Here is a 112,833-nt window from a genome sequence, read left to right as displayed (position 1 = left end):
CCTAGACATAACGGTTCGCTATGTCTCCCCCCGCGGATGGCTCATCGGCTTCGTTTGGGCGGGCACCGTGCGCGTGGGTTGGGCAATAGTGGCCCTTGCCTGATGCTCGATCGCGCCGTCCGGCTCGCCCTCGCCAGGGCCGCGCCTCCGCTGCGCTGCAGCACGCCCCTGGCTGCGAGGGCGCCCGTGGAGGGCGCCGACCCACCCGGCCCGCTCAAGACCGCCCAGAGGCGGCGCCACGCTCGCGCCCGGCCCATCACCCCTGAGAGCGGGGGGTGATGGGCCGGGACGGACGCAGCAGGAACGAAACGGGGAGGATCCCCGTGAAGGGCTGCAGGAGAGGGAGGGATCCGAGCCGAACCCCGCAGCAGGAAGGGTTTCAGCGTGAGGCGCGGAGATCTCAGTACGTACAAGAAAAAGCAGCCCCCCAACCCCCAGAGGTTCCGGAGGGCGGCTTTTCCTTTTAGCTGCTAAAGAAGAAAGGTCAGGAGCTCCGGCGACTTCAGTGCCCCGTCTCGGCCAGGACGCCGTCGAGCATTTTCATCAGGACCTGTTGGGTGGCCCGGGGCAGGCGGCTTATGCGCTCGAACTGCTGCTGGAGTTTGGGCGCGGGACCGCGTTTGCCTTTGGGCCTGGCCTCCACGCCGAGGAGCTGCTCGAGGCTCAGATCGAGGAGATCGGCCAGGAGGGGCAGCATGGATGCGGGAAGACGCACGTGGCCACCCTCGTAGTTGGCGAGGGTCTGCTGGGGGATCCCGAGCTGGGCGCAGACCTGATGCTGGGTGAGGTTGCGGGCCTTACGCGCCTGGGCGATCCGTGCGCCCAGGGCCTTGAAGAAGTGCTCGTCTTTGCCGTTCACGGTCGTCCCGATCGTCGTTGTGACAGGCATGAGGATAAGCTCCGGGTTTCAAGGTCGCGTTTGACATTACCCTAAAGTCGGGTACTCTCCAATCAGGTTTTTTCTGGAAATACCCCTTGACAGGGTTTTCGGAGGAGGAGGAAAACCATGGCCCGCATCCCCGATTCCGAGCTGGAGCGCCTGAAGGCCGAGGTTTCCGTGGAGCGCCTGGTGGCGGCGGCCGGGATCGAGCTGACGAAGAACGGCAAGGACCGCCTGGGCCGGTGCCCGTTCCACGCGGACAAGGAGGCCTCGCTGATCGTCACGCCCGGCAAGAACCTCTTCCACTGCTTCGGCTGCGGTACCGGTGGCGGTCCCATCGACTGGACCATGAAGCTCCACGGCGTCAGCTTCCGCCACGCCGTCGAGCTGCTGAGATCGGACATCGTTCCGTCGTCCCCCTCCGCCCCGGTGCGGGAAAGCGCCGTGCGCAGGCTCCCGCCCCCCGTGGCGTTCGACGCCGACGACCAGGCCCTGCTGCGCCAGGTGGTGGACTACTACCACGCGACCCTGAAGGCCGCCCCCGAGGCCCTGGACTACCTGAAGGCCCGGGGGATCGACCATCCGGAGGCCATCGAGACGTTCAAGCTGGGTTTCGCCAATCGGACCCTGGGCCTGAGCCTGCCCGGAAAGCAGTGGAAGACCGGCGGCGAGATCCGGGGCCAGCTGGCCAAGATCGGCATCTACCGGGAGTCGGGCCACGAGCACTTCAACGGGAGCCTGGTGATCCCGATCCAGGACGAGGCCGGCAACGTGACGGAGGTCTATGGCCGCAAGATCCTCGACAACCTGAGGAAGGGCACCCCGTACCACCTCTACCTCCCCGGCCCTCACAAGGGCGTCTGGAACGTGGAGGCCGTGAAGGCGTCGAAGGAGATCATCCTGTGCGAGGCCCTGATCGACGCGCTGACGTTCTGGTGCGCCGGGTACCGCAACGTGACGGCAGCCTACGGGGTGGAGGGATTCACCCCGGATCACCTGGAGGCCTTCCAGCGCCATGGGACGGAGCGGGTGCTGATCGCCTACGACCGGGACGAGGCCGGGGACCGCGCCGCGGACAAGCTCGCCCAGAAGCTCATGGCGCAAGGGATCGCCTGTTTCCGGATCCAGTTCCCGAAGGGTCTGGACGCCAACGCCTACGCCCTGAAGGTTCAGCCCGCCGCCAAGAGCCTGGGCCTGGCGATCCGGACGGCGCAGTGGCTGGGCAATGGCAAGGCCCCCAAGAATGGCCCAGGCCAGGCGGTGGCCGCGCAGGCCCTGGCCGACGAGGTCCAGGAGCAGGCCACGGCAGCCCAGCCGGAACCCACCACTCCCGACCCGGAGACCCAGGCGCTGCCGGCCTCGCCGTTGCCGCCGACGCCAGGCGATGACCTGGCGCACGAGGTCCAGGGCCAGGATCTGCTGCTCAAGCTGGAGGGCCGGAGCTACCGGATCCGGGGCTGGGAGAAGCCCCTGAATCCCGAGGTGCTGAAGGTCAACGTGATGGTCTCCAGGGGCGAGCACTTCCACGTGGACACGCTGGACCTCTACCAGGCCAAGGCGAGGGTGGCGTTCATCAAGCAGGCCTCCCTGGAGCTGTCGGAGAGCGAGGAGGCCCTGAAGCTGGACCTGGGGCACGTGCTCCGGAAGGTGGAGGGGATGCAGTCGGACCGGCTCGCCGAGGCGCTGGCGGCGCGGAAGGCGCGGCCCTCGCTCACGGAGGAGGCGTACCGGGAGGCCCTGGCCCTGCTGAAGGCCCCGGACCTGGTGCAGCGGATCCTCCGGGACTTCGAGGCCCTGGGCATCGTGGGGGAGGAGTCCAACAAGCTCACCGGGTATCTGGCGGCGGTCTCGAGGCTCCTGGACCGGCCCCTGGCGCTGCTGATCCAGTCGGCCTCGGCCGCCGGGAAGTCCAGCCTGATGGACGCGGTGCTGGACCTGCTGCCGGAGGAGGACGTGATCCGCTACTCGGCCATGTCGGGCCAGAGCCTGTTCTACATGGGGGACCGCGCCCTCCAGCACAAGATCCTCGCCATCGCCGAGGAAGAGGGCGCGAAGCAGGCCAGCTACGCCCTGAAGCTCCTCCAGTCGGAAGGCCGGGTCACCATGGCCTCCACGGGCAAGGATCCGGCAACGGGGATGCTGGTGACCCACGACTACACCGTGGAAGGCCCGGTGATGCTGTTCCTCACCACGACGGCCATCGACCTGGACGAGGAGCTGCTGAACCGGTGCCTGGTCCTCACCGTCAACGAGAGCCGGGAGCAGACGCGGGCCATCCACGCCCTGCAACGCCAGCGGGAGACCCTGGAGGGCCTTCTGGCGCGGTCCCGGAGGGAGAGCCTGCTGACGCTGCACCGCAACGCCCAGCGGATCCTCCAGCCCCTGGCGGTGGTGAATCCCTACGCCGGCCAGCTCCGTTTCCGGGACGACCAGACCCGGAGCCGGCGCGACCACGTGAAGTACCTGACCCTCATCCGGTCCATCGCGCTCCTGCACCAATGCCAGCGGGAGGTGAGGACCCTCACCCACGAGGGCCAGCTGCTGCGCTACATCGAGGTCATCCCGGAGGACATCGCCCTCGCCAACGAGCTGGCCCAGGAGGTGTTCAGCCGGACCGTGGACGAGCTGCTGCCCCAGACCCGGAAGCTGCTGACGCTGCTCCACGCCTGGGTGAAGGCGGAATGCGAGCGGACCGGGACGGATCAGGCGGATTTCCATTTCACGCGGCGGCAAGCCCGGGAGGCGACGGGATGGGGGGACACGCAGGCCTGGACCCACCTGGGGCGGCTGCTGGAGCTGGAATTCCTGAAGGCCCATCGTGGCAAGAACGGCCAGGCCTATGTCTACGAGCTTCTCTACCAGGGAGAGGAGGTGGAAGGCCAGGCGCTGCTGCTGGGCCTCATCGACTGCGCGAGCCTCCAGGTCCCTGAACCTACGATGGCGACCTTTCGGGGTGAGGACGCCGACCTTTCGGGCACCTTTCGGCCACCTTTCGGGGAGCTTTCGGACGCCTTTCGGGGGCCGTCCGAAGGGCCAGGACCCAGCATGGCCGGAAGTCCGAGTCCGAATCCCCCTGACGAGGCCCCGAAGGGCGGTACTTCCGCTCCCGCGAAGCCCCCGTCCTACCTGAAGGCCCTGGCCTCCCAGGGGCCCGCCTTCCGGCGTCGGGTCCAGAAACAGGCGGAGGCGGTCTGATGCTGCGCCGCAAGGCCACCAAGCGCCCCAAGCCTCCGGTGGGCGACATCCGGGACCCGGACAGCCTGTTCCACCACCTCCAGCGCTACCTGACGCATCTGACGGAGAAGAACTACTCCGCGCACACGGTTCGGACGCGGGACAACTACCTGCGCTACTTCATCGTCTGGTGCGACGACCGCGGGCTTACGCGGCCCAGCCAGTTGGACAAGCCCATCCTGGAGCGCTACCAGCGGCACCTGTTCTACCACCGCAAGGCAGACGGGGACCCGCTCTCCACCTCCACCCAGCACGCCCGGATCATCCCCATCCGCCACTGGCTGCAATGGCTGGTGAAGGAAGGGCACCTGCTCTACAGCCCGGCCATGAACCTGGAGCTGCCGCGGATGGAGCACCGCCTGCCCAAGGCGGTCCTCACCCAGAAGGAGGCCGAGGCGGTGCTGGCCATCCCCGAGGTGGGCAGCACCGTAGGCCTGCGGGACCGGGCCATCCTGGAGACCCTGTACAGCACCGGGATGCGGCGGCTGGAGCTGATCGGCCTCAAGGTCCACGACGTGGACTTCGACCGGGGCACGGTGATGATCCGGCAGGGCAAGGGCAAGAAGGACCGCATGATCCCCGTCGGGGACCGTGCCCTGGCATGGATCGCGGCCTATCGGGATCGGGGCAGGCCGGACCTGGTGACGGGGCGGGACCAGGGGGAACTGTTTCTCACGGAGCTGGGGGAGGAGATGCGCCCCACGCACCTGACCCGGCTGACGCGGGACTACGTGGACAAGGCGGCCCTGGGCAAGCGCGGCAGCTGCCACATCTGGCGGCACACCATGGCGACCCTGATGCTGGAGGGTGGCGCGGACATCCGGTTCATCCAGGCCATGCTCGGCCATGCCTGTCTGACGACGACGCAGATCTACACGCAGGTGAGCATCCGCCAACTCAAGGCCATCCACGCGGCCACCCACCCCGGGAAGCTGCCCGATGCCGTCCGGAAGAAGCTGGAGGAGGACCCGGAGCCCACCGCCGAGGACCTGCTGGCCCAGCTCGACCTGGAGGCCGAGGAGGAGGACGAGTAGCCGCCAAGGATCCCGAGACAGAGGGGAGGTTGCCCTGGGGGGCGCCTCCCCTCTCGTCGTTTTTCCTTTAGCTGCTGGCCCGCCGCAGGCGCCTGGACGTGGGTCGCAGGAAGGCCGCAGGGGGCCTCGCGGCGGAAAAGTCGCGTCAGGGGGTCTCCGGCGCTACCATGGAGCATCGATCTTTGAAAAGCCTTCTGCATCAAGGGAACGCGCGCGTTTCGCAGGCTGGGGGCATCGGCGGTCATATTCCGAGCAGACGGATGCATCCGGCCTCATTTACATGCAGGCTCGGATGTATTTACCTCAATATGGTAGATTTGCAAGCCCTGACCCGGCTCGTGACCAGCATTTTGAATTGACGCAAAGCTGGAACATCTACAGCTATGTGCGGAACAATCCGGTCATGGCCACGGACCCGACGGGACTAGCAGAGGAGGACGCCAAATTTGATAAGACGGAATTCCTCCGAAGCGGCCAACACATCCCGCCGCACGCCCAGCAGTCAGCTGATGGGAACATGGCAGGCATGGTCGGCTCGGCCAATGCTTCGGAGGCAGGAAGGGCAAGGTCGCAAACAGACAAACCACCGGCAGGACCACCTGCCGTTGGACCAGATGGCAAGCCGATTCAAGGCGCTCCCCAGCCACCCGATCACCCTGGCGATGGCGCCAAACCTGGTAATCCCCCGGATGTGAAGGCAGATAAGGGGACCACTAAGGACACCAAATTTACGCACTACTGCAACTGCAAGATCTGCACTGGAAAGTCTCCAGGCGATCCAGCGTATGGCGTCACCACCGATGGCTCGACCGCAGGAACGGGGACATTAGCTGCTCCAAAAACGTATTCCTTCGGCACCACCGTTACCTGGACCGATCCCCAGGGAGGCACACACACGGGCACCATCGAGGACCGTGGAGGGAAGATCAAGGGGAACCGGATCGATATCTGGGTGCCAACCCATGCAGAGGCGATTAAGTTGGGAACCTACACTGTCCCTGCAACTTTCACGCCCCCAGCGGAATAGGAGTGCCCATTATGCGAACGCTGGCAGCCTTGATCGTTCTCATTCCAGCCATTGCCCAAGCCGCCGACCCTTTGTTGGTGGAACTCCAACGTCCAGGGAGAACCTGGAGTCAGCAAGAACTCGCGGTCAAGCTTTACCAAACCTGCCGTGCCAGTGACGCCCAGGCTCCCAAGCGGGAAATTGCGGCTTGGGTAAAACTGCTGAAGGTGGATCATGTCCTTAAGTCCGATGGGACTTTGGATGCCAAGCTACAGGTTCGGGAAGTTGCCCTAGCCTGTATTGAGGAATTGAGTGGCGAGAACTTCTATCCAGCGAATGGGGCAGAAGCTCCGGTGAGGCAGATCCTCTCGACAACCAAGGATGGCGCGGTGGAACGATTTCACATTGCTGAGATAGTCCCGAAGGACCTCCCGGCAATCCAGAAAGCAATTCAGGCTTGGCTGAAGAAGTGAGTTGACTTCTGGTTACCCACAACCCATTTCCGGAGGGTCCATGGAATCCCAAGAGCAGTTCAAATATGCCGTGGTCCGAGGCGACATCGACACGCGGGAAGTTCTCGCAGAGCAGGTCCAGAAGGGCATGGGGCTGCCTGGGTGCAAATTTGTGCTTGTTCTCTACGAGACCATCGAGAAGCTGTTTCCGAGCCCAGATCCTCACCCCACCCACTTTACCCATCTGCCGGACTACAAAGGACTGCGTGAGTGGTCCGAGGCTCACGGCTGGATGGTGGACTACCTGGACGCGCAATTCATCAAAGAGGAAGACTTGCGCAAACTTCGCCCCATTGTGTTCACGCCGAAGGGATAGGACAACCTCAACCTGCTTGCGCTGGTGGAGAATGACGGGCTGGTGAGGCATGCGGCTGGCGAGGATGGCGTGATCTCCCCAAAGGGCATGAACACCCTCAAGAAGTCCATTGAGGCTCAGTCCAGGTAATCTGCCCGCCATGCTTAAGCCCATTGCCTCGCTACCTGCATTCCGTTCAGAATGGCTTACTTTGATGGTTGGGATTAGACCCGATGCGTCTGTGCCGTATCCCTCGATCCTGTTCAAGAGATCTCTACGGCATTCTCGAATTCCTCGAAACCCGCTGCTGGCTTGCCTTTCAAGCGTGCCCATCAACACCAGTCCGATACTTTCAATGCTTCTATGCCCCTGGATATGCCGGGGGTTTTGTTGTTGATTGCTATCGTGCTGCCCAGGGCAAGCCCCACTTGAAACACGCTCAAAGCCTTTGCCTGCCTACCGTTGCCGGTATGTGCTACCTGCAAGGAACCATATGAATTCGCACCGCCACCTCGGCTCACGCTGGCGCTCCGCTCGGTGTCTATCTGGGATGGAAGATCTGGCATCTGAAGGTTCTTATATAAAGGCAACCCGAGAAGTTCACTGCCCCCTCAAGCGACCTTCCCTTCCCGTATGGCAAGCTCCTCGTGTCCTTTCGGCAGGCGTGCGTGAACTCGTAGCTTGATGGCCGGTAGGCTCATGGGTCGCTGGAGATCACCCATGGCCCACCCCAGGAAAGCGCCATCGCCGGAGGATTTGGCCCTGCTTCGCAGAAAGATCGAGATCTGGCGTAAGACGCGCCCCAGCCGCGGCGAGACCCCGGCGGATATTTGGGAGAGCGCAGTGGCCTTGGCCCGGATCTACGGTGTTTGCCAAATCGCCCGCGCCGTCGGGCTCGACTACAAGGCTCTCCGAACCCGGGTGTCCAAGGCTCCGGTAAAGCCCGGCCTGGTCAAACCCACCTTCGTTGAACTGCCGGCTACCCTGGCGGCGGAACCTGTGCCGACCCCTCTCCCCGGGACCTCCATCGAGATCACGTCTCCCAATGGTTCCCGCATGCGGATCACTCTGGAAGCCGGACGAGGCCTGGAGGCCGCCGGGATCGTCGCCGCCTTCCTGGGGAGCCGGGGTTGATCCAGATCACCCCGCAAATGAGGGTTCTGGTTGCGGTAGAGCCGGTGGACTTCCGCCGGGGGATCGACGGCCTGGTCAGCCTCTGCCGGGAGAAACTCAGCAGCGACCCCTTTTCGGGAACGGTGTTCGTGTTTCGCAGCCGCGGGAACCAGGCCATCAAACTCCTGGTCTATGACGGGCAGGGTTTCTGGCTCTGTCACAAGCGCCTGTCCCAGGGCCGGTTCCGGCATTGGCCCCAGGGACGGGAAGTAGCAACAGAACTGCTCGCCCACGAGCTGCAGGTTCTGCTTTGCTGCGGTAATCCGTCGGCCACCGGCATCCCCCCTGCCTGGCGCACCGTGGGGCCCTCGGGCTCGGCCCTGAAATGAGGACTTGTACTTTCCTTTCGAGGCTGGCAGGCTCGTACCATGGGGCGCTCGAAACCACACACCTCAAAGACCGGAAAAGGCCAGTCGCCGTCGGCTCTGGTGAATCCGGAGATCCTGAAGCTGACCCCGGAGCAGGTCACGGCCTTCATCGAGCGCATGCGAGTGGTGGTCACCGACGAGCAGGATTTCCTGATCATCCAGGGCAGTCTGGCCACCCTCGGTTTCATGGCCCAGGAGCTCAAATCCAAGCGCACCTCCATCCATAGGCTTGCCAAGATGCTGTTCGGGGACGCCACAGAGGCCATGGTGAACCTATTCCCGCCCACCACCCCGAGGCCCAAGCCGAAGCCAAAGGAGCCCCGGAAGGGGCATGGCAGGGCCGGGGCGGGCAGTTATCCGGGGGCCCAGCGCGTCAAGGTCCCCCATGAGAGCCTGAAGCCAGGGGATGAGTGCCCGGAATGCCCCAATGGCCGGGTCTACCCGATGGCCCAACCCGCCGTCATGGTCCGAATCGTGGGCCTGTCCCCCCTCCAGGCCAAAGTGATCGAACGAGAGCGCCTGCGCTGCAATGCCTGCGGCGAAGTGTTCACGGCCAAGGCCCCCGAGGGGACAGGGCGGGAGAAGTTCGATGCTTCCGCCGCGGCCATGGTGGCCCTGCTGAAGTACGGCACCGGCGCCCCCTTCCACCGCCTGGCCCGGCTGCAGGCCAACCTGGGCATCCCCCTCCCGGCCTCCACCCAATGGGAGCTGGTCCAGAAGCAAGCCGGCCTCCTCGACCCGGTGCTGGACGAACTGGCACGCCTCGCGGCCCAGGCGGATGTGGTGTTCAACGACGACACCACCATGAAGCTCATCGACCGTCCGGATCTCCGATTCGACCGGAAGGAGCGGAAGGGGGTCTACACCTCCGGGATCGTGGCCCGGCTCCAGCATTCGGGGCCCGGCCGGGCCCGGGGGGTCGTCCTGTTCCGTACCGGGCACCACCATGCCGGGGAGAACCTGGCCGAGATTCTCCGTTCCCGGAGCCAGGACCTGCCGCCCCCAATCCAGATGTGCGATGCGTTGGCGGCCAACACCAAGGGACCTTTCGAGACTCTGGTCGCCCACTGCCTGGCCCACGCCCGCCGCAGGTTCGTGGAGGTGGTGGACGACTTCCCCGAGGAGTGCAGGCACCTGCTGGAGGCCCTGCGGGACGTCTACCATCACGACAGCCAAGCCAAGGCCCTGACTCCCCAGGAGCGACTCCAGTTCCACAAGGACCACAGTGGCCCGGTCATGGGGGCCCTGAAAGGCTGGCTGGAGAGCCAGATGGAGGCCAGGAAGGTCGAGCCCAACTCCGGTCTGGGCAAGGCCATCACCTACATGCTCAAGCACTGGACGGCCCTGACCCTGTTCCTCCGCGAACCCGGCGCGCCCCTGGACAACAATGTCTGCGAACGAGCCCTGAAGCGCGCCATCCTCCACCGCAAGAACAGCCTGTTCTACAAGACCGAAGAGGGTGCCAGGGTCGGCGATATCTACATGAGCCTGATCCACACGGCGGAGATAAACGACGTGAACCCGTTCGACTACCTCGTGGCCGTCCAGAGGAACCACGTGCTCGCCGAGGAAAACCCCGAGGAATGGATGCCCTGGAGCTACCAAGCCACGCTGAAGGTGCTGGAAGCCCAATAGTCCTCAGAAGGTTGGGTGCTTTGGTTCCAGGTGAGTCCCTACGACTCAACCAAAGGCATACCCAATTGGGAACCAAGTGGCATTGCGCACGTCCGCCGAAAGCTCACAGCTCCTCCGCCGTGGGCAGGTGGAAGCCCACCCAGTAGCCTTTGCTGTTGGAGTAGAACTTGCTCAACCCGGTGACGGCTTTGACGGCACGGCTGAATAGATTCCCCTTGAATTCAATCTCCAGCTCCGGGTTCCACTCGCGGAACACCTGCTCCAGGTCCTTGTCTAGGACGCGCCCACCAGGTTCGGTCCAGGCGATGAGGTCCACCACTTCGTTCTCCAGGAACTGCGCCTTCTGCATCGCAATGGCTTTCTCGTCAAGCAACCCCAGTGCGGGCGTGAAGGGTGCCACACCTTCCCACATGAGCCGCACCGCCTCCGCTGACCAGGGCTCATCCCAGGACTTGGGATTGAAGTAGGTCTGGATCAGGTCCACGGTGCTTTCCTGGTCCTGGAGATAGTAGTTCCGGAGGTTGCAGACGACCTTCGCCAGGATCAAGGTGGGGCGGTCGCGGAGGTAGGCAGCCCTGTGATCAAACACCTTCAGCAGATAGAAGATCGCCTGACCATGCCGGACGTTGGCGGACGCAGATGAAGGCACCCAGGGTTTCCGGTTGACGGTGCCGGTGCGGATGGAGGGCGGCTTTACTCTCCTGTGCGCCCTGAACCGGATGGCTCGCGGTCGAAGCGGTGCCCGCCAGCAGTCGTCCCTCGCGCGCAGGATGCGGACCTTATGACTGAGAGTGAATCTCAGCGCTGAAGCGGTCCGGTTGTCGCGGGGCTGGGCATGGGGGCTCACGAGCCGTTTCGGCGCAGGAACCCAGGCTCTCGCTGAGGGGCGAAGGTGATATGGGGTGGGGTGCGGAAGAGGGCGAACGTTGTCCATGGTGTTGGTTACCACCGTGGCTTTGCCCTCGGGCTCCGTGCCAAGACGCACCGCCCCCCTCCTTATGGGCTCAAAGGGCACGAGTCCGGCAAACCCCCACCCCATGCGGGTTTCAGGGGATTGGACCCAGCCTCGCCAAGCCCTGATCTGAGCCGAGCGAACCCCCAGGTTGCGATCATGAAGGTGCCCCTCAGGCAGTGCATGACCATGAGGTCGGTCACGCCCTGGGGGCTTCCGATCAATACACAGGCAGAAGTGTCCCGAATTCTGGACACGAGCGTGACATCATGGGTTCCGTTTCGCCGAGGGCTCGACCACTTGAATCGACCATAGCGGAAATACGAGGAGATTAAATGCTTTTACCGATTTTATTATCCGGACTGATTTCTGGGGGACCTGCGATGGTTCAGGCAAAGGCAGAATCAACCAAGGAGAAGGCTCACTTCAAGTTCCACATTCCGGCTGGGTTTAGCCTGACCGATGTTTCGCCGAAGATGATGGATTTTTATCTGTTCAAGCTTGCCCGAGAAACAGGTAATGGTCCGGTCCTAACAATATATGTTGGCGGTCATCCCAAGTTTCCAAGTCTTAAATGGTCTGTAAAGCCTGACAAAAAGGAATTGGCTGACCGTTCCATAATGTTTTACGCAGAAGCTGAGAAGAGCCAGGCTATTGAAACACTAGTTGATTTTCACGACCTAAGCTACAAAAGTGATGATGCATCTCCATGGGAAATGATCCACTTCTATAGTGAAGGGTTATCACAGAATGATTTCAAGGTATTTTCTGAATTTATTTCCAGAGTCGAAATTGCCAAGAAGCATTTGGATTGATGGAACAGCGATAACCAGCCTTTATTTCAGAAATGAGAACGAGTCAAGCCCCGGTCCTCCGGGGCTTTTTCATGGCTGCGCGTGCCCTGTTCTTTCCCTTAGGAAAGGCACTGGTGGCGCTGTTCACTGCTGCTGCGTGGTAGTGAATTTCACCAGGAGGATGCCCTACCTGGTTGTTGATGACCTTCCCTGAATCCTCTGGAAGCCGCACCAAGATTGGCTTTTCTGATGGCTGCCCTCGTGATGGTGATGCTGCTGCCGTGCTGCTGCTGACCTGGATACGCCGGTGATGCTGCCGCTGCTCCTATCGTCCTCGCCAACATCATATATAACCAATATGGAATATTGCCCTTGTGCTGACTGGCAACGAAGGGGTGTGGAAATGCCATTGGGACGATGCTGATAAGGTTTCGGCTACTTCCAGGAAACCGCCTCCTCGGCTGCGCACAGGCTCCGCTCGGAGGCTCATGGATGATGGTCTGAGTTCCAGGCTGGACGGGTGGAATCTGATTTCTGGTTCTCTTATAGAAAAGCAACCCGAGAAGTACACTGCCCGGTCAAGCCGCCTCGCCATCACCTGCCGCCAGTTCCTCAGGCGTGGGCAGGTGGAAGCCCTCCCAGTAATAGCGCCCTCCGCAGGACGTTTTGCCCAACCCGGTGACGGCTTTGACGGCGCGGGTGAAGCGATTCCCCGTGAACTCGAAACCCAGTTCCGGGTTCCACTCCCGGAACACCTGCTCCAGTTCCTTGTCCCACACCCTGCCGCCGGGCTTTGTCCAGGCGATGAGGTCCACCACCTCGTTCTCCAGCTACTGGTTCCACTGCATGGCTTTGGCTTTTTCGTCCACGATGCCCAGGTAAGGGGTGAAGGGTTCCACGTATTCCCACATCAGCCGCACCGCCTCTACCGCAACGTCACGGCGGCGTATGGGGTGGAGGGGTTCACCCCGGACCACCTGGAAGCCCTCAAGCGCTGCGGCGTTGAGCGGGTTCTGATCGCCTACGACCGGGATGACGCCGGGGACCGTGCCGCGGACAAGCTTGCCCGGAAGCTCATGGAACATGGCATTGCCTGTTTCCGGGTCCAGTTCCCGAAGGGGATGGACGCGAACGACTACGCCCTGAAGGTGGCTCCCGCCATGAAGTCCCTGGGGCTGGCGATCCGTGGGGCGGTCTGGATGGGCAATGGCAAGGCTCCCGAACGCAGCCTGGGTGCGGTTCCGGAGGAAAAGAAGGCGGCTAAAGAAGAAAGCACCAGGACGCCCGAACCCATCCAGGACCGCCCGGAACCTGTTCCTTCTTTAGCTGCCCGCCCTAAGCCGCCGGTCCATGCTGCCGCACCTGAACCCCTCCAGGAGCCCATTCCCGCCTCTCCGGTGCCGCCAGCGCCCGGGGATGACCTTTCCTGCGAGCTGGACGGCAAGGACCTGAATTTGAGCCTGGAGGGGCGCTGCTACCGCGTCCGGGGCTGGGAGAAGCCGCTGAATCCGGAAACCCTCAAGGTCAATCTGATGGTGTCCCGGGGTGAAGCCTTCCACGTGGATACGCTGGACCTCTACCAGTCCAAAGCCAGGGCGGGCTTCATCCGTCAGGCGGGTTTGGAGCTGGGGGAGTCGGAAGAAACCCTGAAACGGGACCTGGGCAAGGTGCTGCGCAAGGTGGAGGCGTTGCAGGCGGACGCATTGTCGGAAGCCCTTGCGGCGAAAACCAAGCTGCCGCCCATCACTGAAGAAGAACACGCCCAAGCCCTGGAGCTGCTGAAGTCCCCGGAGCTGATGCGGCGGATTCTCCAGGATTTCCAGGCGCTGGGCGTGGTGGGGGAGGAGTCTAACAAGCTCACCGGCTACCTGGCGGCGGTGTCCAGGCTCCTGGATCGCCCATTGGCATTGCTGATCCAGTCCGCCAGTGCTGCCGGTAAGTCCAGTTTGATGGATGCCGTGCTGGACCTGATTCCGGAGGAAGACGTGATCCGGTATTCCGCCATGTCTGGGCAGAGCATTTTCTACATGGGCGACCGCAGCCTCCAGCACAAGATTCTCGCCATCGCGGAGGAGGAGGGCGCGAAGCAAGCCAGCTACGCCCTCAAGCTGCTCCAGTCGGAAGGCAGGGTCACCATGGCGTCCACGGGCAAGGACCCCCAGTCGGGGATGCTGGTGACGCATGACTACACGGTGGAGGGTCCGGTTTCCCTGTTTCTCACCACCACCGCCATCGACCTGGACGAGGAGCTGCTGAACCGCTGCCTGGTGCTGACGGTGAACGAGTCCAGGGAACAGACCCGCGCCATTCATGCCCTGCAACGCAGCCGGGAGACGCTGGAAGGGCTGCTGGCGCGTGAGAGCCGGGATAGCCTGCTGAAGCTCCACCGCAACGCCCAGAGGCTCCTACAGCCCCTGGCGGTGGTCAATCCCTACGCCGCCCAGCTCAGCTTCCGTGATGACCAGACCCGGAGCCGGCGCGACCACGTGAAGTATCTGACGCTGATCCGCGCCATTGCCCTCCTGCATCAGTTCCAGCGGGACGTGAAGACCCATGGGAGCCTGCGCTACATCGAAGTGACCCCGGAGGACATCCGGTTCATCCAAGCCATGCTCGGACATGCAGAACTCAGCACCACGGAAATCTATACCCAGGTCAGCATCCGCCTGCTCAAGAGCGTCCACGCCGCCACGCACCCCGGGAGGCTCGCGGAGGCGGGTAGACATGCCCTGGACCCCGAGCCCACCGCTGAAGCCCTCCTGGAGGCGCTGGAGCGGGAAGCGGAGGAGGAAGGCGAGGATTGAGGGGAGAGGCTGCCCAGGGGGAGGTTACCCTACGGGGGTGCCTCCCCTTTGCGTTGTTCCTTCTTTAGCCGCTCATCCAGGCAGCCGCCTCCGGCGCAGCGGGAAAGGCGTGTCAGGGGGTCTCAAGTGCTACCCTGGGTCATCGGTCTTTGAAAAGCGTTGCGGAACAAGGGAAAGTGCCCTGCCGGGCTGGGAAGTGCGGTGGGGTGCTGCGTTGTCGCAAACAGGACAGGGCCTGACTGGCCCGCCAGGCCATCTGGATGACTTGCAACAACAGGTCAAAGATGCAGCCATTAAAGCCGGTGCTGTTTCAGGACAGAAGTTTGGCAAATTGAATGTTTTCGCTTATGGCGGCACCGCCGAAGAAAGAGCTGCGGCGTTGAGCGCTATGGGCGATGTCTTCACGAAGAGCGCCCAGGGAGCCCAAGAGCTTAAGGCGCTGGAAGCAAGAACCAATATCTTCGGTAAGGTGAAACCATTTGATGTTGTCATGGCAAGGAATCCTAACGGTAGTTATACCTACAAGGGTTCCCAGGGAATGGCATTGGATATGAGCCAAGTTGGAAGGTACGGCCAACTGTTCTCGCGGCCGGGTGGAGGATTTACTCTTCAGCGACTGATTGCGCATGAGCTTGGGCATGCCGCGATGGGCGTAGGGGACGACGGACCAAACCGCATGAACAATGTCCTACGCTATGAAAACACCATTATGAGAGAGTTGGGAGATACAAATGATCGAATCAGATATTCTCCGTGATTTAGGCATGAGGCTTGGGCGCAAATTAATCGCTTTGATGGCCTTGTCTGGCTTCCTTCTCGGAGGGGTTGGCTGTGATTCAAAAGCCGCACGTTCGGGGGTGAATGTGATACAGGTTTTCTATCTTCCAATCGGCATGGAGACCCTTGTTGGCGTCACCACCAATGACCTTGAATCTAGAGGGAAAAGATGCCGGATTGATACAAGGAGAGACATAGATAAGATTATGGAAATTCTTAATTCGGCGAGGCCTGCTAAAGCGCCGGGTGAAGCCTTCGAAGACAAAACGGTCAGGGTGAAGCTGGTTGAGGAAACGCAGCAGGGTATGCATGTGATTGCAGTGATCGAAAATCAAGGATCTCTTAAGCGGGGAGACGGAAGCGAAGGCGTTTTGTCTCCTTCAGACCTGTCCGACCTCAAGAAGATAATCGAGGCTCATCTGAGCAAGTAGGGTAAGTGTGCATGTAGTGTAAGGCCCCGGGTCTCCGGGGCCTTATGCTATCTGGAGCTGATCAGTATCGAACTGACGACCTCCTCATTGCGAATGAGGCAGCTGCCAGCGTTGGCCACGGCATTTCCGATCTCCTCGTCGCGCCGACCCACTCCATCAAAGGCGCCGGCCAGCTCGCCCCGTACTCAAGCGCGTCCCATGCGGTCGTGCAGAGGGAAGGCGGCGGCCTCTGACGGCGGCAATGCTGAAAGCCCAACGGGTCCTTCCAATGCGCCGTTCATCACCGTTGGCCATCCGCGGCGGTCGGCTCCGTTGAGGTTCGCGGTTGTCGAGGGCGTTGGGCAATAGCGGCCTTGCCCGATGATCGATCGCGCCGTCCGGCTAACCCTCGCAAGGGTCGCAGGGACGCATGCGTCCCTGCCGCTGCGCTGCAGCACGCCCCTGGCAACGAGGGCGCCCGTGGGCGGCGCCTACCATGCAGATACTTTCGAGTACTACCTGAACCCTTACCCGTGAAGAACCAATAAGTAGGTATGGCAAAACACGTTCGTCCCTAAAACCCCAAGCAAACACGCTATCGCCCTCCTGGACCTCTCCGGGTTTCCGTTTTCGTTGAAAGTGCCTGACCCGGAGCGACGAAGTCGCGCAGGGCCAGGCACTTTCAACGAAAACGATCAGGACGCCTATCTGGAACCCGAATGCTGGTTCTACTGCAGCAGCGCGAGCACCTGCTGGGCGTTCTGGTTGGACTTGCTCAGGGCGCTGGTCCCCGACTGCTGGAGGATCTGGAACTTGGTGAGGTTCACCACCTCGTCGGCGATGTTGGCGTCCTGGATCTGGCTCATGGCGGCGGTGAAGTTCTGCACCTGGATGCCCAGGACGTCGGAGGTCGCGTTGAGCTGCTGCTCCGAGGCGCCGATGGAGGCGCGCATGGTGCTCACGGAAGCCAGGGCCGTGCTGATGAGCCCCGCCACGGTGGTGGCGTTGGCGATGGTGGTGAGGCTGTTCGTCGTGGTGATGCCCAGGGCGGTGGTGTCGTCGGGCGAGAGCACCTGCATGTTGAGGGTGAGCACGCCGTAGTCGCCGGCGGCCACGGTGAGGGACTGGGGCACGCTGGTGAAGATGGCCTGCCCATTGAAGTTCGTGTTGTGGCCGATGTTGATCATCGTCCGCACGATGTTCTGGAACTCCGCGTCCAGGTTGGCGCGGTTGGAGTCGCTGATGGTGCCGGTCTGGGCCTGCTGGGCCAGCTGGGCGGCCCGGGTGAGCAGCTGCGTCACCGAATCCAGGGTGCCGTCGGCCACCTGCATGTAGGAGACGCCGTCGTTGGTGTTGCGCTGGGCCTGCCCGGCGATCTTGATGTCGGCGCCCAGCTTGTTGGCGATGGCCAGACCCGCGGCGTCGTCCGAGGCCTTGTTGATGCGCTTACCGGTGGTGAGCCTCTCGATGACCTGGGCGAGCTGGTTTCCGGAGATGGTGAGCTGCCGGCTGGCTCCGATGGCGGAGAGGTTGTTCAGGATTGAGCTCATGGGGTGCTCCGTGAGATCGGGTGGAAGGGATCGGGCTGTCTACGCGGATCGGCGCTCCGGCCCATGGGCGGCGACTCCTCCGGCGGCGGGCCCACGAACCGCAGGCACATCCGCTCCGGGCCCCCCGGGGGCCGCGGACCTGCACGGGCATTCCTGGACAAGGGCGTGCCCGGATGAGCCTGGTCGAATGCATACATGGAAGCCTCCAATCCTCAGAGGGCAAAACCTGCTGGGTCGGAGGGGGAGAATCAAGAACGATGCCAGAGCGGAAGACCGCCCGGCAATCCGCGCATTCTATGGGCTATTTCCGGAGGGTCACCGTGAACGTGCTGCCGTGGTCCGGTTCGCTCTGGACCTCGACCTTGCCCCCGTAGAGGCTCGCCAGCCTCCTCAGGATGGACAATCCCAGCCCCGAGCCCAGGATGTTCCGGGTCTTCTCGTTGCGGATCCGGCTGAACTCCCCGAAGAGCTTGGCCAGGTCCTCCTTTCCGATGCCGATGCCGGTGTCGTGGACCGCCACCCGCACCTCCTCGGACCCGTCCTCGACCTCGACGGTGACCGATCCGCCTTCATGGTTGTACTTGATGGCATTGGAGATGAGGTTGTTGAACATCATCTCCAGCTCCCCGGGGTCGGCCTTCAGCCACACCTTGCCGGGTGGGCAGAAAAGGAGATTGACGTTCCGTTCGGCGGCCAGGGACTGGAAGGTCTCCAGGCTCTGGGTGGCCGCCGCGCACACGTCGGCCTCCACCAGGGACCGCTGCTTCTGGCCGGATTCGATGCGGGTGAGGTCCAGGAGGTCCAGGATGAGCTTGCGCATGCCGTCCAGGCGCAGGATGGACCGGTCCAGGAGGTGGTCGTAGGCGCCGATGGCGTCCCCGGCGCCGTGGTCCCGCAGGATCCGGAGGTTGCCCTCCACCGCCGCCAGGGGGGACTTGAGCTCGTGGGCCAGCACGGAGAGGAACTCGAAACGGATCTGCCGGCGCTCCCCGGCGAGCTTGCGGGCCTGGGCCTGGATCATGTAGTGCTTGGCGGTCTTGTGGACGGCGGCCTTGACCTCGATGGGGGTGAAGGGCTTGGCCAGGAAGTCGAAGGCCCCGATCTTGGTGGCCTGGACCGCGGTCTCCAGGCTGGCGTAGGCCGTGATCATCACGATCAGGGCCTCGGTGCGGGCCTCCATGAGGGCCTGGAGCACGTCCAGGCCGGACATGCCGGGCAGCTTGTAGTCCAGGAGGATGATCTGGGGGGGATCCTTGGCGGCGGCCTCCAGGGCGGCCTCGCCGGAATCGGCCGTGGTGATGCGGAAGTCCACGTCCACTTCGATGTCCTCGAAGCTCGTGGCGTAGGCCTTCAGGGCGCGCTCGATGGAGAGCCGCATGCCTAGCTCGTCGTCCACCACCAGCAGGTGCAGGGTCTGGTGCATAGGCTCCTCAGTGCCCCTGCGGCCTGGCGGCGCGGGGAAGCTTGACGCGGAAGGTGGTGCCCAGGGGGCCCGCGCCGGGGTCGGGGTTGGATTCCACGGAGATGTCGCCCCGGTGGAGTTTGACGATGCCGTAGACCACCGGCAGCCCCAGCCCGGTGCCCTTGCCCATGAGCTTGGTGGTGAAGAAGGGCTCGAACATCTTGTTGAGGTTCTCCTTGGGAATGCCGATGCCGGTGTCCTTGACCTCGATGACCAGCCACTGGTCGTCGGCGCGGGTCGCGATCTGGAGCCGGCCCCCCTCGGGCATGGCGTCGAAGGCGTTGCCCACCAGGTTCACGAACACCTGGATCATCTGGTCCCGGTCCAGTTCCACCATGGGGCTGCCGGCGGCGTGGACGGTCTCCACCGTCACCCCCGGCGGCACGGGGAGGTTGGCCAGGGAGGTCTGGATGACCTCGCGGATGTCGTTGAGGTTGTGGGCCACCTTGTTCTGGCGCGCGAAGTCCAGGAGCCCGGCGACGATGCGCTTGCAGCGGTTGGCCTGCTCCGCGATCATCTGCAGGTCGTCGCGCAGGGGCGAGGAGTTCTCGCACTCGTCCAGCAGGAGATGGGTGTACATGAGGACCACCCCCAGCGGGTTGTTGATCTCGTGGGCCACGCCCGCGGCCAGCTGGCCCATGCTGGCCAGGCGCTCGGAGTGCATCAGCGTCTCCTGGGTGGAGGCCAGCTTCTCGTTGGCGTGGCTCAGCTTGCGGATGGTATTGAGGTTGTCGTCGATGACGAAGGGCAGGCACATCTCGGATTCGGCGAAGCCCCGGCCGATGGCCAGCGCGTGCTCGCGGCAGGTGTGGTAGCCGCAGGCCCCGCAGTTGAGCTCGTGGGCTTCCGAGAACTTGCCCATGCGCTGCATGATGGCGTGGAGATCCGTGGGGCTCATGGGCTCCAGGCGCTGGTCATTGGCGGAGAACCTGCGCGTCAGGTCCAGGCTCTGGAACCGGTCGACGTTGCGCTGCCAGAGTTCCGTGTCGAGCATGGTGGCCCGGAACCGGTTGTAGTGGCTCACCCGGGCCCGGCGCCGGAAAAGCGTCTCCTGGGTGCTCAGGCCGGGGCCCGCGATGCAGCCGTTGCAGCTCAGCAGCTCCACGAGCCGGGCGTCCATGGTCCCGGTGGCGAACTCCTCCAGCACGGAGGTGAAGCCTTCGATGCCGTCGGTGGCCACCACCTCGTTGGCCACCAGGTCCTCGGGGATGCTGGCGGCCTGGAGGAAGCCCCGGGTCAGGGGGAACAGGCTGCCCAGGTTGGGATGGGGCGGGTCGAAGTCGCCCGGGACGCAGTCCTCGATTTTCAAATCATTGCGTTGAGCCAACTTGCGAAGTTCGCGGAAGGTGATGGCCACGTCCGGGGCGCCCTCGATGTCGGGGTCGCAGGCTTCGGCCTTCTTGGCCACGCACGGCCCCACGAAGACCACCTTGATCCCCGGGTGCAGGATGCGCAGCACCCGGGACATGGCCACCATGGGGCTCACGATGGGCGAGAGGTTGGGGATGAGCTCGGGGTGGTAGCGTTCCACGAACCCCACCACCGCCGGGCAGGTGGTGGCGATGTACTGGGCCCGGGGGTTCAGGATCATCAGCTGGCGGTACTGCTCGGCCACCAGGTCCGCCCCGAAGGCCACCTCGGCCACCAGGGAGAACCCCAGCTTGCGGACCATCCCCACCAGCACCCGGAAGTCCATTTCCGCCTGGAATTCCACCGGGAAGGAAGGGGCCAGGATGGCGGCGACGGGCTGGCCCGACTGGAGGAGCTCCTCCACCTCGTTCACCGTCGAGACGATGCGCTTGGCCTTCTGGGTGCAGACCCGGATGCAGTTGCCGCACCCGATGCAGCGCTCGGCCACCACCTCGGCCTGGCTCTTGGTGATGCGGATGGCCTTGGCGGGGCAGGTCCGCACACAGGTGTAGCAGATCCGGCAGCGGTTCTTGAGGGTCCTGACGAAACCGCGCACGGCGGAACCTTCGACCGGCTCGCCTGGGCTTCCAGGGTCGATCTCGGGTTCCGCCATGGCTGGTTCCTCCGCGTCAGAGCTTGAGCAGTCTCCGGGCCTCGGCCTTGAGCTGCTCGGGCCGGACCGGCTTGTCCATCACCACGTCCGCCTTGACCCAGGAGGCGGCCTCCTCGGACTGGGGGTGGAAGTCGAGGCCGGTGGCGGCCTTGACGGCGGTAAGCAGGATCACGGGTGTCTCGGGATAAAGGCGTTTCACATGGTGGCACAGCACGAACCCGGAATCCATGTTCTCCATCATCAGGTCCAGCACCGCCAGGTCGGGGATGGTGGTGAGGAGCGCATCCTCCCCCTCCTTCTGCCCCTGGGCCTTGATGACGTGGTAGCCCTCCGAGGCCAGGACGAAGGACACCTGTTCCAGCAGGTCGATGTCGTCGTCTACTACAAGGACGTTCTTCTTGTCGGTCATGGACATCGCTCCCTATCGCAGGACTTCGCGTTTCTGGTACGTGGTGTGGAGCAGCTGGTGGCTGAGGTGTCCCAGGGGCTTGCCCAGGAATTCCTTGTAGAGGCGCTGCACCTGGCTGTTGCGGTGGCTCACCCGCAGGGTGTCGGTCTTGTCGATGGTGTAGAGCGCGGCCATGCGGGCCTTCACGGAATCCAGGTCGGCCTTGAGGGGCTGGCCCCCGCCGTTGATGCACCCGCCGGGGCAGGTCATGACCTCCACGAAGTGCAGGTCGCTGCGCCCGGCCTTGATCTCGTCCATGAGCTTGCGCGCCTGGCCCAGGCTGGAAACCACGGCCGCGCCCACTTCCAGGTCGCCCACATTCACCCGCAGCTCCTTGCTGCCCTTCATGCCCCGCAGGTCCTGGATCCGGTAGTCCTTCATCTCGTCGCCCGTGAGGAGGAAGAAGGCGCTGCGCACCGCGGCCTCCATGACGCCGCCCGAGGCCCCGAAAAGCTTGCCGGCGCTGGAGCGCTCCCCGAAGGGGGTGTCGGCGCCCTCGGGCGCCAGGGTGCCGGGGTCGACGCCCTTGATGCGGAAGAGCTCGGCCAGTTCCCGGGTGGTGAGCACGTAATCCACGTCGGGCACGTAGTCCCGGCCCATCTCGGGCCGTGCGCACTCGAATTTCTTGGCGGTGCACGGCATGATCGAGACGCTGACGATGTCCTTGGGATCCAGGTTCTCGCGCTTCGCGAAGAACGACTTGATCACCGCGCCCATCATCTGCTGCGGGCTCTTGCACGTGGAGACGTTGGGCAGCAGCTCGGGGTAGAACTGCTCCACGAACTTGATCCAGCCCGGGGAGCAGCTGGTGAACATGGGCAACGGGCCGCCCTGGGTGATGCGCTGGATGAGCTCGCTGCCCTCCTCCATGATGGTGAGGTCGGCGGTGAAGGAGGTGTCGAACACCCGCTTGAAGCCCACCCGGCGCAGGGCGGCCACCATCTGGCCGTCGATGTCGGTGCCGGGCTTGAACCCGAACTCCTCGGCGATGGACACCGAGACGGCCGGGGCGTGCTGCACCACGACCGTCTTGCCGGGGTCGGCGAGCACCCGCATGACCTCGTCCACGTAGCTGCGCTCGGTGAGCGCCGCCGTGGGGCAGACCAGGATGCACTGCCCGCAGTTGATGCAGCAGCTGACGTTCATGCCCTCGTCGAAGGCGGTGCCCACGAAGGCCTTGGATCCGCGGTTGATGAAGTCGATGGCCGAGACGCCCTGGACCTCCTCGCACACCCGCACGCACTTGCCGCAGAGGATGCACTTCTCGGGGTCCCGGACGATGGAGGGGCTGGAGATGTCCTTCTCCTTGCGCTTGCGCAGGCCGCGGAACACGCGGTTGCGCACGCCGTGCTCCCGGGCCAGGTCGCTCAGGTCGCACTTGCCGTTGCGGGCGCAGTAGAGGCAGTCGTCAGGGTGGTTGGAGAGGAGGAGCTCCACGATGGCCTTGCGGGTCTTGAGGACCGTGGGGGTGCTGGTGTGGATCCTCATCCCGTCGGCGGCGGGGAAGGAGCATGCCGGGACGAGCCCCGGCGCGCCCTCCACCTCCACCACGCACATGCGGCAGGTGCCCGAGGGCAGCAGGCCCTCCATGTGGCAGATGGTGGGGACGTGGATTCCGCCGCGCTGGAGCGCCTGCAGGATGGTGTCCCCCTTCCTGGCTTCAAGTTTCTGTCCGTTCGCTTCAAGGGCCAGCATCGGTGACTCCCCCTAGACCGGTTGCGTGAATTCGATGTCGCAGCGCAGGCAGCGACGGGCTTCGCATAGGGCGCGCTCCTCGGAAAGGCACAGGTCCACCTCCCGGAAGTTCCCGCGGCGCTCGGCCGCGGGCAGGTGCTCCGGATGGGCCCGTCCGGGTCCCTCCCCTTCTTCCTCGTCGGTGGAGAAGGGCGGCACGTACACCGTCGGCAGGGCCACCCTGGGCAGGGCCCTGAGCTGGCGGCCCGTGAGGTGCCGGTCGATCATCACCGCGGCGTTCTTGCCCGCGGCCACGGCCTCGATGACGGTGCCGGGCCCGGTCACCACGTCGCCGCCCCCGAAGACCCGTTTCTGGGAGGTGATGTAGGACTCGGGGTTGATCACCAGCCCGCCCCAGGACTTCACCTTGAAGCCCTCCAGCACCCCGGCTTCGGGCTCCTCGGAAATGGCCACCACCAGGGTGTCCAGGTCCGCGGTGAACGCGCTTCCGGGGATGGGCACGGGCCGGGCGCGGCCGGTCTCGTCCCGGTCGCCCAGTTCGTTGCGCTGGAACTCGATGCCCGTGAGGACGCCGCCCTGGGCCTTCACGGCCAGCGGCGTGACCAGGGTCTCCAGGCGGATGCCCTCGTCCAGCGCGGCTTCGATCTCCTCGCGGTAGGCGGGCATCTCGTTGCGGGTGCGGCGGTAGAAGACGGTCACCTCCGTGACGTCCTTCTGGCGGATGGCGACCCGGGCCGCATCCAGGGCGCTGTTGCCGCCCCCGATGATGCCCACCCGCCCCCGGGCCAGGGATTCGCCGTGGAGGTTGAAGGCCTTGAGGAAACGGATGCCCGGGAGGATGCCCTCGGCGTCGTCGCCGGGCAGGCCCAGGCGCTTGCTCTGGTGGGCGCCCAGGGCGAGGTAGATGGCCTGGAAGCCGTCCTCCTTCAGGCTCTGCACCGTGAAGTCCTTGCCCAGGGCCATGTTCAGCTCGAGGGTGACGTTCTCGTTGATGAGGCTGTCGATCTCGGCGTTCAGGACGTTGCGGGGCAGGCGGTACGAGGGGATGCCCGCCACCAGCATGCCGCCGGCGCGGTGCTCGCGCTCGAAGACGGTCACGCGGTAGCCCTTCATGCCCAGGGCGTGGGCGGCCGTGAGCCCCGCGGGGCCCGCGCCCACCACCGCCACCCGGGGCGCGCCGGGCCTGGCGGGACGGGCCGCGGCCTTGAAGACCTTGGGATCCACCCGGTCCACCACGAAGCGCTTGAGGTCGCGGATGGCGATGGGGTCGCCGCCCGTGGTGCCGCAGCGGCAGCCGGCCTCGCAGGGGTGGTTGCACACCCGGGCGCACACCGAGGGGAAGGGGTTGGCGCCGCGGATGGCCTGGTAGGCGTCGTCGTATTCGCCAAGAGCCACGTGGGCCACGTACTTCCACACCTCGGTTCCCACGGGGCACCCGGCCTGGCAGGGGGCACCCACCAGCTCCCGGCAGGCCCCGGCGGGGCAGCGGCGCTCGTAGATGTGGGCCTCGTATTCGTCCCGGAACCACTTGAGGGTCGAGAGCACCGGGTTGGGCGCCGTCTGGCCCAGGCCGCAGAGGCTGCTCTTCTGGATGGCCTCGCCCAGTTCCTTGAGCACCATGACGCCGCGCACCCGCAGGAGGGCGTCCAGGCCCTCCTCGCCGCGGCGGTTCTGGGTGATGGCCTGGAGGATGTCCAGCATCTGCTTGGTGCCTTCCCGGCAGGGGATGCACTTGCCGCAGCTCTCGGACTGGATGAACTCCATGAAGAACTTGGCCAGGTCGACCATGCAGGTGCTTTCGTCCATCACCACCAGGCCGCCCGAACCCATGATGGCGCCGAAGGCCTTCAGTTCCTCGTAGTCGCAGGCCACGTCCATGTGGGGCTCGGGGATGCAGCCCCCGGAGGGCCCGCCGATCTGCACGGCCTTGGCCTTCCTGCCGTTGGGGATGCCCCCGCCCACGGCGAAGACCACGTCGCGGATCTTCGTGCCCATGGGCACTTCCACCAGGCCCGTGCGGCGCACCATGCCCGACAGGGCGAAGACCTTGGTGCCCTTGCTGCCCGCCGTGCCCAGGGCGGCGAAGGCCTGGGGGCCGTTCTGCATGATGCCCGGCACGTTGGCGAAGGTCTCCACGTTGTTGATGACCGTGGGCTTGCCGAAGACCCCGGACTGGATGGGATAGGGAGGCCTGGGCCGCGGCATGCCGCGCTTGCCCTCGATGGAATGGATGAGGGCGGTCTCCTCGCCGCACACAAAGGCGCCGGCGCCCATCTTGATGATGATGTCCAGGCTGAACCCGCTGCCCAGGATGTTCTCGCCCAGGAGGCCGTAGGCCCGGGCCTGGGCCATGGCGATCTTCAGGTTCTCGATGGCCAGGGGGTATTCGGCCCGGATGTAGATGTAGGCCTTGGAGGCCCCGATGGCGTAGCAGCCCGTCACCATGCCCTCCAGGAGCCGGTGGGGGTCGCTCTCGCACACCGCCCGGTCCATGAAGGCCCCCGGATCGCCCTCGTCGGCGTTGCAGATCATGTACTTCTGGTCGCCGGGCGAGGCCAGGGCCATCTGCCATTTGCGGCCCGTGGGGAAACCCGCCCCGCCCCTGCCCCGCAGTCCCGAGGCCAGGATGTCGTCCACCACCTCCTGGCGGGTGCGGGTCGTGAGCGTCCGGTGCAGGGCCGAATACCCGCCCCGGGCGATGTACTCGTCGATGGAGCGGAAGTCCAGGAGGCCCGAGTTGGCCAGCACCCAGCGCTTCTGGAGGGCCAGGAAGGGGTGCTCGGCCAGGGGCCGTACCTTGGGCCAGGACTCCAGCCCCTCGCCCGGGAAGTCGCCCAGGACCCAGTCCATGGGCATGCGGCCCGCAAAAAAGCCTTCCAGCAGGGCGTCCACCTTGTCGGCGGTGATGGAGGCGAAGCTCACCCGCGCCTTGCCGGGCACCTGGATGTCCACCAGGGGCTCCTCCGAGCACAGGCCGATGCAGCCCACCTCCTTGATGTCGGCGTCCAGCCCCTTGGCCGCGCACCAGTCGCGGACCCTGGCGAGGGTCTTGTCCGCCCCGGCGCCCAGGCCGCAGGTGCCCGCGCCCACGAAGATAACGGGCCTTTCGACCTGCTCCCGCCGCAGACCGGCGATGAGGGCCTCCAGGCCGTCGCCCTTGAAGGAGCCGTCCTTGAGGGCGGCGAGGAGTTCCGGGGCGGGACGGGCCGGGACGTCCCAGCAGGAGACCTTGGATCCGCTAGACATGGCTGAACTCCTCCGAGCGGCATTCTTCCAGGATGCGCTGCAGCTTCATGGGGGTCACCTTGGCGTGGAACTGGCCGTTGACGTTCACCACGGGCGCGAGGCCGCAGGCGCCCATGCACGCCACCACCTCCAGGCTGAACAGGCCGTCCCGGCTGGTCTCGCCGGGGGCGATCTTGAGGACCTTCTCCACCATGTCCAGGACGCGCCTGCTGCCCTTGACGTGGCACGCGGTGCCCCGGCAGACCATCACGTGGAACTTCCCCCGGGGCTGGAACCGGAACATGTTGTAGAAGGTGGCGACGCCGAAGATCTTGCTGGCCGGCAGGTCCAGCGCGAGCCCCACGCGGGTGATGGCGGCCTTGGACAGGTAGCCTTCGGCCGCCTGGACCTCCTGCAGGATCGGGATGAGATGGTCACGCCCGGCGTCCGGGTGACCCTCGAGGATGGTCTCAACGCTCTTCATGTCGGCCATTCCGGCGCTCCTTTGAGGGATGAGTGGTGAAGTAGGCGAGCTTTTCCAGGTAGGTGGTGATGACGAGTTCTTCCAGCGCGACATTCACCGGGACCCGCAGGGCCACCGGCGCGAAATTGAGGATTCCCCGGATCCCGGCGCCCACCAGCTGGTCCGCGGCCCCCTGGGCGGCGGAGGCCGGCACGCAAAGGATGGCCAGGGTGATGCCCTCCCGGGCCGTCACGGCCTCCAGGGACGCCATGGAATGGCACTTCACCCCCGAATAGACGCGCCCGAAGGTGGCGGGGTCCGTGTCGAAGGCGGCCTTGATGCACAGGGTGGAACGGCTGGCCTCCAGGAAGGCGATGAGGGCCCGGCCCAGGTGCCCGGCGCCCACCACGGCCACGGCGTGGGTGCGGTCCAGGCTGAGGGCCTGGTCCAGCTTCTCCAGGAGGGCCTCCACCTCGTAGCCGTGGCGCGGGACGCCCTGGGTGCCGATGGCCATGAGGTCCCGGCGCACCTGCGAGTCGGCGGTTCGCATGGCCGCGGCGATCTCATGGGAGAAGAGGTGGGTGCGGTGCCCCGGCGCCTGCTCTGTCAGGAAGGTGCGGTAACGTGCCAGGCGCTCGACGATCTTCCCGGAAATGAGCTTCATGGAGCCATCCGTGAAAAAGTGCTACAACGTGACAGAGTGTTACGATATAGTTTAAGCTGATCTCAAAAGATGCGGAGGTCTTCTGTGTGATGCCGGTCACAAAGAAGACCAATAGGTCATCAAATTGGTCCCGATTCATTGACCTTTTCGCGGCGCGCGCCTATCTCTGAAGGGTCGGGTACCGGGATCCGTCCCGGTGCCGGTCGCACCCTCCACCCCACCCCGACCGCAAGGCATCCCCCGAGCGGAAGGACAAGCGGGACCCCGCACGTCCATTCCGCACAGGCGCATCCGGCCGGGCCCGCCAGAAAGGGCCGTCCATGGGCAGCACCAAGCGCCTCGGGGTCGTGGGAATCGTCGTCGAGGACCTCGCCTCGGCGCCGGAGGTCAATGCCATCCTCCATGATTCGGCCACCCTCATCGTGGGCCGCATGGGGATCCCCTACCGGGAGCGCGGGGTTTCCATCGTCTCCCTCATCGTCGACGGCACCTCGGACGACCTCAGCGCCCTCACCGGGCGCCTGGGCCGGATTCCCGGCGTCGCCGTCAAGACCGCCCTGGCCAGGGAGGTCCCCGCCCCAAGCAAGGAGTGCTGATGTCCTACGATCCCCGCTCATCCGATCCCAACGAATTCATCGACCACGCCGAGATCGAGTCCACGCTGGCCGCCGCCGCCCTGGAGGCGCGCGACGCCGGCACCGTGCGCGCCATCCTGGACCGCGCCGCCACCTTCGGGGGCCTCACCCACCGGGAGGCCGCCGTCCTCCTGAACGTCGAGGACCCCGCCGTGCTGGACGAGGTCTTCACCCTGGCCCGGCACATCAAGGAGCACATCTACGGCCGGCGCATCGTGATGTTCGCGCCCCTGTACCTCTCCGACTACTGCGTGAACAAGTGCAGCTACTGCGGCTACAACCACGACAATCCCATGCCCCGGCGCAAGCTGGACCAGGCGGAGCTGGCCGAGGAGATCCGGGTCCTGGAGGGCATGGGCCACAAGCGGCTGGCCCTGGAGGTGGGCGAGGATCCCGCGAACTGCCCCCTGGACTACCTGCTGGAGTGCATCGCCACCATCTATTCCCTCAAGTTCAAGAACGGGGCCATCCGCCGAGTCAACGTGAACATCGCGGCCACCACCGAGGAGGACTACCGCCGCCTCAAGGACGCGGGCATCGGCACCTACATCCTGTTCCAGGAGACGTACCACAAGCCCACCTACCTGGCCGTGCACAAGGGCCCCAAGCGGAACTACGAATGGCACACCGGCGCCCATGACCGCGCCATGCGGGCCGGCATCGACGACGTGGGCCTGGGGGTCCTCTACGGGCTCTACGACTGGAAGTACGAGACCGTGGGCATGCTCATGCACGCCGAGCACCTCGAGGCCGCCCTGGGCGTGGGGCCCCACACCCTTTCCGTACCCCGCATCCGGGCCGCCGCGGGCGTGTCGGCCTGCGACTTCCCCCACCTGGTCTCGGACGAGGACTTCAAGAAGGTGGTGGCCGTGCTCCGCCTGGCCACGCCCTACGCCGGCATGATCCTGTCCACCCGCGAGCCCATGGGCTACCGGGAGGAAGTGATCGCCCTGGGCATCTCCCAGGTGAGCGCCGGTTCCTGCACCGGGGTGGGCGGCTACGCCCAGATCCCCAAGCTGGGCTTCGAGGACGCCAGCCCCCAGTTCGAGCCCGCCGACCACCGCAGCCCCACCGAGGTCCTCAAGGACCTCCTGCGCGACGGCTACGTCCCCAGCTACTGCACCGCCTGCTACCGGGAGGGCCGGACCGGGGACCGCTTCATGAAGCTGGCCAAGAGCGGCCAGATCGCCAACGTCTGCCAGCCCAACGCCCTGCTGACGCTCATGGAATACATCGAGGACTATGGCGACCAGGAACTAAGGGAGCTCGGAGAGCACAGGATCAAGGAGGAACTGGCCACAATCCCGAACCCGAAGGCCCGGGAGGCCGCCAGCAACTACCTGGAGAGGATCCGGGCGGGAGAAAGGGACCTGCGGTTCTGATATAGGTCTTTTTTCCTCAGCGATCCTCAGCGCCTCTGCGTTTGATTCTTTTCTAAAATATTCTCAATGCTGGTATAAATACAAGCAAACAGAATATTTATAGAACCAATCAAACGCGGAGGCGCTGAGGGCTCGCTGAGGATCGCGGAGAAAAGAAAAAGAAAATACTTGACTATTTTTATCTGGTATTCGGATTTTTTATCCGGGATCCAGTTATTTCTCCCCTATTGCCTGAACCCGGCCTAGACTTGTGCCCATCCGATCCCCATACAACTCAATCCGATTCCCACCGGAGGACAGCCATGGCCAAGATCCTTATCGTCGATGACGACCCGGACATCGTCGAAGCCAGCACGCTCTTCCTGGAGCGGGCCGGGCATACCATCCAATGCGCCTACAACCGCCAGGACGGCATGAAGGCGGTGGACGCCTTCGGACCCGACCTCCTCATCCTCGACGTGATGATGGAGCAGCCCGATGACGGGTTCGCCATGGCCCAGGACCTGCGGCACCAGGGGTGGAAGCGGCCCATCCTCATGCTCACCTCCGTGGCCTCGGCCTCGGGGCTGGCCTTCGGCCGGGACGACGAGATGGTTCCGGTGGACGACTTCCAGGCCAAGCCCGTGGAACCCGCGGAGCTGGTGCGGAAGGTCGCCGCCCTTCTTGAAAGGTAGGAGGCAACCGATGCTGATGACCGAACGCGACCGCCTCGCCCAGGAGATCCGGACCCTTGCCTCCAGGCTGGGCCAGAACCGCACCTCCCTCATTCCCATCCTCCTGGAAATCAAACGCAAGTACCACACCATCGACAGCTACGCGATGCAGGTCATCGCCGATCTCCTGGGCATCCACCCCGTGGAGGTCAACAGCGTGGTGTCCTTCTACGCCTTCCTGGGCGATCGCCGCCAGGGCCGGTTCGTGATCCGCCTCTGCCGGACCATCTCCTGCGACATGCAGGGCAAGAGCCGGGTGAAGCGCCAACTGGAGAACGACCTGGGCATCGGCTTCGGGGAGACCACCCCCGACGGCAAGTTCACCCTGGAATACGCCAACTGCATGGGCATGTGCGACCAGGGCCCCGCCCTGCTCGTCAACGACCGCATCTACACCCGCGTCACCCCCGAAAAGGTGCACGAGATCCTGGAGGAGTGCCGCCGCGTCTTCGGCGTCCACGCCGCCGAGACGAAGGAGGTGGTGTTCAAATGAGCTCCCTGCCCACCTACACCGAACAGATCCCCGAAGCCGGCCTTCACGCCGCGCTGGACATGGACCGGCCCGGGATCATCAGCGCCATCAGCGCCTCCGGCCTCAAGGGCCGCGGGGGCGCCGGCTTTCCCACCGGGGTGAAGTGGAACTTCGCCGCCGCCGCCCAGGCCGACCAGAAGTTCGTCATCTGCAACGCCGACGAGGGCGAGCCGGGCACCTTCAAGGACCGGGTCATCCTGCAGGAGCACGCCGACCTGGTCTTCGAGGGCATGACCATCGCCGGCAAGGCCATCGGTGCCCACGAGGGCATCCTCTTCCTCCGGGGCGAATACACCTACCTCCGGGGCCACCTGGAGGCCACGCTGGCGGGCCGGAGGGACCGGAACCTCCTGGGACGGGGCATCCTCGGCTCGAACCTGGATTTCGACATCCGCATCTTCATGGGCGCCGGCGCCTACATCTGCGGCGAGGAGACCGCCCTCATCGAGGCCCTGGAAGGCTTCCGGGGCGAGCCCCGCAACCGGCCCCCCTTCCCCGTCAACACCGGCTTCATGGGCCGGCCCTCCATCGTCAACAACGTGGAGACCCTGGCCTGGGCCGCGTGCATCCTGGGCAACGGCCCCGAATGGTTCCGCAGCCACGGCACGGAGAAGTCCACCGGACGCAAGATCTTCAGTGTCTCCGGCGACTGCGCGCGCCCGGGGGTCTACGAGTTCCCCATGGGCCTGACCGTGGCCGAATTGCTGCGCGAAGTGGGTGGCGAGGACGCCAAGGCCGCCCAGATCGGCGGCGCCGCGGGCCAGTGCGTGCCCGCCAAGGACTTCGGGCGCTCCATCGCCTTCGAGGACATTCCCACCGGCGGGTCCGTCATCGTCCTGGGCCCTCAGCGCGACATGCTGGAGGTGCTCCACAACTTCCTGGAGTTCTTCGTGGACGAGTCCTGCGGGCAGTGCGCCCCCTGCCGCCTGGGCACCACCAAGCTCCTCGAGGGCCTGGACATGCTCCGGAAGGGAACGTGCAGCATGGCCTACCTCAAGGAGCTGTGCAGCCTGGGCGAGACCATGCAGGTCGCCAGCAAATGCGGCCTCGGCCAGAGCAGCCCCAACGCCTTCCTCTCCGTCGTGGCGAACTTCCGCGAGGAGCTGATGGGCCGAATCCCCACCCACGCCTGACCTGATCCGAGGTTGCCCATGTCCACCGAACTTCCAGAGACCCCGAAGCGGGCGCCCTCCAGCCAGCAGGGACAGAGCGTCGCCGTGGCCGGGAACCCTTCCGCCATCGGCGGGACCGTCAGCATCTCCATCGACGGGCAGGCCCTGAAGGTGCCCCTGGGCACCACCATCCTCGACGCGGCCCGGCGCATCGGCATCACCATCCCGACCCTGTGCCACCACCCGGACCTGTGCGTGGCCGGCGTCTGCCGCATCTGCTCGGTGGAGGTCGAAGGCCAGCGGACCCTCCAGGCCGCCTGCGCCTACCCCGTCACCTCCCCCATCAAGGTGCTCACCCACACCCGCAAGGTGCGCATGGCCCGGCGCCACATCGTGGACCTGCTGCTCAGCGAGCACTACGGCCACTGCTACGCCTGCGGCCGGAACAACAACTGCGAGCTCCAGGCCCTGGCCAAGGAGTACGGGGTGGATTTCTTCCGCTTCGGCCACCCCGAGAAGCCCATCCACGAGATCGACCTCTCCAGCTACTCCGTGGTGCGCGACAACAACAAGTGCGTGCTTTGCCGGCGCTGCGTGCGCACCTGCATCGACGTCCAGGACGTGGGCACCATCGAGGTGCTGGGCCGGGGCCGGACCAGCCACGTGGCCACCTTCCTGGACAAGCCCCTGGGCAGCGTGGTGTGCATCAACTGCGGCCAGTGCATCAACCGGTGCCCCACGGGCGCCCTGCGCGCCAACGACCCCACCGACGAGGTGTGGGAGGCCATCCACGACCCGAAAAAGCACGTGGTCATCCAGACCGCCCCCAGCCCCCGCGCGGCCATCGGCGAGTGCTTCGGCCAGCCCGCCGGGACCGCGCTCACCTTCGAGCTGAACACGGCGCTGCGCATGTGCGGCTTCGACCAGGTGTTCGACACCAACTTCAGCGCGGACCTCACCATCATGGAGGAGGGCACCGAACTCCTGCTGCGCCTCAAGAAGGCCCTGGTGGACGGGGAGCCCGCGGCCTTCCCGCAGTTCACCAGCTGCTCCCCGGGCTGGGTGAAATACCTGGAGCACTTCTATCCCGAATACATCCCCAACCTCAGCACCGCCAAGAGCCCCCAGCAGATGTTCGGCGCGGTCATCAAGACCTACTACGCGGAAAAGCAGGGCATCGACCCCAGGGACATCGTCACGGTGGCCCTCATGCCGTGCTCGGCCAAGAAGTTCGAATGCAACCGGCCCGAGATGGACGACTCCGGGTACAAGGACGTGGACTACGGCCTCACCACCCGGGAGCTGGCCAAGATGATCAGCGAGACCGGCATCGACCTGCCCAGCCTGGCCAAGTCGGACTTCGACGCGCCCTTCGGCACCGCCACCGGCTCCGGGGTCATCTTCGGGGCCACCGGGGGCGTCATGGAGGCCGCCCTGCGCACCGTCATCGAGCTGGTGGTGGGCGTGAAGGTGGAAGACCTCTTCGAGCACGCGGACATCAAGCCGGTGCGCGGCTTCGAGGGCGTCAAGTACGCCGAGCTCCCCATCCCCAAGGTCGGCCCCGTGCCGGCCCTGCTGGCGCCGCTCTTCCCCAGCTGGGACTTCCTCAAGGGCGCCACCCTCAAGGTGGCCGTGGCCCACGGCACCGCCAACGCCAAGGCGGTCATGGAGGACATCAAGCGGGGCGGCCCGTTCAGCCAGTGCCACTTCATCGAGTTCATGGGGTGCCCCGGCGGGTGCCTCGGCGGAGGCGGACAGCCCATCCCCACGTCCCCCGAGATCCGCAAGGCCCGGGCCCGGGCCATCTACGCCGAGGATTCCTCCTACGCGGTGCGAAAGTCCCACGAGAACCCGGACGTCCTGAAGATCTACGACGAGTTCCTCACCGAAGGCCCCTGCGGGCACAGAAGCCACAAGCTCCTCCATACCCACTACACTGAGCGGGGTCGCTACATCGAGTAGCCCAGGGGCGCCATGGCCGAGGTCCATCCCATCCTGCACTTCCTCGCCCCCACGGGGGCGGGGACGGCCCGCGCCTTCGACGCGCAGGAGCAGGAGGTGCTGGACCGCGTGAACCGGGAGGCCGCCGGGGAAGCCTCCCTGGACGACCTCCTGGACTTCCTCTTCGGGACCATCCGGGAGCTCTACCCCTGCGACCGCATCGGCCTCGCCTTCATCGAGGACGATGGCCGGCGCATCGTGGCCCACCGCACCCGGGCGGACTACGCTCCCATCCTCCTCAAGGATGGCTACGGCGAGGACCTGGCGGGGAGTTCGCTGCGCCGGGTGCTGGACTCCGGGTGCGCCCGGGTCATCTACGACCTTCCGCGCTACCTGGCCGACCATCCCCGCAGCGGGTCCACGCGGGTCCTGGTGAAGGAAGGGGTGCGGAGCTCCCTCACCTGCCCCCTCACGGTCAAGGACCGGGCCATCGGCGTCATCTTCCTCAGCTCCCGGGAACCCCGGGCCTACACCCCTTATCACGTCCAGCTCTGGATGGCCCTGGCCCAGCGCCTCAGCCAGGCCGTGGAGAAGACCTGGCGCATCGAGCAGCTCACCGCCGCCAACCGGGCCTACACCGAGCTGCTCGCCTTCGTGAGCCACGAGCTCAAGAACCCCATCGCGAGCATGATCACCGACGCCCGGGTCCTCACCGGCGGCTACCTGGGGCCCCTGGAGCCGCCCCAGGCCCGGAAGCTGGAGCGCCTGATCTCCAAGGGCACCTACCTGCTGGACCTCGTGGGCGAATACCTGGACCTGGCGCGCATGGAGGGCGGCAACCTGGTACTCCACCCCGTGGAGGCGGCGTTCGCGGCCGAGGTGGCCGACCCCTGCGTGGAGCTCGTCCTGGGCCAGATCCAGGCCAAGGGCATGGCGCTGGAGCGCCGGATCCCCCCGGACCTGCCCCCCGTGGCCTGCGATCCCGGGCTCCTGCGCATCGTCCTGTCCAACCTCCTGGGCAACGCCGCGAAGTACGGCCGGGAGGGGGGCGTCATCCGCCTCACGGTGGAATCCGGGCCCTCGGGCCTCAAGGTGGCCGTCTGGAACGAGGGCCCCGGGTTCAGGGCCGAGGACCGGCCCAGGCTCTTCCGCAAGTTCAGCCGCCTCCCGTCCCCGGAACTCATGGCCCAGAAAGGCACCGGCGTCGGGCTCTACACGGCCTGGCGCATCCTCCACCTGCACGGGGGACGCATGGACGCCGCAAGCCAGCCCGGCGCCTGGGCTGAGTTCACCTTCGAACTGCCCCAGCCGCTGCCGGAGCCCCAGCCCTGAAGACGCACCCGGGGGCGCGACGCCTTCCCCGGCCGGGCGAAAGGACTATACTTCCTGTGCGACGGGAGGAAAAAATGCGCACGAACCTGTTGTACACCCTTGGCTTGGCGGCCCTGACCGCCACGGCGCTCCAGGCTGCGGACCCCGCGGCCGAACTCAAGGTCGGCCTCGGCATCGAGAAGATGGAGATCGCGGACGCCTCGGAAACCTTCAAGGTGGCCCCGGACACGAAGATCTACGCCTGGACGAGAGTAAGCGGCCTGGAAGGCGCCACCGTGACCCTCAGCTTCCAGAAGGACGGCAAGGCCGTGTTCCAGAAGGACCTGGAAGTGCCCCACAGCCCCTACCGCACCAACGCCTACCGCACCTTCCGCGCCGGCGACAACGGGAGCTGGACCGTCAAGGCCCTGGACAAGGAGGGCAAGGAGCTGGGGAGCACAACCTTCACCGTCGAGGTCCAGTGACCCGCCGGGGCCCGGGAGCGCTCAGGCTTCCGGCGCCCCGCGGTGGTGCTTGAGCTTCTCCAGTTCGGCCAGGATCGTCCCGGGGTCGTGGCATTCCTGCAGGCCCTGGCGGAAGTGGACGCCGCCGGGCAGGCCCTTGGTGAACCAGGACCCGATCTTCTTCATCTTGTGCAGGGCCTCCCGGGGCTCCAGCAGCTCCAGGAGCATCCCGAAGAACGAGATGCACAGGTCGATGCGCTCGACCTCGGTGACCTCCAGGCCGGGTTCGGTGACCTGGCGGAAGATCCACGGGTTCGTGAGGGCGGCGCGGCCGATCATCACGCCGTGGCAGCCGGTCTCGGCGGCCATGCGCAGGGCGTCGGCGGGAGTGTTCACGTCGCCGTTGCCGATGATGGGAAAGCCGACCCCGGCGTCCACGGCCCGGGCGATGAGGGACCAGTCGGCGTGCCCTTCGTACTGCTGGGCCCGGGTGCGGGGGTGGATGGCCAGGGCCTTCACGCCCACCGCGTCGAACATGTGCAGGAAGTCCAGGTACTCGGCCTTCTCCTTCTGGCTGTGATCCCAGCCCGCGCGCATCTTAACGGTGACCGGCAGGTCCACGGCCTTCACCATGGCGGTCACGCAGGCCTCGGCGAGGCGGATGTCGCGCAGGAGGGCAGATCCGGCCCCGCCCTTGGTCACGTTGCTGGCGGGGCAGCCCATGTTCAGGTCGATGATGTCCGCCCCGGCGTCCCGGGCCATGCGCGCGGCGTCGGCCAGGTGCTCGGGCACGCTCCCGGCCAATTGCATGGCGAAGGGGTGCTCGCCCTCGGCGGCCATCATGCGCTCCGCCTTGCGGGCGTGCCGGATGAGGGCCTCGCTGCTGATCATCTCGGAAACGGTGAGGCCCACGCCGCCAACGCCCCGGATCATGCGCCGGAAGGGCTGGTCCGTGATCTCGTGGAGGGGCGCCATCACCAGCGGGGGCTGGACCCGGACAGGACCGATGCTGAAGGAGGAGTCGGGGAACGTCACGGTGCCGTTACGCTCGTCGCCTTGAAATACCCGTCCTTGCGCATGTCGCGGACCTCCACGGTCAGATCGGCCTGCAGCGTCTCCAGGGTCCGGGCGAAGTGGACCTTGAGAAGGTCCAGGGCGCCCTTCCCCACCTTGGCGAGGACGGCGGGGTCCCGCCCCTCCAGCACGAGGATGGTGAGGTGGACGAAGGCCAGGTCCCGGCCTCCGCCGGCCATGCGGAACTCTTCGCAGCGGTGGGCGCGGCTCTTGATGTCCTTGAGATTGAAGGGGCACGCCTCCGACAGGAACCGGTGAAGCTGCTCCCAGAAGGCCTGGAAATCAGGCTGTTCGGCGATGGTGGAGGTGTACTCGAGGATCGTGTGGGGCATGATTCACTTTCCGGAAGCCTGGGCTTCCAGGTCCATGATGACAGCCTCCACGGCCGAGTCGTTCCTCCAGAAGAGGGCCGTGACCCGCAGGAACCACCCGATGAGCCAGGCGTTGACCAGCACCGCCAGGGCCTGGAGGCCCAGGAGGGACCAGACCCGCACGGGCGTGCCGCCCCCCATGCGCCAGCCCAGGAGGAGCACCAGGAACGGCAGGCCGGTCCTCACCACCACCCCGCCGGCCACCAGGGCCGTCCACTGGATGGGATGGGTCCAGAGGCGCAGGAAGCTCCCGCGGAGGTGGCGCCCCAGGGCCCGGGCGCCGCCCAGGTTCCAGCCGGGGGCGGCGGCCCGGTCCAGGCGGCAGAGCCAGGCCTGGAGGAAGAATACGGAGACGAACGCGAGCCGGATCAGGACCCCGCCCACCCAGTCCAGCCACCCCAGGCCCTGGATGCCCGTGCCCGCCAGGGCCGAGAGGACCCAGAAAATCGCGGAGCCCAGGAGGGCCAGCGGCAGGGCCGCGAGGAACAGGGCGTCCACGAAGCCCCAGAGCCATGCGCCGAGCCTCGCGGGCACGCCCGCGGCCCGGGCCTGGACCTTCCAGCTGGCCCAGAGGAACCAGGCCATGGCCCCGAGCGCGGCCAGCGGGACCCAGGGTCCGGTCCACTGGTCCTTCAGGCCCCCGTTGACCGCCAGGTCCCAGAGGTCGCGAACGGTGATCAGCTCGCCCCAGTAGGAAGGCAGCGCGCTCCACCCCGCCAGGGCCTTGAGGTGCGCGGCCCACAGGGCGCTGGTGAGCACGTGGAAGCAGAGCCAGCCCGCGAGCAGCTGGAGTCCCCAGCCGCGAAGGCCTCCGGCCAGGGCGGCGCCCAGGAAGGACCACGGCCCCCGGGGGGCTGGGATCGGCGCGGCGTCCGCGGTCGGTTGGGAGGCTTCGTCAGGCATGGGCATCCAAAGAAGCTATCACTCAGAACCGCATATTCAACTTGAAATCGCCGGTGAGGTCCACCGTCTGCGCGGCGCCGGCGCGTCCGTGGACGTTCACGGCGTGCCGGCCCTTGACCATCTGGATGGGCGTGTTGCCGTCGCTCTCCGCCTGGGTGGCGATCCCGTCGACCACCACCGTCCCCGAATTGGGGAAGGTGTTGACGGTGAGGCTGCACAGGCCCGGCAGCGCCACCGCCGCCACCTGGCCCGGGGCCACCGTCACGGTCAGGGTCTCCCGGAGGAAGACCCGGGGGTTGGAAACCTCCAGCCGGTGGCTCCCCGGGGGGGCGCTCAGGGTGCCGCCCTCCCGCACCTCGCCGGCGTCCCTGCCGTCGACCTTGACCCGGACGGAATAGGGCGCCGTGAATTTCAGGGTGCCGGGGGCGTGGACGTCCACGGCCTTCGGCTCGGCGCCGGCCCGGGTCCGGGAGGCGTCCACCAGGGTGAACACCCGGGAGCCGGGGGTCTCCCCCTGGTTGAACCGGGTGGCCACCAGCAGGTCCCCCTTGGTGCAGGTCAGGTCGTGCTCCACGGACTGGTCCCAGGCCGGCACCTCCAGGGGGGTGACGCCCTCGAGCTTCACGGAATCCAGCACCACGGTGGCCCCGTCGGGGAAGGTCCGGATGGTCTCCCGGGAGGTCATGGCCTCCAGGGTGAGCCGGGGCGGAGGGGAGCCGCCCTGGAAGCGGAAGTCCAGCGGCTTGTAGCCGTTCTTCTCGAACCGCAGCACGTCCCCGGCCTTCAGGGCCAGGGGCAGCGGGGTGGTGCCCACCTCCACGCCGGCCTTGAGCGCCTTGGCTCCGGGGGGGAGGGTGTCCAGCATCACCTGGCCGGGCCCGGAACGGAACAGGACCACCCCGCCCGCGCCGGCGACGACGGCCACCGCGGCCACGATGGCGTAGAGCATGCCCTTGCCGCCCCTGCCCCGGACCGGCGCGGCCATGGACCGGATCTCCGGGGCGACCTCCTCCAGGGGATGGCTGTGGTGGGTGCCCCCCACGTGCTCGGCCTTCAGGTGGCCCAGGAGCTGCATGCGATCCGTGCGCCCCAGGTCCCTGGCGCCGTCCAGGAGGTCCTTCACGAAGGCCGAGCACGTGGGGTGCCGGTCCGCGGGATCCTTGGCCAGGGCCCGGGTGAAGATGCGCTGCCAGGCCTCGGGCAGGAGCCCCTCCACGGGGGGCTTGATCTCCACCGGGGGCTCGTTGACGATCCGGTAGAGGATCGTGTTGATGGAAGTGCCTGGGAAGGGAAGGCTTCCGCTAAGGAGTTCGAAGGTAAGCACGGCGAAGCTGAAGAGGTCCGAGGCGGCCACGGCGATGCCTTCGCGGATCTGTTCCGGGCTGGCGTAGCTGGGCGTGCCCAGGAAGGTGCCCGTCTGGGTGAGGGAGGCGTCCTCGCGCTTGGCGATGCCGAAGTCCATGAGCTTGGGCCGGCGGTCCTCGGTGATCATCACGTTGCCGGGCTTCACGTCCCGGTGGACGATCCCCTTGTCGTGGGCATGGTCCAGCGCGGAGGCGATGCCCGCGGCGATGACCAGCTTCTCCTTGAGGGTGAGGGCGGTGCCCTCCTTGATCAGGGCGTCCAGGGGCCGGCCCGGGACGAATTCCATGGCCAGGTAGGGCCCGATCTCGCTGTCGCCCACGTCGTAGATCGTCACGATGCCCGGGTCGTTCAGGACCCCGGACACCTCGGCCTCCCGCTGGAACCTCGCCAGGAACTCCTTGCGCTCAAGCTCGCTGTGGATGGCGTTGAGCCGGACCACCTTCACGGCCAGCTTGCGCTTGATGCGGGGATCCTCCGCGAGGTACACCGACCCCATGGCCCCGGCCCCCAGGAGCCCTTTGATCTCATACCGGCCGATGTTCTTGGGGAAATTTCCGGCTTCTTCCATTCCGATATGCCCAGCCTTCTCGTTTAATGTTGCATGGTTGTGACGAAAAAAGGGTGAAAAACATGTGGAAAACCGAAAGATTCCTGACAAGCTTGGAGGATATAGTATCGCTCGCCCACAGGGCAAGCACCCTTGGAGAACAGAACGATGGACGTCCTCAAGACGGTGGTGCTCGTCACCTACTTCACGATTCTCAGCATCCTGAGCATCTATGGGGCTCATCGGCTCTGGATGCTGCTTCTGTACTTCAAGCACAAGAGCACCCCTCCCCAGCCCAAGGGCGGCCGGGATTTCGAGCCCATGGTCACCGTGCAGCTGGCCATCTTTAACGAAATCAATGTCGTAGAGCGCCTCATGGACCACGTCGTGAAGATGGACTGGCCCAAGGAGAAGCTCGAGATCCAGATGCTGGACGACTCCACCGACGACACCGTCAAGGTGGCCCAGGCCGTCTGCGAGAAGTACCGCAACCTCGGCTGGGACATCTCCTACATCCACCGCACCGACCGCACCGGGTACAAGGCCGGCGCCCTGGACAACGGCCTCAAGACCGCCAAGGGCGAGTTCGTCGCCATGTTCGACGCCGACTTCCTGCCCACCGTGGACTTCCTCCGCCAGGGCGTGCCCCATTTCGCCGACGACAACATCGCCTTCGTGCAGGGCTGCTGGGACCACCTGAACCGCGACTTCTCGCTGCTCACCCAGGTCCAGGCCATCCTGCTGGACGGCCACTTCGTCTTCGAGCACACCGCCCGGCACCGCTCCAAGGCCTTCTTCAACTTCTCCGGCACCGCCGGCATGTGGCGCGTCCGCGCCATCGCCGACGCGGGGGGCTGGGAGCACGACACCATCACCGAGGACGCCGACCTTTCCTACCGGGCCCAGCTCAAGGGCTGGCGCGGCGTCTACCTCAAGGACATGGTCGTCCCCGCCGAGCTGCCCGTGGAGGTCAACGCCTTCAAGAGCCAGCAGCACCGCTGGGCCAAGGGCAACGCCCAGGTCATCCGCAAGCTCATGAAGACCATCCTGTTCAGCAAGGAGAGCCTGCACACCAAGGCCGAGTGCTGGTTCCACCTCACCGCCAACTGCAACTACATGCTCATGGTCATCCTGGCCGTGATCATGGTGCCCAGCATGTATTTCCGCGCCGGCACCCCCCCCCTGACCCTCCTCCTCACCGACGGCCCCTTCTTCCTCCTCAACGCCGTGAGCGTGGGCCTCTACTTCGGCCTTTCCCAGCGGGAGGTCTACAACAACAAGAACTGGACCAGCCGGCTCAAGTACGTCCCCGGCCTCATGAGCCTGGGCATCGGCCTCTGCCTCAACCAGTCCAAGGCCGTGCTCGAAGGGTTCTTCACCGACGACATTGAGTTCAAGCGCACCCCCAAGCTGGGCGTGGACGAGAAGGGCAACGGCGCCACCGCCTCCACCGCCAAGGCCTACAAGGTGCCCAAGAGCCTCATCACCTTCCTGGAGCTGGCCTTCGCCGTCTACTACTTCGGCGCGGTCGTCGTGGCCATCTACATCCGCAAGTGGGCCTCGGTGCCCTTCCTCTGGCTGTTCTTCAGCGGGTTCGCCTACATCAGCTTCATGTCCCTGGCCGACGTCAAGATCTTCCGCCGGCTGGCCATGGAGGAGCTCGAGGACGACGAGACCGAATCCACCCTCGTCCAGTAGCCCAAGCAATCCCACCCCTGACCGGAACCTGGGCCTCCCAGGTTCCGGTTCTGTACCGGGCCGGTTAGGCTGGATCATGGTCCGCACCCCGCCACGCTCCAGCGCCGTCGCCCTGCGCTACGCCCCCGAAGCCCCCTTCCGGGACCTGGCCCCGCGCCTGGTGGCCAAGGGGGAGGGGCTCCTGGCTGACCGCATCGTGGCCCTGGCCAGGCAGCACGGCATCCCCGTGGAGCGGGATCCCGACCTGCTGGCCGCCCTCGAACCCCTGCAGATGGACCAGGTCGTCCCCCCCGAACTGTTCCAGGCGGTGGCCATCATGCTGGCGGCCATCTACCGCGCCAACGCAGGAGTCGCGCCTTGATCGACCTCCACAGCCACTCCATCTTCTCGGACGGCACCGACACCCCCGAGGCCCTGGCTGACCTGGCGGACCGCGCGGGCCTGACGGCCCTGGCGCTCACCGACCACGACACCCTGGAGGGCCTGGGGCGGTTCCTGGCCTGCCAGCCCCGCACCGCCGCCCAACTGGTGCCGGGCATCGAGCTGAGCTGCCGCTTCCTGGGGCGGGTCCTCCATGTGCTCGGCCTGTTCATCGATCCCGGCAACCCCCGGTTCCGCGCGCGCATCGAGGACATGCGGGAGCGCCGGGTGGAACGCAACCGGTGCATGGTGGAACGGCTCCAGGAACTGGGCGTGGCCATCACCTGGGAGGAGGTGGCGGCCCTGGCCCCCACGGACGCCATCTCGCGCACCCACTTCGCCCGGGCCCTGGTGAGGCATGGCGCCGCGGGCAGCCCCCAGGACGCCTTCCGGCGCTACATCGGCGACGACGGCCCGGCCTTCGTGCCGTTGAAGGACCTGACGCCGCGGGACGCGGCCGCCTGGATCCGCGAAGCCGGCGGCGTGTCGGTGGTGGCCCACCCCGGCCGCTTCAGCCACCGCAGCTTCCGCTGGGAGGCGGCCATGGCCGACCTGAAGGCCCAGGGCCTCCAGGGCCTGGAGGCCCACTATCCCGACTACGGCCCCGCCGAGCACCAGTATTTCCTGGAACTGGCCCGGGTCCTGGGGATGGTGCCCAGCGGCGGCAGCGACTACCACGGCGGCCACAAGCCGGGACAGTACCTGGGCGTGGGAACCGGCTCCCTGCACGTGCCCGACGAGGTCCTGGACCGCCTCAAGGGCCTGCGCCCCGCGGAAACGGTATAGACTTGCCCTTGAGGTTCCCATGAGCAAGAAGATCCTGATCGTCGAGGATGACCCCATCAACGTGAAGTTCATGAAGGTCGTGCTGGTGCGCAAGGGGGGCTTCGAGGTGGTGGTGTCCGAGGACGTGGACGAGATCCTCGCCATCGTCCGCGCCGGGGACGTGTCGGCGGTCATCATGGACATCAGCCTGTCCCGCTCCATCCACCTGGGCAAGAAGGTCGACGGCATCTACATCACGCGCCTGCTCAAGGCAGATCCGGCCACCCGGGGGGTGCCGGTCATCCTCGCCACCGCCCATGCCATGACCGGCGACCGGGAGCGCTTCCTGGCCGAGACCGGCGCCGAGCACTACCTTTCCAAGCCCCTCCACGACCCCGACCATTTCCTGGCGGAAGTGAACAAGGTCTTCCCCGCATGAGGCCGCCCAAGGGCCTGGCGCCCCGGACCGGCGGGTACCGGCTTCTGGTGGAATACGACGGCTCCCGCTTCCAGGGCTGGCAGAAGCAGGGCCCCAAGCAGACTGCGCAGGGCGTGCGCACGGTGGCTGGCACCCTGGAGCGGGTGCTGCAGGAAGCCGGCCTCGCGGTGTCGTCCCTGGGCGGCTCCGGGCGCACCGACGCGGGCGTGCACGCCCTGGGGCAGGTGGCGCACCTGTACCTTGCCGGCGCCCATCCGAAGTGCTGGGAGCTCCAGCGCATCCTGGACGAGGGCCTGCCCGGGGACGTGGCCCTGAGGGCCGTGAACCCCTGCCCCGCGGGCTTCCACGCCCGCCACGACGCCACGGCCCGCACCTACCTGTACCAGCTCAGCCTTCGCCGCACCGCCTTCGCCAAGCCCTATGCGTGGTGGGTGAAGGGCGCCCTGGACATCCAGCGGCTGCGGGAGGCCTGGCTGGCCTTCCAGGGCAACCACGACATGGGCGCCTTTGCAGACCTGGCCAAGGGCGAGGATCCCCGCTGCCAGGTGCACGCCCTGGATTTCGCCCAGGACGGCGCCCTGGTGCTCCTGAGGGCCACCGCGGGCCACTTCCTCCACAAGCAGGTGCGCCGCATGGTGGGGGCCGCGGTGCTCTGCGGCCTGGGCCGGGAGCGGGTGGAGCGCATCCCCCGCGACCTGGGCGCGCCGACCCCCGAGGCGAACCTGTTCTGGGGGGCCGCCGCGGCCCCGTCCGCGGGCCTCTTCCTGGAGCACGTGCACTACCCCGGCGGCGCGGACCTGGGCCCGCTGCGGGCGGAGACCCGGGTGCCCTGAGCCCTTCCTGGCCGGCTGGGGAGGCGCCTATTTCACCGGAAGGGCGATGCCCTCGGCCTCCTTCTCCGGCTCCGCGTGCGCATGGGCGGCGGCCAGGGTCGCCGCGTAGCGGGGCGAGGCCAGGAAGCCGGGGCGCCAGGTCTCCAGGAAGGCGGGCACCTGTGGCTTGTCGGCGGCGGACGCGGCCTGGTAGCGGGTCACGAATTCACGCATGGCCTGCTGCATCCAGTGATAAATAACCAGTTGGATTTCACCGGTCAGGCGATCGCGCTTCAGGGCGGCCGCGTGCGCTGCGTCCTTGTGCCCCTTCTCCTGCCGCAGGCATGCGGTGGCGAGCTTTTCGGTGACGATCTTCTGGCGCATGTAGGCCGCCCCCAGGAAGACGAAGGCACGGTTGCGCATGAGGGCCACCTGGGCGCCTTCGAACGCATCCTTCCACGCCATGAACTCCCGGAAGTCCCCCCCCGGCCCCGGCGGGGTCACGACCTTCACGCCCCCGGGCGTGCAGAAGCTCGTCAGCCAGCCTTCGACGATCTTGTCGAAGTAGGGCGCCGCCAGCGTCGGTATCTGGTCGTAGTTGACGCCCGGGTCGTAGCCTGTGAAGACCCGGAGGTTGTAGGCGAAGAGGGTGTTGAAGAAATAGTCCGCCAGCAGTTCGGTGGGCATGAGGTTGCCCATCAGGTGGAGCCCGGCGAAGGGCGATTCGGATGAAGGGAGGTTGTAGGCCGCGTCCGTGCGGATCCGCTGGACCCGGTAGAAATGGAAGGGGTTGTCGACCCCGGCCCGCACATCCTTCTCCGACAGGGGCGCCAGGTCCCCGGCGGACCCGGACGGACCCTTCTCTTCCTTGATCTCCTCCACCAGGGGACCTCCGTCCAGGATGGTGATGGCCTTCGGGGCCATGATCACCAGTTCGGTCTTGGTGGACCGGCTGTATTCCGCCCGGTTGCTCCGGGCGAAGCGCGCAAGCCGTGGAAGACGCCCCACCTCCAAGCTGACGGAAATCGAGTTCCGCCCATGGGAGCCGCGCTCGAGATTGAACGACGCGGCCACGTCGCCCTGGCCGGCATAGGCTGAATCCACGTGGAACCGGACCACGGAATGGGCCGGCACCGTGAGGGTCGAGTCCCAGGGGACGACGGGGCCCTCGCCCTGGCCCTGGTTGATGGAAGCACCGAAGGTGGGCCCGGTTCCCGCGGTGGGGAACCGCAGCACCCACGCGTGTCCCGTCCGGTTGGCGATCTCCTGGCCCAGGGGTTCCCAGGCCGCATGGACCTGGGTCCCGGCCAGCAGGGCCAGGGCGGCCGCAAGCCTGAAGGGATGGTGTTCGAAAAGAAGTTGCATTGCCTGCCTCCTTGGCGTGCATTCCGGACGTCTCGCTGTCAAGGAAGCGCCGTTATGAATATTTGCTCATACCCCCAAAAGTCAAGGCGCTGGTTGGACGGTCCCCGGCATTCGGCCGCCGATTGAACAAATTCCAATATTTGTATGATAAAACACTTTTCATGGCACCACCGGCTCCCGAAAGAGGGGAGGAACCTAGGGGGTGAATGATTCATTTTGTGATTGCGACGAAATGATTGATAACCATTGATTCAACCCCGCCACCTCCAACCCGGAGCCACCCCATGAAGCCCCCCTCCCCGGACGAAGCGGGATCCATTCAACCCGAGAGGGCACCCCATTCCCGAGGGCCCCCTGGCCCACACCCCCCGTGTGCCCTCGGCACCGAACCCCTGGCCTTCCATTCACCATCCCGCAAGCCCCCATAGGAACCCGCATGACCTTTGATCCGAAGCAGCCATTGAGAATCCGTTGGTTCGTCCTGGCGCTCCTGGCCGCCGCCCCCGCCGCCCTCAGGGCGGACGCCGTGGACTATCTCCGCCATTCCGTCGCCCCCCGGTACCAGTTGGAGATGAACGAAACCCATTTCGCCGAGAAGAACATCCAGAAGGGGCGCGCCATCCTGGACCGGATCCTGGACGATCGATACGACTACCTGGGCGATGAGGCCACCTACGGCACCGACCTGGTGGCGGTGATGTGGGCCCTCTTCGACGCCGGCGTGGCCAAGGGCCAGGGGTACGAGCAGGGGAGCTTCGTCGTCGAGGACAGGGACTGGCGCCTGTTCGACTTCCTCCGGGGCAACGGGGGGGCCTACGCCCGGCACTCCAGCCACCTGAAGCGGGCCACCCGGCTCACCAACGCCGGCCACTACGGCATCGACATCCTGGGGTCCTACCAGGCCAGTGCGGCGGACTGGAAGCCCTATTCGAGCCTGAACCCCGCCTTCGTGCAGCAGAACATCCTACCCGCCCGCAAGGGGACCATCCTCTTCGTCCCCATGCCCGCGGGCCGGGACATGCACCTGGCGACGAACCAGATCTTCATCAAGATGGAAGACCACGGGATCCGCACCTGGTACGGGTACGCCAACCACGCCTGGGATTTCATCACGGGAACCTGCCTGGGGCTGGGGGGCGGCTCCGGGGAGGCCCGGAAGGAGCGGGTCGACCCGCACCTCGCCCGGCGGTACAAGGCCATGATCGGCCGGGTTCCCGCCGCCTGGTTCACCGCGGACACCCCCATCGCCCATGAACTGGGGGTGAGGGCGATGATGCACGAAGCGGACCGCCTGGGGCGCGCGTTCCTGGCCGACCAGGGATTCCGGCAGGCCCACGCGGAGTTCACCGCGGCGGTGGACGCCAAGGGGTACGACCATCTGGCCATGCGCACCGGCGACGAGGTGATCTTCACCCAGGCCGAACTGCGCCAGGCCATCGCCGGCCCCGCCAACCCGGCCCTGGCCCATGCGTCCGCCAGCCCGGACGACTGGGAGCGTGACCTGCCCGAGGCCGCGGAATGGGAGCCCGAAGCCGCCGCCCCCGCCGGACCGCCGCCCGCCCCGGAGGCGCCCAAGGGCTTCCTGGCCACCGTGGGTTCCTGGATCTGGTAGGAGCCGCCCGTTGCGATGCAGTCGCAGCGCCCATTCCAGGCCACGTACGGTAAATTCGTAGGTTCACGCCTGGAGACCTGACCTTGGGCATCTTCGACATCATCGGCCCCGTCATGGTTGGCCCCAGCAGTTCCCACACGGCCGGAGCCGTGCGCATCGGGGCCTTCGCCCGCAAGCTCCTGGGGGAGGAGCCGGCCTCGGCCGTCATCGGCCTCCACGGCTCCTTCGCCGCCACGGGCGAGGGCCACGGCACACCCCTGGCGCTCCTGGCCGGGCTCCTGGGCATGGATCCCGACGACGAGGGGATCCCCGCCGCCCGGGAGATCGCCCTGGAGCGCGGCCTGGCGTTCCAGTTCGAGACCGTGGACCTGGGCGAGGTGCATCCCAACTCCGTGCGCCTCGACCTGGCCCAGGACGGCGCGGGGCTGACCGTCTCGGCCAGTTCCGTGGGCGGCGGGCGCATCCGGGTGTTCGACATCGACGGGTTCCAGGTGGACCTGGACGGGGTGTATCCCACCGTCCTCCTGGCCTACCCCGACCGGGCCGGGGCGGTGGCCATGGTCACCACCATCCTCTCCAACGCCGGCATGAACATCGCGACCATCAAGGCCCACCGGGCCTCCCGCGGGGGCCAGGCGCTCATGTCCGTGGAACTGGACCACACGCCCACCGCCGGCGTCCTCAATGCCCTGCGCCACCTTCCCCACATCGACCAGGTGCGGTTCGTGCCCCGCCTGGGGTTCGGAGGCTGAATGGCCAACACCGAAGGCACCCTCGCCTCCTACCGGGCCGAAGCCGAGGAACGCGGCGTCCCCCTCTCCCGGGTCTTCCTGGACGGGGAGTCCCGCCAGAGCGGAAAGTCTCCCGAGGCCCTGGCGGCCCTCATGCTCGAGCGCATGAACGTCATGCGCCAGGCGGTGGCCCGGGGCCTGGCCCGGCCCCAGCACTCCCGCAGCGGCCTCGTGCGCGGCGACGCGGCCCGCATGGAAGCCTGGATAGAGGGGGGCGGGTCCCTGCTGGGGCCGGCCTTCTCCCGCCTCGTGGCCGCGGCCCTTTCCGTGGCCGAGGTGAACGCCTGCATGGGCCGCATCGTGGCCGCCCCCACGGCCGGGGCCTGCGGCGTCCTCCCGGCGGCACTGTTCCGGGTGGCCGCCGAGAAGGGCTGCACGGACGAGGATCTGGTGCGGGCGTTCTTCACGGCCGGCGGCATCGGCCTCTGCATCGAGAAGCTGGCCTCCCTGAGCGGGGCCGAGGGGGGCTGCCAGGCCGAAGTGGGCTCGGCCTCGGCCATGGCCGCCGGCGCCCTGGTGGAGCTCATGGGCGGCACCCCCGCCCAGGTGGACCACGCCGTGGCCTTCGCCCTGGCCAACGTCATGGGGCTGATCTGCGACCCCGTGAAGGGCCTCGTGGAGGTGCCCTGCGTCAAGCGCAACGCCATGGGGGCGGTGAACGCCGCCGCCTGCGCCGAGATGGCCCTGGCGGGCATGGAAAGCGTTTTCTCCGCCGACGCGGTCATCGAGACCATGGGCAAGGTGGGGCGCCGGATTCCCGAGGAGTACCGGGAGACCGCCCGTGGCGGTCTGGCGGCGTTGCCGGTGCCGGTATGCGAAACTTGTAGACAAGGAAACTTCTGCTCCTAAAATGGCATATTAATTTCATACCTCATGGAGATACCCGAAATGGGCAACGAACAGCGAAGCACGGGCTGGGGGGCCTGACCGTGGGCCCCGAATCCTTTCCCCAGAACGTCGCCCTGCGGGACGGCGCGGTCGTTGAAATCCAACCTCTGAAGCCGGGCGACATGGAGGATCTCCACACCTTCTACCGCAGCCTTCCGGCCGAGGACCGCCTGGTACTGAAGGACGACGTCACCACCCTGGAGTGGTCCAGGCGCTTCCGCCACCGGCTGGAGACCGGCGAGGTCATCTCCCTCGTCGCCCGGGACGGCCGCGCCATCGTCGGCGAAGGCACCCTCTACCGCACCTTCCACGGCTGGACGCGCCACGTGGGCGAGATCCGCATCGCCTGCCACACCGACTTCCGCCGCCGGGGCCTGGGCACCACCCTGGTCTCCACCCTGGTCAAGCTCGCCACCGACCTGGGCATCGAGAAGATCATCGTCCAGGTGGTCGCCGACCAGCTGGGGGCCCGCAGGACCTTCGAGAAGCTGGGCTTCCACAAGGACGCCGTGCTCCCCCACCACGTCATGGACCTCACCGGCGCCAAGCACGACCTGATCCTCATGGCCAACGACATCCCCCTCATCTGGGCGGCCATGGAGAGCATGAACCTCGAGGTGCCCGTCTAGTTTGGGTCGATTGGATTAGCGACACCATTTCGCCCAAATGGAATGTTGAGAAATATTCGAGTAAAGAACACATACGCCGAGCACGCCGAGGCGCAGAGTTACGCTGAGGCGGCTTCGCACCTTTGGCGCCGACCCATGCCGCCCAGGCCCTGCCCGCTTTCGCGGGCCGCGCCGTGACCGGCGCGCGGCAGGGGGCGCTGGCCCTTCCGCATGCGAGCCTGTGGCGGGCCAGCGCGCCCTGCCTTGAACGGGCCTGGGCTCAGCAACCGGTTCATATTTCAGGCGGGAAACCTTCCTGGGGGGAGAGGGACCCTCCCGGAAGGGGGTATGGCACGCACAAGAGCGACCTTGCGTCCTCAAACGTCATCTCCAGGGCATCGCCTTTGTGCATGACCTTCTCCAGAACCCGGGATGCCTCGGGAGTCTGATCGTTCGGGGTATTCGAATAAGCGCTGCCTGGCGGCATGCGCTTGCCTCACCGGATTCCGGCATTCGGCGCATCAAGCCCAGGTCCGTCCAAGGCAGGGGGCGCTGGCCCGCCACAGGCTCGCATGCGGAAGGGCCAGCGTCCCCTGCCGCGCGCCGGTCACGGCGCGGCCCGCGAAAGCGGGCAGGGCCTGGGCGGCATGGGTCGGCGCCAAGGATGCGAAGCCACCTCTGCGCAACTCTGCGCCTCGGCGTGCTCGGCGTACGGGTCCCTTACCCGAAGATACCGAAGCCTCAAATCGGGCCAAGAAGGTTCCACTTTTTCGATCGGGCGACCCTAGTTCGCCGCGGGGAAGTGCACCGGGCAGGCCTCCACGGGCTCCGTGCCCGGAAGGTAGACCTCGTCCACCCGCTTGGGGCAGGCCTCCGTGGCCAGGGCCCCGGTGGCGGGGTCGATGGTGGCGGTGACCACGTCCTCCGGCCGGGGGAAGTCCACCACGGGCCGGGGCTCCAGGGCCCTGGCCATGAACTTCGCCCAGATGGGGGCCGCCACGGCCCCGCCGGTGAACCCGCGGCCCAGGCTGCGGGGACGGTCGTAGCCCACCCAGACGCCGGTGATCACGTTGGGGGTGTAGCCCACGAACCACGCGTCCTGGTAGTTGTCGGTGGTGCCGGTCTTGCCGGCGCAGGGGTGCTCCAGGCTGAAGGGCTGGAGCGACTTGGCGGTGCCGTAGGTCAGCACGTCGCGCAGCATGCTGGTGGCCACGAAGGCCGCCTCGGGGGAGAGCACCGGGGCCAGCACCGGGGGGAATTCCGTCCAGGCGTCGCGCCGCCGGTCGTGGATGCGGGAGATCACCCGGGCTTCGGCGCGGACGCCGGCCGCGGCCAGGGGCGTGTAGGCCTGCACCAGGTCCTTGAGCGTCACCTCCTCCGTGCCCAGGGCCAGGGAGAGCCCCGCCTGCGCCCGGAGCGGGAGGCCCATGCGCCCCGCGAAGGCGGTGAAGGTGGGCACCCCCACCTGCTCGAGCACCTTGACGGTGACGACGTTGCTGGAGTGGGCCAGGGCTTCGCGCAGGGAGATGTCGCCCAGGCGCTCCCGGCCGTAGTTCAGGGGCTTCCAGGTGGCGCCCCCGCCCCGGTCGTAGGCCACGGGCTCGTCGCTCCAGACGCTGCCCGCGGTGAGCCCGGCCTCCAGGGCCGCGGCGTAGATCAGGGGCTTGATGGCCGAGCCCGGCTGGCGCATGGAGTTGAAGGCCCGGTTCAGGGCGTTCTGGCCGCCGTCCAGTCCCCCCACCGCGGCGAGCACGTCGCCCGTGGCCGGGTCCAGGCACACCAGGGCCCCCTGCAGGTCCGGCGACACGCGCCGGACGCCCTGCCGCAGCGCGTCCTCCGCGGCCTTCTGGAGGTCCAGGTCCAGGGGCGCGGTGACGTCCAGGCCGCCCAGCTCCACCGCGTCCGGCCCGTACAGGCGCACCAGCGTGGCGCGGACCTGGGCCAGGTACTGCGGGGCCTTGCCGGGCCCCTGCACCGCGCCCCACTGGGAACGCAGGGAGGCCCGCTGCTGGGATGAGATCAGGCGCAGGTCCTCCATGCGCTTGAGGACCACCTCCCGGCGCATGGCGATGTCCTCGACCTTCCCGAGGGGGTTGTACCGGCCGGGATTCTTGGGGATGCCGGCGAGGGTGACGCATTCGCCTTCGGAGAGTTCCTCGGGGCTCTTGCCGAAATAGAGGCGGCAGGCCTGGGCCAGGCCCTGGGCGCCGTTGCCGTAGTAGATCTCGTTGAAGTACATCTCCAGGATCTGGTTCTTGGTGTACTTCGTCTCGAAGTCCATGGCCATGCGGGCCTCCTTGACCTTGCGGTCCAGGGTCGGCTCGGCGTTCAGGAACTTGTTCTTGATGAGCTGCTGGGTGATGGTGGAACCGCCCTCGGCCGCCCTGCCCTTGGCCACGTCCTTCACGAACGCCCGGGCGATGCTGCGCACGTCGATGCCCCCGTGGTCGTAGAACCGCGCGTCCTCCACCGCCAGCAGCGCCTTCTGCAGGAACGCGGGGATCCGGTCGAGGGTGACCCAGTACCGTTTCTGGGGCAGGATCCGGCCCACGTACCGGCCCTGGCTGTCCACGACGTTGATGGGGCCCACGCCCCGGGGAAGCGGCGGGCAGGTGGCGTAGGGCTCCTGGGCGGGCGCGGCCAGGGCCGCGAGGAGGGCGAGGGTCGGAAAGCTCAATGCGGCCATGGTTACCATCATACCGGCCGGGTTCCTGAGGGGCGCCCCCGGCGCGGAATCCGGCGGGCACCGTATGATGGGCGGTGCACCCCGGCGCCGGGATCCCCCCTGAAGCGCACGGCCGTGCCGGTCCCCCGAGGACCGCATTTCAGGAGTAACACATGAAAATCGCCATCATCGGCGCCGGAAACGTCGGCGCGACCATCGCCTACACCCTCGCCACCCAGGGCATCGCCTCCGACATCAGTCTCATCGACCTCAACGGCGACAAGGCCTACGGCGAGGTGCTCGACATCGCCCACGGGGGCGCCGTTTCCGAGCAGGTGAACCTGCGGGCCGAGGGCTACGAGGGCCTGGCAGACGCGGACCTCATCGTCCACGCCGCGGGCCGGGGCCGCAAACCCGGCGAATCCCGGCTGGACCTGGCCAAGGGCAACATCCGCATCACCGAGGCCATCATCGGCGACGTGATGAAGCACTACAACGGCCGCTCCCTCCTGCTGGTGGTTACCAACCCCATGGATATCCTCACCTACGTCTGCTACAAGCGCATGGGCATCGACAAGGGCCGGATCTTCGGTTCCGGGACGGTGCTGGATTCGTCCCGCTTCAAGTTCCTGCTGAGCAGCCACTTCCGCATCAGCCCCCGGAACCTGCACGCCATGGTCATCGGGGAGCACGGGGACACCGCCGTGCCGTTCTGGAGCGCGGCCAGCATCGGCCCCCTGCCCCTCGCCCACTACCCCAGCCCGGAACATCCCCGGCTTTCGGCCGAGGACCGGGCGCACATCAGCGCGGAGGTGGTGCGGGCCGGACAGGAGGTCATCCAGCGGAAGGGCGCCACCTTCTACGCCATCTCCATGAGCGTGGCCCGGATCATCCGGGCGGTGGCCGACGACGAGAACCGCCTCCTGTGCGTCTCCTCCTACATCGAGGACATGCACGGCGTGGAGGACGTGTGCCTCAGCCTGCCGGCCATCGTGGGCCGGGAGGGCATCCGGGAGATCCTGCCCCTGCCCCTGGACGCCGGGGAACAGGCCGCCCTCCAGCATTCCGCCGCCACGCTCAAGGCCCTGCTGCGGGAGGTCGGGTATTGATTTTTAATCGATCCAGTCCTGGCGGACCCGGGGCCTGACGGGCATCATGCCCAGGGCCGCCTGGTTCTGGGGGTCGATGTCCCGGCGGGCCTTGAACCGCACCAGGCGGCCCCAGTTGTTCACGAGGTACAGATAGCGATACGAGCCGTCCGGGCGCCTGTACCGGGAGGCTGTGGCCACATCCACCCGGGAAGGCCCCTCCCCGCCGCTCCCATGGGTGGGGTGGCTGTGGATGAACGTGTAGACCCGCACCGCCCCCGTCTCCGCATAGGGCCGCTCCACCAGGTGACGCATGCTGCCCCCCTCGATCTTCTCGAACGCGGCCTGTTTCCATGCGGAATGGAAGAAGACACGGCGGCCGCCCTCCGGCGGCTGGAAGGTGTAGATGTATGAGAAATACTCGTCCCGCCTGGGATCGATGTGTCCCGTGCGCACGCCCTTCCGGAATTCGGCCACCGCGTGGTTCACCGCCCGGGACGGGGACCGGAAGCCGGCTTTGCCATGGAGGTAGGGATCCTGGCCGGCGGCCCGCCACAGGGGGCCGGGATCCGCCGGCCCGGGCTCGAATCCCAGGAAGAGGGCCAGGGCCAGGGTCGGTACGAACATGGAATCTCCGGATCGGGTCAGTGGTCCCGATGCGGAGAGTATTAATTATTTATTCGTCAGGTCAAGGGCCTTGTCGGCCAACCGGCCCAGGTCGGTGCTTCCCTGGCTGTTCGCCAAGCACTTGGCCAGGGCGGCCAGCATCGCCCCCCGCGCCGGCCCGGGCAGGTGGGGGATCAGGTCCGCCGCGGCGGCCACGGCCAGCACCTGGTGGCTGTGGTTGAAGGCGGGGTCGTTGGCGGAGGCCGCCTCCGCCAGGATTCCCAGGACGGCGCCCTCGTCCCCCCGGGCCAGGAGTTCCTCCGCGTGGAACATGGCCTGCTGGGGCTCCGCGTCCAGAATGGCGTCCAGGAGGGCCCGGGCGGGGTCGGTGGCGGGGACCCGGGGCGGCACGGCGCGGGGCCGGTCCTCGGGCTCGTCCGTGGGGAACAGGTTCACCAGGGCCGCGCCCTGCACCCAGGTCTCGGGGGCCAGGGGGCCCGCGTCCAGGCTGCGCTTGGCCAGGTGGGCGAGGTACACGAAATTCCAGGAGGTCTTGCCCTCCAGGTCCCGCCTGGCGTCCAGCTGCTTTTCCGAGGCGGCCAGCACCAGGGAGGCCAGGAGGTCCCCGCTGCCGGCCCCGGCCCGCACCCGCAGGGAGAAGGAATCCAGCAGGTCCACCAGGCCCGAATCGCAGATCTCCCGGGCGGCGGCGGCGTGGGAGGAAGGGCCGGCCTCCGGGGCCCGGTGGGGCACGGGCGCGACGCCCTCCAGGCGCCGGGCGGCGCGCTGGTGCCAGAAGGTGTCGAAGGGTTCGGATGCGCACAGGAAGGCCGCCACCGCCAGGAGAAGACGCCCTCCCGTCCGGGGCGCCTCCAGATCCCGGAAGAGCTCGCCCAGGTCCCGGGCCATGACGGCCTTGTGGCCCACGTTGGCCATGTCCCGCTCCACCCGGCTCTCCAGGCGCTGGAAGTCCGCGGGGCCCACCTCCTGGATGCCCATGGCTTCGCCCCAGGCGATGGTGGGCCGGTGGGTGGCCAGGGCCATGTCCAGGTTCGTCCAGGAGCCCGAACCCAGGGCCTCCAGACCCCGGCCCCGGGCTTCCAGGGCGAAGGCGTGGATCTGGATGGAGAGGATGCGCAGGAAGCTCGCCTCGGCCAGCAGGGGCCTCAGGCGGAAGGCCGCCCCCAGCCCCAGCAGGCCATGGGGGATGTGGGGGAGGTAGGCGGGCCAGTCCACGCGGGGCGCGAGGTTCTGCACCGCGTCCCGGGCGGCGTTGCGGGGGCCGTGGTCCCCGGCGGCGCGCTGGGCGAAGGCCTGGAAGAAGGCCGAGGTGGGTTTTTCCAGTTCACGAAGCCAGTCGGCGCTCACTCCATCCCCCAGGCATCGCACACCGCGCGGCTCCAATGATGCTCCCAGGCGCGCTTCCACACCAGGGTCCCCTCCTGCAGTTTCGATTCGGCCAGGCGGGCCAGGAGCGCCTCCCGGAGCGGTTCAGCCCGGGCGCCCAGGCTGGCCTCGGCCAGGGACAGCAGGTCCTTGCGGAGCCTGCGGGCCTGGTCGAAGTGGTCCAGGAACCCGGGGGAATCCGGCGGCGGGGCCGCGGCCTGGCACCGCTTCCAGGCCTCGAAGGCCGCCCGGGCCCGGGGATCCGAACGGAGCGGGTCCTTGACGGCCTCCCAGCCGGAGAGGTCCTCCGCCTCCACCTTGCCCAGGGCGGCCCGGAGCTTCACCGCCCGGGCGACGTCCTTGGCCAGGTGCGACAGGGCCACCCAGGTGCGAGGCTTCTCCCGCCGGGCCCGGCGCTCGAAGTACGCCTCCATGGCGCCCACCACCGCGTCGGCGGGGATGCCCTCGCCGTCCCACGCCTGCAGCTGGAGGAAGTCCTCCCGGCTCATGAAGGCCTGACGCCCGTGGAGATGAAAGGCCCATTCGGCCTCCATCCAGTCCAGCTCCTCGCGGGTGTACGCCATCAGGGATTCTTGGGTTCCAGCACGCCGCCGCCCGTGAGGTGCACGGCCCGGCCGTCCCAGCCCGCGAAGTCCTCCTGGTGGAAGGAAGGCCGCGCCGCGCCGCGCCGGATCACGAAGAGGCCCTGGGCCACCACGGCCCCGGTGCGCTGATCGTGGATCTTCACCTGCCAGCCCTCGTGGTCCGGCACGCCGATGGCCACGAAGACCCCGCCCTTGGCGTCCCCGGCCCAGAAGGCGCTTTCCGGGACGCCCGCGGGCTTGTTGGGGATGTTGGGTCCGCAGGCCGTCAGGACCAGCGCGCAAGCAATGATTGGCGTTCTCATATCCAGCTCCCTGTTCCATGGATTCTAGCGCCTTCGGATAGACTGTGGATGGGAGGCGAAAGTGCCCATCCGTGAACAGATTCGTTACAAGAGCAGAAAAGAGATGGAAAAGCTCCGGGAGGCCGGGCGTTTGGCGGCCAACGCCCTGCGCGTGGCCGCCCGCGCCGCCAAGCCCGGCGTGTCACTCCTCGAGCTGGACAAGCTGGCCGAAACCTACATCCGCAAGAACGGCGGGGTCCCCAACTTCAAGGGCTACCACGGCTTTCCCGCCACCCTGTGCACCTCGGTGAACGACCGGGTGGTGCACGGGATTCCCACGAACTACGTCCTGCGGGACGGGGACATCATCGCCATCGACTGCGGTGCCAAGCTGGACGGGTTCCACGGCGACACATGCCTCTCGGTGGGCGTGGGGACCATCAGCGAACAGGCCCGGCTCCTGCTCCAGTCCAATCAGCTGGCCATGTTCAAGGGCATCGAGTTCTGCCGCGCCGGGTACCGCCTGGGCGACATGGCCAGCGCCGTGCAGGCCTTCGGCGAGGGCCTGGGCTACAGCATCGTGCGCGAGTACATCGGCCACGGCATCGGCCGGGATCTGCACGAGGACCCCCAGGTGGTCTACGCCGACGTGCGCCCCGGCACCGGCTTCCGCATGGAACCGGGCATGACCATCACCATCGAGCCCATCTTCAACATCGGCAGCCACCGGTGCCTCGTGGAGCCCGACGGCTGGACGGTGCGCACCGCCGACGGCAGCCTCTCGGCGCAGTTCGAGCACGCCGTGGCCATCACCAAGGACGGGCCCTGGATCCTCAGCATGCCCGACCCGGAATTCGAGCTGGAGGACGGCTTCTGATCCTCCCGGCCCCCGCCAAGCTCAACCGGTTCCTGGCCGTCCTGGGGCGGTTCCCGGACGGTTTCCACGAACTGGAACTGGTCACCACCGTCCTTTCGGGCGTGGAGGGCCTCACCGACACGCTGGAGGGGACCCCCGCCTCCGTCTTCTCCCTGGCCCTGGAGGGGCCCGCCGCGGGCGGCCTCCGGGCCGACGAAGGCAACCTCGTGACGCGGGCCTGGCGGCTGCTGGAGCGGGAGGCGCGCCGGGAGCTCCCCGCGCGGCTCCGCCTCTTCAAGCGCATTCCCGCGGGCGCGGGCCTGGGGGGCGGCTCCAGCGACGCCGCCTCTGCGCTGCGCCTGGGCGAGGCGCTGTTCGGCCTTGGCCTGGGCGACGCCGTGCTGCTGCGCCTGGCCGCGGAGCTGGGCAGCGACGTGCCCCTCTTCCTCCTGGGCGGCACCGTGCTGGGCCTGGGCCGCGGAGAGCGGGTGTTCCCCATGCGGCCCGTGGCCCTGGAACCCATCCTCATCGCACACCCCGGCATCCACGTGGCCACCCCCAGCGTCTACAAATCCCTGCCCCAGGTGGGCTACCCCTTCCCCCAGGCCTGCCCGAGCCTGGGCGGGGGCCAGGCCCCGCCCTGGCGCAACGACCTCACGGGCGCGGCCATCTTCGCCTGCCCCGCCCTCGCCGACGTGCGCGCGGCCCTGGTGGACACCGGCGGCGAGCCGCTCCTGTGCGGCTCCGGCAGCTGCTGGGCGGCGAGATACCCGGGCGTGCCCGAACGGGACGCCGCCCTTCGCGGGCTCGAGGAAAGACCCGGCTGGACCGTCTGGGCCGTGTGAGGAGGGGGGCATGAGCGACCTCGCGCTGCGCGTGCGCGGCATCCGCAAGCAGTATCCCAAGGTCCTGGCCGTGGACGGCCTGGACCTGGACGTGGCCCGGGGCGAGGTCTTCGGGCTCCTGGGACCCAACGGCGCCGGCAAGACCACCACCCTGGAGATGATCGAGGGCCTCACCCGGCCCGACGCGGGCACCATCGAGATCCTCGGCCTGGACTGGAAGCGCGAGGCCCGCGCCATCCGCGGCCGCATCGGCGTCCAGCTCCAGAGCACCAGCCTGTTCAACAAGATCACCCCCCGGGAAGCCCTGGACCTCTACGGCAGCTACTACCCCCGCCGCCGGAGCGCCGCCGAGCTCCTGGACCTGGTGCAGCTCACGGACAAGGCCGACGCCTTCCACGTGACGCTGTCGGGCGGCCAGATGCAGCGCCTGGCCCTGGCGCTGGCCCTGGTGAACGACCCGGAGCTGGTCTTCCTGGACGAGCCCACCACCGGCCTGGACCCCCAGGCCCGGCGCTCCCTGTGGGACGTGGTCGGGCACATCAAGGCCGAGGGCCGCACCGTCATCCTCACCACCCATTACATGGACGAGGCCGAGGCGCTCTGCGACCGGCTGGCCATCATGGACCACGGCCGGGTGCTCACCGCGGGCACGCCCCTGGGCCTCATCCAGGACCTGGCCATCCCCAGCGTGGTCGAACTGGCCTTCCAGGGAGAAGCCCCGGACCCGTCGGCCTTCGCCGCGCGGCTGGGCCAGCCCGTCACCGCCCGCGCCGACCTCTGGGAGATCCCCACCCGGGACCCGAAGGCCCTGCTGCCCACCCTGCTCGAGGCCGCCGAGGGGGTTCCCTACCAGCAGATCCACGTGCGCAGGGCCACGCTCGAAGACGTCTTCCTGCACCTCACCGGCCGCAGCCTGAGGGACTGACCATGCTCCTTCTCCGACAATTCCGCATGGAATGGAAGCTCTACGCCCGCGACCGGGTGGCCCTGTTCTGGACCTTCGCCTTCCCGATCCTCATGCTGGTGGGCTTCGGCACCATCTTCCGCCAGGGGTCCACGCCCACCCTCACCCTTGTGGTGGCGGGCCCCGCGGCCCCCGAACTCATGGCGGCGCTTGCGGCCACCCCCGTCAAGCCCCTGGTTCTCACCCCGGCCGAGGCCCAGGTCCGGTGGAAGAAGGGCGACACCGCCGTCCAGCTGGAGGCGGGCCGCCTGCGGGTGAACACCTACCTCGCCGCCCAGGGCCAGATGGCGGCCCAGGTGGTCCAGCAGGCCAATCTCGCCCTGCAGGTGGGCCGGGCCGGCCTCGCGCCCCGGTTCCTGCCGGTGTCCATGGAAAGTCCGGGCAGCGGCCACGCGTCGAACTACGCGGCCTTCCTGCTGCCCGGGCTCCTGGGCATGAACCTGCTGAGCATGGGCCTTTTCAGCGTGGGCATGGTGAACGTGTCGTACCGGGAGAAGGGGAAATTCCGGAGGCTGGCCGTGACGCCGCTGCCCAAGTGGATCTTCCTGGCCGCCCAGATCCTCCACCGCCTCACCGTAACCTTCCTGCAGGCCGCGGCCATGCTCCTGGTGGGCCACTTCGGCTTCCACATCACCAACCAGGGCAGCTACGTCCTCCTGGCCCTGGTGCTGGCCCTGGGGGCCGCGTGCTTCATGGCCATGGGCTTCGCCCTCTCGGGCTTCGCGAAGACGTCCGAAGGCTACGCCGCCATCTCCAACGCCTTCTTCTTCCCCATGATGCTCCTGTCGGGCGTCTACTTCACCCTGGACAGCGCCCCCCGGTGGATGCAGCAGGCCGTCGTGGCCCTGCCCCTCTCCCCCTACCTCAAGGCCCTGCGCGCCGTGTTCAACGACGGCGCCGGCCTGGACGGCCACGCCGCGGGCCTGGCCATCGTGGCGGCGTGGACCGCGGGGTGCTTCCTCGTGGCCGTGAAGAAGTTCAACTGGGCCTGAGCGGGGAGGGCCAGCGTGCCCCGCTGCCCTGTCGGTGTTTTAACCTGACTCCCATCAATACCGAAAAAATATTTGCAAGTGAACGCAAAAATCCTAATCTGCGGACAGCTGGGACACGATAGCCCACCACTGGCCAAGCTTGGCCATGCACAAGCCAATAATATGGAAATATTAACTTCACACCCTTGAAGACCATAATCAAAAAGGCCCGTTTGCGACGGCCCCGGCTTGGCATGCGGCGGAAAATATGAATCATCATGCAAATCAATTATTGAGCATTGTATCCAGTGCACTAATAGGAGGAATTCTAGTGCTCCTTGCGATACCACGGCAGTACTGCCCTAGGTGCCTCCATCGCCTCCCAAGGTTTCGAAGGTTTGTCACGTTCGACCACTTTGTTTCCGGCATCTCGATCTGCCCCAATTGCCAATCCAGGATCTCCAGGAAGGGAGTCCTGCTTCCGAAAAAATAACGGTATCGAAGGCCCTTGGATCACGCCAATCACCGATGGAGGTGGCACGATGAAAAGACAACCAGCCCTGATCCTTCTCCCGGATTCTGACCTGGCCCGGATAAAGGGCGCAGGAGGACCTCCCAGCGTCAAGGAAGTGAACGATTATTCGATCAACCCCAGGTCCCTGGGGGCCGAAATGGCCAGCGGAGCCGTCCTGGGAGGAATCGGGGCTGCGGCGGCCACAGGCGGACCCGGCTTTCCGCTTGGCGCGGTCGGAGGTGCCCTTGGCGGGGGCATCTATTACAGTATGAGTTTGCTGGTAAACCCACCGACCAAGCCAGCCGCTCCTCCGGCAGGGAACCAGCCTTGGAGACCGGCAGACATGGCGGTGTGCCATTAGGCCGGCGGCCCCGGTAGCAAATTAATTCAAAAAATCATGTTTAGTCGTGGCTTGTTGCCGAGATAAGAAGTTCGAAGCAACACGTCGGGTGATGAATATCTTCTTTATTTATCCCCGTTCATCAGCGTCCATCCCCGGCCAGTTCTTTTTGTCCAGGGCTGACGAAATGCCTGGGTTCGGCGTCGAACATGTGGCCTCGGCTGCATTCAACGATTGAATTGGCCGGGGATAAACGGGGATGGACGGGGATAGGAAAAGGATGGAAAAAGGACCTCGTTACGGCCAAACCATCGTCGCTCTGAACGAACCGCTATTGGGCGGCGGCGCGCTTCTTGAGGGTGACGGTGCCGGAAGCCGTGGGCGACGTCATCGGCATAGGCCGGCGGGGCGGTAAAACGCTTGCGGCCAGCAGGTCGAGCCTGAAGGATCTCCACATGGCCATGCGTCAATGGATTGTTTGTTTGATCGCGAGGGATCCGACGAGGCCTCGCCCCTGAACGAAGACGGAAATCCAGGTACACTTCTCCCATCCCCGGGAGGTCCATGCGCAGCGTCATCCAGGTCGTGCTGGCGGGCCTAATCCTGGCCGGATGCTCAGCACCGCGGCCCGTCCCGCCCCGGGCCGTCCCACCCAGGCCCGTCCCAGCCAGGCCCGTCCCGGCGCCGAAGCTGGCGCGCCTGGGCTTCACCATCCAGGCCGGCGCCTTCGCCCGGGTGGAGAACGCGTCCCGCCTGGCCGATCTGCTCCAGTCCAGGGGGCTGGACGCGGTGTACTACGCGGCCCAGCCGGGGCTCTACCGGGTGCGCTTCGGCGACTTTCCCACCCGGGAGGCCGCCCGCGCCCGGGCCGAGGCCCTGCGGGCGGCGGGGGTGATCCGGGAGTTCTACTTGGTGCCGCCGGAAGAACCGCCCCTGGCCCGCCCCGCGCCCCGGGAGCTCACGGGGCTGCGGGCCAACCTGGTGGAGACGGCCGCCACGTACCTGGGCGTGCCCTACCTGTGGGGCGGCACCACCCCCAAGGGCTTCGACTGCAGCGGCCTGGCCATGGCGGTGTACCGCCTCAACGGCCTGCAACTGCCCCGCAACTCCAAGGCCCAGTTCGATGCGGGCACCCGCACCACCACGCCGTCCCCCGGCGACCTGGTCTTTTTCGCCACGGCCGGCGGAAACGAGGTGTCGCACGTGGGGATCTACGCGGGGGACGACGTCTTCATCCACGCGCCCGGCCGGGGGCGGCGCATCGCCCGGGAACGCCTGGGCGATCCCTACTACCGGGACCGCTACCTGGGCGCGCGGAGCTACCTGGACTGACGGCCTACTTCCTCTTCACGGCCTTCTTCTTCGCCGGGGCCGGCGCGCCTTCCAGCACCGCGCCGGAAATGACCACGGGGGTCTGGGGCCGGTCGCCGGGGAGGGTCTTCACGTCGCGGATCTTGTCCACGGTCTCCATCCCGTCCACCACCTTGCCGAACACGCAGTAGCCCCAGCCGTCCTGGCCAGGGTAGTCCAGGAAGGCGTTGTCCACGGTGTTGATGAAGAACTGGGAGGTGGCGCTGTGGGGGGCGCCGGTGCGGGCCATGGCCACGGTGCCGCGCACGTTGCGCCAGCCCTTCTCCTGCGCCATCTTGGCCTCGTTCTGGATGGGGGCCCGGGTGGGCTTCTCCGCGCCCTGGGCGGTCATGCCGCCGCCCTGGATCATGAACTTGGCGATGACGCGGTGGAAGGTGGTCCCCTTGTAGTGGCCGCTCTTCACGTAGCCCAGGAAGTTGTCCACGGTCTTGGGCGCGGCCTCGGGGTCGAGCTCCAGCGTGAAGCTGCCGAGGTTCGTGGTGAACTTGACCTTGGGGTTGGCAGCCAGGGCCGCGACGGCGGCCAGGGCGAAGGCGAGGGTTCGAATGCGCATGGGGGATCTCCGTTGGGGCCATTATGCCCGAGGATCGACCGTCCCTGGAACTCCGCGGAGCTCCTCCCTCAGGGTGCCCAGGGGCAGATGCCCGGCCTTGCGGGCGGTTTCCACGGCCAGGGCGTCCTCGAATTCCAGGCCGGCGCGATAGCCCTCCAAGGCCGCGCGGGGCACGGCGGGGTCCTCGATCACCAGGTCCTTGTTGTCCAGGATCATCTCCAGGGCCTCCACCAGCCGGGGCCGCGTGCGGCCGTGGACGCACTCCAGGGCCCGCACGGTTTCGGCCAGCACCAGATGGGAGATCCACACCGGTCCCTCCTCCCGGATGAAGGTCTGGGCGGCTCCGCTGCCGGCGAGGCAGCCCACCAGGAGCGAGGCGTCAGCGGACCGCATGGCGCCTCCTCATGCGTTCCTTGACGCCCTCGAGGAGTTCGGGACCCGTCTTGTGCAGCACGCCTTCCTGCAGGTCCAGGGCCGTGGCCACGTCGCCAAGGGTGTAGGTGCCCACCCGGCGCACCAGGAGGTTGCCATCCCTGAGCTCCCAGTCGATGTAGTCGCCCGGGGCGATGCCGAACCTCTTCATGACGGCCGCGGGGACGGAGACCTGGCCCTGGGCCGTGATCCTGGATCGTGCGAGACTCATGCGGACCTCCCGGCCGGTCCAGTGTAACCATTACCGGCTTAATGCCCGCCTTTTTGTTCGCATCCATGACCGGGGGAGTAGTATTCAGGAATTCCCGGAACCCGGCACGTTTTCTGGAGGCTCCCATGCGAATCGGCGTCCTTACTGGCGGAGGCGACGTCCCCGGCCTCAATCCCTGCATCAAGATGCTGGTGTCGCGGGCCATCGAGGAGGGCTTCGAGGTGGTGGGCATCCGCCGTGGCTGGGCCGGGCTGCTGGAATACGACCTGGACAACCCCGAGACCCACGGCAAGTGCATCCTGCCCCTGGACAAATTCAACACCCGCACCGTGGACCGCACCGGCGGGACCTTCCTCCACACCAGCCGCACCAACCCCGGCAAGGTGAGCCTGAGGCGGGTGCCGGATTTCCTGCGGCCCTCCCTGACCCCGGACCAGGAAGGCCCCTTCGACTTCACGCCCCACGTGCTCAAGGTCATCGAGAAGCTGGGCCTGGACATCCTCATCCCCATCGGTGGGGACGACACCCTGAGCTACGGCGAGCGCATGCACCAGGAGGGGGTGCCCTGCGTGGCCATCCCCAAGACCATGGACAACGACATCTACGGGACCGACTACTGCATCGGCTTCTCCACGGCCGTCACCCGCAGCGTGGAGTTCATCCACCAGCTGCGCACTTCCGCGGGCTCCCACGAGCGCATCGCCATCGTGGAGCTCTTCGGCCGGAACTCCGGCGAGACCTCGCTCCTGGCCTCGTACCTGGCCGGCGTGGACCGGGCCCTGATCAGCGAGGTGCCCTTCGACCCCGTCCGGGTGGCCGAGAAGATCCTGTCCGACAAGCGGGCCAATCCGAGCAACTACGCGATGATCACCGTGAGCGAGGGCGCCCACATGGTGGGCGGCGTCCCGGTGGAGTTCGGCGAGGCCGACGCCTACGGGCACAAGAAGCTCGGCGGCATCGGCAACATCCTGGGCGACGCCCTCAAGAAGCTCACCGGCGAGGACGTGCTGAACCAGCAGGTCTCCTACCTCATGCGCAGCGGCGCCCCCGACAGCCTCGACCTCATGGTGGCCGTGAACTTCGCCAACGTCGCCATCAACATCATCCGCAGCGGCGAGCGGAACCGCCTGGTGGCCCTGCGCAACGGCACCTACACCAGCGTGCCCATGTCCACCCTCACCCAGGGTCTCAAGCGCGTGGACGTGGCCGAACTGTACGACAAGGACAACTACCGCCCCAAGGTGCGCCACGTGGAAGGCAAGCCGATGTTCCTGTACTAATGCCTTACGGTTCCCGCCTTGCAGAGCCCCATGCGGTTGAACTGCAGGGTGCGGGCCAGCCCCAGGTCCCAGAGGGACACTTCCCGCACCAGCAGCAGCTCCTTCACCAGGTGCGCGGCCTGCGCCCGGGGTACCTCGGCGGAGTCCCGTCCGCCGAAGACGAGGTAGAGCCGCTCGTCGGGGAAGAACCCGTCCACCCGCCGCTGCACCTCGGCCTCCTCGAATTCCTGGGAGAGGCCCACGAAGGACCATTCGTGGCCGTCGCGCCGGATCCATTCGACGGACTTGGCGAGGTTCCGCGTGGCGCTCTGGATCGACGGGGTTCCCATGGTGGCCTCGGGATGGAGAAGGAGTCTACCGCAGCGCCTGGGCCAGGGAGGAGAGGATTCTTTGCAGCGCCGCCGCCAATTCCGGGTCCGCGGCGATGCCTTCGGCGTCCAGGTTCCGTCCCGTGAGGGGGACCGCCGCCGGGATCACGGTCCCGCCCATGATCCGCAGGGTCTCCACCAGGGCGGCGTGGGCCAGGGTGGCCTCGGGGCGGGCGTTCACCACCGCCACGGGCTTGCCGTTCAATTCGATGCCGCCCACGAGCCAGTCCAGGGCGTTCTTCAGCATCCCGGAGACGCCGTGGGCATATTCGGGGCTGCACACGACGACCGCGTCGCAGGCGCCCACGCGGTCGCGCCAGGCCTGGACCGCCGGGGGGAGGCCCGCCTCCTCCACGTCCGGGTTGAAGTAGGGGAGCCCGTCCAGGGGAGGGCCGAAGGCCACGGACACCCCCGGCTCCGCCAGGAGGGCCAGGGCCCGCAGCAGGCGCGTGTTGCTCGATTGGTCCCTCAGACTTCCGGAAACGGCCAGCAGGTTCATGGAAGGATTCTGCCTGAACGCTCCTCCGTCTGGGGGCGTTTTCCGGCTTTGAAAAAGGGGGTGCCCAAGGGCGTGGGCCAGATGGCGGCCCGCGGGGGGCGGCGGATCCCCCTCCGCGTCCAGGGTCAGGGCGGCCGACACCACCACCTCCGCGTAGGGGTTGATCACCGCCGTGATGCGGGTGGCCAGGTCGCCGCCGCGGCAGAATTCCGGGTCGCTGGCCACCAGCACCGCCCGGCAGATGGCGGGCCGGTCCCGGTACACGGCGCAGGCCCCGTCCGGCCCCAGGAAGACGCAGGAGGCCTCATCCCGAGGCCTGCCGATGAAGTCGGACGGGGACGTCCAGGATCGCTGCGCTTCCAGGCGGCCGGGATCGGGCCGGACCTCCGAGGCCCGCAGGAGCTCGGCCTCGTCCCGGGTTACGCCCACCCAGAGGCGGCAGCAGTGGGAGCATCCCCGGGAGCACCGCACCTGGCCGGTAACGTCCGGCCTCAGGGCGGCGAAGCGGGCCTGGGCCGCATCCACCCGCCGGTGGACCTCCCGGGCCCTTGCGGCGCCCGGGGGCAGGCCGCGCAGGTCCCGCACCTCCCCGGCCAGGACGCCCAGGGCCTCTTCCCGGGCCTCAGGCCCCAGGCCGGACAGGAAGTGATCGAAGGCTTTGGTCGTGCGGTAGTCCATGGTCCCTGATGCTCCCAGGCCCGGGAGGATTCGTCCACGGGTTGAAGGGGGTATGGAATCAGCCCTGGGCCCTGCTCATCGCCGCGCGGCCGGCTCCCGGTCCAGGACCAGCTTGACCGTGGCCCAGGCCAGGGGCAGTGCGCCCACCAGCAGGAAGGTCATGTCCGCGGCGATGCGCACCCATTCGAGGGTATGGAACGTGCCGGACATGATGTAGGTGAGCCTGCGCGCGTGCCAGTAGCCGTTGGCCAGGGCGTCCCAGAGCTGCAGCACGCCGGCCGGGAACAGGTCCAGGAGGATCATGAGCCCCAGGCCGATGTTCAGCCCCCAGAAGCCCACCCGGATCAGCCCTTCCACCCGGGCCCAGGCCCGGTCCGAGCGCAGGGAGCGCAGGCAGAAGAACACCACCGCCAGCGCCAGCATGCCGAAGACGCCGAACATGGCCGCGTGGCCGTGGTTGGGCGTGAGGGTGGTGCCCACCTCGAAGTAGGAGACGATCGGCAGGTTGATGAGGAACCCGAAGACCCCGGCCCCCACGAAGTTCCACACGCCCACGGCGATGAGGAACCGGATGGGCCACACGTGCTTGGAACCCAGGGGCAGGTCGCAGTCGTCGCAGACCTTGTCCTGGAGCCGGATGAAATCCCAGGCGTCCAGGGTGAGCAGCGTCAGGGGCACCACCTCCAGGGCGGAAAAGCACGCGGCGAGGCCCATGTTCAGGGTGCCCTGGCCGGTGAAGTACCAGTGGTGGCCCGTGCCCACGATTCCCCCCACCAGGTAGAGGATGCCGTCGAGGTACACCAGCCGCGTGGCGGCCAGTTCCTTGATGAGTCCCATCTGCACGAACATCACGGCCACCATCACCGTGGCGAACAACTCGAAGAAGCCTTCCACCCAGAGGTGGATGATCCAGAAGCGCCAGTTGTCGATGACGGCGAAATTCGTGTGGGGTCCGTAGAAGAGCGCCGGCACGTAGAAGAGGGGGATGGCCACCGCGGCCACCAGGAAGAGGCTGGGCAGTTCACCCTTGCCCCGGCCCATGGCGGGCCGCAGGGCCCGGAACATGAGCCACAGCCAGAAGAGGAGCCCCGCCGCCAGGAGCACTTGCCAGAACCGGCCCAGGTCCAGGTATTCGCTGCCCTGGTGGCCGAGCCAGAACCAGAGGCTGCCCAGGCGGTCGTTGATGCCGAGGTACTCCCCGCCCAGGCTGCCGAAGACCACCAGCGCCAGGGCCCCGAGCAGCACCAGGACGCCCGCGTTCTGCCCCCGGGGCTCCGCGCCTCCCACCAGGGGCGCCAGGAAGAGGCCCCCGGCCACCCAGGAGGTGGCGATCCAGAAGATGGCGAGCTGCAGGTGCCAGGTGCGGGCGAGGTTGTAGGGCAGGAACTTGGCCAGGTCGAACCCGTAGAAGGCGCCCGGCTCCACCCGGTAGTGGGCCAGGGCGCCGCCCAGGGCCGCCTGCGCCAGGAAGAGCAGCATCACCACCAGGAAATAGAGGCCCAGCGACTTCTGGCTGGCGGTGGGTTTCCAGCCCTGCAGGGCCCCGGGGGCGCCGCGGTGGGAGCCGACGCCGCCGCCCCAGCCCAGGTAGTCGAACTTGCCGAAGATGAAGAGGATGAGCCCCAGCCCGCCCAGCAGGGTCACGAGGCTCATGGCGCTCCACAGGTAGGCCGAACTGGTGGGCAGGTTCCCCACCAGAGGCTCGTAGGGCCAGTTGTTGGTGTACGAATAGTCGGTGCCGGGCCGGGTGGCCACGGTGGCCCAGGCCGCCCAGGCGAAGAAGTCGTTGAGCCGGGCCAGCTCGGTCTCGTTCCGGATGTAGCCCGCGGGAAGGCCCGGGGCGGGGTCCAGCCCCGAGAAGTAGTCCCTCCATTCCCCGGCCTGGACCTCGTGGGCCCGGGCCTCCGGGGCGGTGAAGACGAGCGTGCCTCCGGCGTAGCGGTTCTCCCGGAGCATGAGCTTGAGCCGCTCCCCCAGGCCCGGGGCGGCATCCGCGGGCACCTGGGCGAAGGGCTTCCCGAAGCGCTCCTGGGCCAGGGTGTCCCGGCCGATTTCCGCCAGGCGGTGCAGATACTCCGCCGAGTAGTCCGGGCCCAGGTAGGCCCCGTGGCCCCAGAGCGTCCCGTGCTCCATGAGCCCGTACTTGAAGAAGACGCCCTGCCCCGCCCGGATGTCGTCGCCCGTGAAGAGGACCCGGCCCGCGGTGTCCACCACCCGGTCGGGGATGGGCGGGGCGCCCGCGTAGGTCTTCACCGTGACCAGGCTGAGCAGGCTGAAGCCCGCGATCATCACCAGGAGGACGGCGATCCTCCACCACGGGGAGAGCGTCTTGGCTTCCTCGGACACGGGCACCTCCGCAGTTGCGGGATTCGCTTGGGATCCCAGGCGTCCGACTATACGTCTTCCGCGATTGAGACACAACATCTCTGTATTCATAAGTCCAATTTGGGCCATCGCCTGGAACGGGTGCCGCCCGTGGATCCAGGCCAGGCGCGGATCCGGCCGCCGGGAACCTGCTTCGGGGCGGGGCCACCCTTTCCTTCGTCGCGGCTTTCCCGCGGCCAGGAGAAGCTGATATGCCACCCACAACCGTCGTCCCCCCCCGGCCTCGGCCGCTCTTCCGCAGCGGTGCCTGCGCCCTGCCCGGAATCCTCCTGCTCGTGGCCTGCCACAAGGACGATGACCCTCCCAGGCCGGCGCCCGCCATCCAGGCCTTCACGGCCGAACCGGCCACCATCGAACTGGGGGAAACCGCCCAGCTCAAGGGTTCCTTCTCGCTCGGGGCCGGCACCGTGGAACCGGGCGCCGCTTCGGTGAAGAGCGAGGAGATCCTCAAGGTTTCACCCCGCCGAACCACCACCTACAAGCTCACGGTCACCCACCCCGGCGGGCCTTCCGTTACCCGCGAAGCCGTGGTCACGGTCAAGCCCGCGCTCCACGTGGAAATCACCGGACTGGAAGGCCCCGGGACCCCCGTCGTGGTGACCGGGCCCGGAGACTACAAACGGGAACTGGGCGCCACCGAGACCCTGAAAGGCCTGGCGCCCGGCTCCTACACCGTCAAGGCGGCCCCGGTGACCGCGGCCAAGGGCAGCCTCCATCCCCTCAAGCCCGAGCAGGTCTTCGAGGTGAAGACCGGTACGGACGCGAAGGTCGCCTACGCCTCGCCGGCCCTGGTGGTTGCCCTGCCCGGGAACATCCCGCTCGAGTTCGTGGAGATCCCCGCCGGCAAGGGCATCGTGGGGGCCGGGAGCAATTACCAGACTTACATGCTCACCTCCCTCAATCCCACGCCGGAGCACAAAGTGACAATCGGGAAGCCGTTTTTCATGACCCGCTTCCTGGTGTCCAAGGCCCAATGGAACGCTGTGGCCGACGCGGCAGTGCGCCAGGCGGGCGACGATGCCGGCCTGCCCGCTCGCGCCATCTCCTTCGTGGATATCCGCGATCACTTCCTTCCCAACCTGAACCGGCACAGGCGGGACTATACCTTCCGCCTGCCTACGGAGGCCGAGTGGGAGTACGCGTGCAGGGCGGGCACTACCACACGCTTCTTCTTCGGTGATGATCCCGGTCTCCTGGAACGTGAATTCTCGCATTACGCGTGGTGGCGAACCGGGAACCTTCCTGAGTTGCCATCGGGCGCAAAGTGGGCCAATCCCTGGGGTTTGCATGACATGTCGGGGTTGGGTCTGCAATGGTGCGAAGACACGGCCCAGGACGGGTACCAGGGAGCACCGGCCGACGGCACCCCCCGGGTGGATCCGGCTGCAGGAAAGCGCATTCTGCGCGGAAGCGCCAATGATGGCATCCCAGGGTTTTCGGCCTGGCGCATTTCCAGTAAGGAGGTGGCCAGGAACACACCAAACACCCTTCGGCTCGTCGCAACCCCGAACCAAACCGCGTCCAACTAGGCCTACCGCCAAGGAACCCAACCATGCCAAAACAACCCCTTGCCATTGCAATCGCGGCATTCGCATCCCTACTCCCCGGCTACGCCCAGCGAGCCATGGGACCGGAGGACCCCAATTTAAGCGCGGCCTGGGACTGGACCGCAGAAACCGAGCAGGAGATGTACTTCTCCGCCAACCCGTCTTCGCCACCAGCCTTGACGAAGAGCCTCATGCCCTTCCGGATCCCCGGCAACCGGGTGTCCACAGGAAGGGGTAACTTCTTTCGCGAGGACGGATGGATGCTAGTGCACCGCGACTTCGGCACCCCTGCCGCAGGCGTGACGATTCCCTATTTCACCCTTTACAACAAGTACCGGGGCATTTTCCGGGTCTGCATCTTCAATGCGCCGCACCGCGAGGATTCGTTCTACATCGGCAAGATCCAGTTCAATGACCCCGATTTGCGTCCCTCCAACGCCGCCCCGCTCCTGACCCTGACCAATACCAGCGGCAAATGTTTCATTTCCGATTTCGACACGAAACAGAGTGACGCCTTCCTCTCCATGATGAACAAGTATGGGGACTGGGCTACCTTCGATTTCCAATTGACCGGTTATGACCCCGCCCTTGGCACCAAGGACCCTGTCCTTCTTTTCAGCCTGGTCGCCGTGAAGCGGAGCAACATCCGAATGGAGGGTGAAGGTGAACTGAAGCTGTGGCAGGAAACGCCCTCGATGCTGGCTCCCACCTTGAGCGGAAACACCTCCGCCGGCGATGTCGTCGTCACGGGCCTGGGAGGCGCCTGGTCCGCTGGCTCCTTCAAGGAATGGACGGACTACATGGCCAGGACTCCCTCGATCGCCAGCCAGCCTTGGGGACAGTTCTTCAGGACAGGCAGCGCCGCCCTAGCAAAGAATTCTTTCGGAACCATTCTCAGCCTGATGGATACCGTCGTGGGGTTCTGGATGGGGGGAAGCGAGACCGCCTCCGCCTGGGAACCCATCTTCTTCAGGGGCCAACAGACCTTCCGGATCGAGGGCGGAATCGAGCGGGAGGCCAGGCTCCAGACCTTGGCCTTGGGGCTGAACGCGGAAAGCAAGGAGAGCCACTCCATCCGCATCCACCGGCCCGTCCAGAAGATCCCCTGGGGCGTGTTCAACATCGAATCCCGCCCCGAGGTCACGGGCGATTGCCATGGCCTTCTGAACCGCAAAATATGGCTGGCCTCCGAGCCCGTCATCCGGATCAATCCTGAGGCGGGGCTTGAACTCCGAAGCGTAAGCTATCGCTTCATCATCAATCACCCCACGCGCGAATTTGATCCGGTCAAGGGCCAGAAGGTCGTGGTCGCCATGCGGCCCGACCCGCGCCCGGCCTCCACGAAAGAAAAGACGCTTATCGGCAGCCAGGCCGGGGTCGTTTCCGACCTGCTCGTCGAACTGCGGTTCCGGACCACGGCGCCCACGCGGGATGCGGATCCGGACATCACCGTGCTGAAGCGGGTGCCCATGAAGTTCACCCCGACGGTGGCGGGCACCTACACGCTGCCCGTGGAATTCCGTGGCGAGCAGTACATGTATATTCGAAGCGGCGGCAAGGAATAGCGATAAGGCAGGTACCGCGGAGGTTTCGCAGAGGGTCGCTGAGGAAGAATGCTCTTTCTCGGCGATCCTCCGCGCGATCTCCGCGTACGCGTTGATTGCATTCCTGCGATGGCCTCGATTCCTGGGCTGGAGATGACCTGGGAAGTCAGCGCAGACACCCGGAGTCGAGAACGGCCCTGCCCGGGGCGGGTCGCGATCCTCGCATGAATCCGTGTGGATCCCGGAGCGCCGGCTACTCGGAAGCCGCCTCCGCCTCCCGCAGGGCCCGTTCCGCGGCGTCAATGATCTTCTGGTAGCCGGTGCACCGGCACAGGTGGCCCGAAAGCTCGCGGCGAACCTCGTCGTGGGTGAAGCGCTTCCCGCTTTCCACCATGGCCGTCGTGCTGAGCACCAGGCCGGGGGTGCAGAAGCCGCACTGAATGGCGCCCTCCTCCACGAAGGCTTCCTGGACGGGGGAGAGGTGACCGTCCAGGGCGATGCCCTCGATGGTGGTGACGGACTTGCCGTGGGCCCAGGCGGCGAGGTAGATGCAGGAGTTGACGGGGACGCCGTCGATGAGCACGGTGCAGGCGCCGCACTCGCCCACGGAGCAGCCCTGCTTGACGCCCGTGAACTGGAGGCGGTCGCGCAGGACGTCCAGGAGGGACTCCCGGATGTCGATCTCGATCTGCACGGGGCGCCCGTTGACCTTCAGGGCGATGCGCTTTTGCACGGCCACTCCGGCGGAATTCTTAGTAAGCACAGCAACCTCCCCCACGCTTCACGGCTTCGGCGACGGCCCGCTGGGCCAGAACCTCGATGAGATGCTCCCGGTAGTCCTTGGACGCGCGCCAGGAGGTGCGGGCCTTGGCCGGCTTCACCGCGAGGCGGGCGATCTCCTGGACGACTTCCAGGGTGACTTCCTTCCCCTTGGCGTAGGCCTCGGCCTCGAAGCACCGGATGGGCACCGGCGCGGCCACCCCCAGGCCGATGCGCAGGTCCACGAACCGGTCCTCCCGCACCTTGCACACCACGGCCACCCCCAGGGTGGCGATGTCCATGGCCTTGCGCATGGCGTACTTGATGTAGTGGCCGCCCATGCCCTCGTACCCTTCCCGGGGGATCAGCACGGCGGTGAGCAGTTCGCCGGGGCGGAGGTTCACCTTGCCGGGGCCGGCGTAGAAGTCGCCCATGGGGATGATCCGCTCGTCCGTGGCGGTCTCCAGCTTGAGCAGGGCGTCCAGGGCGAACAGCGTCGAGGCGCTGTCGGCGGACACCGCGCCGTTGCAAATGTTGCCGCCGATGGTGGCCACGTTGCGCACCTGGGGGCCGCCCATGGACACCGCGGCCTCGCCCAGAACGGGGACGTGCTTGCGGATCAGCTCGGACTGGAAGATCGTCGTGAAGGGCGCCATGGCCCCCACCGAGATCGTCCCGTCGCCCAGCATGACAATCTCCTCCAGGGCGTGGAGGTTCTTGAGGCTGAGGAGGCCGGCGCCCGCGAGGCTTCCGTGCTGCAGGCGGATGAGGACGTCGGTGCCGCCGGCGATGACCTTGAGGCCGGGGTTCTCCGCGAAGACGGCCTTGGCCTCCTCCAGGGTCCCGGGTTCGTGCAGTTCGCAGATGTCAAACATGGTCGACGCTCCTCTGAGCCAGCAGCCCCGCTTCCCGGAATTTCTCGAAAACCACCTGGGGGTAGAGGGGGATCTTGTGGAAGGCCACGCCCGTGGCGTCGAGCACCGCGTTGCGCACGGCCGGGGCGGGGGAGATGACGGGGCACTCGCCCAGGGACTTGGAACCGAAGGAGCCCGCGGCCTCGAAGGTCTCCACGAAGGCGGCGTTGATCCTGGGCGTGTCCAGGATGGTGGGCAGCTTGTAGTCCAGCAGGTTGTTGTTGAGCGCCTTGCCGCTCTGGGGGTCGAAGAGCATCTGCTCCAGGAGCGCGGCGCCCAGGGCCATGCTCACGCCGCCGTGCACCTGGCCCTCGGCGAGCCTGGGGTTGATGATCGTGCCGGAGTCGTGGACGTTCCAGATCTCGGCGATCTCCACCTTGCCGGTCTCCACGTCCACGTCCACCTCCACGAAGGTGGCGCCGTAGGACATGGCGTTGATGCGCACGTTGGCGGAGGTGTCGCTGGTGATGGGGGCCGCCAGGAGCCGGTCGTAGTAGGCGTCCATGGCCACGTCCTCCAGGGAGCAGACCACGCGGCCAATTGCCGTCTCCACGATGCGGCGATCCCGGATGTCCATTTCGGCGGGCACGAGGCCCGTGCGGCGCGCGGCCACCTCGAGCACCTTGTCCCGCACCTCCATGGCGGCCTTGCGCACGGCGATGCCGGTGACGAACGTCTGGCGGGAGGCGTAGGCGCCGGAGTCGAAGGGGGTGATGTCGGTGTCCTGGGTGGTCACCACGTGGACCATGTCGATGGGCAGGCCCAGCACCTCCGCCGTGATCTGCGCGAACACCGTGTCGCTGCCCTGGCCGATCTCAGTGGCCCCCACCTGCAGGGTGACCGAGCCGTCCTGGTTCATGACGATGCGGGCGCCGGCCAGTTCCAGGGCCACGGGGTGGGTTCCCGAGGCGTAGGCGAAAAGCGCCATGCCCAGGCCCCGCCGCCGGGGGCCGGTCTGCTCCAGGTGGGCCCTGCGCTTCTCGTCCCACCGGATGAGCTCCATCCCCTTCTCGATGCACTGGGGGATGCCGAAGGAGCGCACCACGTTCTTCGTGAGGGGATCCTGGTGGCCGACCTTGATGAGGTTCTTGCGGCGCAGCTCGATGGGGTCGAGCCCCAGCCGGCGCGCGATGTCGTCCAGGTGGCTTTCCAGGGCGAAAAAGATCTGGGGCGTGCCGTAGCCGCGCATGGCGCCTGCCACGGGGAGGTTGGTGTAGACCGTCTTCGGCTCGAATTTCACGGCGGGGAAATCATAGAGGGGCCGGAACTTCCCGCCCGCCGACATGGCGATGGAGTGGCCGTGGCTGGCGTAGGCGCCGGTGTTGCTCAGCAGCTGCACGTGGATGCCCTTGAGGGTGCCGTCCGAGTTGACGGCGGTCTTCAGGTGCAGCTTCATGGCGTGGCGCGTGCGGGTGTCGATGAAGACCTCTTCGCGGGTCATGCAGTAGCGCACGGGGCGCCCGCCCACGGCCAGGGTCATGGCCGCCGCGAGCGGCTCCACCACGACGTCCTGCTTGTTGCCGAAGCCCCCGCCGATGTACGGCTTGATGACCTGCACCCGGCCCCAGGGCAGGCCCAGGGCCTGGGCCACGATGCGCCTGACGATGTGGGGGATCTGGGTGGAGGAGTTGACCACCACCCGGCCGTCGGGACCCACGTAGGCGAAGGCGCTCATGGACTCGATGTGGCAGTGCTGGACGATGCTGGTCTCGTAGTCGCCTTCGATGACGTGGTCGGCGCGGTTGAACTCGGCCTCCACGTCCCCGAACTGCACCCCGAACGAACTCACGACGTTGCCGGGCCGGTTCTCGTGGAGCAGGGGCGCGCCTTCCTTCATGGCGTCCTCGGCGGTGAGGACGTGGGGCAGCACCTCATACTCGATGTCGATGAGGTGCAGGGCCTTCTCGGCGGTGAGGGCGTCCTCGGCCACCACGGCGGCCACGGCGTCGCCCACGAAGCGGGCCTTGTCCGTGAGGATCAGGCGGTCCTCCACATCCCGGTGCCCGGGGTCCAGGGACCAGGGGTGCCCGGCGGTGCCGAACTTGATCCGGGGCAGGTCGAGGGCGGTGAACACCGCCACCACGCCCGGGAGCGCCCGGGCCCGGGAAAGGTCCACGGCCTTGACGATGGCGTGGGCGTGGGGGCTGCGCAGCACCTTGCCCACGAGCATGTCGCGCTCGAAGAAATCGTCGGTGTACTTGGCCTTCCCGGTCACCTTGGCCACGGCGTCCAGCCTCGTGACGCTCTTGCCCACGATGTTGTGGTCCATTCGACACCTCGGAAGGGAGCGGAAATCCCCGTATTTATGGCAATTCCAAGTATGGATGGAGCCGCTTCCTGATTCAATTTTTAATCAACAGCGTCAATTTTTTTCAGTGAGATTGAGACTGCCTCCGGCAGGCAGCGCCGAGGGCACCTCCAGGCAGAAGGCGCACCCGCCTCCGGGCTGGTTCTCCACCCAGATCCGGCCATGGTTGGCGTCCACCAGATGCTTGACGATGCTCAGGCCCAGCCCGGAGGAACTCTCCCCACCGGTGGGGCGGGCCGAAAGCTTGGAGAACCGCCGGAACAGGTCGCCCCGCTCGGAGTCCTTGACCCCCGGGCCCTGGTCGATGACGTCGAGCCGCGTGGCGGCGGGCCCCGGCACCACCCGGATCCGCAGCACCGCGCCGTGGGGCGAGAACTTGGAGGCGTTGGACAGGAGGTTGTCGAGGATCTGGCGCAGGTGGTTGGGGTCGGCCACGATGCGGGCCGGGCCCGCGGCCCCCTCCACCACGAGCACCTGGCCCTTGGCCTCCAGGCGCAGGCGATGGAGGCTGGCCAGGGGTTCCAGCACCTCCTCGAGGCCCAGGACGCGCAGGCTGGGCTTCGACCTTCCGCTCTCGATGGCGTTGACGTCCAGGAACTCGTCGATGAGCGCGGTCATGTGGTGGGCCGAGGTGGCAATCTTCCTCACCCAGGGCTGGATCTCCGGCGGGCATTCCTCCAGGTCCCCGGAGACGAGCCCGTCGGACACCAGGATGATCGTGTTGAGGGGATTGCGCAGGTCGTGGGCGGCGATGCCCATGAACTGGGTCTTGTCCAGGTTCAGCAGGACCAGCTCGCGGTTCAGCTTCTCCTGCTCCTCCCGCCGCTGCTCGATTTCGCGGGTGGCCTCCCCGATGCGCTCCACCAGCTCGCGGTTGCGCTCGGCCAGCACGCGCGTGCGCAGGCGGAGCAGCCCCAGGACGCCCGCGCCCAGGAGGACCGCGTAGCCCGCCCAGGCCCAGGGGCTCAGCCAGGGCGGCGGCAGCACCTGGAAGGCGAATTCCAGGGGTCCCGTGGGGTTCCCGGCGTAGTCCCGGGCCCACACCAGCAGGGTGTAGGGACCCGGCGGCAGGCTGGGGTACTGGGCGCCAGAGGCGGCGGACCAGTCCCCGGGGGCGTCCTGGAGGCCCTTGAGCTGGGTGCGATAGACCGTGTCCTGCTCCCGGTGACCGGTGAGGAGGCGGAACTCGAACCGGATGCCGTGGTCCCTGTGGGAGAGCCGGGCGCCCGGCTCCAGGGCGCGTCCGCGCACCGACGCCGATTCCCAAACCAGGGGCTTGGGGACGACGTCCTGGGCGGACGTGGCGGGATCGAGCCAGGCCGGGCCGTCCTCGGTCCCCACCCAGATGCGCCCCGAGCTGTCCCGGAAGAGCGACCCCTTGATGCACTCCATCCCCGGCAGGCCGTCCTCGGTGCCGAAGTTGTCCCAGGCCCAGCCCCGGGCGGGGTCCACCCGCGCCACGCCCCGGGGGCTGGACACGTAGATCCGGCCGGCGGCGTCCTGCACCAGGTCGTACACCAGGTCCTGGCGCAGGGCCGGCGTGTTCCGGGTGGTGAAGGACCGGTGCCCGCCCGAGCCCCGCGGATCGTCGAAGAGGAGGACGCCGGATCCGAAGGTCCCCACCACCATTCCCGCCGGCAGGCGCAGCAGGGCATGGACCCCCACGGGGGGGAACGACGCCTGGGAGCCGGGCGTCACCCAGGCATCCCCTTCACGGCAGGCCAGGCCCTTGTCGGTGCCCATCCAGAGCCGCGTGCCGTCCACGTCCAGGCTGCGCACCGAGGGTTTGGGGTCCCCGGGCGGGGGTTCCACGGCGAGGAAGCTCCGGCCGTCGAACCTCACGAGGCCCCGGCTGGTGCCGATCCAGAGGATCCGCGCCCCCCGGGCGTCGCGCGTGCCCGCCAGCACCCGCACCGTGCCCGGAGGGAAGCCGTCCTTCTCCGTCCAGAACCGGAACCGCCCCCCGGAGAACCGCCCGAGGCTGTTGCCGTAGCCGAACCAGAGGTCCGACTCCCCGGGAAACGCGAAGAGGCTTCGCATGGTGGCGCCCGCCGCGTCCAGGCCGGGGTTGAAGAAGGTGTAGACGCCCTTCTCCAGCCGGGCCAGGCCCGTGTTGCCCATCCAGAGCACCGGCTCGCCCGTGGCGGGGTTCCGGGTCTCGGCGAAGGCCTGGACCCTGGGGTCCGCGTGGGGCCAGGGCACGGTCACGCGCCGCCACCCGCCGGAATGGATGCGGAAGATGCCCTTGCCGTCCGAGCCCGCCCACAGGACCGATCCGTCCGGACCGCCCGGGGTGAACGCCAGGCAGCGGATGAAGTCGGAGGCGAGGCCGTTGCGGGTGCCCCGCACCAGCCACTGGTCCCCCGTGATCTGGGCCATGCCGCCGCCGGAGGTGCCCACCCACATGGAGCCGTCGGCGCCCGCCAGGAGGGCGCGGACGCTGGTGTTGCCCATGCGCTCCTTCATGGGGAGGGCCTCGAGCCGTCCGCGGCGCCACCGGTACAGGCCGCCCTTCTCGGTGCCGATCCAGACGTTGCGGGAGCCGTCGGGTTCCGTGGATTCGGCCAGGGTGCGCACCAGCGGGTCCGCCAGGGATCCGTTGGCCTCGAAGGGGCGCCAGCGTCCGTGCTCCAGGATCCAGACGCCCCGGGCCGAGCCCACCCACAGGGCCCCCTCCCGCTCCAGGAGGCAGAAGGTCCTCTCTTCCGCCAGTTCCCCGCCCAGGCGCTGCCAGGCGCCGTCCTGGTAAGCCACGACGCCCTTGCCGTGGGTGGCGCCGTAGAGGATCCTGCGGCCGGACCGGTCCTGGCGGGAACTCTCCAGGAGGCCGTTGACGTTGTTGATGGGAAGGCCGGACTGCGTGTCATGGACCTTCCACCCGCTGCGGCGGTATTCCAGGTACCCCTGGAACCGGGTCCCGATCCACATGGCGCCGTCGGAGGTGCTGGTCATGGAATTGCCGTTCACCAGGAGGGCGTACCGGCTCGGGGGCCCCTCGACGCTCTTCCAGGCCTGGCCGTCGAACCGGGCCACCCCGGCCAGGGTGCCCGCCCAGAGGCGGCCCTCCCGGTCCGAGGCCAGGGCGTAGATGGCCATCTGGGGCACGCCGTCGGCCGCGTTGAACACGCGCACCGGGCCCGCGCCGGGGGGCGCCTCGGCCCGGGCCCGGATTCCCGGAAGCAGGGCCAGCACCAGGAGGAACGCGGCTGCGACGGGTAAGCGGGATCCGGCCATGGGCACCCAGGGGAGATGACGGGGAAATGCCTGATTATTACGGAATTAATCCCCAAGGTGCGCGAAGAAACTGCCTCGCCGCACCCGTTCCTCCACCCGGATCCCCTGGTGCAGGGGCGGGAAGGCCCGCTGCTCGCAGTCGGCGCGGTCGCAAAGGCGGCAGGTGACCCCGATGGGCACCGGGGGCTGCTCGAGCATGAGCCCATCGGAATACACCAGTTCCCGGGCGTACCCGATCTCGCAGCCCAGGCCCAGGGCCTGCATGGCGTGCTGGCCGCGGAAGGTGCCGGTATCCTTCTGCAGGGTGCGGGCGATGCAGAAGTATTTCACCCCGTCGGGCATCTCGCTGATCTGGGTCCGGATGAGGCCGGGGGTGAGGAAGGACGCGTGCACGTTCCACCGGGGGCAGCACCCAGAGTAGCGGGCGAAGCGGATGCCCGAGGCCGAGAAGCTCTTTGAGATGTTCCCGGCGATGTCGATGCGCAGGAAGTGGAAGGGCACGCCCTCCTCCCCTGGCCGGCGCAGGGTGGTGAGGCGGTGGCACACCTGCTCGAAGCTGGCCTCGAAGCGCCGGGAGAGAAGCTCGATGTCGTAGCGCCCCGCCCGCACCGCCCGGAAGAAGGTCCCGTAGGGCATGAGCACGGCCCCCGCGAAATAGTTGGCCAGCGCCACCCGGGCCATGGCCCGGGTGGTGTCGTCCGAGAGCAGGGGATCGCGGATGAGCTCGTCCAGGACGTCCCGGAGGGCCAGCAGGGCCCACTGGTGGGCCATCTGGAAGGCCCGGCTGCGCGGGGGGAGGAGTTCCGAGAGGCTGAGCAGCCGCGCCTCGGGGTCGTAGCGGCGGAGGATGCCCGGGGCATCCCCGGCCCGGTGGACCCGCACCTTCACGCCGTAGCCCTTGAAGGCCTCGATCAGGCCGGTGTAGAGCAGGTCCTGGTCCAGGGAGGCCCGGGCCCAGAGCTCCTCCGCGGCCGCCTCCAGGACCGGGAAGTGGTTCATGGACCGCTGGATGAAGTCCCCCGCCGCCTCCGAGGGCGGAAGGCTGGCGGGGGCGCCGTAGCCCTGGCCGTCGCTCAGCTGGTCCGAGAGGGTGTCCATGCGGCGGCGCCCCTCCCGGTAGGCCTGGTAGAGGAAGAAGACGGCCCGGGCCAGGCCGGGACACCCCTGGGCCAGGTCCCGCACCTCCGAGGCCGGCAGATCCAGGGAGTCGAACATGGGGTCCCCAAAGGCCTCCATGAGGTCCTCGGCCAGCCGCTGATCCTCCTGGGGCGCGAAACTCTTCAGGTCCACCTTGAAGGCGTGGGCCAGCTGGATGAGCAGGGGCGCCGTGAGGGGGCGCTTGTTGGCCTCGATGAGGTTCAGGTAGCTGGGGCTGATGGAGAGGCGTTCGGCCATCTGGACCTGGCTGAGCCCCTCCTGGCGGCGCAGGGCCCGGACCTTGGCGCCGAGCCTGGGGGCGGCCTTCTGGGCGTTCTCGGACATCGGGCGGCGCCTTTACAAGATTTACAAAATCACGGGCGGTCGCTTTGCCTTTATTGACAAATCAACCGGTTGAATTTCAAAGGGATCTTGCGATTCCCCCAGCTTAGGTCAATTTGTGACTGAGATCAATTCTCGGAGGCTTCCATGTCGACGAAACTCCATCCCGGGATGTCCGGAACCACCTTCCCCTACCATGCGGACCCCATGATCCTCACCGAAGGCGCCCTGGCCTTCCTGGAGGACCTCACCCGTTCCTTCCGCCCCGGCCTGGAGGTCCTGCTCCGGAACCGCGAAGCCCGGCAGGCCCGCTACGATGCGGGCGAACTGCCCGGGTTCCTTCCGGAAACCCGCGAGATCCGAGAGTCCGAATGGTCGGTGGCCCCCCTGCCCTCCCACCTCCTGGACCGCCGGGTGGAGATCACCGGCCCCCCCGACCGGAAGATGCTCATCAACGCCCTCAACAGCGGCGCCCGGGTCTACATGGCCGATTTCGAGGACAGCCTGGCGCCCACCCTGGAGAACCTCGTGGAGGGCCAGCGCAACCTGGGCGAAGCGGTGCGGGGCACCCTCCGCCACCTGGACCCGCCCACCGGAAGGGTCTACGCCCTCGAGGAGCACGTGGCCACCCTCATGGTCCGCCCCCGCGGGCTGCACCTGCCCGAGCGGCACCTGGAGGTGGATGGGGAGCCCATCCCCGGGTGCCTGTTCGATGCCGGCCTCTTCCTGTACCACAACGCCGGCGCGATCCTCGCCCGGGGCGGCGCCCCCTGCCTCTACCTGCCCAAGCTCGAGCACCACCTGGAGGCCCGCTGGTGGAACCAGGTGCTGGGCGCCATGGAGGCCGAACTGGGCCTGCCCCGGGGTTCCGTGCGCACGACGATCCTCATCGAGACGCTGCCGGCGGCCTTCCAGATGGAGGAGATCCTCTTCGAGCACCGTGGCCGGGCCGCGGGCCTGAACCTGGGCCGCTGGGACTACATCTTCTCCTTCATCAAGACCCGGCGCATGAGCCCGGACGCCCTCTTCCCGGACCGGGGCCTGGTGCACATGGAGCAGCCCTTCCTGCGCGCCTACGCCCGGCTCCTGGTGCGCACCTGCCACCGGCGGGGCTGCCTGGCCCTGGGCGGCATGAGCGCCTTCGTGCCCCAGCGGGGCGACGCCGAAGGCACGGCCCAGGCCTTCGCCCAGGTGCACGCCGACAAGCTGCGGGAGGTCCAGGACGGCTGCGACGGCACCTGGGTGGCCCACCCCGCCCTGGTGCCCATCGCCCAGGCCCCCTTCGAGGAGAACCTGGCCGGCCCCAACCAGCTGCACCGCATCCCCGGCCCCGTGGAGGCCGCGGAGCTCCTGGCGGTGCCCCGGGGTCCCCGCACGGAGAAGGCCCTGCGCCAGAACCTGAAGGTCGGCATCCGCTACCTGGAGTCCTGGCTCCGCGGCCAGGGCTGCGTGGCCCTCTACGGCCTCATGGAGGACGCCGCCACGGCCGAGATCTGCCGCATGCAGGTGTGGCAGTGGATCCGCCACGGCGCCGACGTCGAGCGCCTGGGTCCCCTGGATCGCCCCCTCTTCCACGCCTTCGTGGAGGACGCCCTGTTCCAGATCCGGGCGGAGATCGGCGAGCTGGAATTCGCCGACGGCAGGTTCCTGGAGGCCTCGGACCTCTTCGAGACCCTCATCCTCGCCCGCGTCCCGTCCCCCTTCCTCACCCTTCCCGCCTACGACCTGCTCCTGGAGCCGGCCCCCCTCGAGGTGACCCGATGATCACGCCCCTGGAATCCCGCTGGACCGGCATCGTCCGCCCCTACGACCCCAGCCAGGTGGAGCGGCTCCGGGGTACCGTCAAGGTGGCCCACACCCTCGCCCACCGCGGCGCCACGCGGCTGTGGGAGCTCCTGAAGCTCGAGCCCTTCGTGCCCGCCCTGGGCGCCCTCAGCGGGGGCCAGGCCGTGCAGATGGCCAAGGCCGGCCTCAGGGCCATCTACTGCTCCGGCTGGCAGGTGGCCGCGGACGCCAACCTCTCGGGCCAGACCTACCCCGACCAGAGCCTGTACCCGGCCAATTCCGTGCCCGCCCTCGTCAAGCGCATCAACGGCGCCCTCCAGCGGGCCGACCAGATCGAGCACGCCGAGGGCGGCACCAGCCGGGACTGGATGCTTCCCATCGTGGCCGACGCCGAGGCCGGCTTCGGGGGCCCCCTCAACGCCTTCGAGCTCATGAAGTCCATGATCGAGGCCGGCGCGGCGGCGGTGCACTTCGAGGACCAGCTCAGCAGCGAGAAGAAGTGCGGCCACCTGGGCGGAAAGGTCCTGGTGCCCACGGGCCAGTTCATCCGCACCCTCGTGGCGGCCCGCCTCGCCGCGGACGTGCTCGACGTACCCACGGTGCTGGTGGCCCGCACCGACGCGGACTCCGCCATGCTCATCACCACCGACATCGACGAGCGGGACCGCCCCTTCCTCACCGGCGAGCGCACCCCGGAGGGCTTCTTCCGCCTCAAGGGGGGCCTGGCGTGCGCCATCGCCCGGGGCCGGGCCTACGCCCCCTACGCCGACATGCTGTGGATGGAGACCTCCACCCCCGACCTGGCCCAGGCCGAGGCCTTCGCCACGGCCATCCATGCCGCCCACCCCGGCAAGCTCCTGGCCTACAACTGCTCGCCCTCCTTCAACTGGAAGAAGAACCTCTCGGACGCCCAGATCGCGGACTTCCAGCGCGAGCTGGGCAGGCTGGGCTACCGCTTCCAGTTCATCACCCTGGCGGGCTTCCATGCCCTCAACCACACCATGTTCGAGCTCGCCGGCGCCTACCGCGAGGAGGGCATGACCGCCTACACCCGGCTCCAGACCGCCGAATTCGCGTCCGAGCCCCGGGGCTACACCGCCACCCGCCACCAGCGGGAGGTGGGCACCGGCTACTTCGACGCGGTGTCCGAGACCCTCAGCGCCGGCCTGGCCTCGACCCTGGCCCTCACGGGGAGCACGGAAGCGCACCAGTTCTGACCTTCCACGGCAAGCCGCAGACCCGGCACACCTGCCGGGGGGAACGGGGAGAATCGAGAACCAGGGCGCGCAAACAGGGATCCCGCGATTGTTAGAGGTCAGGTCGTCGCGGTCGCGTGGAGCCTCAAGCCAAGGGCGTGGACGACCTTGATAAAGGTGTCCAGTTCCGGGTTCCCCTCAGGAGACAGAGCCCGATAAAGGGACTCGCGGCTCAGTCCCGTGGCCTTGGCGATCTTCGTCATGCCTTGGGCTCGCGCGATGTCGCCGATGGCCGCGGCGATCACGCGGGGATCGCCGTCTTCCAGGGCCGCCTCAAGGAGTGCCGCCATATCTCCTTCATCCTTGAGGTAGGCGGCACCGTCAAAAGGGATGGTTTTGGTTCGCCCGACAAGGGCCGTGCGTGGACTGGGGGTGCGGTTCTTGCCGGTTTCCATGGGTTCATCCTTTACAGACTATGGGCCAATTTCAGAGCGATTCGTATGTCAGTTTCCTGGGTACTCTTGTCCCCACCAGCAAGTAGGAAAATCAAAGTTTCACCCTTCCTGCAAAAATAGACTCGATACCCTGGGCCGTAATTGATTCGCAGCTTTGAAACGCCCTCTCGCACGGGTTTCACATCGCCTGGAAGGCCGAGGCGGAGACGGTAGATCCTCGTTTGAACGCGGGCCCTCGCTTGCCTGTCCTTCAGATCGGAAAGCCATTTCATGAACTCGGGGGTCTGGCGAATCTCCTCCATGGCACAAGTGTAGCCCATAAGCTACGCTTGGCAACCCCCACCGCGCATACGATGTTCGAGGCCCTGAAAATCGCATTCCCGGCGGTGGGATCGGGTAATCCCGGTCAAGGTGTCGATAAGATGGGGCAAAGGGGATTGAACGTGGCGGCAGGGCTGGGGATGAGTGGGAACGGCTCCTCCAGGCCGTCCGGAACTGAAATGACCGAAGGCCCCATGAACCTCGCCGGCCTCCGCCGGCTCCCGGAGGAGGAGCAGGCGATCCTCATGGGCCTGGCCGCCATGGGCCTGCCCTCCACCAACAGCCACCTGGCCCAGACCCTGGCCCGCGCGAACGCGCACCCCCTGGCGCCGGCCTGGGCGGCCAACCCCCGGAAGGCGCAGGAACTCCTGGAGCGCCTCAAGGCCAAGGGCCTCGCGGTGGAGCGCCGGAACTTCTGGCACTGCGCCGAGCGCTGCCTGGAGTCCGCCGCCCGCCTCGCCCAAGCCCGGGGCGTGCTGCGGGCCATCTTCCAGGCCGGCCTTCCCGCCGGAGGCGGCGGGGGCATGGTGCCCGACGGGGCCATGCGGAGCCGGGCCGAACTGCGCCTGGCGCTCATGGAGGGGCGCGCCGAGCGCTGGCTGCCGCTGCGGGACCGCTTCGCCGAGCAGTTCGTCACCGCCACCGGCCACCGGGACCCCCTGGCCCTGGTGTGCGGCGGGCCCTTCGAGGGGGCGTGGTTCGACGGCCTGGATCCCGCGGCCCAGGCCCACGGCTGCAACGCCCTCCTCCTGGACCACCTGCTCCACAACCTGCCGGACCCGGGCTTCCTGGCGTGGCTGGAGGCCCGCACCCGCAAGCCCGCCCCCAGCGCCGCGGCCTTCCCCCTGATCCTCTACCTCATCCTCATGGGCCGCGACGCCCAGGCCCGGGCCTGGATGGAGGCCCAGCCCGCCAAGGCCCGGGAGCACTTCTCCTGGAGCAACCTCGAAGGCCTGGCCGCCCTGGCCGCGGGCAGCCCCGCCCTGGCGGCGCGGCACTACGGCGCCTCCGTGGAAACCCTGCGCAAGGCCACCCGCCGGAAGACCTCGGTCCTTCCCGGCCTCCACGAGCCCTTCCACATCCTGGCCCTCCTGGGCACCCGCGAGCCCGCGGCCCTGCGCCGGGTGGAGGAGCGCCTGGCCCTGCTGGACCGCGGAGGGATGGGCAGCCCCCTGCGGGACCTCCCGGTGATCCTCGCCCATCTGTATCGGCTTCTTTCCGGCGCCCGGCCCCAGCACGGGCTGGCCCAGCGCCTGCCCCGGGACCTCACCCCCCTGGGCCTGGTGTTCGCCGCCGTGGCGGCCCACCTGGGCGGGGAGACCCCGCCCCCCGACCTGCCGGAGCGGGCCCTGCGGGCCTGCGCGCCCCTCCCCTTCGGGTGGTTCACCCGGGAACTCCTCGAGCTGCAGCGGCGCCTGCGGGGGGAGGACGCCCGGCCCAGCCCGCTCCTGGACCTGGTGCCCCGGGAGGCCGCCTGGGAACGGGCCCTGGACAGCCTGGAGCGCATGGGAGCGCCGGCCCCGGGCACGCCCCGGACCACGCGCCTGGCCTGGTTCGTGGCCCCCCACGAATTCGAGGACGGCACCTTCGAGGTGCAGGCCCGGGAGCAGAAGCAGGACGCCCGGGGCGAGTGGAGCCGGGGCCGCCCGGTGAGCCTGCGCAAGCTGCGGGAGAACCCCAGGACCTACGACTACCTCACCGCCCAGGACCACCGGGCCATCGCCTCCATCCAGGCCGAGCGTCCCTTCGGCTCGGAATTCACGTACCACGTGGAAGGCAGCGAAGCCCTGGCCGCCCTGGTCGGACACCCCTGCGTCCACTGGGAAGGCAGGCCCATGGACCTGGTGGAGGGCAAGCCCGAGCTGCGCGTGCGCAGCCAGGGCGAAAACCTGGAACTGCGCCTGGAACCCGAGCCCGGCCCCGGTGGCGTGCTGGCCCGGGAAGAGGGCCCCCGGCGCACCCGCATCTTCGTGTTCCAGGACGCGCACCGGCGCCTGCGGGAGGTCCTGGGCGACCGGCTCGTGGTCCCGGCCTCGGCCCGGGAGCGGCTCCTGAAGTCCCTGGCGGCGGTGGCGCCCCTGGTGGACATCCACTCCGACGTGGGCATGGGCGCGGAGGCTTCGGCCCGGGCCGGCCTCGCGCGGGTCGCGGGCGAAACGGTGCCCACCCTGGTCCTGGTGCCGGCGGGGGAAGGCCTGCGCGCCCAGGTGCGCGTGCACCCCGTGGCCGGCGGCCCGGGGCTGCCCCCCGGCGAAGGCGGGGCCAGCCTCGTGGTGGAACAGGGCGGCCGCCGCCTCCTGGTGCACCGGGACCTGGAGGCCGAAGGCCGGGAGGCCGCCGGCCTCGTGGCCGCCCTTCCCACCCTGGGCGGGTCGGAGGACTGGACCTGGAGCCTGTCGGATCCCGAGGCCTGCCTGGAGCTCCTCCTGGAAGCCGAGGCGGCCCGCAGCCGCTATCCGGTGGTGTGGCCCGAAGGGCGGCCCCTGGAAGCCCCCCGCACCGTCGGCCTCGAGTCCATGCGGCTGAAGGCCGAGGCCGGGGGCGGGTGGCTGGAGGTCCAGGGCGAGGTGCGCATCGACGGCGCCAAGGTCGCGGACCTCAAGGCCGTCCTGGACCACCTGGAATCGAGCTCGAGCCGCTTCCTGCCCATGGCCGACGGCACCTTCCTGGCCCTTTCCCGCGCGTTCCGCCGGAGGCTCCTGGACCTCAACGCCCTGGGCGAACTCCACGGTCAGGTTCTGCGCCTCCACGCCGGGGCCGCGGCGCTCTTGGGCGATCTGGGGGAGGGCCTGGACGCCTTCGAGGGCGACCGCGCCTGGAAGGTCCGCATGGCCCGGGTCCGGGGGGCCATGGCCCTGGAGCCGGCCCTGCCCGCCACGCTCGAGGCGGGCCTGCGCGGCTACCAGGAGGAAGGTTACCGGTGGATGATGCGCCTGGCCCACGCGGGGCTGGGGGCCTGCCTCGCCGACGACATGGGGCTGGGCAAGACCCTCCAGGCCCTCGCCCTGCTTCTGGCCCGGGGCGGCGCGGGGCCCGCCCTGGTGGTGGCCCCCACCAGCGTCTGCGCCAACTGGGAGCACGAGGCCGCCCGGTTCGCCCCGGCCCTGCGGGTGCGGAACCTCGCGGACGGGGACCGGGAGGCCGTCCTGGCCCAGGCGGGACCCATGGACCTGATCGTGTCCAGCTACGGCCTCCTGCACCTGGAATCCGAAGGCCTGGCCAAGGTGGCCTGGTCCACCGTGGTGCTGGACGAGGCCCAGGCCATCAAGAACGCCTTCACCAAGCGCAGCCAGGCCGCCATGGCGCTCCAGGCCGGATTCCGCCTGGTGCTCAGCGGCACCCCGGTGGAGAACCACCTGGGCGAGCTGTGGAACATCCTGCGCTTCCTCAATCCCGGCCTCCTGGGCTCCTTCGAAGTCTTCCAGCGGCGGTTCCAGCTCCCCATCGAGCGCCAGGGCGACGCCGAGGCCCTGCAGCGCCTCAAGCGGCTCGTGGGCCCCTTCCTCCTGCGGCGCACCAAGGCCCAGGTGCTGGAAGAGCTCCCGCCGCGCACCGAGATCACCCTCGAGGTCGAGCCCAGCGCCGGGGAGACCGCGCTACTGGAGGCCATCCGCCAGCGGAGCCTGGAGGAGCTGGGCGAGGGCGGCCAGCCCATCCAGGTGCTGGCGGCCATCATGCGCATGCGCCGCGCCTGCTGCCACCCCGACCTGGTGCAGCCCGGCCTGGGCGTGGCCTCGTCGAAGATGGAGGCCTTCCTGGAGCTCCTGGCCCACCTGCGGGAGAACCGCCACCGGGCCCTGGTGTTCAGCCAGTTCACCGACCACCTCGACCTCCTGGCCAAGGCCCTGGAAGGCCTGGGCGTGCCCTTCCTCCACCTGGACGGGAGCACCCCGGCCCGGGCCCGCGCCAAGGCCGTGGCCGCCTTCCAGCGCGGCGAGGGCGACGTGTTCCTCATCAGCCTCAAGGCCGGCGGCACCGGGCTCAACCTCACGGGGGCCGACTACGTCATCCACATGGATCCCTGGTGGAATCCCGCCGTGGAGGACCAGGCCTCGGACCGCGCCCACCGCATCGGGCAGACCCGGCCGGTGACCATCTACCGCCTGGTGCTTCGCGGCAGCATCGAGCAGCGCATCGTGGACCTCCACGCGCGAAAGCGCCAATTGGCCGACGACCTCCTGGAAGGCGCGGCCGCCCCGGCGCGGCTGGACGCCGAGGCCCTGATGGAGCTGCTCCGCGGATAGAATGGAACTCCCATGACTGAAGCCCCCGGCCTCCTTTCCATCCTCGTCCGCCCCGGCCATCCGGATTTCCTGGACCTGCCCTGGGACGTGGAGCTCGCGGCCTGGCCCGGCGCCACGGACCGTTCCATCGAACTTCAGCGGGGCCTGTCCCGCCACGAGGTGCAGTTCGTGAGCTACGGCGGCACCTGCGTGTACGCCGTCAAGGAGCTGCCCGAGGGGCTCGCCGGGAAGGAGTACGGCGCCCTCCTGGAGATCCAGGCCCGGAGCCTGCCCTCGGTGGAGCCGGTGGGGCACGCCCTGGCGGTGCGGCCCGACGGGGAGCGGGTGAGCCTCCTGTTCACGCGGTTCCTGGAGGCGAGCCACCCCTACCGCGTGCTCTTCCAGAACCCGGGCCTGGAGCGCTACCAGGAGCGGCTGCTGGACGCCATGGCCGGGCTCCTGGTGCGCCTGCACCTCGCCGGCGTCTACTGGGGGGACTGCTCCCTCTCCAACGTGCTGTTCCGCCGGGACGCGGGGCAACTGGGCGCCTACCTGGTGGACGCCGAGACCTCCGAACTCCGGGAGACGCTCACCGACGGCCAGCGCCGCCAGGATCTCATGATCATGGAGGACAACGTCGGGGGCGACCTCCTGGACATCTCCATGGTCACGAAGCTCCCCGACGCCCTGCGGCCCGAGGATTTCGGCGCCAACATCCGCCGGCGCTACGAAAGCCTCTGGACGGAGGTGAACCGCGAAGTCATCGTGGGCGTGGACGAGCGCTGGCGCATCCACGAGCGGGTGCGCGCGCTGAACGCCCTGGGCTTCTCCATCCAGGAGATCAAGCTCATCGCCACCGGGGACCGGGAAAAGCTCGTCATGCGCACCGTCGTCACCGACCGGGACTACCACCGCCACCGCCTGCACGACCTCACGGGCCTGGTGGCCCAGGAGGCCCAGGCCGAACTCATGCTCAACGAGATCGAGGAGCTCAAGGCCCGCCTCTCGCACAAGGGCCGGCGGGACATCCCCACCTCCGCCGCCGCGTTCCGGTGGCTCACCGATTCCTGGGAGCCCGCCCAGAGGCGCCTGGGGCCGCTGGTGAAGACCGAGGCCGACGCGTCGGAGCTCTACTGCCAGGTGCTGGAGCACAAGTGGTTCCTGTCGGAGGAGGCCAAGACCGACGTGGGGCTGGAGGCGGCGCTGGACGGGTACCTGGCGAGGTTCCAGGCGCGAAAGGGGAAGAAGGGCAAAACGGTCAATTTGTAAGGCGGTCTGCCTGCTGGGGCGTTGGGGGTTCATCCTGTCGCGCCGGGTGTTGAACGTAAAAAACGGTTCCTCGCTGAAGCGAGTGGGTAGCGACCGGTTATAACCGGGCGGTTTGCCAGGCTGGGGTCAGATCGAACTTCAGCTTGCCGGCGATGAGGTAGGCCATCGTCACCAGGTTGCGGATGGTCCGGTAGCCCCGGGCTTTGGACTTGGCGGCCTGGAGCAGCGAGTTGATGCCTTCCAGCAGCCCATTGGCCAGGCCGCTCTTGAACCAGCGCAGAACCCCAGCCATGTGGTCCTTGAGCGTGTCGGCAGCTTTGACCATGGGTTGGATGCCGGACTCTCTGACCATCGTGATCCACTCTTTCAGGAACATCCCGGCCGCTTGTGGATTCGCCTGCTCATAGAAGTCCTGGAGGGTGAGTTTCATTCGGTAGGCCTCAGCCGTCAGCAGGTTCGCGCCCCGCAGTTCCTGGAGTCTCCCAGCCTGGGTCGCCCTGAGGTTAGAGGGGTTCTTCAGCCAGATGTAGCGGGTCTTCTTGAGCTCGGGCCGATCCTTGGCCTCTCCGCGCCGCACGTCGTCCACGGCCCTGTTGATCATCTGCATGACATGGAAGCGGTCGAAGGTCAGGTGCGCCTTCGGGAAATGCGCTCTCAGCCCCTTGATGAACGAGGGAGACATGTCCAGGCAGGCCTCCTCGATCCTCTCTGGGTCACCCATGTGGGCCACGAGGTCGGCCTTGAAGGCCTGCACGGTCTCATGGCTTCGCCCGGCCACACCGAACAGGACCTTCTTCTCCTCCATGTCCATGACCAGGGTGATGTAGTTGTGCCCGCGCTTGGCGGCGGTCTCGTCAATGCCGATCCGGGTGACGGTGGACATGTCCACCTTTGCCCGGGCCTCATCCACGTGGTGATGTACCAACCGCCAGAGCTTGGTATCGTGCTCGCCGACCAGCTTGGCGACTGTGGCTACCGGCATGGCCTGGACCAAGGTCATGATCAAGGCTTCGAACAGGAGGGTGAAACCTGATCCGGGTCGAGCCCAGGGGACCTGGACTTGCTTGACCCCGTCCACATCGCACTTGCAGCGAGGCACCCGGGCCGTCAGGTAAGCGGCGTGCTGAAAGAAGTCCAGGTGCCGCCAGGTCTTCTCCTCGGTGTCGTGGACCTTGGCGGGCTGGCCGCAGACCGGGCATGGAAAGTCAGCCCCACGGGTGAAATCGATCGTGATGTCCAACCGCTTGGCCTCCTCGTCGAACTGGAGATTCTTGACCTCCCAAGGGGCCTGGAGGCCGAGTGCCATGGTGAACAGGGTGTTGGTGTCCATGGCCCCATTGTCCATGGAACAGGCGCGCCGACCCACCCTCTGTGGCCGGTGCTCGGGAATGGAAAGCCCGCCGGATTCCGCTCCGCGGAACGGCCTATGGCCGCCCTTCGGGTCCGCGTCCTTCCCACACCCTCGGGCTCCGCCTGGAAAACGCTGGCGCGTTTCCCACACCGCCCACAGCGACCGTCAGCAGCAGCATGGTTTTGAGCCTCTACTTTCCCGGAATCCGAGTCCTGGCTTCACCGTTCCAGGAAACCTTTCGGAGCTGGGCCACAGCACGAAACAGGTCGGCGCTTTATGCGCTGGTCACCCACACGAAACAGCGACGGGCCTAAAAAACCCGTACGCGGAGTGAGCAGAGGCGCGGAGTTGCGCAGAGGTGGCTTCGCACCCGTGGCGCCGACCCATTCAGCCCAGGCCCTGCCCGCTGACGCGGGCCGCGCCTCCGGCGCGCGGCGGGGTGCGCTGGCCCTTCCGCATGCGAGCCTGTGGAAGGACCAGCGAACCCCGCCTTGGACGGGCCTGGGCTCATCGATTCGGAGGAAAGCAGGGCGAAACCCCGGGGTGGGACCCGTCCGGTGCCTGGCGCGGCCTGTTTTCGTCAAACGAAAGCTCCACCCAAACCTGCGGGGCCCCATAACGTCAAGCCCAGGCCCGTCCAAGGCAGGGGGCGCTGGCCCGCCACAGGCTCGCATGTGGAAGGGCCAGCGCCCCCTGCCGCGCGTCGCCTGCGACGCGGCCCGCGTCAGCGGGCAGGGCCTGGGCGGAATGGGTCGGCGCCACGGGTGCGAAGCCACCTCTGCGTGGCTCTGCGCCTCAGCGCACTCCGCGTACAGGTTTTTTCGTCCCGGCTGCCGATCTGCCCATCAGGAACCACGGCCCCGGGAATTCGAGGAAACCGCCCCTACTCCCCGCCCCCCTCCGAAAGCGGCAGGTTCGACTGCCCTCCCGGACTGGAAGGATCGTGGGGCAGGCTGCCCCGGGGAGAGCGCAGGTACACGAAGGGCGTCGCGTAGAGGAAATTGGAGACCCGGCTGGTGTACACGTCCGCGTACCGCTCCACCTGCCTCGCCAGGTGGCTCTTGTCGTTGCCGGCGCGGGTGAGCAGGCCCCAGCGGCCGTTGGTGAGCTCCGTGGCGGCCCGGGCCAGGGGGGCGATCTCCATGTCCAGGGGCAGGAGCCGGCCGCGGAGCTCCTGGAGCCGGGCCTCCAGCTCGTGCTGGGTGGCGGCGGGCCGGGGGCCGTACCCGCCCTTGAGGCGCTGCAGCTCCAGCCGGGTCTGGGAGAGCTGGTCCTCGAGGCGCTCCTTCTCCTCCATCATCGCGGCGATGGTGCGCTCGGCGCCGGCGAAGGACTCCAGGGCCTCCACCTCGGCTTCCAGCTCCCGCAGGACCAGGGCGGTGCGCCAGCGGAACTCGCTCTTGCTCATGTGCACGTCGCCGAACATGTGATCGCCCACGTAGAGGATCTCGTCGCCGCCGATGCCCAGGTCCTTCTCCACCTGCGCGGCGGATCCGCCCATGTAGGCCACCCCGGGCTGCAGGGGGCCCACCATGGGCCGCAGCATCCCGTCCCCGGTGACCACCTGGAAGAAGGGGGCCCTGGACGTGAAGAACTCGGGCTTTCGCGCACCCACGATCACCAGGTCGAAGAGGTCGCGCCAGGTCATGTCCCCGGGCAGGAAGCGGTCGAAGGAGTAGGACATCATGGCCGAGGAGAAGGTCCAGTCCGAATTGGTGATGAGCAGGAGCTTCTTGCCGGCGTTGCGCTGGTCCAGGAGGGTGAGGGCGGTTTCCGGGTCCAGCACCACGCAGGCCTCGGGGGCCGCGATGATGCCGGCCTTGAGGCGGCCTTCCATGTGCTGGGCGTCCACCACGTCGCGAACCCGCACGTAGAGCTCCCGGTAGCCCAGCACCTCCGGCAGGCTGCGCCCGTCGAGCAGGTCCACCATCTGGGCGTAGAGGCACCCCTCGGACAACGAGAAGAGGGTGTTGAGGAAGACCCAGCGCGGGTCCGACAGGTCCACCTGCGTCCCGGCGTAGGCCTCGCGCTGCTCGGCGAAGGTCAGGGGCCTCGTGCCGTGCTGGGCCCGGCGCACCAGGCCGAAGCGGTTGGCCTTGACGATGTTGCCCAGCTGGGTGTCGATGACCAGCCCCCGGGCCACCATGCCCTGGTCGAAGACCAGCGACTGCACCGGCCAGCCCTGCTCCAGGAACCGCTCCCGGGCGTATTCGTAGACCTGGCGTTCGAAGATGTCCACCCGGTAGTTCACCAGGGTGTAGTCCATGTCGTAGCCGATGGCGTGCAGGGAGCGGAAGTTCAAGGTCCGGTTGCAGAAGACGCCTCGGCTGCGGGGCGGTGTCACGTGGGGGCCGATCTCGTTCATGCCCCAGGATAGCGCCCCCCGGCGACCTTTGCGCAGGGTCACAGGGATTTCACTCGCGCCGCGGCGTCCTCATCCCGCATCATCGAACGATACCCATCGTTTCGAACGGCGGCCCCACCGGAGATTGCATGCGCCTTGCCCCCATCCTCGCCTTCCCCCTGGCGGCGGCCCTTTGCGCCGCACCCCGCCCGCCCCTCGTGGTGGTCGTCTCCGTGGACCAGTTCTCCGCCGAACTCATGGCCCGATGGGGCCGGGACCTCCCGGGAGGGCTGGGCCGGCTCCAGCGCGAAGGCGCGGCCTTCGTGGAGGCCTACCAGGACCACGGCTTCACCGAGACCGGCCCGGGGCATTCCGTCATCCTCACCGGGTGCCACCCCATGCACACCGGCATCACCGAGAACCACTGGCGCGACCGGGAGAAGGGACGCACCACCTACTGCGTGGAGGACCCCGCGAGCCCCCTGGTGGACGCCAAGGGCAAGGCCGTGGGCCCGGCCCGGCTCCTGACCGGGACCCTGGGCGAGTGGCTCACGGCCCAGGTGCCCGGAAGCCGCTCCTTCGCCGTCACCGGCAAGGACCGGTCCGCCATCCTCATGGCGGGCCACCGGGCGCAGGGCGTCTACTGGTTCAGCGGGGCCGCGGGCTTCACCACCTCCCGGGCCTACGCCAGCGTTCTTCCGCCCTGGCTGAAGACCTACAACGCCCGGTTCCTGGACCACGTGGCCAACGACAGCCTCTTCTGGGCGCCCCTGGACGGGCGGGGCCTGCCGCCCACGGCCACCTACACCGTGCACGGCGGACCCGTGACCCTGGGCCTGCCCCGGGCCGTCCACGCCGTGGGCATGCCCCTGGACACGGCCTTCTGGGAACGGTTCCGGGCCACGCCCTTTTTCGACGAGGCGATCCTGGGCGCCGCCGAAGCCCTGGACGAGGCCGAGCACCTGGGCCGGGGCCCCGGCACCGACCTGCTGGCCCTGGGCCTTTCGGCCACGGACTACGTCGGCCACCGGTTCGGCAACGGCGGCCCCGAGATGCTGGACAACCTGAGGCGCCTGGACAAGGGCCTGGGGGCCTTCCTGGACCGCCTGGCGGCGAAGGTGCCGGGGCTCTGGGTCGTCCTCACCGCCGACCACGGGGCCTCTGACTTCCCGGAGCGGCTCCAGGCCCAGGGCATCCCCTCCCGCCGGGTGCTCCCCGGCCCCTGGACCCGGGCCCTCAACGAGGCGCTGCGCAAGCGCCTGGGGATCGCCCTGGACGCCTTCCTTCCCGCCGACGGCCCCATGCTCTATCTGAACCCCGCCCTCGCCGACCCCGCCGAGCGCAAGCGGGTCCTGGAGGCGGCCGCCGCCCTGGCCAAGGCCACCCCCGAGGTGGCCGACGCCTTCACGGCCGAGGAACTGGCCGCCTACGTCCCCGATCCCCTGGAGGACCCGTCCCGGCGCAGCCCCAAGGCGAAACTGCGCCTCAGTTTCATGCCGGAGCGAAGCGGGGACCTCCTTCTGGCCTTCATGCCCACCTACACCATGGACGACCCCGAGGACCTGGCCTCCCACGGCCACCCCCGGGACACGGACCGCCGGGTGCCCCTGGTGTTCTGGGGCCCCTGGAAGGGAGGACGGCGCACGGAGCCGGTGCGCATCGTCGACCTGGCCCCCACCCTGGCCCGGGAGCTGGGGATCCAGCCGGCGGGTCCGGTGGACGGCCGGGCCCTGTCCCTGCCGGCCCGGCAGCCGTAGGGCGCCTCTGAATTGGCATGCAGTTTTTTTCATAGTCAGCCCCAGGCAAGCCAATCCCGTGCTGACCTTCCGGAAAAGCAAGGCCCCCCGAATCGACCGGGCGCCCCCCATGACGGTGGTCACTTATGCGGGATATAACACAAAAGTTCCATCACATTTGGCAGATCGCCCGATACGATGGTCCCTAATCAACTTCAATCATGGAGTCACGCATGAATTCCGCAGGTCTTCGCTTCTCCCGCCTGATCCCCCTGATCATCGTCGGCGCCCCCCTTATGGCCCAGGGCGTCTCCACCAACCTTTCCGGCCGTATCACGGCCAAGGGCGGCGCCGCCCTCGCGGGTGCCACCGTCAGCATCCGCAACCTTGAGACGGGCATGGTCCGCACCGCCGTCACCGATGCCAACGGCCGCTACTTCGCCTCCACCCTGCCCGTGGGCGCCTATGGCGTCACGGTCACCATGAAGGGCTACCAGACCGCCTCCAACCTGAAGATCAACCTGAACCTGGGCGACGCCGCCCCCCTCAACGTGACGATGGCCGCCGAGGCCGCCAGCATCGTCGAGGTGGTCGCCAGCGTCGCCGCCGTGGACTCTGAGCGCGCCAGCGCGGCCGCCTTCGTGAGCCCCGAGGACCTGGTCAATCTGCCCATGTTCAACCGGAGCTTCACCAGCCTGGCGACCCTGACGCCCCAGGTGGTGGTCGACAACCAGCGCGGCAACCTCGCCATCGCCGGCCAGCGCGGCGTCAACACCTCCATCAACATCGACGGCGGCGACAACAACGAGCCCTTCTTCGGCGGCGCCGTGGGCGCGGCCGAGGGCAAGACCCCCTTCACCGTGTCCGTGGAAGCCATCCGCGAGTACCAGGTGATCACCGACGGCGCCAGCGCCGAATTCGGGCGCATGGGCGGCGGCTACGTCAACGCCATCACCAAGAACGGCACCAACGAGTTCACCGGCAGCCTGTTCTACTACCAGCGCCCCCAGAGCATGGTCGCCAAGAAGGCCAACGTCACCGGCACGCCTGGCAGCAACAATGTCGGCGACTTCAAGCATCAGCAGTTCGGCTTCTCCTCGGGCGGCCCCATCATCAAGGACAAGCTGTTCTATTTCGTCGCCTACGATGGCCAGCGGATGACCTCGCCCGTCAACATGGTCTGGGGCGGCAGCAATCCCCTGGTCCTGGATCCCGCCAAGGCCGGCGACGCCGTCCTCATCTCCAAGAGCGGCTCCTACAACAGCAAGGCCGACTCGGACACGATGTTCGTGCGCTTCGACTACAACATCAACACCGACAACGTCCTGCAGCTGCGCGTGAACCACTCCTCCTTCAAGGGCGATACGGGCTCCGGCATCACCGCCGCCCAGGAGAACATGGCCACGGACGACATCAAGACGGACTCCTACGTCCTGCAGTGGAACATGGTCATCAACGCCAACTGGCTCAATGAGCTGCGCGTGAACTACGTCAAGGACGACATGCCCCGCGCGCCCTACTCCACCACGCCCGAAGTGAGCATCACCAACGGCGGGTACTACGGCGCCTATCCCTTCGACCGCACCTACAACACCAAGCGCACCCAGTTCACCGAGAACATCAGCTACAACACGCCCACCGTCCAGATCAAGGCCGGCTTCGACTACAACACCGTCGACGTCTCCGAGTTCTTCGCGGGCAACTGGCGCGGCGTCTACTACTTCAATTCCCAGGCGGATTTCAACAACGGCCTGTGGACCACCTACCGCCAGAATTTCGGCCTGAACAGCAGCGTCCAGGAAGCCGGCCTCTTCTCCACGACCACCAAGCAGATGGCCGCCTACATCCAGTCCGACTGGCGTGTGACGGACGAGTTCAAGCTGGGTCTGGGCGTGCGCTGGGATCGCCAGCAGAACCCTGACTACCCGGTCGTGGACATGAGCAATCCCCTTGCCAAGCCCCTGCCGGTCACCGGCAAGATCCCCAACGACAGCCAGTTCTCCCCGCGCCTTTCGGCCACCTACACGCCCGCCTTCGATGGCGGCAAGACGGTGGTCCGCGCCTCCCTGGGCCGCTACGTCAGCACCACCCCCGCCGTCTTCCTCTACCAGGTGTTCGCCGCCAACGGCCAGCGCACCGGTTCGGTGGACTTCAAGGCCGCGGATGCCGCCACCTTCGGCATTCCCCGCGGTGCGACGTTCAACCCCTCCAACCCCTACTGGATCCCCTCCTTCCCCAGCGGCGCGGCTTCCAAGATTCCCGCCTTCAGCGTCTGGACGTTCAGCCCCGACTTCAAGAACCCCTACACCGACCGCGCCAACGTGGGCGTCGAGCGTTCCTTCAACAGCTTGATCGCCGGCGTGTCCGCCACCTATGCCAAGGGCAACCAGCTGGAGCGCACCACCGACCTGAACATCGGCACGCCCTCCGTGAACGCCTACGGCCGCACGGTCTACACCGCCCGCCCCAACACGTCCTACCAGACCATGGGCATGTATAAGTCGGACGCCACCAGCATCTACCACGCCTACACCCTCAGCCTGAAGTACCACAAGGAAGGCAGCGACTTCGACGCCTCCATCTTCTACACCTACGCCATCAACAAGGACTTCGACTCCAACGAGCGCAACTACTCGGGCGTCAACATCCAGGAAGTCAACTCCCCGGGCAAGGACTGGAGCTACGCCGACACCGACCGCCGCTCGGTCCTCACCGGCTTCATCAGCTACAACGAGCGCCGGTTCTCGGGCATCATGGCCTCCCTGGCCATCCGCTACCAGAGCGGCTTCCCCTATTCCCTGAACTACTCCAAGGACATGAACGGGGACGGCCAGACCTCCAACGACCGCTTCTACATCAATGGCATGGATTCGGGCCGCAACAGCCTGCGTTCCTGCTCCAACACCACGCTGGACCTGGCCCTGCGGCGCGATTTCGCGCTCTACAAGAAGGTCAAGCTCACCCTGTCCGCCGACGTGTTCAACCTCCTGAACCGCCAGGACACCTACCTCAGGACCACCGTGGATGGCACCGGTTCCGATGCGAACCCGAAGCTCAAGTACGGCCAGAACTACGTGGGCAGCCCCCGTCAGGCCCAGCTGGGCGTGCGCCTGTCCTTCTAGTAAGACCCGTTTGCGAAAGAGGCGGCCTCCGGGCCGCCTCTTTTTTTCATGGCATGAAAACGCCCCGGCGTGCCGGGGCGTTTTCGCAGGCCTCGTCCCGTCAGGCCAGGACCGGCACCGCCATGCCCGAGGACGCCACCTTCACGCCGTTGCGCACGACGAAATCCATGCGGCCCAGGTTCACGCCGGCGAAGCCCACCTGGAAGATCTCCGTCTCGCCCACCTTCACCGGGGCGTCCAGGAAGGTGTGGCTGTGGCCGCCGATGATGACGTCGATGCCGGGCACCAGCTTGGCCAGGCGCAGGTCGTCCATGGCGTAGCCGCGCAGGTCGTGGCCCAGGTGGCTCAGCACCACCACCAGGTCCACCTTCTCCACCTCGCGGAGGTGCTTGATCACGGGCTTGACGGATTCCACGGGATCCCGCCAGTCGACGCCCAGGTGGTTCTTGGCCGAGACCAGGCCCTTGAAGTCGACGATGAGGCCGGTGATGCCCACCTTGACGCCCGGGAGCGACTTGACCACGTAGGGGCGCAGACGCGCCGCCAGGGCCGGGGCGCCCTTGGTGTCGAGGTTGCAGTTCAGGAAGGGGAACTTCGCCTCGGCCATGGCCGCCACCAGGGCGTCCACGCCGTTGTCGAAATCGTGGTTGCCCAGGGTGCCGGCGTCGTAGCCGCACATGCTCATGAGGCGGTAGTCCAGGAAGCCCTTGTACTCGTTGAAGTAGGGGGTGCCCTGGAAGACGTCGCCGGCGTCCAGCACCAGGACGTTGGGGGTGGTGGCGCGGATCTGCTTGATCAGCGTGGCGCGGCGGGCCATGCCCCCGCGGCCGGTGAGGTTGCCGCTGCCGGGGCCGAAGGGCTCGATGCGGGAGTGGGTGTCGTTGGTGTGCAGGAGGGTGATGCGGCCCACGCCGGGGGCTTCCTGGCCCGAAAGGGGCAGGCGGGAGGCGGCGGTGGCGGCCCCGAGGGCCTGGAGAAAGGTGCGGCGTTCCATGGCGGGTCCTAGAACTTGAAGGTCGAGGCCTTGATGGCCGCGGCGATTTCGGGGGAATAGACGTAGCGGGCGCCGGCCTCGGGCTGGATGGGCTTGCGTTCGCGGCCCAGGCGCTCGCACACGTCGATGACCAGCTGGCGCACCGGCTGGCCCGTGAGCTGGACGTTCCGCCCGTTCTTCAGGGTGGGGGTGCCGTCCCCGTTGGCCAGGAGGTAGTCCGTGGTGGCCACCAGGACCGTGGCGGCGGGGTCGATGGGGGTGCCGTCGCTCCAGGTGATGGACACCACCGGGTGGTCCGGGGTGCCGGTCACGGAGGCGCGGGCCCCGGAAAAGGGCTCGCCGCCCCGCCTCTGGATGCCCTCCTTGATGATCTGGATCAGCTCGGCGCCGGTGTACTCGGCGATAACCAGCTCGTTGTCGAAGGGCAGCACCTCGTAGATGTCCTGGACCTTCACCTCGCCGGGGTTGATGTTCCGGCGGAGCCCGCCGGTGTTGGTGAACGCGAACCGCACCTGGGCCTTGGCCACCTTGGTTGCGCCCTCCCGCATCACGTCGGCCAGGAAGAAGCCCAGGGGGTTGTCCCCGGCCACCCTGGACTTGCCGATGCCGTTCGGGGAAACGCCCAGCACGCGGCCGAAGCTCGCGTGGATCTTCTCGGACAGGGGCGCCAGGTACCGGGCCACCTCGGCGTCGTCGGGCACCGCCGGACCCACCGGGTTGACCGCCGCCAGGTCCATGCGGGGGGCGGGGGTCTGCGCCACCAGGGCCAGGCCAAGGGCCCAGGTTCCTAGAATCATGGGGAGCTTTCTCACGGGTTTCCTCTCGGTACGAAATGGGTCGTTGGCCTACCCGACAGTATGCCAGGGCGGGCATCAAACCAATAGGTATGAACGGTTAGCGGATCCGCTCCCGGTGCAGGGTGTAGCGGTCCAGCCGGGCCGCGTCCAGAGTCACGCCGGTGCCCGGGCCCGGGGGGATGGCGATGAATCCACCGGGTCCCAGCACCACCGGCGGGTCCGCGATGTCCTCCCGGAAGTAGCGCCGGGTTTCGGAGGTGTCCCCGGGAATGGAGAAGTTGTCCACGGCCTGGAGGTGGATGTTCACGGCCCGGCCCAGGCCGGTCTCGTCCATGCCCCCGGACCACACGGGAACGCCCCGTTCCTCGCAGTGCTTCGCGATGCGGATGGACTCCAGGAGTCCCCCCACCCTGCCCTGCTTGATGTTGATGACCCGGCAGGCCCCCAGGCCCAGGGCGGCGGCGGCGTCGTCCAGGCTGTGGATGGACTCGTCCAGGCAGAGCGCCGTCTTGAGCTGGGGCTGCAGGAGGGAATGCTGGTAGATGTCGTGGTAGCCCAGGGGCTGCTCGATCATGGTGAGGCCGAAGGCGTCCAGGCGCCGCAGGTGCTCGGCGTCGTCCAGGGTGTAGTCGCCGTTGGCGTCGGCCATGAGCGCCACGTCCGGGAAGCGCTCCCGCACCGCGGCCACCCATTCCACGTCCTTGCCGCGCATGATCTTCATCTTCACCCGGTGGTACCCCTGGGCCACGGCCTCCTCCACCTTGGCCAGCAGGGCGCCGGTGCTCTCCTGGATGCCGATGCTGATGCCCGAAGGGATGGGCTTGGCCCCGTACCCCAGCAGCTGGTGGAGGGGGATCCCCTCGCGCCGGGCGAAGAGGTCCAGCAGGGCGTTCTCCACCGTGGCCTTGGCCATGGGATTGCCGCGCACCTTGCGGAAGCGGGCCAGGACCTCGCCCAGGGTGCGGCGGGGTTCGAGCTCCTTGAGGAGGAAGTCCCGGATCAGGTGCCGGGCGGTGGTGGTGGTCTCACCGTCGTAATAAGGGTCGGGATCGGCCACGCACTCGCCCCAGCCCACGCAGCCGCCCTGCTCCAGGCGCAGGAGGAGGGCCTCCTTCACGGCCCAGCTGGCCACGCTGGTGCCGAAGGGCTCCACGAAGGGGACGCTCACCACCACGAAGTCGATGCGATCCAGGGTCCCGAGGACGACCTCGGCGGGAGAATGAAAATTTTTGCTCATGTATCCTCGCTGGGTTTCACATCTGGCCGGTTGTGGGATGATTGATTCTATACCGCATCATCTATGAGGAACCGACGAATGCAAGCCAAGCCCCTGGACACCCTGCTCCTTTTCAGCCTCCCCGCCTCAGGCAAGTCGGAAATGCGCCGCTACCTTGCCAGCCTCACCCCGGACCAGTGCCGGGACGATTTCGGCATGGGCCCCACCTCGCAGCTCGACGACTACCCGTATGTGCATCTCATGCACCGCATCGACGATGAGCTCCAGGCCCGCGGCTGCGGCTACCGGTTCTACTACGGCCCCACCCGCCCCTTCCAGGACGAATGGACCTGGGCCGCCCTGATCGAGCTGCTCAACGAGGACTACGCCAACCTGCGCAAGGGCGCCCACACCGAGGTCCCCAGCGCCGCCCAGCTCCTCTTCGACCGCATGGACGAGGCCCGGGTCCGCGCCGGCATGGTGCCCGCCCTGGACGAGCTGCCCCACCGCATCCGCAAGTCCATGGCCGAGGCCCTGGAGGCCGAGTGCCGCGCCGAGCTGGACACCCTGAACCGCCAGAACACCCTGGGCATCGAAGGCCGGACGATCGTCATCGAGGCCGCCCGCGGCGGCGCCAACGGCTCGGCCTTCCCCCTCACCCCGCCCCACGGCTACGCCACGGCCTTCCAGCACCTGTCCACGGACATCCTGGACCGCTCCAGCCTCATGTACATCTGGGTGGAGCCCGCCCAGAGCCGCCACAAGAACATCGAGCGCGGCAAGCCCGACGGCCAGGGCAGCATCCTCAACCACAGCGTCCCCATGGAGGTGATGCTGGGCCAGTACGGCTGCGACGACATGGCCTACCTGCTGGAGCAGAGCGACCGCCCCGGCACCATCCGGGTGGACCGCCTCGTGGCCGAGGGGGACCGCTACCGCACCCGCACCTGGCACATCCCCGCGGCGCGCTTCGACAACCGGCAGGACCTGACCACCTTCGTGCGCGGGCCCCGGGAGGCCTGGAAGCCCGAGGACGTGGCCGCCATCCACGGAGGCCTCAAGGAGACGTTCCGGAACTTCGGCCGCTGACATGTTCAAATCAGCCGAAGGCAGTACCGAACGGCTCCTGCAGCTGTGCACGGGCTATTTCCTCCTCTACGTCGTCACCGGCCTGGTGGTGAAGGCGTTCACCGGGGCGCCCCACACGCCCATGGGCACCCCGCCCATGAACGACATCGCGTTCCTGGCCTACAACACCCTGGGCGCCAACCTCACCTGCCTGATCCCGGCGGTGGTCCTGGGCTGGTGGCGCATGAAGTCCATCCGCCCCGCCCGGATCTGCGGCGTGGAGGTCCCCTCGGAGATCTTCTACATCATCCCCAGCGGCATCTGCACGGCCATCGTCATCCCCACCACGACCCTGATGTACACCCTGCCCATCTCCGTGATGGTGGCCATGGTGATCATGCGGGCCTCGGTCATCGTCATCGGCCGGGTGGTGGACGGCATCCAGATCGCCCAGGGCATCCTCCAGAAGCGCATCTACTGGGAGGAGAACGCGGCCGTGGTCTTCGCGGTGCTGGCCGCGTGCATCGAGCTGTTCGGGCCCCACACCGGGGGCTTCGCCTTCCTGCGCAACCAGGCCGCGGTGGTGATCTTCACCAGCTACATCACCTCGTACGCCATCCGCATCTACATCATGAACTACTACAAGAACACCCGCCCCAAGGGCGCGCCCCTGGACAACAAGGCCTTCTTCGCGGTGGAGCAGATCGCGGCCTCGGTGACCATGGTGTGCATCGCGCTGGTGGTGTTCTTCTCGCCCCGGCTCATCCCCGCCTGGGCCGAGGTGCGGCAGATCGCGGCCTTCGTGGGCGCCATCCGGACCCCCAGCCCCGGCTGGTTCTGGGCCTCCTTCTCGGGCCTGGCCTTCGGCCTCGTGGCGTTCTTCTCCGTGTTCATCTTCATGTTCAAGGGGCGCACCGCCACCTTCACGGGGCTCATCAACCGGCTCACCTCCCTGGTGGCGGGCACCGCCGCCACCCTCCTGGGACACTGGCTCTTCGCGAGCCGCCTGCCCAGCCTTCAGAACTGGGTGTCCCTGGGCTTCGTGCTGGTGGCCGTGTTCTTCCTCTCCCGCGCCGAAAGGCGCCGGGCCCTGGAGCTCAAGCTGGCCCGGGAGATCTGACCGGCCGGATCGTGTAGCAGTGGTTCACGTGCCGCACGCCCCCGTAGTCGAACTTGTACCGCTCGTCACCGCGGGACAGGTCGAAGACGGGGGTGTCCGTGTGTTCGAGGAGGTGCCTTAGCGTTCCCGTGATGAGCAGCCCGCCCGGGCTGTACTTCGCGAACGCGCCCTCAATGGCGAGGAAGGGCAGCGTGATGGAGCCGTCCCCGGCCCGGAAGCCCGCGCAGAACCCGGCCACGTCGCCGTCGATGTGGAGGATGGAATAGAAGGTGTTCGGCAGGCGGCCCAGGGCCAGCATGGTGGGGTTGAACCACCGGCGCAGGAAGTAGGGGAAGTATTTCCGCACCTGGAAGTTGATGCCCTTCTTCCGCATTCGCCGCCAGTACAGGTCGAAAAGCCTCAACTGGGTGGTGAACGGCATGGACTGGTCCAGGAAGGTGCGGACCTCCCAGGTGCGGCCATCGGCCTCCAGGTGCCGCACGGCGGCCCGGAGCTTCTGGCGGTGCCCCTTGCTCAGGGTGCCCAGGTAGGCCTCGTAGTCGGGCCCCAGGGGGATGTGGACGCAGGGCATCGCCCTGCATTCGTAGGCCTCCGGGGGGAAGGCCGCCTGGATCAGCCGGTCCATGCGGCTCCCGGCCCGGACCCGGCTGAAGGTGAAGGCCAGGGGATGCCCGTCCGCGATGGCCTCCAGGGCGAAGCGCAGGGCGTCCGGCGTCGCGGCCTCGCCGGTGATCGCCTCCAGGTAACCGGCCTGGGAGAATTCGCCCCAGAGGAAGGCCTGCCCCGCCATGCCCGCCCGCCCCAGGTGGAGGGGCAGCAGCAGCACGGTGCGATCAGCGTCGTCCCGCACCTCGTAGATGACGTTGCGGTACAGGTGCCGGGTGGAAAGCAGGAAGAATTTCCCGACGACCTGGGCGTAATCGAAGGCCTGGAAGGGCGTGTGGTCCCGTCCGTCGCCGTACAGCGCCCGCCAGGGCCCTTCGGCCGAGCGCAGATTCGTGTGCAGTATGAGCCGGGGCATCCATCCCTTTCGGGGCCTTGGGGAATCGGGGGTCTGGCGTCGAGGTGTTGAATCCCACCCTACCACCGCTCTCCAACCTCCTTCAATGCCCCGCGCCGGCCGGCCGGGCCCTCCAGATGGTCGTCATGATGGCCGCCCCCACGAGGCTGAAGGGCACCAGGCACAGGGCCCACACCCAGGCGTTGGCGGGCGCGTGGCCTGCGGCCCCCACCCCGTCCCAGCCGTAGGTCTTCAGGACCCAGCCCAGGCCGAAGCCCGTGAGGCCCGAGCCGATGTACTGGATGCCATCCAGGGCCCCGGCCACGGTGGCCGCAGCCTTGCGCCCGCCAAAGTCCATGGAGGCGGTGCCGCTGAGCATGCCGTGCACCCCGAAGATGAACATGGCGGTCAGGCCCAGCAGGACGATGGCCCACACCTGGCCCCCGTGGGTGCCCCGCCCCAGGGCCGCGCCCAGCAGGCAGATCATGACCACCTGGGCCAGGTAGAAGATGAAGGCCACGGGCGGCCGCCGGCTCTGGAAGAGCCGGTCGCTCATCCACCCGCAGAGCAGCCCGCCGAAGATCCCGCCCATCATGAAGGCCACGCCCGTGGCGCCGAAGAGGGCCGCCCGCTTGGAGAGGTGGTACACCTCCTCCAGGTACTCCGTGAAGTAGAGCATGATCCCCTGGCGCACGAAGCCCGTGCAGAATTCCGCGAAGATCAACGCGATGATCACGGGATTGCCGATGACCTTGGCCAGCAGTTCCTTGAGGGGAAGGGGCTTGTCCTCGGCCAGGTGCGCACCGCTGCCGTCGCCGGTGTCGAAGTCCGCCAGGCCCGCGTGGCTGGGCCGGTTGCGCACCAGCAGGTAGTCCACCAGCACCATGACGGCCATGGCCCCCACCGGCGCGAACCAGATGATGGTCCAGCCCTTGAAGCTGGCCAGGAGCCAGGCGCCCACGGAGGTGGCCAGGAAGTAGCCCGAACTGATCATGACCCCGAAGATGCCCCCGAAGATCCCCCGCTCCCGCACGTGGAACCAGGTGCTGTTCACCTTGACCACGCTCAGGGCCCCGAAGCTCTGGAAGTACATGTTGACGCTCCAGAGGAGGCTCATGGACACCAGCAGCTTGGTGGTGAACCCGTTGAGGAACATGAGTCCCACCAGGAGGTTGGTCAGGGCGGCCCCCAGCGCCCCCACGAGGATCGCCCGGCGTCCGCCGATGCGGTCGGCCAGCGGCCCGTTGATGGCCACGGCCAGGCCGTAGGTCCAGAATCCCGCCGTGGCGATGATCCCCATCTCCCACTTGTCCAGGTGGTACCAGGCCCCGATATCGCTTTTGACGATATTGAAGTTGTACCGGCCCATGTACATGGTCGCGTAGGTGAGGCCAAGGGGAAACCAGTTCAGGAAGCGCCTGAACCGGAACGGTTTCGTATGTTGCATGCCATGCTCCGACACCTCCAGCTTAGACGATGCAGGTGTCGGGTATGTAGCCGGAATGTGACGGCCGTGTGACGCCGGGGCCTTGCATCGCCTGGGTGATGGCATAAAGTGATGGAAGAGGTCGAATCATGTTCAGCACCACCTTGCGCCTCCCCGACGATCTCGCGGCCTTTCTCCAGGACGCGGCCCGGAGCCAGGGCCTCAGCGTCAACGCCTACCTCGCCCGGCTGGTGGAGCACCGGCGCGAGGAGGACCGGCGCGCCCAGCTCGCCCGCGACTGGGCCCTCTACGCCCAGGACACCGCCGCCCAGGACGTGGAGTACGCATTCGAAGCGCAGCGGAGCCTTGCCGCCGAAACGCCCCTGCCGTACCGGGCGAAGCATGAAACCGGTAAGCCGAGGAAGCGGTCGTGAACCCGCGGCGCGGCGACATCTGGATGCTGGATTTCAGCGCGGGCCACGCAGGGGCCGAACAGCAGGGTTTCCGCCCGGGCATCATCGTCCAGTGCGACGAGGGCAACCTGGCGCTGGGGGCCCGGACGACGATCCTCGTGCCCCTCACCACCCAGGGCCGCCCCTTCTCGTTCTATGTCCCCGTTCCCGCCGGCCCGGACACGGGACTCAAGGCCGTGTCCTGGGCCAACTGCACGCAGGTGTTCACCGTGGACAAGGTGCGCCTGAAGGCCCGCCTCGGCTCCGCCCCCGCCCCGGTCCTGGCGGCCGTGGGCAGAGCCCTGGCCGCCACCCTGGATCTCACCTCCGGAAGATAAGTCCGTTCAGTCGCCGGAGCTTGCCTTCGAACCTCCACAGGGAGGCCCGGCCGGCGACCTGGATGAACCCGGTGGCCTCCGGGGGAAACCGGCAGGCGTCCTGCAACTCCCGCTGGAAGGCCTGGCGCTTGCGCCCGAAGGGATCCCACCAGGCGCCCTTCCAGCGGACCACCAACAGCAGGACGGGCCGTTCGGCGTGGAAGATCACCTTCTTGCGCACCAGGTGGGCTTCGGCGACCCGGTCATCGGAAAGGCACACCCGCTGGATCTCCTGCAGCGCCGAAGGGCTGCAGTGGTGGGACTCCAGGGCGTCCAGGAGCGTGACGCCCATGCGCTCGCGCTGGACCTTCTCCACCAGGGCCGTGGCGCGCAGGGCCCGGTCCCCCTCCTTGTCGGCGTTCGCGTGGTCCCCCCGGGCGCGCAGGTGGTGCGCCAGCAGCTCGTGGCAGGCCGGAGCCAGGGCCGGGTCGCGGTGGATCAGCTCGCGGGCCTCGAAGACCGCTGCGCTGTCGCGTCCGCGATCCAGGGCACGCCGGATGGAAAGGAAGGCGGCTTCGATGCAGGTCCCGTGGGCCGCCCGGTACATGCCCAGGGCCGCGTCGAACCGGGGCAAGGGGGCGTGCTCGTAGGCGAGCCGGAGGTACTCCAGGGCGTCGGGGTGGTCCGGGAAGACCCCCTCCATGGCCTCGGTGAGCTCCCGGTAGCGCGCGACGCCCGCCGCCCAGCCCCGGACCGCCTCCTCGGCGCAGGCTTGGATGCGGGCCTTCCAGGCCCCTTCCACCTCCGCGGCCACGGGGGTGCCCTCCAGGAGCGAGCGGAACGCGTGGGCCACCGGGGGCATGGGCACCCGGGCCTTGGCCTGCAGGTAGTCCAGGCGCAGCCGCAGCAGGGGCGGAGCCTCCTTCTGGAGGCCGTCCAGGGCCAGTTCCAGCATGCCGTCGGCGCCCTCGGGGCAGGCGGCGAGCACCTCCCCCAGGTGGCGGTGGAGGTCCTCGGGGAGGGGGAGGCCGGCGTCAAGACGGGCGTCCAAGCTGGCGAACCCCCGACGGGCCACCAGCGGCTGCAGGATGGCCAGCCGGCACAGCGCCCGCACCAGGGTGGGCGTCCCATGGCGTTCGGCGATGGCCCGGTCCGTACGGATGAACTCCCGCGCCAGGAAGGGCTGGAAGGCCGCCACCACCCAGCGGGAGTAAGGTCGCAGGAAGGCGGTGCACCACCGGCGCCAGCCCGGGGCGCCGCCCCGCAGGGAGGTTTCCACGAGAAGGTGGACCCGGTACCAATAGGTGGCCAGCCGCTTCACCTGGAGGTTCAGCCAGCCCTGGTAGTCCGACCAGAAGACCACCTCCCATTCCGCCACGGCGTCGAGTTCCCGGAGGCTGAGGGCCAGCAGGGGGTAGATGCCCACATACCAGTGGTACCGGCTCCACCCGAACAGGCCCCCCATGGGCACGCCCGTGAGCTCCACGCCCCAGGCGTCGGGCGCCAGGATCACCTGGGGGGACCGGGGCCCCTGCCAGGCCTCCCGGGCCGCCTCCAGGCGCGCCTCCAGGGCGGGGGCTTCGCCGGGCTTCAGGACGCGGCCCGGGGGCCTGGGAAAGCCCCTGAAGGCAAGGGCGAGGCCATGGAGGGCGTTGGCCAGGAGAAAGGCCCCCGCGGGCCAGGCCAGGATCGCCAGGCCCCGGACGGGAAGAAGGAGGAGGAGGGCCCCAAACAGGCCCAGCCCGAGCAGAGCCAGGAACGGCAGGGTGGCGCCCAGCGTGAAGAGGGTTGCGGAGCGGATGCGGTCCTCGATCCAGTGCATTCTATTAACCTCTCATGCAAATATCCGCTTCGAAAGGGGCATCGCAAGGGAACAATTATTTAAACTTCAGCATTCCAACCTGGAACCATTCCGCGTTCCGGCCCCCCGCCGCCCCCAGGGCCACCAAGACCAGCGTCCCCACAGGGTTTCATGGGGATTGATGACCCCATTCATCCCGAAATTCCCTTCCGCAGGGCGCACCGGGGATTTCCACCCCAGGGCCACACGGCGCATGGTATTTTCATTCCCAAGGTCGTGACAGGACGGGTCGTTTGTTGGTTCCGTAACAACTGTGTTAGCTTAATTAAAATTTGAGGTGAACGATGACCCACAAGCCCCGTGGTTCGGGCTCGGCCCTAGAAATCCCGGCCCCGGTCAAGCTGCCGAGCGTTTTGGACAAGTGCGCCGCCTTCACCATCCCGGACGACCTGAAGGCCATGGGCATCTACCCCTACCACCGGGTCATCGAGACCGGCCAGGCCACCGAAGTCATGGTCGATGGGCAGAAGCAGCTGATGCTGGGTTCCAATTCCTACCTGGAACTCACCACCCACCCCCGGGTCAAGGAGCGCGCCCTGGAGGCCATCGAGGTGTACGGCACCGGCTGCGCCGGTTCCCGTTTCCTCAACGGGACCCTGCCCATCCACGTGGAGCTCGAGCATAAACTCGCGGCCCTGGTGGGCAAGGAGGCCGCCCTGGTCTTCCCCACGGGGTTCCAGACCAACACCGGCGTGATCTCCAGCCTGGTGCACAAGGGCGAGTACATCGTCGGCGACAAGTACATCCACGCCTGCATCATGGACGGCTGCATGCTCAGCCACGGCACCCTAGTGCGCTACGACCACAACAACATGGCCGACCTGGAGGAGAAGCTCAGCCGCATTCCGGCCCAGGCCCCCAAGCTCATCGTCACCGACGGCGTCTTCTCCATGGAGGGCGACATCTGCGACCTGCCCGGCATCGTGACCCTGGCCCAGCGCTACGGCGCCCAGGTCATGGTGGACGACGCCCACGGCCTCGGCGTGCTGGGCCCCGGAGGCCGGGGCACCGCCGCCCACTTCGGCCTCACGGACCAGGTGGACCTGATCATGGGCACCTTCTCCAAGTCCCTGGCCGCCATCGGCGGCTTCATCGCCGGCAGCGCGAAGACGATCAACTACCTGCAGCACGTGGCGCGGCCCTACATGTTCTCGGCCTCGGCCTCCCCGGCCAGCGTGGCCGCGGTGCTGGGCGCCCTGGAGGTCATGGAGGCCGAACCCGAGCGGCTGGCCCGGCTCTGGGAGAACGCCCGGTTCCTCAAGCAGGGCTTCGACCAGATCGGCTTCGACACGGGCCGGAGCGAGACCCCCGTCATCCCCATCCTGGTGGGCGAGTTCGACACCTGCATGAAGATGTGGCGCTACCTGAAGGAGGCCGGGATCTTCGTGAACCCCGTGGTGCCCCCCGGCGTGCCTCCGGGCCGCAGCCTCATCCGCATCTCCGTCACCGCCGGCCACACCCGGGAGCAGCTGGAGTGGGCCCTGGACGTCTTCCAGAAGGCCGGACGCCACTTCGGCCTCCTGGAGCAGGGGGCATGACCTCCGGGATCCAGGTCAGGGCCACGGCGGGTTCCGCGGATACGGAGGCCTTCATCCGCTTCCCGTACCGCCTGCACCGGTCCGAGCCCCACTGGGTCCCACCCCTGATCCTCGAACGCCAGGAGTTCCTGGACCCCCTCAAGAACCCGCTCTTCGAGTACGCCAAGGTCCAGACCTTCCTGGCCACCCGGGACGGCGAGGTGGTGGGCACCATCGCCGCGGTACGCAACGACCGCTACGGCCAGTTCCACCCGGACGAGGCACACGTGGGCTTTTTCGGCCTCTACGAGTGCATCCCGGACCAGGCGGTGGCCGACGCCCTCTTCGACTCGGCCTGCGCGTGGCTGCGCGCCGAGGGCAAGACCGTGGCCCGGGGCCCCGTGAACCTGACCACCAACGACGTCGTGGGGCTCCTGGTGGAGGGCTTCGACGCGGACAACGCCGTCATGATGCCCTACAATCCCGCCTACTACGGCGCCCAGTTCGAAGCCGCGGGCTTTGCCAAGACCAAGGACCTCTACGCCTATTTCATGGCCAAGGCCGACTGCGCCGACCGGCTCACGGCCGTGGCCAACCGCCTGGACCGGGGCGGCCACGTGCGGATCCGGCCCCTCGACAAGAAGCGGTGGCCCCAGGAACTGGCCTTCGTGAGGGAAACCTACAACCAGGCATGGGCGAAGAACTGGGGCTTCGTGCCCTGGACCGACCGCGAAGTGGCGTACATCGCCAAGGAGCTCAAGCCCCTGGTGGACACCCGCTTCGCCTTCGTGGGGGAAGTGGGCGGGGTGCCCGCGGGCTTCATCGTCTCCATCCCCGACGCCAACGAGGCGCTCAAACTGGCCCAGGGCAAGCTGCTCCCCGTCGGGCTCCTCAAGATCCTGTGGAAGCTCAAGGTCACCGGCTGCTCCAGCCTGCGCACGATGATCATGGGCGTGCTCCCCCAGTACCGGCGCCGGGGGCTGGACCTCCTGATGATCCACCGCACCATCCACAACTCTCTGAACACCGGGATCCGCGGCTCCGAGGTGAGCTGGATCCTCGAGGACAACCAGGCCCTCCTGAGCCCCCTCCACCAGCTGGGCGCGAAGCGCACCAAGACCTACCGCGTGTATGACCGCCCCTGCTAGCGTCCTGGTCACCGGAGGCCACGGGTTCATAGGGTCCCATCTCTGCGGGCGCCTCGCCCAGCAGGGATGCCGGGTACGGATCCTGGCCCGGCCCGGCGCCGACCTCTCCGCCCTCGAAGGCCTGGGCGTGGAAGTGGCCCAGGGCGACCTCACCGACCCCGGCACCCTCCCGGCGGCCCTGGACGGGGTCCGCCGCGTCTACCACCTGGCCGGGGCCCTGAAGGGCTTCCGGGAAGCCGACCTCCTGGCCGTGAACCGCGACGGGACCCGGAACCTCGTCCAGGCGTGCCCCCCCGGGCTGGAACGCTTCGTCCTCGTCTCGAGCCTCGCCGCCGCCGGCCCCAGCCCGGGCGGCCCCGAGCCGCGCCCCGAGGGCGCCGCCGACACCCCCCTCACCTGGTATGGCCGCAGCAAGCTCGAGGCCGAGCGCGTGGTCCTGGCCTCGGGCCTTCCCAGCGTCATCGTGCGTCCCCCGGTGGTCTTCGGTCCCCGGGACCGGGACGTGCTGGCGTACTTCCGCATCGCCGCCCGGGGGTTCCTGCCGGTGCCCGGCGCCCGGGAGCGGTGGTACTCCCTGGTGTACGCCCCGGACCTGGCCGAGGGCATCCAGCGGGCGGGGGACGTCCCCCTGCCCCCGGGGGAGATCCTTCCCCTGGTGAACCCCGAGCCCGTCACCTGGCTGGACCTGGGCCGGCACATCGCCCGGGCCCTGGGCCGGAAGTGCCGCGAGCTGCACCTCCCGGAAACCGCAATCCGGGCCGCGGGCCAGGTGGCCGGACTTGCCGCCCGTCTCCGGGGCCGCCCGGAAATTTTCTCCCCCCAGAAGGTGGTGGAAATGCTCGCCCCCGCCTGGGTCGCCAGCCCCGCCAAGGCCCAGGCCCTGCTGGATTGGACGCCAGGCACCTCCCTGGACCAGGCCCTTTGGAAAACCGTCCGCTGGTACCGGGACCATGGCTGGCTTTAGGAGGGTGTCTAAGCGCCCCTTCGGCCTCGCCGCCCCCCTGGGGGCCTGGCGCCCCCTGGACCGCTGGGTGGTGGGCTACGCCCTGGCCACCCTGCCCTTCCTGGGCTTTGGCTGGCTTCGCGGAACCCCCGGATGTGGCGCCCAGGCGGGCGTCAACCTCCTGGTGATCGCCGGCTGCCTCCTGGTCGCCCGCTGGAGCCGGGACACGCACGCGGTCATCCCCACGGTGCTCCGACTTTTCTATGCGCCTCTCATCTACTGGTGCTTCTACCACCAGGTGCAGACCCTGTGGCCCCTGTTCCACGCCCTGCCCCTGGACGCCCACCTGGCCCGGGCCGACCAGGCCCTTTTCGGCTGCCAGCCTTCTCTGGCCTGGCGCGCGGCCCTGCCCCAACGCTGGCTCTCCGAGATCTTCTGCTTCGCCTACCTCGCCTACTACTTCTTCACCCCCATCGTGGGGTTCACCGCCCTCCTGCGGTCCGGCTACGCCACCGCCGAGCGGGTGATCCTCGCCGCCACGGCCTGTTTCTTCGTATGCTACGCGCTCTTCTGGATGTTCCCCACCGTCGGACCCCACTTCTGGTTCCCCCCGGCGCAGGGCCCGCAGCTCTACGACGGGTACGTCTTCAACCACGCCCTCTTCTTCTTCACCCGGGGCGGTGAGATCCGCGGCGGGGCCTTCCCCAGCTCCCACATCGCCGTGGCCACGCTGTTCACCCTCTGGGCCCGGCGGGAGGTGAAGGTGCTGTTCGCGCCCCTGGCGCTGGTGACGGCGGTGATGCTGCCGGCGGTGGTGTACCTCCGGGCGCACTACCTGGTGGATGTGCCCGCCGGGCTCCTCGTGGGGGCCATCGCCTACGGGGTCAGCGCACGGACGCTGAGGTGACGAACGCCAGGCCCTGCCAATCCCTCCACGCCCCGCGCGACCTGCCCGCATGGATGGCCCGGTAGCATGACCTCGACGTTGCGCATCCTCGAGTTCTTCGCCGGCATGGGCGGGTGGCGCCGCGCCTTCGGCGCCCGGGCGGTGATCGCCGCGGCCTACAACATCAGCCCGCCGGCCCTGGCCACCTACGCCCGCATCTGGGGCGAGCGCCCCATCGCACGCGAACTGGCCACCCTTCCCGCTTCGGAAATCCTGCGGCACGGCGCCGACACCTGGGTGATGAGCCCACCCTGCCAGCCCTTTTGCCGCATGGGCAACCGCCAGGACCTGGAGGACCCGCGCTCCCGGGCCTTCCTCCGCCTGATGGAACTCCTGGGGGAGCACCCCCCGGGGCACCTGGTGCTGGAGTCCGTGGAGGGCTTCCTGGGCT

98 protein-coding genes and 1 tRNA gene (1 of these 99 cut by a window edge) are annotated in these 112,833 nt (G+C 67.7%); 54 read left to right on the top strand and 45 right to left on the bottom strand.

What is annotated here, in order from left to right; genetic code table 11:
* Positions 1 to 102 precede the first annotated feature (102 nt).
* Entirely contained in the window at positions 103 to 279 is a 177-nt protein-coding gene (locus tag ACZ5LB_RS03535; RefSeq protein ID WP_464604772.1) for a hypothetical protein, read from the top strand.
* 223 nt (positions 280 to 502) lie between these two features.
* On the opposite strand, the gene ACZ5LB_RS03530 is transcribed toward ACZ5LB_RS03535, so the two are convergent.
* Positions 503 to 859 (bottom strand): helix-turn-helix domain-containing protein, encoded by a 357-nt coding sequence (locus ACZ5LB_RS03530; protein ID WP_464604771.1) that lies wholly within the window; start codon positions 857 to 859, stop codon positions 503 to 505.
* Positions 860 to 1,006: 147 nt separating this feature from the next.
* Here ACZ5LB_RS03530 and ACZ5LB_RS03525 point away from each other — a divergent pair, with 147 nt between their 5' ends.
* From ACZ5LB_RS03525 to tnpC, 8 genes are all read left to right on the top strand, one after another.
* Entirely contained in the window at positions 1,007 to 4,075 is a 3,069-nt protein-coding gene (locus ACZ5LB_RS03525) for a CHC2 zinc finger domain-containing protein (RefSeq protein WP_464604770.1), read from the top strand.
* Positions 4,075 to 5,148 (top strand): site-specific tyrosine recombinase XerC, encoded by a 1,074-nt coding sequence (gene xerC, locus ACZ5LB_RS03520; protein WP_464604769.1) that lies wholly within the window; start codon positions 4,075 to 4,077, stop codon positions 5,146 to 5,148. The genes ACZ5LB_RS03525 and xerC overlap by 1 nt, the downstream gene beginning before the upstream one ends.
* A 292-nt stretch (positions 5,149 to 5,440) precedes the next feature.
* Complete coding sequence (locus ACZ5LB_RS03515; RefSeq protein ID WP_464604768.1) at positions 5,441 to 6,175, top strand: RHS repeat-associated core domain-containing protein; 735 nt, start codon at positions 5,441 to 5,443, stop codon at positions 6,173 to 6,175.
* Between the two features lie 11 nt (positions 6,176 to 6,186).
* Positions 6,187 to 6,627 (top strand): hypothetical protein, encoded by a 441-nt coding sequence (locus tag ACZ5LB_RS03510; protein ID WP_464604767.1) that lies wholly within the window; start codon positions 6,187 to 6,189, stop codon positions 6,625 to 6,627.
* A 40-nt stretch (positions 6,628 to 6,667) separates the two neighbouring features.
* On the top strand, positions 6,668 to 6,982 hold the full coding sequence (locus tag ACZ5LB_RS03505) for a hypothetical protein (protein ID WP_464604766.1): 315 nt from the start codon (positions 6,668 to 6,670) through the stop codon (positions 6,980 to 6,982).
* A gap of 699 nt (positions 6,983 to 7,681) precedes the next feature.
* Complete coding sequence (locus tag ACZ5LB_RS03500; RefSeq protein ID WP_464603517.1) at positions 7,682 to 8,095, top strand: hypothetical protein; 414 nt, start codon at positions 7,682 to 7,684, stop codon at positions 8,093 to 8,095.
* Positions 8,092 to 8,463 carry an IS66 family insertion sequence element accessory protein TnpB gene (tnpB, locus tag ACZ5LB_RS03495; protein WP_464603516.1) on the top strand — a complete coding sequence of 124 codons (372 nt, stop codon included), beginning with the start codon at positions 8,092 to 8,094 and terminating at the stop codon, positions 8,461 to 8,463. Before ACZ5LB_RS03500 ends, tnpB begins: the two co-directional genes overlap by 4 nt.
* Positions 8,464 to 8,562: 99 nt before the next feature.
* The gene (gene tnpC, locus ACZ5LB_RS03490; protein WP_464603515.1) at positions 8,563 to 10,137 is read left to right on the top strand and encodes an IS66 family transposase; all 1,575 of its coding nucleotides are present in this window, start codon (positions 8,563 to 8,565) and stop codon (positions 10,135 to 10,137) included.
* A gap of 103 nt (positions 10,138 to 10,240) precedes the next feature.
* Here the strand turns inward: tnpC and ACZ5LB_RS03485 are convergent, their stop codons facing one another.
* On the bottom strand, positions 10,241 to 10,984 hold the full coding sequence (locus ACZ5LB_RS03485; protein ID WP_464604765.1) for a hypothetical protein: 744 nt from the start codon (positions 10,982 to 10,984) through the stop codon (positions 10,241 to 10,243).
* A gap of 440 nt (positions 10,985 to 11,424) precedes the next feature.
* Between ACZ5LB_RS03485 and ACZ5LB_RS03480 the strand changes: the two genes are divergently transcribed.
* A complete protein-coding gene (locus tag ACZ5LB_RS03480; RefSeq protein ID WP_464604764.1) occupies positions 11,425 to 11,904 on the top strand; it encodes a hypothetical protein in 480 nt (159 codons plus the stop codon).
* A 557-nt stretch (positions 11,905 to 12,461) separates the two neighbouring features.
* On the opposite strand, the gene ACZ5LB_RS03475 is transcribed toward ACZ5LB_RS03480, so the two are convergent.
* Positions 12,462 to 12,698: a hypothetical protein gene (locus tag ACZ5LB_RS03475; protein WP_464604763.1), complete on the bottom strand. Its 237-nt coding sequence runs from the start codon at positions 12,696 to 12,698 to the stop codon at positions 12,462 to 12,464.
* Positions 12,699 to 12,713: 15 nt separating this feature from the next.
* A complete protein-coding gene (locus ACZ5LB_RS03470; RefSeq protein ID WP_464606367.1) occupies positions 12,714 to 12,968 on the bottom strand; it encodes a hypothetical protein in 255 nt (84 codons plus the stop codon).
* Between ACZ5LB_RS03470 and ACZ5LB_RS03465 the strand changes: the two genes are divergently transcribed.
* From ACZ5LB_RS03465 to ACZ5LB_RS03455, 3 genes are all read left to right on the top strand, one after another.
* On the top strand, positions 12,861 to 14,687 hold the full coding sequence (locus tag ACZ5LB_RS03465) for a toprim domain-containing protein (RefSeq protein ID WP_464606267.1): 1,827 nt from the start codon (positions 12,861 to 12,863) through the stop codon (positions 14,685 to 14,687). The genes ACZ5LB_RS03470 and ACZ5LB_RS03465 overlap by 108 nt on opposite strands.
* A gap of 265 nt (positions 14,688 to 14,952) precedes the next feature.
* Entirely contained in the window at positions 14,953 to 15,444 is a 492-nt protein-coding gene (locus ACZ5LB_RS03460; protein ID WP_464604762.1) for a hypothetical protein, read from the top strand.
* Positions 15,419 to 15,895: a hypothetical protein gene (locus ACZ5LB_RS03455; RefSeq protein WP_464604761.1), complete on the top strand. Its 477-nt coding sequence runs from the start codon at positions 15,419 to 15,421 to the stop codon at positions 15,893 to 15,895. Before ACZ5LB_RS03460 ends, ACZ5LB_RS03455 begins: the two co-directional genes overlap by 26 nt.
* 52 nt (positions 15,896 to 15,947) lie before the next feature.
* Here the strand turns inward: ACZ5LB_RS03455 and ACZ5LB_RS03450 are convergent.
* From ACZ5LB_RS03450 to ACZ5LB_RS03410, 9 genes are all read right to left on the bottom strand, one after another.
* Positions 15,948 to 16,023 (bottom strand) — tRNA-Ala (locus tag ACZ5LB_RS03450).
* Positions 16,024 to 16,602: 579 nt separating this feature from the next.
* The gene (locus ACZ5LB_RS03445) at positions 16,603 to 17,424 is read right to left on the bottom strand and encodes a flagellin (protein WP_464604760.1); all 822 of its coding nucleotides are present in this window, start codon (positions 17,422 to 17,424) and stop codon (positions 16,603 to 16,605) included.
* A 301-nt stretch (positions 17,425 to 17,725) separates the two neighbouring features.
* Positions 17,726 to 18,847 (bottom strand): sensor histidine kinase, encoded by a 1,122-nt coding sequence (locus ACZ5LB_RS03440; protein ID WP_464604759.1) that lies wholly within the window; start codon positions 18,845 to 18,847, stop codon positions 17,726 to 17,728.
* 7 nt (positions 18,848 to 18,854) lie between these two features.
* On the bottom strand, positions 18,855 to 20,909 hold the full coding sequence (locus tag ACZ5LB_RS03435) for a [Fe-Fe] hydrogenase large subunit C-terminal domain-containing protein (protein ID WP_464604758.1): 2,055 nt from the start codon (positions 20,907 to 20,909) through the stop codon (positions 18,855 to 18,857).
* Positions 20,910 to 20,925: 16 nt separating this feature from the next.
* The gene (locus ACZ5LB_RS03430) at positions 20,926 to 21,318 is read right to left on the bottom strand and encodes a response regulator transcription factor (RefSeq protein WP_464604757.1); all 393 of its coding nucleotides are present in this window, start codon (positions 21,316 to 21,318) and stop codon (positions 20,926 to 20,928) included.
* A gap of 12 nt (positions 21,319 to 21,330) precedes the next feature.
* Complete coding sequence (locus ACZ5LB_RS03425; protein WP_464604756.1) at positions 21,331 to 23,052, bottom strand: NADH-dependent [FeFe] hydrogenase, group A6; 1,722 nt, start codon at positions 23,050 to 23,052, stop codon at positions 21,331 to 21,333.
* 12 nt (positions 23,053 to 23,064) lie between these two features.
* Positions 23,065 to 26,298 carry an NADH-ubiquinone oxidoreductase-F iron-sulfur binding region domain-containing protein gene (locus ACZ5LB_RS03420; protein ID WP_464604755.1) on the bottom strand — a complete coding sequence of 1,078 codons (3,234 nt, stop codon included), beginning with the start codon at positions 26,296 to 26,298 and terminating at the stop codon, positions 23,065 to 23,067.
* Positions 26,291 to 26,770, bottom strand: coding sequence for an NADH-quinone oxidoreductase subunit NuoE (nuoE, locus tag ACZ5LB_RS03415; protein WP_464604754.1), 480 nt, complete (start codon positions 26,768 to 26,770; stop codon positions 26,291 to 26,293). The genes ACZ5LB_RS03420 and nuoE overlap by 8 nt, the downstream gene beginning before the upstream one ends.
* Positions 26,748 to 27,404 (bottom strand): redox-sensing transcriptional repressor Rex, encoded by a 657-nt coding sequence (locus ACZ5LB_RS03410; protein WP_464604753.1) that lies wholly within the window; start codon positions 27,402 to 27,404, stop codon positions 26,748 to 26,750. Before ACZ5LB_RS03410 ends, nuoE begins: the two co-directional genes overlap by 23 nt.
* Positions 27,405 to 27,724: 320 nt before the next feature.
* Between ACZ5LB_RS03410 and ACZ5LB_RS03405 the strand changes: the two genes are divergently transcribed.
* The 8 genes from ACZ5LB_RS03405 (at position 27,725) to ACZ5LB_RS03370 (ending at position 35,515) form a co-directional block, all read left to right on the top strand.
* Positions 27,725 to 28,000 carry a TM1266 family iron-only hydrogenase system putative regulator gene (locus tag ACZ5LB_RS03405; protein ID WP_464604752.1) on the top strand — a complete coding sequence of 92 codons (276 nt, stop codon included), beginning with the start codon at positions 27,725 to 27,727 and terminating at the stop codon, positions 27,998 to 28,000.
* Entirely contained in the window at positions 28,000 to 29,421 is a 1,422-nt protein-coding gene (hydG, locus tag ACZ5LB_RS03400; protein WP_464604751.1) for a [FeFe] hydrogenase H-cluster radical SAM maturase HydG, read from the top strand. The genes ACZ5LB_RS03405 and hydG overlap by 1 nt, the downstream gene beginning before the upstream one ends.
* Before the next feature lie 302 nt (positions 29,422 to 29,723).
* Positions 29,724 to 30,095, top strand: coding sequence for a response regulator transcription factor (locus ACZ5LB_RS03395; RefSeq protein ID WP_464604750.1), 372 nt, complete (start codon positions 29,724 to 29,726; stop codon positions 30,093 to 30,095).
* Between the two features lie 10 nt (positions 30,096 to 30,105).
* Complete coding sequence (locus ACZ5LB_RS03390; RefSeq protein ID WP_464604749.1) at positions 30,106 to 30,627, top strand: NADH-quinone oxidoreductase subunit NuoE family protein; 522 nt, start codon at positions 30,106 to 30,108, stop codon at positions 30,625 to 30,627.
* A complete protein-coding gene (locus ACZ5LB_RS03385) occupies positions 30,624 to 31,799 on the top strand; it encodes a complex I 51 kDa subunit family protein (protein ID WP_464604748.1) in 1,176 nt (391 codons plus the stop codon). Before ACZ5LB_RS03390 ends, ACZ5LB_RS03385 begins: the two co-directional genes overlap by 4 nt.
* A gap of 18 nt (positions 31,800 to 31,817) precedes the next feature.
* Positions 31,818 to 33,740: an NADH-dependent [FeFe] hydrogenase, group A6 gene (locus tag ACZ5LB_RS03380; protein WP_464604747.1), complete on the top strand. Its 1,923-nt coding sequence runs from the start codon at positions 31,818 to 31,820 to the stop codon at positions 33,738 to 33,740.
* Between the two features lie 12 nt (positions 33,741 to 33,752).
* A complete protein-coding gene (locus ACZ5LB_RS03375) occupies positions 33,753 to 35,051 on the top strand; it encodes a sensor histidine kinase (protein WP_464604746.1) in 1,299 nt (432 codons plus the stop codon).
* Between the two features lie 74 nt (positions 35,052 to 35,125).
* Positions 35,126 to 35,515, top strand: coding sequence for a DUF2914 domain-containing protein (locus ACZ5LB_RS03370; RefSeq protein ID WP_464604745.1), 390 nt, complete (start codon positions 35,126 to 35,128; stop codon positions 35,513 to 35,515).
* A 21-nt stretch (positions 35,516 to 35,536) separates the two neighbouring features.
* On the opposite strand, the gene dusB is transcribed toward ACZ5LB_RS03370, so the two are convergent.
* Genes dusB through ACZ5LB_RS03350 form a run of 4 tightly spaced genes read right to left on the bottom strand, consistent with a single transcriptional unit; the run spans position 35,537 to position 39,775 of the window.
* A complete protein-coding gene (gene dusB / locus ACZ5LB_RS03365; protein ID WP_464604744.1) occupies positions 35,537 to 36,529 on the bottom strand; it encodes a tRNA dihydrouridine synthase DusB in 993 nt (330 codons plus the stop codon).
* The gene (locus ACZ5LB_RS03360) at positions 36,526 to 36,900 is read right to left on the bottom strand and encodes a 5-carboxymethyl-2-hydroxymuconate Delta-isomerase (protein WP_464604743.1); all 375 of its coding nucleotides are present in this window, start codon (positions 36,898 to 36,900) and stop codon (positions 36,526 to 36,528) included. Before ACZ5LB_RS03360 ends, dusB begins: the two co-directional genes overlap by 4 nt.
* 3 nt (positions 36,901 to 36,903) lie before the next feature.
* Positions 36,904 to 37,842 carry a hypothetical protein gene (locus tag ACZ5LB_RS03355; protein ID WP_464604742.1) on the bottom strand — a complete coding sequence of 313 codons (939 nt, stop codon included), beginning with the start codon at positions 37,840 to 37,842 and terminating at the stop codon, positions 36,904 to 36,906.
* 22 nt (positions 37,843 to 37,864) lie between these two features.
* A complete protein-coding gene (locus ACZ5LB_RS03350) occupies positions 37,865 to 39,775 on the bottom strand; it encodes a serine/threonine-protein kinase (protein WP_464604741.1) in 1,911 nt (636 codons plus the stop codon).
* Between the two features lie 147 nt (positions 39,776 to 39,922).
* Between ACZ5LB_RS03350 and ACZ5LB_RS03345 the strand changes: the two genes are divergently transcribed.
* The 5 genes from ACZ5LB_RS03345 (at position 39,923) to ACZ5LB_RS03325 (ending at position 43,909) form a co-directional block, all read left to right on the top strand.
* Positions 39,923 to 41,452: a glycosyltransferase gene (locus ACZ5LB_RS03345; RefSeq protein WP_464604740.1), complete on the top strand. Its 1,530-nt coding sequence runs from the start codon at positions 39,923 to 39,925 to the stop codon at positions 41,450 to 41,452.
* 76 nt (positions 41,453 to 41,528) lie between these two features.
* The gene (locus tag ACZ5LB_RS03340) at positions 41,529 to 41,813 is read left to right on the top strand and encodes an EscU/YscU/HrcU family type III secretion system export apparatus switch protein (protein WP_464604739.1); all 285 of its coding nucleotides are present in this window, start codon (positions 41,529 to 41,531) and stop codon (positions 41,811 to 41,813) included.
* Positions 41,810 to 42,658 (top strand): PHP domain-containing protein, encoded by an 849-nt coding sequence (locus tag ACZ5LB_RS03335; protein WP_464604738.1) that lies wholly within the window; start codon positions 41,810 to 41,812, stop codon positions 42,656 to 42,658. The genes ACZ5LB_RS03340 and ACZ5LB_RS03335 overlap by 4 nt, the downstream gene beginning before the upstream one ends.
* Before the next feature lie 19 nt (positions 42,659 to 42,677).
* A complete protein-coding gene (locus ACZ5LB_RS03330; protein ID WP_464604737.1) occupies positions 42,678 to 43,076 on the top strand; it encodes a response regulator in 399 nt (132 codons plus the stop codon).
* The gene (locus ACZ5LB_RS03325; RefSeq protein WP_464604736.1) at positions 43,073 to 43,909 is read left to right on the top strand and encodes a tRNA pseudouridine synthase A; all 837 of its coding nucleotides are present in this window, start codon (positions 43,073 to 43,075) and stop codon (positions 43,907 to 43,909) included. Before ACZ5LB_RS03330 ends, ACZ5LB_RS03325 begins: the two co-directional genes overlap by 4 nt.
* Positions 43,910 to 43,936: 27 nt before the next feature.
* Here ACZ5LB_RS03325 and ACZ5LB_RS03320 read toward each other — a convergent pair whose 3' ends face one another.
* Positions 43,937 to 45,253 carry a hypothetical protein gene (locus ACZ5LB_RS03320; protein WP_464604735.1) on the bottom strand — a complete coding sequence of 439 codons (1,317 nt, stop codon included), beginning with the start codon at positions 45,251 to 45,253 and terminating at the stop codon, positions 43,937 to 43,939.
* 436 nt (positions 45,254 to 45,689) lie between these two features.
* Here ACZ5LB_RS03320 and ACZ5LB_RS03315 point away from each other — a divergent pair, with 436 nt between their 5' ends.
* The 4 genes from ACZ5LB_RS03315 (at position 45,690) to ACZ5LB_RS03300 (ending at position 49,173) form a co-directional block, all read left to right on the top strand.
* Positions 45,690 to 46,865, top strand: a complete 1,176-nt coding sequence (locus tag ACZ5LB_RS03315) for a hypothetical protein (protein WP_464604734.1) — start codon at positions 45,690 to 45,692, stop codon at positions 46,863 to 46,865.
* A gap of 83 nt (positions 46,866 to 46,948) precedes the next feature.
* Entirely contained in the window at positions 46,949 to 47,617 is a 669-nt protein-coding gene (sdaAB, locus tag ACZ5LB_RS03310) for an L-serine ammonia-lyase, iron-sulfur-dependent subunit beta (RefSeq protein ID WP_464604733.1), read from the top strand.
* Positions 47,618 to 48,505 (top strand): L-serine ammonia-lyase, iron-sulfur-dependent, subunit alpha, encoded by an 888-nt coding sequence (gene sdaAA, locus ACZ5LB_RS03305; protein WP_464604732.1) that lies wholly within the window; start codon positions 47,618 to 47,620, stop codon positions 48,503 to 48,505.
* Positions 48,506 to 48,585: 80 nt separating this feature from the next.
* Positions 48,586 to 49,173, top strand: coding sequence for an N-acetyltransferase family protein (locus ACZ5LB_RS03300; RefSeq protein ID WP_464604731.1), 588 nt, complete (start codon positions 48,586 to 48,588; stop codon positions 49,171 to 49,173).
* 500 nt (positions 49,174 to 49,673) lie between these two features.
* Here ACZ5LB_RS03300 and ACZ5LB_RS03295 read toward each other — a convergent pair whose 3' ends face one another.
* Positions 49,674 to 49,814, bottom strand: a complete 141-nt coding sequence (locus ACZ5LB_RS03295; protein WP_464604730.1) for a hypothetical protein — start codon at positions 49,812 to 49,814, stop codon at positions 49,674 to 49,676.
* 122 nt (positions 49,815 to 49,936) lie between these two features.
* Positions 49,937 to 51,838, bottom strand: coding sequence for a transglycosylase domain-containing protein (locus tag ACZ5LB_RS03290; protein WP_464604729.1), 1,902 nt, complete (start codon positions 51,836 to 51,838; stop codon positions 49,937 to 49,939).
* A 152-nt stretch (positions 51,839 to 51,990) separates the two neighbouring features.
* Between ACZ5LB_RS03290 and ACZ5LB_RS03285 the strand changes: the two genes are divergently transcribed.
* Positions 51,991 to 52,926 (top strand): L-lactate dehydrogenase, encoded by a 936-nt coding sequence (locus tag ACZ5LB_RS03285; protein WP_464604728.1) that lies wholly within the window; start codon positions 51,991 to 51,993, stop codon positions 52,924 to 52,926.
* A gap of 3 nt (positions 52,927 to 52,929) precedes the next feature.
* Here the strand turns inward: ACZ5LB_RS03285 and ACZ5LB_RS03280 are convergent, their stop codons facing one another.
* The 4 genes from ACZ5LB_RS03280 to ACZ5LB_RS03265 are packed head-to-tail and all read right to left on the bottom strand — an operon-like array spanning position 52,930 to position 55,804.
* Positions 52,930 to 53,532 carry a hypothetical protein gene (locus ACZ5LB_RS03280; RefSeq protein WP_464604727.1) on the bottom strand — a complete coding sequence of 201 codons (603 nt, stop codon included), beginning with the start codon at positions 53,530 to 53,532 and terminating at the stop codon, positions 52,930 to 52,932.
* A gap of 45 nt (positions 53,533 to 53,577) precedes the next feature.
* Positions 53,578 to 54,879 carry a hypothetical protein gene (locus tag ACZ5LB_RS03275; RefSeq protein WP_464604726.1) on the bottom strand — a complete coding sequence of 434 codons (1,302 nt, stop codon included), beginning with the start codon at positions 54,877 to 54,879 and terminating at the stop codon, positions 53,578 to 53,580.
* The gene (locus ACZ5LB_RS03270; protein ID WP_464604725.1) at positions 54,876 to 55,481 is read right to left on the bottom strand and encodes a hypothetical protein; all 606 of its coding nucleotides are present in this window, start codon (positions 55,479 to 55,481) and stop codon (positions 54,876 to 54,878) included. Before ACZ5LB_RS03270 ends, ACZ5LB_RS03275 begins: the two co-directional genes overlap by 4 nt.
* Entirely contained in the window at positions 55,481 to 55,804 is a 324-nt protein-coding gene (locus ACZ5LB_RS03265) for a hypothetical protein (RefSeq protein ID WP_464604724.1), read from the bottom strand. Before ACZ5LB_RS03265 ends, ACZ5LB_RS03270 begins: the two co-directional genes overlap by 1 nt.
* Before the next feature lie 103 nt (positions 55,805 to 55,907).
* On the opposite strand from ACZ5LB_RS03265, the gene map reads away from it, so the two are divergent.
* The 5 genes from map (at position 55,908) to ACZ5LB_RS03240 (ending at position 61,605) form a co-directional block, all read left to right on the top strand.
* Entirely contained in the window at positions 55,908 to 56,660 is a 753-nt protein-coding gene (gene map / locus ACZ5LB_RS03260; RefSeq protein ID WP_464604723.1) for a type I methionyl aminopeptidase, read from the top strand.
* Positions 56,661 to 56,761: 101 nt separating this feature from the next.
* Positions 56,762 to 57,484, top strand: coding sequence for a 4-(cytidine 5'-diphospho)-2-C-methyl-D-erythritol kinase (locus ACZ5LB_RS03255; protein ID WP_464604722.1), 723 nt, complete (start codon positions 56,762 to 56,764; stop codon positions 57,482 to 57,484).
* A 10-nt stretch (positions 57,485 to 57,494) separates the two neighbouring features.
* Positions 57,495 to 58,409 (top strand): ABC transporter ATP-binding protein, encoded by a 915-nt coding sequence (locus ACZ5LB_RS03250; RefSeq protein WP_464604721.1) that lies wholly within the window; start codon positions 57,495 to 57,497, stop codon positions 58,407 to 58,409.
* A gap of 2 nt (positions 58,410 to 58,411) precedes the next feature.
* Positions 58,412 to 59,440, top strand: coding sequence for an ABC transporter permease (locus ACZ5LB_RS03245; RefSeq protein ID WP_464604720.1), 1,029 nt, complete (start codon positions 58,412 to 58,414; stop codon positions 59,438 to 59,440).
* 1,397 nt (positions 59,441 to 60,837) lie between these two features.
* Positions 60,838 to 61,605, top strand: a complete 768-nt coding sequence (locus ACZ5LB_RS03240) for a C40 family peptidase (protein ID WP_464604719.1) — start codon at positions 60,838 to 60,840, stop codon at positions 61,603 to 61,605.
* 4 nt (positions 61,606 to 61,609) lie between these two features.
* Here ACZ5LB_RS03240 and ACZ5LB_RS03235 read toward each other — a convergent pair whose 3' ends face one another.
* From ACZ5LB_RS03235 to ACZ5LB_RS03225, 3 genes are read right to left on the bottom strand one after another with little or no spacing between them, the layout of a single operon-like run.
* A complete protein-coding gene (locus ACZ5LB_RS03235; protein ID WP_464604718.1) occupies positions 61,610 to 62,197 on the bottom strand; it encodes a peptidylprolyl isomerase in 588 nt (195 codons plus the stop codon).
* Positions 62,198 to 62,218: 21 nt separating this feature from the next.
* Positions 62,219 to 62,590, bottom strand: a complete 372-nt coding sequence (locus ACZ5LB_RS03230; protein WP_464604717.1) for a PIN domain-containing protein — start codon at positions 62,588 to 62,590, stop codon at positions 62,219 to 62,221.
* Positions 62,577 to 62,840 carry an AbrB/MazE/SpoVT family DNA-binding domain-containing protein gene (locus tag ACZ5LB_RS03225; RefSeq protein ID WP_464604716.1) on the bottom strand — a complete coding sequence of 88 codons (264 nt, stop codon included), beginning with the start codon at positions 62,838 to 62,840 and terminating at the stop codon, positions 62,577 to 62,579. Before ACZ5LB_RS03225 ends, ACZ5LB_RS03230 begins: the two co-directional genes overlap by 14 nt.
* 125 nt (positions 62,841 to 62,965) lie before the next feature.
* Here ACZ5LB_RS03225 and ACZ5LB_RS03220 point away from each other — a divergent pair, with 125 nt between their 5' ends.
* Positions 62,966 to 64,120, top strand: coding sequence for a 6-phosphofructokinase (locus ACZ5LB_RS03220; protein ID WP_464604715.1), 1,155 nt, complete (start codon positions 62,966 to 62,968; stop codon positions 64,118 to 64,120).
* On the opposite strand, the gene ACZ5LB_RS03215 is transcribed toward ACZ5LB_RS03220, so the two are convergent.
* The 3 genes from ACZ5LB_RS03215 to ACZ5LB_RS03205 all read right to left on the bottom strand — a co-directional run bounded on the left by ACZ5LB_RS03215 (position 64,117) and on the right by ACZ5LB_RS03205 (position 68,011).
* Positions 64,117 to 64,449 (bottom strand): hypothetical protein, encoded by a 333-nt coding sequence (locus tag ACZ5LB_RS03215; RefSeq protein ID WP_464604714.1) that lies wholly within the window; start codon positions 64,447 to 64,449, stop codon positions 64,117 to 64,119. The two genes, ACZ5LB_RS03220 and ACZ5LB_RS03215, sit on opposite strands and share 4 nt — an antisense overlap.
* Before the next feature lie 25 nt (positions 64,450 to 64,474).
* Positions 64,475 to 65,665 (bottom strand): NAD(P)H-dependent oxidoreductase, encoded by a 1,191-nt coding sequence (locus ACZ5LB_RS03210; protein ID WP_464604713.1) that lies wholly within the window; start codon positions 65,663 to 65,665, stop codon positions 64,475 to 64,477.
* A 75-nt stretch (positions 65,666 to 65,740) separates the two neighbouring features.
* On the bottom strand, positions 65,741 to 68,011 hold the full coding sequence (locus ACZ5LB_RS03205; RefSeq protein WP_464604712.1) for a nitric-oxide reductase large subunit: 2,271 nt from the start codon (positions 68,009 to 68,011) through the stop codon (positions 65,741 to 65,743).
* A 230-nt stretch (positions 68,012 to 68,241) separates the two neighbouring features.
* Here ACZ5LB_RS03205 and ACZ5LB_RS03200 point away from each other — a divergent pair, with 230 nt between their 5' ends.
* Positions 68,242 to 69,579 (top strand): formylglycine-generating enzyme family protein, encoded by a 1,338-nt coding sequence (locus tag ACZ5LB_RS03200; protein WP_464604711.1) that lies wholly within the window; start codon positions 68,242 to 68,244, stop codon positions 69,577 to 69,579.
* Between the two features lie 23 nt (positions 69,580 to 69,602).
* Positions 69,603 to 71,162, top strand: a complete 1,560-nt coding sequence (locus tag ACZ5LB_RS03195) for a hypothetical protein (RefSeq protein WP_464604710.1) — start codon at positions 69,603 to 69,605, stop codon at positions 71,160 to 71,162.
* A gap of 232 nt (positions 71,163 to 71,394) precedes the next feature.
* Here the strand turns inward: ACZ5LB_RS03195 and xdhC are convergent, their stop codons facing one another.
* From xdhC to ACZ5LB_RS03170, 5 genes are all read right to left on the bottom strand, one after another.
* A complete protein-coding gene (gene xdhC, locus ACZ5LB_RS03190; protein ID WP_464604709.1) occupies positions 71,395 to 71,880 on the bottom strand; it encodes a xanthine dehydrogenase subunit XdhC in 486 nt (161 codons plus the stop codon).
* Between the two features lie 13 nt (positions 71,881 to 71,893).
* Positions 71,894 to 72,775, bottom strand: a complete 882-nt coding sequence (gene xdhB / locus ACZ5LB_RS03185) for a xanthine dehydrogenase subunit XdhB (protein ID WP_464604708.1) — start codon at positions 72,773 to 72,775, stop codon at positions 71,894 to 71,896.
* Positions 72,768 to 75,083 (bottom strand): xanthine dehydrogenase molybdenum-binding subunit XdhA, encoded by a 2,316-nt coding sequence (gene xdhA / locus ACZ5LB_RS03180; RefSeq protein ID WP_464604707.1) that lies wholly within the window; start codon positions 75,081 to 75,083, stop codon positions 72,768 to 72,770. Before xdhA ends, xdhB begins: the two co-directional genes overlap by 8 nt.
* A gap of 93 nt (positions 75,084 to 75,176) precedes the next feature.
* Positions 75,177 to 78,356, bottom strand: a complete 3,180-nt coding sequence (locus ACZ5LB_RS03175) for a sensor histidine kinase (protein ID WP_464604706.1) — start codon at positions 78,354 to 78,356, stop codon at positions 75,177 to 75,179.
* A 45-nt stretch (positions 78,357 to 78,401) separates the two neighbouring features.
* Positions 78,402 to 79,838 (bottom strand): helix-turn-helix domain-containing protein, encoded by a 1,437-nt coding sequence (locus ACZ5LB_RS03170; protein WP_464604705.1) that lies wholly within the window; start codon positions 79,836 to 79,838, stop codon positions 78,402 to 78,404.
* Between the two features lie 144 nt (positions 79,839 to 79,982).
* Here ACZ5LB_RS03170 and aceB point away from each other — a divergent pair, with 144 nt between their 5' ends.
* Positions 79,983 to 81,599 (top strand): malate synthase A, encoded by a 1,617-nt coding sequence (gene aceB / locus ACZ5LB_RS03165; RefSeq protein ID WP_464604704.1) that lies wholly within the window; start codon positions 79,983 to 79,985, stop codon positions 81,597 to 81,599.
* Entirely contained in the window at positions 81,596 to 82,837 is a 1,242-nt protein-coding gene (gene aceA, locus ACZ5LB_RS03160; RefSeq protein ID WP_464604703.1) for an isocitrate lyase, read from the top strand. The genes aceB and aceA overlap by 4 nt, the downstream gene beginning before the upstream one ends.
* A gap of 98 nt (positions 82,838 to 82,935) precedes the next feature.
* On the opposite strand, the gene ACZ5LB_RS03155 is transcribed toward aceA, so the two are convergent.
* Entirely contained in the window at positions 82,936 to 83,271 is a 336-nt protein-coding gene (locus tag ACZ5LB_RS03155; RefSeq protein ID WP_464604702.1) for an addiction module antidote protein, read from the bottom strand.
* Positions 83,272 to 83,282: 11 nt separating this feature from the next.
* On the bottom strand, positions 83,283 to 83,573 hold the full coding sequence (locus ACZ5LB_RS03150; protein ID WP_464604701.1) for a type II toxin-antitoxin system RelE/ParE family toxin: 291 nt from the start codon (positions 83,571 to 83,573) through the stop codon (positions 83,283 to 83,285).
* Between the two features lie 198 nt (positions 83,574 to 83,771).
* On the opposite strand from ACZ5LB_RS03150, the gene ACZ5LB_RS03145 reads away from it, so the two are divergent.
* Together ACZ5LB_RS03145 and ACZ5LB_RS03140 are read left to right on the top strand one after the other, a co-directional pair.
* The gene (locus ACZ5LB_RS03145; protein WP_464604700.1) at positions 83,772 to 87,836 is read left to right on the top strand and encodes a DEAD/DEAH box helicase; all 4,065 of its coding nucleotides are present in this window, start codon (positions 83,772 to 83,774) and stop codon (positions 87,834 to 87,836) included.
* 12 nt (positions 87,837 to 87,848) lie between these two features.
* Positions 87,849 to 89,084: a DUF4032 domain-containing protein gene (locus ACZ5LB_RS03140; protein WP_464604699.1), complete on the top strand. Its 1,236-nt coding sequence runs from the start codon at positions 87,849 to 87,851 to the stop codon at positions 89,082 to 89,084.
* A gap of 97 nt (positions 89,085 to 89,181) precedes the next feature.
* Here ACZ5LB_RS03140 and ACZ5LB_RS03135 read toward each other — a convergent pair whose 3' ends face one another.
* Together ACZ5LB_RS03135 and ACZ5LB_RS03130 are read right to left on the bottom strand one after the other, a co-directional pair.
* On the bottom strand, positions 89,182 to 90,429 hold the full coding sequence (locus tag ACZ5LB_RS03135) for an ISL3 family transposase (protein ID WP_464602215.1): 1,248 nt from the start codon (positions 90,427 to 90,429) through the stop codon (positions 89,182 to 89,184).
* An 889-nt stretch (positions 90,430 to 91,318) separates the two neighbouring features.
* On the bottom strand, positions 91,319 to 92,800 hold the full coding sequence (locus ACZ5LB_RS03130) for an HAD-IG family 5'-nucleotidase (RefSeq protein ID WP_464604698.1): 1,482 nt from the start codon (positions 92,798 to 92,800) through the stop codon (positions 91,319 to 91,321).
* Positions 92,801 to 92,928: 128 nt separating this feature from the next.
* Here ACZ5LB_RS03130 and ACZ5LB_RS03125 point away from each other — a divergent pair, with 128 nt between their 5' ends.
* Together ACZ5LB_RS03125 and ACZ5LB_RS03120 are read left to right on the top strand one after the other, a co-directional pair.
* Positions 92,929 to 94,536: an alkaline phosphatase family protein gene (locus ACZ5LB_RS03125; RefSeq protein ID WP_464604697.1), complete on the top strand. Its 1,608-nt coding sequence runs from the start codon at positions 92,929 to 92,931 to the stop codon at positions 94,534 to 94,536.
* Positions 94,537 to 94,748: 212 nt separating this feature from the next.
* The gene (locus ACZ5LB_RS03120) at positions 94,749 to 97,637 is read left to right on the top strand and encodes a TonB-dependent receptor (RefSeq protein ID WP_464604696.1); all 2,889 of its coding nucleotides are present in this window, start codon (positions 94,749 to 94,751) and stop codon (positions 97,635 to 97,637) included.
* 100 nt (positions 97,638 to 97,737) lie between these two features.
* On the opposite strand, the gene ACZ5LB_RS03115 is transcribed toward ACZ5LB_RS03120, so the two are convergent.
* The 3 genes from ACZ5LB_RS03115 to menC all read right to left on the bottom strand — a co-directional run bounded on the left by ACZ5LB_RS03115 (position 97,738) and on the right by menC (position 100,665).
* Positions 97,738 to 98,631: a bifunctional metallophosphatase/5'-nucleotidase gene (locus ACZ5LB_RS03115; protein WP_464604695.1), complete on the bottom strand. Its 894-nt coding sequence runs from the start codon at positions 98,629 to 98,631 to the stop codon at positions 97,738 to 97,740.
* A gap of 8 nt (positions 98,632 to 98,639) precedes the next feature.
* Positions 98,640 to 99,443, bottom strand: a complete 804-nt coding sequence (locus ACZ5LB_RS03110; protein WP_464604694.1) for a 5'-nucleotidase C-terminal domain-containing protein — start codon at positions 99,441 to 99,443, stop codon at positions 98,640 to 98,642.
* Positions 99,444 to 99,525: 82 nt separating this feature from the next.
* Entirely contained in the window at positions 99,526 to 100,665 is a 1,140-nt protein-coding gene (gene menC / locus ACZ5LB_RS03105; protein WP_464604693.1) for an o-succinylbenzoate synthase, read from the bottom strand.
* A gap of 78 nt (positions 100,666 to 100,743) precedes the next feature.
* On the opposite strand from menC, the gene ACZ5LB_RS03100 reads away from it, so the two are divergent.
* Both ACZ5LB_RS03100 and ACZ5LB_RS03095 read left to right on the top strand, forming a co-directional pair.
* Positions 100,744 to 101,733 carry a hypothetical protein gene (locus tag ACZ5LB_RS03100; RefSeq protein ID WP_464604692.1) on the top strand — a complete coding sequence of 330 codons (990 nt, stop codon included), beginning with the start codon at positions 100,744 to 100,746 and terminating at the stop codon, positions 101,731 to 101,733.
* A gap of 1 nt (position 101,734) precedes the next feature.
* A complete protein-coding gene (locus ACZ5LB_RS03095) occupies positions 101,735 to 102,832 on the top strand; it encodes a hypothetical protein (protein ID WP_464604691.1) in 1,098 nt (365 codons plus the stop codon).
* On the opposite strand, the gene ACZ5LB_RS03090 is transcribed toward ACZ5LB_RS03095, so the two are convergent.
* Together ACZ5LB_RS03090 and ACZ5LB_RS03085 are read right to left on the bottom strand one after the other, a co-directional pair.
* Entirely contained in the window at positions 102,810 to 103,853 is a 1,044-nt protein-coding gene (locus tag ACZ5LB_RS03090; protein WP_464604690.1) for a GNAT family N-acetyltransferase, read from the bottom strand. The two genes, ACZ5LB_RS03095 and ACZ5LB_RS03090, sit on opposite strands and share 23 nt — an antisense overlap.
* A gap of 82 nt (positions 103,854 to 103,935) precedes the next feature.
* On the bottom strand, positions 103,936 to 105,279 hold the full coding sequence (locus tag ACZ5LB_RS03085; RefSeq protein WP_464604689.1) for an MFS transporter: 1,344 nt from the start codon (positions 105,277 to 105,279) through the stop codon (positions 103,936 to 103,938).
* Positions 105,280 to 105,407: 128 nt separating this feature from the next.
* On the opposite strand from ACZ5LB_RS03085, the gene ACZ5LB_RS03080 reads away from it, so the two are divergent.
* Positions 105,408 to 105,692, top strand: a complete 285-nt coding sequence (locus ACZ5LB_RS03080) for a hypothetical protein (protein WP_464604688.1) — start codon at positions 105,408 to 105,410, stop codon at positions 105,690 to 105,692.
* Positions 105,689 to 106,048 carry a type II toxin-antitoxin system PemK/MazF family toxin gene (locus tag ACZ5LB_RS03075; protein WP_464604687.1) on the top strand — a complete coding sequence of 120 codons (360 nt, stop codon included), beginning with the start codon at positions 105,689 to 105,691 and terminating at the stop codon, positions 106,046 to 106,048. Before ACZ5LB_RS03080 ends, ACZ5LB_RS03075 begins: the two co-directional genes overlap by 4 nt.
* Here the strand turns inward: ACZ5LB_RS03075 and ACZ5LB_RS03070 are convergent.
* Positions 106,032 to 107,849, bottom strand: coding sequence for a tetratricopeptide repeat protein (locus tag ACZ5LB_RS03070; protein WP_464604686.1), 1,818 nt, complete (start codon positions 107,847 to 107,849; stop codon positions 106,032 to 106,034). The two genes, ACZ5LB_RS03075 and ACZ5LB_RS03070, sit on opposite strands and share 17 nt — an antisense overlap.
* A gap of 437 nt (positions 107,850 to 108,286) precedes the next feature.
* Between ACZ5LB_RS03070 and ACZ5LB_RS03065 the strand changes: the two genes are divergently transcribed.
* The 5 genes from ACZ5LB_RS03065 to ACZ5LB_RS03045 all read left to right on the top strand — a co-directional run.
* Positions 108,287 to 109,426, top strand: a complete 1,140-nt coding sequence (locus ACZ5LB_RS03065; protein WP_464606265.1) for an aminotransferase class I/II-fold pyridoxal phosphate-dependent enzyme — start codon at positions 108,287 to 108,289, stop codon at positions 109,424 to 109,426.
* A complete protein-coding gene (locus ACZ5LB_RS03060; protein WP_464604685.1) occupies positions 109,423 to 110,553 on the top strand; it encodes an N-acetyltransferase in 1,131 nt (376 codons plus the stop codon). The genes ACZ5LB_RS03065 and ACZ5LB_RS03060 overlap by 4 nt, the downstream gene beginning before the upstream one ends.
* A complete protein-coding gene (locus tag ACZ5LB_RS03055) occupies positions 110,537 to 111,517 on the top strand; it encodes an NAD-dependent epimerase/dehydratase family protein (protein WP_464604684.1) in 981 nt (326 codons plus the stop codon). Before ACZ5LB_RS03060 ends, ACZ5LB_RS03055 begins: the two co-directional genes overlap by 17 nt.
* Before the next feature lie 4 nt (positions 111,518 to 111,521).
* Positions 111,522 to 112,403, top strand: coding sequence for a phosphatase PAP2 family protein (locus ACZ5LB_RS03050; protein WP_464604683.1), 882 nt, complete (start codon positions 111,522 to 111,524; stop codon positions 112,401 to 112,403).
* Positions 112,404 to 112,469: 66 nt separating this feature from the next.
* Positions 112,470 to 112,833, top strand: the start of a protein-coding gene (locus tag ACZ5LB_RS03045; protein ID WP_464604682.1) for a DNA cytosine methyltransferase. 512 nt of this gene lie beyond the right edge of the window; only the first 364 of its 876 coding nucleotides appear in the window; the start codon lies at positions 112,470 to 112,472; the stop codon falls past the right edge of the window.

This window comes from Mesoterricola sp. MK458, assembly GCF_055384935.1.
This window is presented reverse-complemented; position numbering and strand designations above follow the sequence as displayed.

Coding starts and splice junctions, on each gene's coding strand:
- ACZ5LB_RS03480 (WP_464604764.1), top strand. CDS start 11,425: ATGCTTTTACCGATTTTATTATCCGGACTGATTTCTGGGGGACCTGCG.
- ACZ5LB_RS03170 (WP_464604705.1), bottom strand. CDS start 79,838: ATGTCCGAGAACGCCCAGAAGGCCGCCCCCAGGCTCGGCGCCAAGGTC.
- sdaAA (WP_464604732.1), top strand. CDS start 47,618: ATGGCCAACACCGAAGGCACCCTCGCCTCCTACCGGGCCGAAGCCGAG.
- ACZ5LB_RS03470 (WP_464606367.1), bottom strand. CDS start 12,968: ATGTTCCATGAGCTTCCGGGCAAGCTTGTCCGCGGCACGGTCCCCGGC.
- ACZ5LB_RS03515 (WP_464604768.1), top strand. CDS start 5,441: ATGTATTTACCTCAATATGGTAGATTTGCAAGCCCTGACCCGGCTCGT.
- ACZ5LB_RS03195 (WP_464604710.1), top strand. CDS start 69,603: ATGCCAAAACAACCCCTTGCCATTGCAATCGCGGCATTCGCATCCCTA.
- xdhB (WP_464604708.1), bottom strand. CDS start 72,775: ATGTTTGACATCTGCGAACTGCACGAACCCGGGACCCTGGAGGAGGCC.
- ACZ5LB_RS03230 (WP_464604717.1), bottom strand. CDS start 62,590: ATGCGGTCCGCTGACGCCTCGCTCCTGGTGGGCTGCCTCGCCGGCAGC.
- ACZ5LB_RS03385 (WP_464604748.1), top strand. CDS start 30,624: ATGAGCTCCCTGCCCACCTACACCGAACAGATCCCCGAAGCCGGCCTT.
- ACZ5LB_RS03360 (WP_464604743.1), bottom strand. CDS start 36,900: ATGCCCCACACGATCCTCGAGTACACCTCCACCATCGCCGAACAGCCT.
- ACZ5LB_RS03235 (WP_464604718.1), bottom strand. CDS start 62,197: ATGCGCATTCGAACCCTCGCCTTCGCCCTGGCCGCCGTCGCGGCCCTG.
- ACZ5LB_RS03270 (WP_464604725.1), bottom strand. CDS start 55,481: ATGGCGTACACCCGCGAGGAGCTGGACTGGATGGAGGCCGAATGGGCC.
- ACZ5LB_RS03215 (WP_464604714.1), bottom strand. CDS start 64,449: ATGGGAACCCCGTCGATCCAGAGCGCCACGCGGAACCTCGCCAAGTCC.
- ACZ5LB_RS03245 (WP_464604720.1), top strand. CDS start 58,412: ATGCTCCTTCTCCGACAATTCCGCATGGAATGGAAGCTCTACGCCCGC.
- ACZ5LB_RS03390 (WP_464604749.1), top strand. CDS start 30,106: ATGCTGATGACCGAACGCGACCGCCTCGCCCAGGAGATCCGGACCCTT.
- ACZ5LB_RS03085 (WP_464604689.1), bottom strand. CDS start 105,279: ATGCAACATACGAAACCGTTCCGGTTCAGGCGCTTCCTGAACTGGTTT.
- ACZ5LB_RS03150 (WP_464604701.1), bottom strand. CDS start 83,573: ATGGAGGAGATTCGCCAGACCCCCGAGTTCATGAAATGGCTTTCCGAT.
- ACZ5LB_RS03140 (WP_464604699.1), top strand. CDS start 87,849: ATGACTGAAGCCCCCGGCCTCCTTTCCATCCTCGTCCGCCCCGGCCAT.
- ACZ5LB_RS03280 (WP_464604727.1), bottom strand. CDS start 53,532: ATGTTCGTACCGACCCTGGCCCTGGCCCTCTTCCTGGGATTCGAGCCC.
- nuoE (WP_464604754.1), bottom strand. CDS start 26,770: ATGGCCGACATGAAGAGCGTTGAGACCATCCTCGAGGGTCACCCGGAC.
- ACZ5LB_RS03315 (WP_464604734.1), top strand. CDS start 45,690: ATGACCTTTGATCCGAAGCAGCCATTGAGAATCCGTTGGTTCGTCCTG.
- ACZ5LB_RS03510 (WP_464604767.1), top strand. CDS start 6,187: ATGCGAACGCTGGCAGCCTTGATCGTTCTCATTCCAGCCATTGCCCAA.
- ACZ5LB_RS03265 (WP_464604724.1), bottom strand. CDS start 55,804: ATGAGAACGCCAATCATTGCTTGCGCGCTGGTCCTGACGGCCTGCGGA.
- ACZ5LB_RS03425 (WP_464604756.1), bottom strand. CDS start 23,052: ATGCTGGCCCTTGAAGCGAACGGACAGAAACTTGAAGCCAGGAAGGGG.
- aceB (WP_464604704.1), top strand. CDS start 79,983: ATGTCGACGAAACTCCATCCCGGGATGTCCGGAACCACCTTCCCCTAC.
- ACZ5LB_RS03290 (WP_464604729.1), bottom strand. CDS start 51,838: ATGGCCGCATTGAGCTTTCCGACCCTCGCCCTCCTCGCGGCCCTGGCC.
- ACZ5LB_RS03345 (WP_464604740.1), top strand. CDS start 39,923: ATGGACGTCCTCAAGACGGTGGTGCTCGTCACCTACTTCACGATTCTC.
- ACZ5LB_RS03455 (WP_464604761.1), top strand. CDS start 15,419: ATGATCGAATCAGATATTCTCCGTGATTTAGGCATGAGGCTTGGGCGC.
- xdhA (WP_464604707.1), bottom strand. CDS start 75,083: ATGGACCACAACATCGTGGGCAAGAGCGTCACGAGGCTGGACGCCGTG.
- ACZ5LB_RS03535 (WP_464604772.1), top strand. CDS start 103: ATGCTCGATCGCGCCGTCCGGCTCGCCCTCGCCAGGGCCGCGCCTCCG.
- ACZ5LB_RS03125 (WP_464604697.1), top strand. CDS start 92,929: ATGCGCCTTGCCCCCATCCTCGCCTTCCCCCTGGCGGCGGCCCTTTGC.
- ACZ5LB_RS03350 (WP_464604741.1), bottom strand. CDS start 39,775: ATGGAAGAAGCCGGAAATTTCCCCAAGAACATCGGCCGGTATGAGATC.
- ACZ5LB_RS03155 (WP_464604702.1), bottom strand. CDS start 83,271: ATGGAAACCGGCAAGAACCGCACCCCCAGTCCACGCACGGCCCTTGTC.
- ACZ5LB_RS03500 (WP_464603517.1), top strand. CDS start 7,682: ATGGCCCACCCCAGGAAAGCGCCATCGCCGGAGGATTTGGCCCTGCTT.
- map (WP_464604723.1), top strand. CDS start 55,908: ATGGAAAAGCTCCGGGAGGCCGGGCGTTTGGCGGCCAACGCCCTGCGC.
- ACZ5LB_RS03525 (WP_464604770.1), top strand. CDS start 1,007: ATGGCCCGCATCCCCGATTCCGAGCTGGAGCGCCTGAAGGCCGAGGTT.
- ACZ5LB_RS03240 (WP_464604719.1), top strand. CDS start 60,838: ATGCGCAGCGTCATCCAGGTCGTGCTGGCGGGCCTAATCCTGGCCGGA.
- ACZ5LB_RS03220 (WP_464604715.1), top strand. CDS start 62,966: ATGCGAATCGGCGTCCTTACTGGCGGAGGCGACGTCCCCGGCCTCAAT.
- ACZ5LB_RS03060 (WP_464604685.1), top strand. CDS start 109,423: ATGACCTCCGGGATCCAGGTCAGGGCCACGGCGGGTTCCGCGGATACG.
- xerC (WP_464604769.1), top strand. CDS start 4,075: ATGCTGCGCCGCAAGGCCACCAAGCGCCCCAAGCCTCCGGTGGGCGAC.
- ACZ5LB_RS03370 (WP_464604745.1), top strand. CDS start 35,126: ATGCGCACGAACCTGTTGTACACCCTTGGCTTGGCGGCCCTGACCGCC.
- ACZ5LB_RS03145 (WP_464604700.1), top strand. CDS start 83,772: ATGACCGAAGGCCCCATGAACCTCGCCGGCCTCCGCCGGCTCCCGGAG.
- ACZ5LB_RS03175 (WP_464604706.1), bottom strand. CDS start 78,356: ATGGCCGGATCCCGCTTACCCGTCGCAGCCGCGTTCCTCCTGGTGCTG.
- ACZ5LB_RS03200 (WP_464604711.1), top strand. CDS start 68,242: ATGCCACCCACAACCGTCGTCCCCCCCCGGCCTCGGCCGCTCTTCCGC.
- ACZ5LB_RS03420 (WP_464604755.1), bottom strand. CDS start 26,298: ATGTCTAGCGGATCCAAGGTCTCCTGCTGGGACGTCCCGGCCCGTCCC.
- ACZ5LB_RS03355 (WP_464604742.1), bottom strand. CDS start 37,842: ATGCCTGACGAAGCCTCCCAACCGACCGCGGACGCCGCGCCGATCCCA.
- ACZ5LB_RS03135 (WP_464602215.1), bottom strand. CDS start 90,429: ATGGACAATGGGGCCATGGACACCAACACCCTGTTCACCATGGCACTC.
- ACZ5LB_RS03095 (WP_464604691.1), top strand. CDS start 101,735: ATGTTCAAATCAGCCGAAGGCAGTACCGAACGGCTCCTGCAGCTGTGC.
- ACZ5LB_RS03070 (WP_464604686.1), bottom strand. CDS start 107,849: ATGCACTGGATCGAGGACCGCATCCGCTCCGCAACCCTCTTCACGCTG.
- menC (WP_464604693.1), bottom strand. CDS start 100,665: ATGAGCAAAAATTTTCATTCTCCCGCCGAGGTCGTCCTCGGGACCCTG.
- ACZ5LB_RS03380 (WP_464604747.1), top strand. CDS start 31,818: ATGTCCACCGAACTTCCAGAGACCCCGAAGCGGGCGCCCTCCAGCCAG.
- hydG (WP_464604751.1), top strand. CDS start 28,000: ATGTCCTACGATCCCCGCTCATCCGATCCCAACGAATTCATCGACCAC.
- ACZ5LB_RS03225 (WP_464604716.1), bottom strand. CDS start 62,840: ATGAGTCTCGCACGATCCAGGATCACGGCCCAGGGCCAGGTCTCCGTC.
- ACZ5LB_RS03320 (WP_464604735.1), bottom strand. CDS start 45,253: ATGCAACTTCTTTTCGAACACCATCCCTTCAGGCTTGCGGCCGCCCTG.
- ACZ5LB_RS03210 (WP_464604713.1), bottom strand. CDS start 65,665: ATGGACTACCGCACGACCAAAGCCTTCGATCACTTCCTGTCCGGCCTG.
- ACZ5LB_RS03055 (WP_464604684.1), top strand. CDS start 110,537: ATGACCGCCCCTGCTAGCGTCCTGGTCACCGGAGGCCACGGGTTCATA.
- ACZ5LB_RS03285 (WP_464604728.1), top strand. CDS start 51,991: ATGAAAATCGCCATCATCGGCGCCGGAAACGTCGGCGCGACCATCGCC.
- ACZ5LB_RS03435 (WP_464604758.1), bottom strand. CDS start 20,909: ATGGCGGAACCCGAGATCGACCCTGGAAGCCCAGGCGAGCCGGTCGAA.
- ACZ5LB_RS03410 (WP_464604753.1), bottom strand. CDS start 27,404: ATGAAGCTCATTTCCGGGAAGATCGTCGAGCGCCTGGCACGTTACCGC.
- ACZ5LB_RS03100 (WP_464604692.1), top strand. CDS start 100,744: ATGCAAGCCAAGCCCCTGGACACCCTGCTCCTTTTCAGCCTCCCCGCC.
- ACZ5LB_RS03130 (WP_464604698.1), bottom strand. CDS start 92,800: ATGAACGAGATCGGCCCCCACGTGACACCGCCCCGCAGCCGAGGCGTC.
- ACZ5LB_RS03440 (WP_464604759.1), bottom strand. CDS start 18,847: ATGCACCAGACCCTGCACCTGCTGGTGGTGGACGACGAGCTAGGCATG.
- ACZ5LB_RS03065 (WP_464606265.1), top strand. CDS start 108,287: ATGGGCATCTACCCCTACCACCGGGTCATCGAGACCGGCCAGGCCACC.
- ACZ5LB_RS03375 (WP_464604746.1), top strand. CDS start 33,753: ATGGCCGAGGTCCATCCCATCCTGCACTTCCTCGCCCCCACGGGGGCG.
- ACZ5LB_RS03250 (WP_464604721.1), top strand. CDS start 57,495: ATGAGCGACCTCGCGCTGCGCGTGCGCGGCATCCGCAAGCAGTATCCC.
- ACZ5LB_RS03120 (WP_464604696.1), top strand. CDS start 94,749: ATGAATTCCGCAGGTCTTCGCTTCTCCCGCCTGATCCCCCTGATCATC.
- ACZ5LB_RS03115 (WP_464604695.1), bottom strand. CDS start 98,631: ATGGAACGCCGCACCTTTCTCCAGGCCCTCGGGGCCGCCACCGCCGCC.
- ACZ5LB_RS03405 (WP_464604752.1), top strand. CDS start 27,725: ATGGGCAGCACCAAGCGCCTCGGGGTCGTGGGAATCGTCGTCGAGGAC.
- ACZ5LB_RS03445 (WP_464604760.1), bottom strand. CDS start 17,424: ATGAGCTCAATCCTGAACAACCTCTCCGCCATCGGAGCCAGCCGGCAG.
- ACZ5LB_RS03090 (WP_464604690.1), bottom strand. CDS start 103,853: ATGCCCCGGCTCATACTGCACACGAATCTGCGCTCGGCCGAAGGGCCC.
- ACZ5LB_RS03340 (WP_464604739.1), top strand. CDS start 41,529: ATGGTCCGCACCCCGCCACGCTCCAGCGCCGTCGCCCTGCGCTACGCC.
- ACZ5LB_RS03430 (WP_464604757.1), bottom strand. CDS start 21,318: ATGACCGACAAGAAGAACGTCCTTGTAGTAGACGACGACATCGACCTG.
- ACZ5LB_RS03080 (WP_464604688.1), top strand. CDS start 105,408: ATGTTCAGCACCACCTTGCGCCTCCCCGACGATCTCGCGGCCTTTCTC.
- aceA (WP_464604703.1), top strand. CDS start 81,596: ATGATCACGCCCCTGGAATCCCGCTGGACCGGCATCGTCCGCCCCTAC.
- ACZ5LB_RS03505 (WP_464604766.1), top strand. CDS start 6,668: ATGGAATCCCAAGAGCAGTTCAAATATGCCGTGGTCCGAGGCGACATC.
- ACZ5LB_RS03395 (WP_464604750.1), top strand. CDS start 29,724: ATGGCCAAGATCCTTATCGTCGATGACGACCCGGACATCGTCGAAGCC.
- ACZ5LB_RS03325 (WP_464604736.1), top strand. CDS start 43,073: ATGAGGCCGCCCAAGGGCCTGGCGCCCCGGACCGGCGGGTACCGGCTT.
- ACZ5LB_RS03330 (WP_464604737.1), top strand. CDS start 42,678: ATGAGCAAGAAGATCCTGATCGTCGAGGATGACCCCATCAACGTGAAG.